The 112811-nt window shown below is 70.9% G+C and carries 109 protein-coding genes and 3 pseudogenes (1 of these 112 running past the window's edge); 68 read left to right on the forward strand and 44 right to left on the reverse strand.

What is annotated here, in order from left to right:
- The 6 genes from IT293_19855 to IT293_19880 all read right to left on the reverse strand — a co-directional run.
- Window positions 1–241, reverse strand: a 241-nt coding sequence (locus IT293_19855) for a hypothetical protein (protein MCC6766918.1), incomplete at its 3' end; no start/stop codon positions are given.
- A 43-nt stretch (window positions 242–284) separates the two neighbouring features.
- A complete protein-coding gene (locus tag IT293_19860) occupies window positions 285–1532 on the reverse strand; it encodes a class I SAM-dependent RNA methyltransferase (protein MCC6766919.1) in 1248 nt (415 codons plus the stop codon).
- 55 nt (window positions 1533–1587) lie between these two features.
- A complete protein-coding gene (locus tag IT293_19865; protein ID MCC6766920.1) occupies window positions 1588–1917 on the reverse strand; it encodes a hypothetical protein in 330 nt (109 codons plus the stop codon).
- Window positions 1914–6668, reverse strand: coding sequence for an NAD-glutamate dehydrogenase (locus IT293_19870; protein ID MCC6766921.1), 4755 nt, complete (start codon window positions 6666–6668; stop codon window positions 1914–1916). The genes IT293_19865 and IT293_19870 overlap by 4 nt, the downstream gene beginning before the upstream one ends.
- Window positions 6665–7066: a hypothetical protein gene (locus tag IT293_19875; GenBank protein ID MCC6766922.1), complete on the reverse strand. Its 402-nt coding sequence runs from the start codon at window positions 7064–7066 to the stop codon at window positions 6665–6667. Before IT293_19875 ends, IT293_19870 begins: the two co-directional genes overlap by 4 nt.
- 96 nt (window positions 7067–7162) lie before the next feature.
- Window positions 7163–7921, reverse strand: coding sequence for a thrombospondin type 3 repeat-containing protein (locus IT293_19880; protein ID MCC6766923.1), 759 nt, complete (start codon window positions 7919–7921; stop codon window positions 7163–7165).
- A gap of 1373 nt (window positions 7922–9294) precedes the next feature.
- On the opposite strand from IT293_19880, the gene IT293_19885 reads away from it, so the two are divergent.
- Window positions 9295–10053 (forward strand): MBL fold metallo-hydrolase, encoded by a 759-nt coding sequence (locus IT293_19885; protein ID MCC6766924.1) that lies wholly within the window; start codon window positions 9295–9297, stop codon window positions 10051–10053.
- A 9-nt stretch (window positions 10054–10062) separates the two neighbouring features.
- Here IT293_19885 and IT293_19890 read toward each other — a convergent pair whose 3' ends face one another.
- The 3 genes from IT293_19890 to IT293_19900 all read right to left on the reverse strand — a co-directional run bounded on the left by IT293_19890 (window position 10063) and on the right by IT293_19900 (window position 13278).
- A complete protein-coding gene (locus IT293_19890) occupies window positions 10063–11244 on the reverse strand; it encodes a hypothetical protein (GenBank protein MCC6766925.1) in 1182 nt (393 codons plus the stop codon).
- On the reverse strand, window positions 11237–12610 hold the full coding sequence (locus tag IT293_19895) for a M23 family metallopeptidase (GenBank protein MCC6766926.1): 1374 nt from the start codon (window positions 12608–12610) through the stop codon (window positions 11237–11239). The genes IT293_19890 and IT293_19895 overlap by 8 nt, the downstream gene beginning before the upstream one ends.
- Window positions 12611–12690: 80 nt before the next feature.
- On the reverse strand, window positions 12691–13278 hold the full coding sequence (locus IT293_19900) for a CoA pyrophosphatase (protein MCC6766927.1): 588 nt from the start codon (window positions 13276–13278) through the stop codon (window positions 12691–12693).
- Window positions 13279–13333: 55 nt separating this feature from the next.
- Between IT293_19900 and thiI the strand changes: the two genes are divergently transcribed.
- Window positions 13334–14542 carry a tRNA 4-thiouridine(8) synthase ThiI gene (gene thiI, locus IT293_19905; GenBank protein ID MCC6766928.1) on the forward strand — a complete coding sequence of 403 codons (1209 nt, stop codon included), beginning with the start codon at window positions 13334–13336 and terminating at the stop codon, window positions 14540–14542.
- Here the strand turns inward: thiI and IT293_19910 are convergent.
- From IT293_19910 to IT293_19925, 4 genes are read right to left on the reverse strand one after another with little or no spacing between them, the layout of a single operon-like run.
- Window positions 14526–16097: an ABC transporter permease/substrate-binding protein gene (locus IT293_19910; GenBank protein ID MCC6766929.1), complete on the reverse strand. Its 1572-nt coding sequence runs from the start codon at window positions 16095–16097 to the stop codon at window positions 14526–14528. The genes thiI and IT293_19910 overlap by 17 nt on opposite strands.
- On the reverse strand, window positions 16094–16864 hold the full coding sequence (locus IT293_19915; GenBank protein MCC6766930.1) for an ABC transporter ATP-binding protein: 771 nt from the start codon (window positions 16862–16864) through the stop codon (window positions 16094–16096). Before IT293_19915 ends, IT293_19910 begins: the two co-directional genes overlap by 4 nt.
- A gap of 4 nt (window positions 16865–16868) precedes the next feature.
- Complete coding sequence (locus IT293_19920) at window positions 16869–17702, reverse strand: alpha/beta hydrolase (GenBank protein ID MCC6766931.1); 834 nt, start codon at window positions 17700–17702, stop codon at window positions 16869–16871.
- Between the two features lie 14 nt (window positions 17703–17716).
- Entirely contained in the window at window positions 17717–18166 is a 450-nt protein-coding gene (locus IT293_19925) for a DUF721 domain-containing protein (protein MCC6766932.1), read from the reverse strand.
- A 231-nt stretch (window positions 18167–18397) separates the two neighbouring features.
- Here IT293_19925 and IT293_19930 point away from each other — a divergent pair, with 231 nt between their 5' ends.
- The 3 genes from IT293_19930 to IT293_19940 all read left to right on the forward strand — a co-directional run bounded on the left by IT293_19930 (window position 18398) and on the right by IT293_19940 (window position 22515).
- Complete coding sequence (locus IT293_19930; GenBank protein ID MCC6766933.1) at window positions 18398–21091, forward strand: vitamin B12-dependent ribonucleotide reductase; 2694 nt, start codon at window positions 18398–18400, stop codon at window positions 21089–21091.
- Window positions 21092–21349: 258 nt separating this feature from the next.
- Window positions 21350–21742 (forward strand): glycine cleavage system protein GcvH, encoded by a 393-nt coding sequence (gcvH, locus tag IT293_19935; GenBank protein MCC6766934.1) that lies wholly within the window; start codon window positions 21350–21352, stop codon window positions 21740–21742.
- Window positions 21742–22515 (forward strand): protein-L-isoaspartate(D-aspartate) O-methyltransferase, encoded by a 774-nt coding sequence (locus IT293_19940; GenBank protein ID MCC6766935.1) that lies wholly within the window; start codon window positions 21742–21744, stop codon window positions 22513–22515. The genes gcvH and IT293_19940 overlap by 1 nt, the downstream gene beginning before the upstream one ends.
- Here IT293_19940 and IT293_19945 read toward each other — a convergent pair.
- Window positions 22467–22751, reverse strand: a complete 285-nt coding sequence (locus IT293_19945) for a septum formation initiator family protein (GenBank protein ID MCC6766936.1) — start codon at window positions 22749–22751, stop codon at window positions 22467–22469. The genes IT293_19940 and IT293_19945 overlap by 49 nt on opposite strands.
- Window positions 22752–22861: 110 nt before the next feature.
- Between IT293_19945 and eno the strand changes: the two genes are divergently transcribed.
- The 3 genes from eno (at window position 22862) to IT293_19960 (ending at window position 25928) form a co-directional block, all read left to right on the forward strand.
- Window positions 22862–24169, forward strand: coding sequence for a phosphopyruvate hydratase (eno, locus tag IT293_19950; GenBank protein ID MCC6766937.1), 1308 nt, complete (start codon window positions 22862–22864; stop codon window positions 24167–24169).
- 562 nt (window positions 24170–24731) lie between these two features.
- Window positions 24732–25502, forward strand: coding sequence for an alpha/beta hydrolase (locus tag IT293_19955; protein ID MCC6766938.1), 771 nt, complete (start codon window positions 24732–24734; stop codon window positions 25500–25502).
- 90 nt (window positions 25503–25592) lie between these two features.
- Entirely contained in the window at window positions 25593–25928 is a 336-nt protein-coding gene (locus tag IT293_19960; protein ID MCC6766939.1) for an SCP2 sterol-binding domain-containing protein, read from the forward strand.
- A gap of 101 nt (window positions 25929–26029) precedes the next feature.
- Here the strand turns inward: IT293_19960 and IT293_19965 are convergent, their stop codons facing one another.
- The 4 genes from IT293_19965 to IT293_19980 all read right to left on the reverse strand — a co-directional run bounded on the left by IT293_19965 (window position 26030) and on the right by IT293_19980 (window position 30281).
- Window positions 26030–26752 (reverse strand): phosphoadenylyl-sulfate reductase, encoded by a 723-nt coding sequence (locus IT293_19965; GenBank protein MCC6766940.1) that lies wholly within the window; start codon window positions 26750–26752, stop codon window positions 26030–26032.
- Window positions 26753–26988: 236 nt separating this feature from the next.
- The gene (locus IT293_19970) at window positions 26989–28347 is read right to left on the reverse strand and encodes a patatin-like phospholipase family protein (protein MCC6766941.1); all 1359 of its coding nucleotides are present in this window, start codon (window positions 28345–28347) and stop codon (window positions 26989–26991) included.
- Between the two features lie 141 nt (window positions 28348–28488).
- The gene (locus IT293_19975; protein MCC6766942.1) at window positions 28489–29232 is read right to left on the reverse strand and encodes an NDP-sugar synthase; all 744 of its coding nucleotides are present in this window, start codon (window positions 29230–29232) and stop codon (window positions 28489–28491) included.
- Window positions 29229–30281, reverse strand: a complete 1053-nt coding sequence (locus tag IT293_19980) for a phosphotransferase (GenBank protein MCC6766943.1) — start codon at window positions 30279–30281, stop codon at window positions 29229–29231. The genes IT293_19975 and IT293_19980 overlap by 4 nt, the downstream gene beginning before the upstream one ends.
- A 218-nt stretch (window positions 30282–30499) precedes the next feature.
- Here IT293_19980 and IT293_19985 point away from each other — a divergent pair, with 218 nt between their 5' ends.
- The 8 genes and pseudogenes from IT293_19985 (at window position 30500) to IT293_20020 (ending at window position 38299) form a co-directional block, all read left to right on the forward strand.
- A complete protein-coding gene (locus IT293_19985; GenBank protein MCC6766944.1) occupies window positions 30500–30799 on the forward strand; it encodes an NADH-quinone oxidoreductase subunit A in 300 nt (99 codons plus the stop codon).
- Window positions 30800–30840: 41 nt separating this feature from the next.
- Window positions 30841–31887 carry an NADH-quinone oxidoreductase subunit H gene (locus IT293_19990; protein MCC6766945.1) on the forward strand — a complete coding sequence of 349 codons (1047 nt, stop codon included), beginning with the start codon at window positions 30841–30843 and terminating at the stop codon, window positions 31885–31887.
- Window positions 31884–32405, forward strand: coding sequence for an NADH-quinone oxidoreductase subunit J (locus IT293_19995; GenBank protein ID MCC6766946.1), 522 nt, complete (start codon window positions 31884–31886; stop codon window positions 32403–32405). The genes IT293_19990 and IT293_19995 overlap by 4 nt, the downstream gene beginning before the upstream one ends.
- Window positions 32402–32707, forward strand: coding sequence for an NADH-quinone oxidoreductase subunit NuoK (nuoK, locus tag IT293_20000; GenBank protein MCC6766947.1), 306 nt, complete (start codon window positions 32402–32404; stop codon window positions 32705–32707). Before IT293_19995 ends, nuoK begins: the two co-directional genes overlap by 4 nt.
- A gap of 4 nt (window positions 32708–32711) precedes the next feature.
- Complete coding sequence (gene nuoL, locus IT293_20005; protein MCC6766948.1) at window positions 32712–34658, forward strand: NADH-quinone oxidoreductase subunit L; 1947 nt, start codon at window positions 32712–32714, stop codon at window positions 34656–34658.
- Window positions 34655–36226, forward strand: a complete 1572-nt coding sequence (locus IT293_20010) for an NADH-quinone oxidoreductase subunit M (GenBank protein MCC6766949.1) — start codon at window positions 34655–34657, stop codon at window positions 36224–36226. Before nuoL ends, IT293_20010 begins: the two co-directional genes overlap by 4 nt.
- The gene (locus IT293_20015; GenBank protein MCC6766950.1) at window positions 36226–37668 is read left to right on the forward strand and encodes an NADH-quinone oxidoreductase subunit N; all 1443 of its coding nucleotides are present in this window, start codon (window positions 36226–36228) and stop codon (window positions 37666–37668) included. Before IT293_20010 ends, IT293_20015 begins: the two co-directional genes overlap by 1 nt.
- A gap of 95 nt (window positions 37669–37763) precedes the next feature.
- Window positions 37764–38299 (forward strand): annotated as a pseudogene (locus tag IT293_20020) (enoyl-CoA hydratase/isomerase family protein).
- An 18-nt stretch (window positions 38300–38317) separates the two neighbouring features.
- Here the strand turns inward: IT293_20020 and IT293_20025 are convergent.
- Genes IT293_20025 through IT293_20045 form a run of 5 tightly spaced genes read right to left on the reverse strand, consistent with a single transcriptional unit; the run spans window position 38318 to window position 41663 of the window.
- A complete protein-coding gene (locus IT293_20025; protein ID MCC6766951.1) occupies window positions 38318–38590 on the reverse strand; it encodes a TMEM165/GDT1 family protein in 273 nt (90 codons plus the stop codon).
- A 9-nt stretch (window positions 38591–38599) separates the two neighbouring features.
- Window positions 38600–39532, reverse strand: a complete 933-nt coding sequence (locus IT293_20030; GenBank protein MCC6766952.1) for a ketopantoate reductase family protein — start codon at window positions 39530–39532, stop codon at window positions 38600–38602.
- Between the two features lie 4 nt (window positions 39533–39536).
- Window positions 39537–40100 carry a LemA family protein gene (locus IT293_20035; GenBank protein ID MCC6766953.1) on the reverse strand — a complete coding sequence of 188 codons (564 nt, stop codon included), beginning with the start codon at window positions 40098–40100 and terminating at the stop codon, window positions 39537–39539.
- Between the two features lie 23 nt (window positions 40101–40123).
- The gene (locus IT293_20040; protein ID MCC6766954.1) at window positions 40124–40936 is read right to left on the reverse strand and encodes a TPM domain-containing protein; all 813 of its coding nucleotides are present in this window, start codon (window positions 40934–40936) and stop codon (window positions 40124–40126) included.
- A gap of 13 nt (window positions 40937–40949) precedes the next feature.
- The gene (locus IT293_20045; GenBank protein MCC6766955.1) at window positions 40950–41663 is read right to left on the reverse strand and encodes a hypothetical protein; all 714 of its coding nucleotides are present in this window, start codon (window positions 41661–41663) and stop codon (window positions 40950–40952) included.
- Window positions 41664–41784: 121 nt separating this feature from the next.
- Between IT293_20045 and glpK the strand changes: the two genes are divergently transcribed.
- The 6 genes from glpK (at window position 41785) to hisD (ending at window position 48262) form a co-directional block, all read left to right on the forward strand.
- On the forward strand, window positions 41785–43281 hold the full coding sequence (gene glpK, locus IT293_20050; GenBank protein MCC6766956.1) for a glycerol kinase GlpK: 1497 nt from the start codon (window positions 41785–41787) through the stop codon (window positions 43279–43281).
- A gap of 79 nt (window positions 43282–43360) precedes the next feature.
- The gene (rpmE, locus tag IT293_20055) at window positions 43361–43582 is read left to right on the forward strand and encodes a 50S ribosomal protein L31 (GenBank protein MCC6766957.1); all 222 of its coding nucleotides are present in this window, start codon (window positions 43361–43363) and stop codon (window positions 43580–43582) included.
- A 105-nt stretch (window positions 43583–43687) separates the two neighbouring features.
- Window positions 43688–44752 (forward strand): peptide chain release factor 1, encoded by a 1065-nt coding sequence (gene prfA / locus IT293_20060; GenBank protein MCC6766958.1) that lies wholly within the window; start codon window positions 43688–43690, stop codon window positions 44750–44752.
- Window positions 44752–45669: a peptide chain release factor N(5)-glutamine methyltransferase gene (gene prmC, locus IT293_20065; GenBank protein MCC6766959.1), complete on the forward strand. Its 918-nt coding sequence runs from the start codon at window positions 44752–44754 to the stop codon at window positions 45667–45669. The genes prfA and prmC overlap by 1 nt, the downstream gene beginning before the upstream one ends.
- Entirely contained in the window at window positions 45666–46922 is a 1257-nt protein-coding gene (murA, locus tag IT293_20070) for a UDP-N-acetylglucosamine 1-carboxyvinyltransferase (GenBank protein ID MCC6766960.1), read from the forward strand. Before prmC ends, murA begins: the two co-directional genes overlap by 4 nt.
- Window positions 46919–48262, forward strand: coding sequence for a histidinol dehydrogenase (hisD, locus tag IT293_20075; GenBank protein MCC6766961.1), 1344 nt, complete (start codon window positions 46919–46921; stop codon window positions 48260–48262). Before murA ends, hisD begins: the two co-directional genes overlap by 4 nt.
- On the opposite strand, the gene IT293_20080 is transcribed toward hisD, so the two are convergent.
- A complete protein-coding gene (locus IT293_20080; protein ID MCC6766962.1) occupies window positions 48240–48647 on the reverse strand; it encodes a YjbQ family protein in 408 nt (135 codons plus the stop codon). The two genes, hisD and IT293_20080, sit on opposite strands and share 23 nt — an antisense overlap.
- Window positions 48648–48704: 57 nt before the next feature.
- Between IT293_20080 and IT293_20085 the strand changes: the two are divergent.
- From IT293_20085 to IT293_20095, 3 genes and pseudogenes are all read left to right on the forward strand, one after another.
- Window positions 48705–49314: pseudogene (locus IT293_20085) on the forward strand (enoyl-CoA hydratase).
- A gap of 30 nt (window positions 49315–49344) precedes the next feature.
- Window positions 49345–49764, forward strand: coding sequence for a hypothetical protein (locus tag IT293_20090; GenBank protein MCC6766963.1), 420 nt, complete (start codon window positions 49345–49347; stop codon window positions 49762–49764).
- Window positions 49765–50058: 294 nt separating this feature from the next.
- A complete protein-coding gene (locus IT293_20095; GenBank protein MCC6766964.1) occupies window positions 50059–51243 on the forward strand; it encodes an ATP-binding protein in 1185 nt (394 codons plus the stop codon).
- Window positions 51244–51578: 335 nt separating this feature from the next.
- On the opposite strand, the gene IT293_20100 is transcribed toward IT293_20095, so the two are convergent.
- The 3 genes from IT293_20100 to IT293_20110 form a co-directional block, all read right to left on the reverse strand.
- Window positions 51579–51833 carry a hypothetical protein gene (locus IT293_20100; protein ID MCC6766965.1) on the reverse strand — a complete coding sequence of 85 codons (255 nt, stop codon included), beginning with the start codon at window positions 51831–51833 and terminating at the stop codon, window positions 51579–51581.
- A 157-nt stretch (window positions 51834–51990) separates the two neighbouring features.
- Window positions 51991–52317: a type II toxin-antitoxin system Phd/YefM family antitoxin gene (locus IT293_20105; GenBank protein ID MCC6766966.1), complete on the reverse strand. Its 327-nt coding sequence runs from the start codon at window positions 52315–52317 to the stop codon at window positions 51991–51993.
- The gene (locus IT293_20110) at window positions 52314–52610 is read right to left on the reverse strand and encodes a type II toxin-antitoxin system RelE/ParE family toxin (GenBank protein ID MCC6766967.1); all 297 of its coding nucleotides are present in this window, start codon (window positions 52608–52610) and stop codon (window positions 52314–52316) included. The genes IT293_20105 and IT293_20110 overlap by 4 nt, the downstream gene beginning before the upstream one ends.
- Window positions 52611–53071: 461 nt before the next feature.
- On the opposite strand from IT293_20110, the gene IT293_20115 reads away from it, so the two are divergent.
- The 11 genes and pseudogenes from IT293_20115 to hisF all read left to right on the forward strand — a co-directional run bounded on the left by IT293_20115 (window position 53072) and on the right by hisF (window position 60937).
- A complete protein-coding gene (locus tag IT293_20115) occupies window positions 53072–54022 on the forward strand; it encodes a DUF1566 domain-containing protein (protein MCC6766968.1) in 951 nt (316 codons plus the stop codon).
- 84 nt (window positions 54023–54106) lie between these two features.
- Entirely contained in the window at window positions 54107–54505 is a 399-nt protein-coding gene (locus IT293_20120) for a four helix bundle protein (protein MCC6766969.1), read from the forward strand.
- 193 nt (window positions 54506–54698) lie between these two features.
- A pseudogene (locus IT293_20125) lies at window positions 54699–54803 on the forward strand (hypothetical protein).
- A 106-nt stretch (window positions 54804–54909) separates the two neighbouring features.
- The gene (locus IT293_20130) at window positions 54910–56562 is read left to right on the forward strand and encodes a hypothetical protein (protein ID MCC6766970.1); all 1653 of its coding nucleotides are present in this window, start codon (window positions 54910–54912) and stop codon (window positions 56560–56562) included.
- Between the two features lie 115 nt (window positions 56563–56677).
- Window positions 56678–56932, forward strand: a complete 255-nt coding sequence (locus IT293_20135) for a type II toxin-antitoxin system Phd/YefM family antitoxin (GenBank protein MCC6766971.1) — start codon at window positions 56678–56680, stop codon at window positions 56930–56932.
- The gene (locus tag IT293_20140; GenBank protein ID MCC6766972.1) at window positions 56920–57345 is read left to right on the forward strand and encodes a PIN domain-containing protein; all 426 of its coding nucleotides are present in this window, start codon (window positions 56920–56922) and stop codon (window positions 57343–57345) included. Before IT293_20135 ends, IT293_20140 begins: the two co-directional genes overlap by 13 nt.
- Before the next feature lie 147 nt (window positions 57346–57492).
- A complete protein-coding gene (hisB, locus tag IT293_20145; GenBank protein ID MCC6766973.1) occupies window positions 57493–58155 on the forward strand; it encodes an imidazoleglycerol-phosphate dehydratase HisB in 663 nt (220 codons plus the stop codon).
- Window positions 58152–58763, forward strand: a complete 612-nt coding sequence (locus tag IT293_20150; GenBank protein ID MCC6766974.1) for a hypothetical protein — start codon at window positions 58152–58154, stop codon at window positions 58761–58763. The genes hisB and IT293_20150 overlap by 4 nt, the downstream gene beginning before the upstream one ends.
- Window positions 58764–58768: 5 nt before the next feature.
- Window positions 58769–59416: an imidazole glycerol phosphate synthase subunit HisH gene (gene hisH, locus IT293_20155; GenBank protein ID MCC6766975.1), complete on the forward strand. Its 648-nt coding sequence runs from the start codon at window positions 58769–58771 to the stop codon at window positions 59414–59416.
- A gap of 10 nt (window positions 59417–59426) precedes the next feature.
- Complete coding sequence (hisA, locus tag IT293_20160; protein ID MCC6766976.1) at window positions 59427–60161, forward strand: 1-(5-phosphoribosyl)-5-[(5-phosphoribosylamino)methylideneamino]imidazole-4-carboxamide isomerase; 735 nt, start codon at window positions 59427–59429, stop codon at window positions 60159–60161.
- Window positions 60161–60937 (forward strand): imidazole glycerol phosphate synthase subunit HisF, encoded by a 777-nt coding sequence (gene hisF / locus IT293_20165; GenBank protein MCC6766977.1) that lies wholly within the window; start codon window positions 60161–60163, stop codon window positions 60935–60937. The genes hisA and hisF overlap by 1 nt, the downstream gene beginning before the upstream one ends.
- Before the next feature lie 30 nt (window positions 60938–60967).
- On the opposite strand, the gene trxB is transcribed toward hisF, so the two are convergent.
- Window positions 60968–61906, reverse strand: coding sequence for a thioredoxin-disulfide reductase (gene trxB, locus IT293_20170; protein MCC6766978.1), 939 nt, complete (start codon window positions 61904–61906; stop codon window positions 60968–60970).
- A gap of 86 nt (window positions 61907–61992) precedes the next feature.
- On the opposite strand from trxB, the gene moaC reads away from it, so the two are divergent.
- The 4 genes from moaC to radC are packed head-to-tail and all read left to right on the forward strand — an operon-like array spanning window position 61993 to window position 65229.
- Complete coding sequence (gene moaC / locus IT293_20175; GenBank protein ID MCC6766979.1) at window positions 61993–62496, forward strand: cyclic pyranopterin monophosphate synthase MoaC; 504 nt, start codon at window positions 61993–61995, stop codon at window positions 62494–62496.
- Window positions 62497–62499: 3 nt separating this feature from the next.
- The gene (locus IT293_20180) at window positions 62500–63681 is read left to right on the forward strand and encodes a class I SAM-dependent rRNA methyltransferase (GenBank protein MCC6766980.1); all 1182 of its coding nucleotides are present in this window, start codon (window positions 62500–62502) and stop codon (window positions 63679–63681) included.
- Complete coding sequence (locus tag IT293_20185; protein ID MCC6766981.1) at window positions 63681–64478, forward strand: 1-acyl-sn-glycerol-3-phosphate acyltransferase; 798 nt, start codon at window positions 63681–63683, stop codon at window positions 64476–64478. The genes IT293_20180 and IT293_20185 overlap by 1 nt, the downstream gene beginning before the upstream one ends.
- Window positions 64479–64536: 58 nt before the next feature.
- Complete coding sequence (gene radC, locus IT293_20190) at window positions 64537–65229, forward strand: DNA repair protein RadC (protein MCC6766982.1); 693 nt, start codon at window positions 64537–64539, stop codon at window positions 65227–65229.
- A 74-nt stretch (window positions 65230–65303) separates the two neighbouring features.
- Here radC and IT293_20195 read toward each other — a convergent pair whose 3' ends face one another.
- The gene (locus tag IT293_20195) at window positions 65304–65741 is read right to left on the reverse strand and encodes a single-stranded DNA-binding protein (GenBank protein MCC6766983.1); all 438 of its coding nucleotides are present in this window, start codon (window positions 65739–65741) and stop codon (window positions 65304–65306) included.
- A gap of 156 nt (window positions 65742–65897) precedes the next feature.
- Here IT293_20195 and IT293_20200 point away from each other — a divergent pair, with 156 nt between their 5' ends.
- From IT293_20200 to IT293_20245, 10 genes are all read left to right on the forward strand, one after another.
- Complete coding sequence (locus IT293_20200; protein ID MCC6766984.1) at window positions 65898–67553, forward strand: ribonuclease J; 1656 nt, start codon at window positions 65898–65900, stop codon at window positions 67551–67553.
- 102 nt (window positions 67554–67655) lie between these two features.
- A complete protein-coding gene (locus IT293_20205) occupies window positions 67656–69998 on the forward strand; it encodes a DNA translocase FtsK 4TM domain-containing protein (GenBank protein ID MCC6766985.1) in 2343 nt (780 codons plus the stop codon).
- 122 nt (window positions 69999–70120) lie between these two features.
- On the forward strand, window positions 70121–70834 hold the full coding sequence (locus IT293_20210; GenBank protein ID MCC6766986.1) for an outer membrane lipoprotein carrier protein LolA: 714 nt from the start codon (window positions 70121–70123) through the stop codon (window positions 70832–70834).
- A gap of 81 nt (window positions 70835–70915) precedes the next feature.
- Complete coding sequence (locus IT293_20215; GenBank protein MCC6766987.1) at window positions 70916–71401, forward strand: YajQ family cyclic di-GMP-binding protein; 486 nt, start codon at window positions 70916–70918, stop codon at window positions 71399–71401.
- A 4-nt stretch (window positions 71402–71405) separates the two neighbouring features.
- On the forward strand, window positions 71406–72389 hold the full coding sequence (locus IT293_20220; GenBank protein MCC6766988.1) for a hypothetical protein: 984 nt from the start codon (window positions 71406–71408) through the stop codon (window positions 72387–72389).
- 44 nt (window positions 72390–72433) lie between these two features.
- Window positions 72434–72865: a dUTP diphosphatase gene (locus IT293_20225; GenBank protein MCC6766989.1), complete on the forward strand. Its 432-nt coding sequence runs from the start codon at window positions 72434–72436 to the stop codon at window positions 72863–72865.
- Window positions 72866–72881: 16 nt separating this feature from the next.
- Window positions 72882–73754: a thymidylate synthase gene (thyA, locus tag IT293_20230; protein MCC6766990.1), complete on the forward strand. Its 873-nt coding sequence runs from the start codon at window positions 72882–72884 to the stop codon at window positions 73752–73754.
- 4 nt (window positions 73755–73758) lie between these two features.
- The gene (locus IT293_20235) at window positions 73759–74229 is read left to right on the forward strand and encodes a dihydrofolate reductase (GenBank protein MCC6766991.1); all 471 of its coding nucleotides are present in this window, start codon (window positions 73759–73761) and stop codon (window positions 74227–74229) included.
- Entirely contained in the window at window positions 74226–74930 is a 705-nt protein-coding gene (locus IT293_20240; protein MCC6766992.1) for a thymidylate kinase, read from the forward strand. The genes IT293_20235 and IT293_20240 overlap by 4 nt, the downstream gene beginning before the upstream one ends.
- 95 nt (window positions 74931–75025) lie before the next feature.
- Window positions 75026–75451 carry a TraR/DksA family transcriptional regulator gene (locus IT293_20245; GenBank protein MCC6766993.1) on the forward strand — a complete coding sequence of 142 codons (426 nt, stop codon included), beginning with the start codon at window positions 75026–75028 and terminating at the stop codon, window positions 75449–75451.
- 149 nt (window positions 75452–75600) lie between these two features.
- Here the strand turns inward: IT293_20245 and IT293_20250 are convergent, their stop codons facing one another.
- Window positions 75601–76161 (reverse strand): YIP1 family protein, encoded by a 561-nt coding sequence (locus IT293_20250; GenBank protein MCC6766994.1) that lies wholly within the window; start codon window positions 76159–76161, stop codon window positions 75601–75603.
- A 131-nt stretch (window positions 76162–76292) separates the two neighbouring features.
- On the opposite strand from IT293_20250, the gene IT293_20255 reads away from it, so the two are divergent.
- From IT293_20255 to IT293_20280, 6 genes are all read left to right on the forward strand, one after another.
- A complete protein-coding gene (locus tag IT293_20255) occupies window positions 76293–77663 on the forward strand; it encodes a DUF4147 domain-containing protein (GenBank protein ID MCC6766995.1) in 1371 nt (456 codons plus the stop codon).
- 30 nt (window positions 77664–77693) lie between these two features.
- A complete protein-coding gene (gene glpD / locus IT293_20260; GenBank protein MCC6766996.1) occupies window positions 77694–79424 on the forward strand; it encodes a glycerol-3-phosphate dehydrogenase in 1731 nt (576 codons plus the stop codon).
- A complete protein-coding gene (nth, locus tag IT293_20265; protein MCC6766997.1) occupies window positions 79421–80113 on the forward strand; it encodes an endonuclease III in 693 nt (230 codons plus the stop codon). Before glpD ends, nth begins: the two co-directional genes overlap by 4 nt.
- A 135-nt stretch (window positions 80114–80248) precedes the next feature.
- Window positions 80249–81298 carry a homoserine kinase gene (locus tag IT293_20270; GenBank protein ID MCC6766998.1) on the forward strand — a complete coding sequence of 350 codons (1050 nt, stop codon included), beginning with the start codon at window positions 80249–80251 and terminating at the stop codon, window positions 81296–81298.
- Window positions 81295–81855 carry a GTP cyclohydrolase I FolE gene (gene folE, locus IT293_20275; protein ID MCC6766999.1) on the forward strand — a complete coding sequence of 187 codons (561 nt, stop codon included), beginning with the start codon at window positions 81295–81297 and terminating at the stop codon, window positions 81853–81855. Before IT293_20270 ends, folE begins: the two co-directional genes overlap by 4 nt.
- Before the next feature lie 13 nt (window positions 81856–81868).
- A complete protein-coding gene (locus IT293_20280; protein MCC6767000.1) occupies window positions 81869–82420 on the forward strand; it encodes a hypothetical protein in 552 nt (183 codons plus the stop codon).
- On the opposite strand, the gene IT293_20285 is transcribed toward IT293_20280, so the two are convergent.
- Complete coding sequence (locus tag IT293_20285; GenBank protein MCC6767001.1) at window positions 82395–84164, reverse strand: TolC family protein; 1770 nt, start codon at window positions 84162–84164, stop codon at window positions 82395–82397. The two genes, IT293_20280 and IT293_20285, sit on opposite strands and share 26 nt — an antisense overlap.
- Before the next feature lie 359 nt (window positions 84165–84523).
- Between IT293_20285 and IT293_20290 the strand changes: the two genes are divergently transcribed.
- From IT293_20290 to IT293_20310, 5 genes are read left to right on the forward strand one after another with little or no spacing between them, the layout of a single operon-like run.
- Complete coding sequence (locus tag IT293_20290; protein ID MCC6767002.1) at window positions 84524–85681, forward strand: alanine--glyoxylate aminotransferase family protein; 1158 nt, start codon at window positions 84524–84526, stop codon at window positions 85679–85681.
- Between the two features lie 13 nt (window positions 85682–85694).
- Window positions 85695–87281 carry a phosphoglycerate dehydrogenase gene (locus IT293_20295; GenBank protein MCC6767003.1) on the forward strand — a complete coding sequence of 529 codons (1587 nt, stop codon included), beginning with the start codon at window positions 85695–85697 and terminating at the stop codon, window positions 87279–87281.
- An 8-nt stretch (window positions 87282–87289) separates the two neighbouring features.
- Complete coding sequence (locus IT293_20300) at window positions 87290–88570, forward strand: adenylosuccinate synthase (GenBank protein MCC6767004.1); 1281 nt, start codon at window positions 87290–87292, stop codon at window positions 88568–88570.
- A 22-nt stretch (window positions 88571–88592) separates the two neighbouring features.
- A complete protein-coding gene (locus IT293_20305; GenBank protein ID MCC6767005.1) occupies window positions 88593–89639 on the forward strand; it encodes an SGNH/GDSL hydrolase family protein in 1047 nt (348 codons plus the stop codon).
- Window positions 89640–89653: 14 nt separating this feature from the next.
- Window positions 89654–90910, forward strand: coding sequence for an O-antigen ligase family protein (locus tag IT293_20310; protein MCC6767006.1), 1257 nt, complete (start codon window positions 89654–89656; stop codon window positions 90908–90910).
- Here the strand turns inward: IT293_20310 and IT293_20315 are convergent.
- Together IT293_20315 and ggt are read right to left on the reverse strand one after the other, a co-directional pair.
- Window positions 90835–91776, reverse strand: a complete 942-nt coding sequence (locus tag IT293_20315; GenBank protein MCC6767007.1) for a glycosyltransferase family 2 protein — start codon at window positions 91774–91776, stop codon at window positions 90835–90837. The two genes, IT293_20310 and IT293_20315, sit on opposite strands and share 76 nt — an antisense overlap.
- Window positions 91776–93521 (reverse strand): gamma-glutamyltransferase, encoded by a 1746-nt coding sequence (gene ggt, locus IT293_20320; GenBank protein MCC6767008.1) that lies wholly within the window; start codon window positions 93519–93521, stop codon window positions 91776–91778. Before ggt ends, IT293_20315 begins: the two co-directional genes overlap by 1 nt.
- Window positions 93522–93607: 86 nt before the next feature.
- Here ggt and IT293_20325 point away from each other — a divergent pair, with 86 nt between their 5' ends.
- The 3 genes from IT293_20325 (at window position 93608) to IT293_20335 (ending at window position 96035) form a co-directional block, all read left to right on the forward strand.
- The gene (locus IT293_20325; GenBank protein MCC6767009.1) at window positions 93608–94825 is read left to right on the forward strand and encodes a hypothetical protein; all 1218 of its coding nucleotides are present in this window, start codon (window positions 93608–93610) and stop codon (window positions 94823–94825) included.
- A 150-nt stretch (window positions 94826–94975) separates the two neighbouring features.
- Entirely contained in the window at window positions 94976–95293 is a 318-nt protein-coding gene (locus tag IT293_20330) for a hypothetical protein (GenBank protein ID MCC6767010.1), read from the forward strand.
- A gap of 4 nt (window positions 95294–95297) precedes the next feature.
- Complete coding sequence (locus IT293_20335) at window positions 95298–96035, forward strand: hypothetical protein (protein MCC6767011.1); 738 nt, start codon at window positions 95298–95300, stop codon at window positions 96033–96035.
- Here the strand turns inward: IT293_20335 and IT293_20340 are convergent.
- From IT293_20340 to IT293_20355, 4 genes are all read right to left on the reverse strand, one after another.
- Entirely contained in the window at window positions 96019–97065 is a 1047-nt protein-coding gene (locus IT293_20340) for a PAS domain S-box protein (protein ID MCC6767012.1), read from the reverse strand. The two genes, IT293_20335 and IT293_20340, sit on opposite strands and share 17 nt — an antisense overlap.
- A 32-nt stretch (window positions 97066–97097) precedes the next feature.
- Window positions 97098–98189 (reverse strand): PAS domain S-box protein, encoded by a 1092-nt coding sequence (locus IT293_20345; GenBank protein ID MCC6767013.1) that lies wholly within the window; start codon window positions 98187–98189, stop codon window positions 97098–97100.
- Window positions 98186–99343: a PAS domain S-box protein gene (locus tag IT293_20350; GenBank protein ID MCC6767014.1), complete on the reverse strand. Its 1158-nt coding sequence runs from the start codon at window positions 99341–99343 to the stop codon at window positions 98186–98188. Before IT293_20350 ends, IT293_20345 begins: the two co-directional genes overlap by 4 nt.
- A 75-nt stretch (window positions 99344–99418) precedes the next feature.
- Window positions 99419–99643 carry a sulfurtransferase TusA family protein gene (locus tag IT293_20355; protein MCC6767015.1) on the reverse strand — a complete coding sequence of 75 codons (225 nt, stop codon included), beginning with the start codon at window positions 99641–99643 and terminating at the stop codon, window positions 99419–99421.
- Window positions 99644–99747: 104 nt separating this feature from the next.
- On the opposite strand from IT293_20355, the gene typA reads away from it, so the two are divergent.
- Window positions 99748–101613, forward strand: coding sequence for a translational GTPase TypA (gene typA, locus IT293_20360; protein MCC6767016.1), 1866 nt, complete (start codon window positions 99748–99750; stop codon window positions 101611–101613).
- Between the two features lie 441 nt (window positions 101614–102054).
- Here typA and IT293_20365 read toward each other — a convergent pair whose 3' ends face one another.
- The 4 genes from IT293_20365 to IT293_20380 form a co-directional block, all read right to left on the reverse strand.
- A complete protein-coding gene (locus IT293_20365) occupies window positions 102055–103440 on the reverse strand; it encodes a tetratricopeptide repeat protein (GenBank protein MCC6767017.1) in 1386 nt (461 codons plus the stop codon).
- A 21-nt stretch (window positions 103441–103461) separates the two neighbouring features.
- On the reverse strand, window positions 103462–103788 hold the full coding sequence (locus tag IT293_20370) for a DUF3467 domain-containing protein (GenBank protein ID MCC6767018.1): 327 nt from the start codon (window positions 103786–103788) through the stop codon (window positions 103462–103464).
- Entirely contained in the window at window positions 103788–104498 is a 711-nt protein-coding gene (locus IT293_20375) for a DUF72 domain-containing protein (GenBank protein ID MCC6767019.1), read from the reverse strand. Before IT293_20375 ends, IT293_20370 begins: the two co-directional genes overlap by 1 nt.
- 76 nt (window positions 104499–104574) lie before the next feature.
- Complete coding sequence (locus IT293_20380) at window positions 104575–104808, reverse strand: hypothetical protein (protein MCC6767020.1); 234 nt, start codon at window positions 104806–104808, stop codon at window positions 104575–104577.
- A 160-nt stretch (window positions 104809–104968) separates the two neighbouring features.
- On the opposite strand from IT293_20380, the gene IT293_20385 reads away from it, so the two are divergent.
- Together IT293_20385 and IT293_20390 are read left to right on the forward strand one after the other, a co-directional pair.
- Window positions 104969–106951, forward strand: a complete 1983-nt coding sequence (locus IT293_20385) for an ATP-dependent helicase (protein ID MCC6767021.1) — start codon at window positions 104969–104971, stop codon at window positions 106949–106951.
- Window positions 106952–107018: 67 nt separating this feature from the next.
- Window positions 107019–107816 carry a hypothetical protein gene (locus IT293_20390; GenBank protein ID MCC6767022.1) on the forward strand — a complete coding sequence of 266 codons (798 nt, stop codon included), beginning with the start codon at window positions 107019–107021 and terminating at the stop codon, window positions 107814–107816.
- 9 nt (window positions 107817–107825) lie between these two features.
- Here IT293_20390 and IT293_20395 read toward each other — a convergent pair whose 3' ends face one another.
- From IT293_20395 to IT293_20405, 3 genes are all read right to left on the reverse strand, one after another.
- A complete protein-coding gene (locus IT293_20395) occupies window positions 107826–109235 on the reverse strand; it encodes a HAMP domain-containing histidine kinase (protein MCC6767023.1) in 1410 nt (469 codons plus the stop codon).
- Between the two features lie 7 nt (window positions 109236–109242).
- The gene (locus IT293_20400; protein ID MCC6767024.1) at window positions 109243–109623 is read right to left on the reverse strand and encodes a hypothetical protein; all 381 of its coding nucleotides are present in this window, start codon (window positions 109621–109623) and stop codon (window positions 109243–109245) included.
- Window positions 109624–109860: 237 nt separating this feature from the next.
- Window positions 109861–110703 carry an enoyl-CoA hydratase gene (locus IT293_20405; GenBank protein ID MCC6767025.1) on the reverse strand — a complete coding sequence of 281 codons (843 nt, stop codon included), beginning with the start codon at window positions 110701–110703 and terminating at the stop codon, window positions 109861–109863.
- 155 nt (window positions 110704–110858) lie between these two features.
- On the opposite strand from IT293_20405, the gene IT293_20410 reads away from it, so the two are divergent.
- Window positions 110859–112811 carry the 5' portion of a PAS domain S-box protein gene (locus IT293_20410; GenBank protein MCC6767026.1) on the forward strand. It continues 525 nt past the right edge of the window, so the window shows 1953 of its 2478 coding nt (coding positions 1–1953); the start codon lies at window positions 110859–110861; its stop codon lies beyond the right edge, outside the window.

Raw genomic sequence — 112811 nt, forward strand, 5'->3', positions numbered from 1 at the left:
CCGGCTCGTCGCCGAAGTGGGCGCGGATGATCCGCTGCTTCAGGTACTCGAGGGTGCCGAGGTCTTCGACGATGTCGCCGCCGGTGTCGTAGAAGAAGATCTCGCCGCTCTTGTTGCGTCCGACGGCGACCACCCACTCGAGCTCGTCACGGTCTTCGAGCAGATAGTTGATGGTCTGCGACACTCCCTTTCCGGAGATGATCGTGACCTTCGCACGTGCGGTCTTGTCGTCGTTCGCCATCAGCGGATTGAACAGAATCGGCTAACGGGACCGTATAAGCGGGCTAGGGAGCAGTCAATACGGCTTCGAGGATCGTCTCGACGTGCGGACTCTGCGGAAACAGGTCGATGGGCTGCACGCGGGCGACGACGAAGCCGGCGCCCGCGAGCGTGCGGACGTCGCGCGCGAGCGTCGTCGGATCGCACGATACGTACACGATGCGTCGGGGCGCGAGGCGCGCGAGCAGCCCGGCGACGGCCGCGGCGCCCGTTCGCGGCGGGTCGAGCACGACCACGTCCGCGCCGGAGAGGCCGTGGCGGCGCAGGTGGTCGTCCGCCGCGGCGACCTCGAAGCGTGCGTTGACGAGCCCGCTCGCCGCCGCGCTCGCCGCGCCGTCCTCGACGGCGCGCGGGTCCTGGTCGACGGCGACGACCGACGACGCGGCGCGGGCGAGCGGCAGGGTGAGGTTTCCGGCGCCGCAGAAGAGGTCGAGGACGGGCGCCCCGCCGCCGACCATCGCCACCACGGTGCGTACGAGGAGGAGGTTGGCGGCCGGATTCACCTGCGTGAAGGTTCCCGCGCGCTGGACGGTCGGCGCCGCGTCGATCTCGGAGCGTACCGTGATCTCCGTGACGCCGAAGCGGCGCGTCCACGTCCGACCACGGAGCGCGACGCCCGCGGCCGTCGGCGTCGCGGCGAGCCAGGCGCGGATCGCGCCGTCGTCGGCGGCCGCGAATGCGCCGCGCGCGGTGGCGTCGAGCACGAGTCCCTTGCGGCCGTTCGCGACGATCTCCACGTCCTCGAGCGTCGTTTGCAGCGATCCGACGAGCGCGCGCAGCGGCGCGAGCCCGGCCGCGACGGCGGGCTCCGCGATCGGGCACCGGTCGATCGGGACGAGCGCGTGCGAACGCGGCCGGCGGTAGCCCACGACGCCGCCCGCGCCGACGTGTACGCGGATCCGGTGGCGATAGGCCCATTCCGAGGGCGCCGCCAAGATGGGCGCGAGCGCGCGCGGCGTCACGCCGGCGATCCGCGCCAGCGACTCGCGGACGTTCGTCTCCTTGGCGGCGAGCTGCGTCACGTAGTCGACGTGTTGCCACGGGCAGCCGCCGCACTCGCGCGCCCACGGACACGGCGGGTCGCGCCGCGCCGGACCGGGTGCGCACACGTGAAGGAGCGCGGCGCGCGCCCAGTTGCCGTGCTCCTCGACGACGCGAACCCGGACGCGGTCGCCCGGCGCGGCCCCCGGAACGAACACGACCCGGCCGTCGCGGCGGCCGACCGCGTCCGGCCCGTAGGCGAGCGTGGTCACGTCGAGGACGAACGTCCCCGGCTCGTCGGGACAATGGGGCGTCAGCGGCGTCGACTCAGTTCGCGGTGGAGGGTGCTTCCACCGGCGCGTCGGCCGCCGGCGCCTCGCGTGCGGGCGCCGGCTGCGCGCGCGTCACCGCCTCGAAGCGGGCGACGAGCTCTTCGAAGCGGCGCGCCATCTGCTCGCTCCGCCCGGCGACGTCCTCGAGGCGGCGCGCCATGAACGTGCGCTGGTCCTCGAGCTCGCGGATCTTTCCCTCGAGCTCCTGGACGCGCGGGTTGGCGGCGATGATGTAGTTGCCCGCGCCCGACGTCACCATGAACACCGCGCCGGCCACGCCCAGGATGAACCCGAGCAGGAACCCCACCAGTATCTTCAAGATCATGCGGCCTCCTCCAATCGTCCGAGCTCGCGCACCAATACCATGATCGCGGGGAGTGTGACGGTCCCGGCGCTCTGGAGGTCGGCGAGGAGGGCGCGAATGCGTTCCAGGGTGGCGGCGCGGCGGAGGCGGAAGGTGACGACCCGCGCCGCGACCTCGCCGCTGCCGGCGAGGAGCTGGCGGGTGAGCTCGCGGCGCACGTGGTCGAGCTCGGCGCCGAGGCTTTCGACGGCGCGGCGCTCCCAGCGGTCCTCGCCGGCGACGTCGTCGAGCGCCTGTCGGAGCCACGCGAAGTCGAAGATCTCGGCCGCGCCGAAGTACGCGGCGGCGGCGGTCGCGGGCGGAATGTTCGTCGCGCCGGCGACGTGGGCGACGTCGAGGAGGGCACGCAGCCCTTCCAGCCGGACGCAGGCCGCGGCGAGGTCCGTCGGCACCTGCTCCGCGACGAGGGCGGCGACGCGGGCGTCCCGGCGGGCGCGCTCCGCGGCGGGCAACGCCGCCTCCGCCTCGGCGAGGGCGGGCCGGGTGCGGTCGATCATCGCGTCGAGCGGACCGAGGCGCGGGTAGGCGGCGAGGATCCAGCGCACGGCGCGATCGAGTCCGGCGACCACCAGGTCCAGGATGCGTGTTTCGATCGTCGGGCCCGCGTCCACGGCTCGCGCCGCGATCGCCCGCGCGTCGGAGAGCGCGTCGGCGACCACGAACGCGCGTGCGACGTCCGGGGCCGTCGCGCCGCTCTCGCGCATGGTGCGGGTGAAGAAAGCGGCGCCCATCAGGTCCACGACGTCGTTGGTGAGGGTGGTCGCGATGATCTCGCGGCGGAGACGGTGCACGCGGATCGCGTCGCGGCAGCGGGCGACCATCCGCGCCGGGAAATACGCCAGCAGCACGCGCTCGAGGTGGGGATCCTCGCAGAGCGCGTCGCTCGCGAGGAGCCGCGTCGCGTGCATCTTGGCGTAGGCGAGCAGCACCGCCAGCTCCGGCCGGGTGAGGCCGCGGGCGATCGAGCGCCGGGCGCGCAGCGCGTCGCGGTCGGGGAGTCCCTCGAGGGCGCGATCGAGGAGGCCGGTCGCCTCGAGGTCAGCCATCATCTCGCGGAAGTGGACGAGCCGGGTCTCGCTGCGGCGCTGATCGCGCGAGATGGCGCGGCTCTGGCTCCGGTTGTGCGCGAGCACGAGCGCGGCCACGTCCTCGGCGAGCTCCTGGAGGAGCGCGTTCCGCTCGGCCGTCGTCATGGCGCCGCTCGCCACCGGCGGCTGGAGCGCGATCTTGAGGTTCACCTCGTGATCGGAGGTGTCGACGCCCGCCGAATTGTCGATGGCGTCGGTGTTGATGCGTCCGCCGGCGAGCGCGAACTCGACCCGGGCGCGCTGCGTGAAACCGAGGTTCCCGCCTTCGCCGACGACGCGCGCGCGCAGCTCGCTCGCGTTGACGCGCACGGTGGCGTTCGTGCCGTCGCCGACGTCGGCGTTGCTCTCGCCGCGCGACTTCACGTACGTGCCGATGCCGCCGTTGAAGAGCAGGTCGGTCGGCATCCGCAGAACCGCCTGGATCAGCTGGTCGCCGTCGATCGTCTCGGCGGCGATGCCGAGCATGGCGCGCGCCTCGGCCGAGAGGCGGACGATCTTCGTGCCGCGCGGGATCACCGCGCCTCCCGCGCTCAGCGCCTCGGGGCGATAGTCGGCCCAGCTCGAGTGCGGCAGGGCGAACAGGCGCGTGCGCTCGGCGTACGATGCCTCCGGATCCGGGTCGGGATCGAGAAAGACGTGGCGGTGGTCGAACGCCGCGCGCAGCCGCGCGGCGCGGGAGCACAGCAGGCCGTTCCCGAAGACGTCGCCGCTCATGTCGCCGATGCCGGTCACCGTGAAAGGGTCGCGGGCGACGTCGCGTCCGTCGAGCTCGCGGAAGTGGAGCGCGACGCATTCCCAGGCGCCGCGGGCGGTGATGCCCATGCGCTTGTGGTCGTACCCGTGCGAGCCGCCCGAGGCGAAGGCGTCGCCGAGCCAGAAGCCCCGCTCCTCGGCGAGCGCGTTGGCGACGTCCGAGAACGTCGCGGTGCCCTTGTCGGCGGCGACGACCAGGTAGGGATCCGGCTCGTCGTGGCAGACGGTCCCCTCCGGACGCGCGATGCGGTCGCCGTCGACGTCGTCGGTGAGGTCGAGGAGGCAGCCGACGAACGTGCGATAGGCGTCGAGCACCGCCGGCGGACTCACGGGCCCCTTCACGACGAAGCCGCCCTTCGCGCCGACCGGCACGATGACGGCGTTCTTCACGGTCTGCGTCTTCATGAGGCCGAGGACCTCGGTCCGGAAGTCGTCGCGCCGATCGCTCCACCGCAGACCGCCCCGCGCGATGCGTCCCGCCCGCAGGTGCACGCCCTCGATGCGCGGGCCGTGGACGAAGATCTCGTACAACGGGCGCGGCTTCGGCATGTGGTCGACCCGGGTGCCATCGATCTTGAACGCGACGGTGTCGCCGCGGCCGGCCGCGAGCCCGGCGTAGTAGCTCGTCCGGACGGTCGCGCCGACCATGTTGCCGAGCGCGCGGAGCACGCGGTCGTCGGCGATGCTCGGGACGTCGTCGAGCGCGCGCACGAACGCCTCGTAGGCCGCGGAGGCGCGGCCGCGATCGGCGTGCGGGTCGTGGCGCGCGCCGAACCACGCGAAGAGCAGCGCGGCGTGGCTCGGGTTGCGGATGAGCGCCTCGACCGACGCCCGCGGGCTCGGCGCCGCGCCGATCTGCGCCGCGTAGGCGGCGTAGGCGCGCAGCACTTGCACCTCCTGCCACGCGAGGCCGGCGGCCGGCACCAGGCGGTGCAGCCCGTCGCTCTCGACCCGACCCTCGCGGACGGCGAGCACGGTCGCGACGAGGCGCGCGGCGTCGCGCGCGACGTCCACGCGATCGCCCGCCTCGGTCCGCACGAGGAAGGTCTCGACGTGGGCGGGCGCGCCGTCGAGCGCGGGCAGGAGCACGGTGTTCTCCGCGAACACCCGCAGGCCGAGGTCTTCGAGCACGGGCATGACGTCGGAGAGGACGAGGGGCTCCCGCAGATAGAGCTTGAGCGCGGTGTAGGGCTCGGGATGTCCGGCGGCGTCGGCGAGGGCGATTCGCGTCCTGCCGCCGCCGGCGAGGGCCTCGAGCTCCGCCACGTCGTCGGCGGCGGTTGCCGGGTCGGTCGCCGCCTTGTAGGCGTCCGGAAAGATCGCCGCGTAGCGGTCCGCGAGGGCCGCACCGTCGACGTCGCCCCGCGCGCTGCGCAGCCGATCGCGCAGGCGGTCGTTCCAGCCGCGCGTCAGCTCGGCGATCTCGCACTGCAGGTCCTCGCGCCGGATCGCCAGCACCTGGGCACGCGACGCGGCGAGCGAGACGTGCAGGCGCGCGTGCTCGCCCTCGCCGAGCACGACGTGGTCTTCGACGACCTCGCCGCCGAAGCGCGTCGCCAGCAGGTCGCGCACGCGGTCGCGGACGACCTCGGAGAAGGCGTCGCGCGGCATGACGATCGTGGCGGCGACGCCGCGCTCGAGCGGATCGGGGCGCAACGTGAGCGACAGCTCGCGCGTGCGCTCGGCCGCGAGGATCGCGCGGATCTCGCCGCGGATCGCGTCGACCGACATCGCGAAGAGATCGGCCTTGGGCAGCGTGTCGAAGACGGCCAGGATCTCGCGGTGCTCGTGCGAATCCGGGACGACGCGCTCGGCCTGCAACACCTGCTGCAAGCGCCGCCGCAAGACCGGGATCTCCGAGGCCTCGTCGGCATGGGCCTGGAAGGTGAAGAGTCCGAGGAGGCGGAACTCGCCGCGCACGCGACCCTGGCGGTCGAGCTTCTTGACGCCCACGTACTCCATCCGCACGTCGCGGTGGACCGGGGCGTGGGCGGTGGTGCGCGCGAGGACGAGCAGCGGTCCGCCGACCACGCGGCTGCGTATCGGCTCGGGGATGCTCGCGACCGGCGTCGGCTCGGCGTAGTGCGAGCGCTCCGTGCGACGGAGGAGCCCGAGACCGGAGTCGGGGTCGAGCGCGAGGGTCGGCACGTCGTCGCGCTCCTCGAGGGAGACGCTGCGGTACCCGAGGAAGACGAAGCCGCCGGCGATCAGCCAGCGCAGCAGCTCCTGGACCTCCTGCACCTCGTCGTCCCAGGCCGCGCTGCCGCCCTTGTACCCGTCGAGGTGCGCGACGACCCCCTCGGTCGCGGCGACGAGCGCGGGATAGTCGTCCGTCACGAGCACGAGGTCGGCGAGGCGCGCGGCGACGCTCGCCTCGAGATCGGCGCGGCGCTCCGCGTCGAGGGGCGGCAACACGGCGAGCACGAGCGACTCGCGCCGGCCGCTCTCGCCCGCAGCGTCGAGCCCCTGGAGCCGTCCGAGCTCGCCGCCGGCGGCGGGCTCGCGCCGCGTCGTCAGCAGCGGGTGGAGGACGTGGCGGACCTCGATGCCCGCCGCCCGCACGCAGTTGCGGATCGTGTCGACGATGAACGGGCGATCGGTCGCGACGGTCTCGAGGACGGTGGCCACGTCGTCCGCGCGGGTCCGGACGCGCGGCGCCTGGCCGGGCGCCGCGAGGAAGGCGAAGCTCCGCGTGGCGACCGCGGCGGCCGCCTCGTCGCCGAGCTCCTCGGCCCAGGGCTCGCCGTCCTTGCTGAAGAGGGCGGTGGCCAGCACGGCGATCGCCTCGTCCTCCCATCCCGCGTGGCGTTCGCGCACGCGGGAGACGATGCGCGCCAGACGATCGGTCTCGACGGCCGCCGGGCGGCTCACGGCGTCACCGGGCGCCGCCGGATGCGCGCCGCGTCCTCCCAGGGCTGGTCGACCGGAAAGGCGGCGTCGGCGTGCACCTCGATCCGCGCGCAGCCGCGCGCCGCGGCGCGCGCTCCGGCGCAGGCGAGGAGCGCGGCGACGGCCGCGGCGTCGCCGCGCAGCTCGCGTACCATCGCGGTCGTCGGACCGAGCCCGCGCACGTACGCGATCACGACGAGCCCGGCGAGGGCGTCCGCGCCTTCCCGCTCGGCGACGTAGAGGTCCTCGCGGAGCGTGCCGACGAGCCGCCGGAAGCGCTTGCGGTCCGCGCGGGCCGCGTCGAGCGGAGCGCCGAGCAGGGCTCGTACGCGCGTGAAGTCGTCCCGGCGCGCGCGCCGCACCACGAGCCCGGCCAGCATGGCCCCGGTGTTTACCAACCGGGACGCGGCCGGGCCAGCGGAGGGCATCGCGAGATCGGCTCGCATCCTCGTCGGCTCGCGCCCGCCGGCGTCCGGTCAGCGCGTCTTCTGGCGGCAGACGACGCGGTTCGCGCGTCGGTTCGTCTGGCAGCCGCTCGCGCTGACGTAGCGTTCGCTCGCGACCGCCACCGACAGTACGAGCTCGGGGGCGCGGCTGCGCTCGAGGTCGAGATGCGCTGCGGTCAGGGCGAGCGTATAGCGCGCGCCGTCGCGCGAGTGCAGCGTGACCTTCTTCACGCCGCCGAGGAGCTGGCCCGTCTTGTCGGCGAACGACAGGCTCGTGCCGTTGCGGTTCATCTTCCAGTCGCGCGCGGGGACGACCACCTGCATCAGCTGGTCGCCGTCGGTCTTGGCGAGCGTCATCGTGAGCGCTTGCCCCGCGACCTCCGCCATCGCGGCGGCCGCGATCGCGTCGAAACGGCCCTTGATGGTGATCGAGTCCTCGTGCGCGGCCTTCCCGATCGCGATCCGCATCGACTGGATCACGAGGAGGCCGCACGCGTCCGTGGCGAGCTGGTCGGGATTCGCCATCGCGTCGCAGTTGTCGCACGCGTCGCCGATGCCGTCGCCGTCGATGTCCTCCTGCCGTCCGTTGGACGCCGCGGGGCAATTGTCCTCGGCGTCGGCGATGCCGTCGGCGTCGGCATCCGGCGGCGGAGGCGTCGGCGCGATGGTCGGCGTCGGCGCCGGCGTCGGCTCGCCCGCGCCGTTCCCGGGGTACAGATAGCTCGCGCCGGCGCGGTCGTCGTCGGTGAGGCCGGCGCCGCGGCCGTCGAAGTGGGCGAACGAGTACATCGTTGCGCTCGCGTCGGTGGAGTGCGCGAGGCCGATCGTATGGCCGATCTCGTGCGTCGCGACCTCCGCGAGGTTGGTCGCGTTCCAGAACGAGCAGCCGCTCCAGCCGTTGTTGAAGATGATGTCGCCTTCGACCACCTCGCGGAACGTCGTGCCGGCGAAGGTCTTCGACGCGCCGCCGGCGCAGTAGCCGCCGATGGCGAGGACGCCGCCGCAGCCCGAGGGATCGGTCACCTCGTTGAACGGGTCGTTGAAGACGATCTTGCTGGTGCCGTCGCAGAAGCCGTTTGCGGTCGCCGCGGTCGTTCCGGCGGACTGCATGACCAGCGACGATGTCGGTACGCCGGTCCACACGGCGAACGCGTCGTTGATCGCTTTCTGGCTGGCGGTGAAGCCGATCTTCGCGTCGCCGGCCTGATCGAGGTAGTACCGCACCGGCTGGCCCTCGTCGGGGAGGAACCAGCGCACGTTGTTGAAGAGCTTGAACCCCTCGGCGTCGGTCGGCGCGGGGACCGTCGCGGCCGCGCGCGCGCCGGAGGCCGACGCGAGCGGCTGCAGCATGCGCGGCACCGGCTGACTGCGCACGATGTCCTGAAGCCGGGCGACGAACGGGCCGGCGAGGCGACGGTCGGCCGGGTCGTGGGTCTGGAGGCGCGCGCCGCCGAGGACCACGACGCCGTCCTCGTCGAGCGAGCGGCTCGCGACGCGCGCGCCGCTCGCGGGATCGGTCGCGACCGAGAACTTGCCGAGCCCCATCTGGGTCGTGCGGAGAAACCCCTCGCCGTCCTGGCCCAGGAAGGCGATGACGCTCTCGCCGACCTCGTAGCGCGCGGCGCCGTAGAGGTGCAGCTCGTCGTCGCCGACGCGGCCGCCGGGGTCGCGAATCGTGATGGTCGCCTGCGGGAGATATCCTTTGATGACGTGCTCCACCGCGAGGGTCGTGAACGTGACGATCGAGCCGCCGCTCGTGCGCTCGGCGTGCACGTCGGCCACGGTGCCGGTCACGATCGCGTCGGCGGAGAGCGTGAGCGCCTCGTCGCTCATGCGGACGAGCGTCGTCGCGCGTGCGGGCGCCGACATCAGGAGCAGCAGCCCGGCGAGCGCGGCCGCGACGCGCAGCGTGACGAGAACGGACCGACGAAGCATCGAACCCCTCCGCGACCCGAACGTGGGTCACGGGGCGCGCAGCAAAGCAGGTGCCAGCAGCGGGAGCGCATGGGACGCGCGCGGTCGTCGCTACGAGCCCGCGCTTGCGTGCCGGGCGCGTGGCGACCGTCATCGACGTGACGGAAAGCTGACGCGCGCGTCGGAAGACGGACTCGCGGCTCGCATGTCCGTTGCCTTGCAGCTTCGCTTGGCGCTAAAGACCGGCCATGCCGGCGTCCGACGATCCGAAGCTCGAGGTCACCGTGCTCGGCTCCTCGGACGCGTTCTGCAGCGGCGGGCACCCGCACGCGACGTACCTGGTCGAGACCGCGCGGGCGACGTTCCTCGTGGATTGCGGTCCGACGGTCCTGCTGGCGCTGAAGCGCCACGGCATCGACACCGCCCGCGTCGACTTCGTCGTCATCAGCCACATGCACGGCGACCACTTCGCCGGGCTGCCCTTCCTGCTGCTCGAGTCGATCTACGAGCGCCCGCGGACGCGGCCGCTCGTGGTGCTCGGTCCGCGCGGCGTCGCGGCGCGCGTCTGGGCGCTCACACGCACGCTCTACCCGGACGTGGTGCCGGACACGCTGCCGTTCGCGCTCGAGTTCGTGGAGCTCGAGCCCGAGCGTCGCGCGACGATCGCGGACGTCGAGCTCCATCCCGTGCGCGTGCCGCACCAGGACGAGGACGTCTCGCTCGCCGTCGGTTTCGCCTCGGGCGGGAAGCGGCTGCTCTACAGCGGCGATTCGCCCTGGGACGACCGCTTCCTCGAGCTCGCGCGCGACGTCGATCTCTTTCTCTGCGAGTGCACTGCGTACGACGAGCCCATGGGCCGCCACATCGAGTGGACGACGCTCGCGCCGCTCGTGCCCCGGCTCGGGTGCCGTCGCCTCGTGCTGATCCACCTCGGCCGGAAGATGCGCGAGCATTGCGGCGAGCTCGGCGTCGAGTGCGCGAGCGAGGGCATGAAGATCCGGCTGTAGGCGGGCCACTCAGCGCCGGCGCGGGCGCGGCGGCGGACCGCCGTACGGATGACCCGGCCGCACGAGCACCGAGCCCTCCGCTTCCTCGCGCGCCTTCGTGTCGTCCTCGACCACGAACGCGCCGACGCTCCGCCGCAGGAGCTCCGCGAAGAAGGGGAGCGATGCGGCGCCGCGTTCGAGGCTCGCGGCGGTCGCGGCCGCGGCGCGCGCGCTCGGCTCGCGCCCGGTCGCGTGCAGCACGAAGGCCATTTCCTCGAGCCGGCGGCGGTACGACGCCGCCGCGGCGCCGGTGAAGAGCTCGCGCTCGGCGCGCGCCAGCACGGCCTGCACGCGCTCCTCCTGCTGGGGACGGCTCAGCAGGATCGGGCTCGCGCGCGCGGCGCGGATCTCGTCGAGATATGGTGCGAGCGTGTCCCGCTCGAGGAGCCACGTCGCGAAGTCGATTTCGTCGAGCAGCGCCGCGCCCTCGGCGGCCGCGGCCGCGTCGCTCGCGACCTCCGGCGCGATGCGTGCGAGCATCGGAGACGTGAGCGGGGCGGGCGGCTGACTCGTGAGGCGCGCGCGCAACGCGGGGTACTGCCCCACGGTTTCGGCGATGCCGCCGGCGCGGGCACGCTCGTAGCCTTCCGCGAGGAGCGCGTCACCGTAGGCTCCGTCGATCGCGACCATCCGGACGTGATGCAGCGCGCGCAGGTCGTCGTGCATGCGGCGCAGCGACTTCCGCGGCAGCTCGGCGAGGTTCACGTCCCGGAGGCCCTTCGGCTCGTTCAAGATGGCGGTCATCACGAGAAGCCCGCCGCCCGCCTGCGGACGCGCGATCCGGACCAGCCGATCGCCGCGGCCGTCGATGCCGGAGACCCAACCTTCGAGCGCGGTCGCCGTCCAGCGCGGCGGGGCCACGGCTGCGGCGGGGGACGCCGGCGCGACGACCCCGCGTTGCCCGAAGCGATAGAGCGCGCGCCGCGCGTCCTTCGCGACCGCCTTCCAGCCGCGGCCCTCGGCCGCTGCCGCGAGCTCGCGGAGCGCCACGGCGTGCGCCTCGTCGACGACGGTGCTCAGGCGCTCGACGAGCGCGCGGTCGAGCGCGGCGGTGCGGCCGGCGAGCGCGAGCAGGTCAGCCGGCGTCGTGTCGTCGTCGGCGACGCCGGCCGCGCGGAGCGCTTCGCGCCCGGCCGCGGCGTCGTCACTCATCGCGCGTCGCGGTCACCGTGGCGCGTGGGTACTGCTCGAGCTTCGCGGTCACGTGATCGCGGATCCACTTGCCGTCCCACCATGCGACGGGGTCGACGTGGACGCCGTAGAGCATGATGCTGAAGTGCAGGTGATCGCCGCCGGCGAGCCCCGTCTCGCCGGTCCGGCCGAGGGTCTCGCCGCGTTGCACTTCCTGTCCTTGCGTCACGGTGATCGCGCTCAAGTGGCCGTAGAGCGAGAAGATGCCGAGCCCGTGGTCGACGATGACCGCCTCGCCGTAGATGCCGAGGTCGTCGGCGAAGACGACCTTGCCGGTGCTCGCCGCGACGACCGGAGCCTGGCGGAGCGATGCGAGGTCGTACCCGAGGTGCGTCTGGGTATCGATGATGGTTCCGTCGTGGCGATACGAGCGGCGATCGCCGAAGCCGGCGAGCGGCGCGCTGTTCGGCTGGCGGAGGAACGCACCGTCCCACCTGGGCGTCGCGGCCGACGTGCGGGTGGCTTCCTTGATCCGCACCTCGCTGTTCTGCCGCACGGTTCGGTTCACGTAGAGGTAGCCCTGCACGAGATCGGGCTGCGCGGGCAGGCGACTCGCGTTCAGGATCTCGGGCACCTTGCGCTCGAGGAACGGGTCGTCGATGTCGAGCGTCTTGTTCGCGAAGGTGCGCGGCTTCACGACCGTGTGGAACGTCACTTCGCGCCGGTTCCCTGCGGCGTCCTCGGCGACGGTTTTCGCGGTGGCCTTGTGGTCGAGGTCCTGCGGGACGGCGAAGAACGCCGCGTGGATGGCCGGGTCGGCGAAGAGCCCGGCCGTACCCGGAAAGAAGTAGCTCGCCACCGCGACACCGCTCCTCACCGCGTCGGACGAGGTCCTGTAGAGCATGAAATCGAGGCCGCCGAGCGTGAGGTAGTGCTGCTGCGAGAGCACCTCGACGGTCGGCGGGCTCAGATCGATGGTGAAGGGCGCTTCGAGCAGCACCGGATCGCTGCGCAGCCAGCGCAGCCAGGAATAGTCGCCCGCGAACACCCGGAGCGTCGCCGGTCCCTCGCCGAGCTTGTGGTCGATCGGCGCGAGCGGCCTGCTGACCGTGGTCTCGAAGATCCCGCTGCCGCGCCACGTCTGGGCGGGGTAGGTCTCGCTGGCGAGCACGGTGGTGGCGCCGTTGCTCTCGACCTCGACGCGGCTCCACGCGAGCCCGGTGCCGACGTCGTGGAGCGTGACGTCGATCGTGCTGCCGCGGCCGAGGGCGGTGACGGGATGCGCGAGCTCCGCGGTCGGCCGCCGGCGCTCGAGCTTCACCCACCCGACGAAGACGATCGACGCGACGAGCGCGAGCGTGACTCCGAGCACCAGCCGGCGACCCACTCCACCCTCGCGCTGGCCACGTTGTCGCCCTTGCCGTGCCATCGACCCGCTCGCGACCTTACGAGCCGCTCCGAAGGGTGTCAATCTTGCCGGGCCGCGAGCGCGGTGATGAGGTCGAGCAAGCTCGCAGTGATCCGCTGCGTCGCGCCCCAGATCACGCGGCCGTCGTGACGATAGGCCGTGACCGGGATCGCACGCCCCTCGATCGTCCACGATTCCGTGACGCTCGTCGCGGGATCGTCGAGAACGCGGAGCGGCAGCGCGAACGCGTCGTGCACCTCGCGCGGGTCCAGGCGGAGCGCGTAGGGGTGCGGGACGCGCGCCACGAAAGGCGTGATGACGAAGTTCGAGCTGAAGGTGCGGATCGGGTCGAGCGCGCCGAGCACGTCGACGTCGGAGGCGCGGAGACCGATCTCTTCGTCGGCCTCGCGGAGCGCGGTCGCGAGCAGCGAGGGGTCGCGCTCGGGCGCGTGGCGCCCGCCGGGGAAGGCGACCTGTCCGGCGTGCTGGGGCAGGGCGGCGCTGCGGGTCGTATAGAGGAGGTGCAGGTCGTCGTCGACGTCGAAGAGCGGCACCAGCACGGCCGCCTGGACGGCCGACGACGGCGGCGGCGCCGGGCGCGGCTCGGCGAGCGCCGCCCGCAGCGCCGGCAGGATCTCGCGGGTCATCGGGCCGGATATCACGGCGGTTCGCCCGCCCGAAAGCGCGTGCTATGCGCGGCGGATGGCCTGCGTCGTCGTGCGCTACCACGAGATCGCCCTCAAGGGCGGGAATCGGCAGCGCTTCGTGCAGCGTCTGATCGCGAACCTGCGCGACGCGACGACCGGCCTCGGGGTGCGGAGCGCCGACAGCCTGCCGGGGCGGATCGTGCTGCGGCTCGCGCCGGAGGCGCCCGTCGACCTCGTGTGCGAGCGCGTGGCGCATACCTTCGGGGTCGCCAACTACTCGGCCGGCGTGGAGATCCCGGCCGGCCTCGACGCCATCCGCGCGGCGGTGCTCGACTGCGCGCGCGCGGAGGCGTTCACGACGTTCGCGGTCCGCGCGCGGCGCGCCGACAAGTCGTTCCCGATGACGTCGCCCGAGCTCGGCGCGTTCCTCGGCGCGGCAGTCGTGGCCGAGGTCGGCGGACGCGTCGACCTCGAGACGCCCGACCTGCCGATCACCGTCGAGATCCTGCCGCGGACGGCGTACGTGTCGGGCGGCAAGCGCCCAGGGCCGGGCGGCCTGCCGGTGACGATCAGCGGACGGGTGACGTGCCTCATGTCGGGCGGCATCGACTCGCCGGTTGCGGCGTACCGCATGATGCAGCGCGGGTGCCGCGTCGACTTCGTGCACTTCAGCGGCGTGCCGTACACGAGCCGCGCGAGCGTCGACAAGGCGCGGGATCTCGTCGAGCACCTCACGCGCCGGCAGCTGCGCTCCGATCTCTGGGTCGTGCCGTTCGGCGAGATCCAGAGCGAGATCGTCGCGCGCGTGCCGCGCAGCCATCGCGTCGTTCTCTATCGTCGCATGATGCTGCGGATCGCCGAGGCGCTCGGACGACACGGCGCGCGCGTTCTGGTGACGGGCGAGAGCCTCGGCCAGGTCTCGTCGCAGACGCTGGAGAACATGCAGACGATCGCGGCGGCGACGTCGGCGCTCGTGCTCCGGCCGCTCGTCGGCATGGACAAGAACGAGATCATCCAGCAGGCGGTCCGCATCGGCACGTTTACGACGTCGATCCTGCCGGACCAGGACTGCTGCACGCTCTTCACGCCCGCGCACCCGACGACGCGCGCGACCCTCGCCGAGGTCGAGGCGGCGGAACGGCAGCTCGACGTGCCGGCGCTGGTCGCACGCGGTGTCGCGGATGCGACGCGCGAACGCTTCGTGTTCCCGCCCGAACTCGCCGGCAAGGCCGCCGCCGGGACGCGTCTCACGGTCCAGGGCTGAGCGTCGCCGCGGCGAAGCGCGCGACGAACGCGCGCGCCACCGCGGCCGGCGTCTCGCCGTCCTGATCGACGGCGGCGTTCATCCGCCGCATGAGGTCGGGCGGAATCGCGCCCGCGAGCGGTCGGAGCGCGCGCACCACATCCGGTCGCTCGCGCACGAGGCGGGCGCTCGCGAGCAGGACCGCGTCGTAGGGCGGAATGACGTGCCGGTCGTCGGCCAGCACCGTGAGGCCGAGCGCGCCGATCCGGCCGTCGGTCGAGAAGGCGCTGATGACGTCGACCTGCGCGCTCGCGACCGCGGCGTACATGAGCGACGCGTCCATGCTGCGTCGCTCGCGGAAGCGGAGCCCGTAGGTGGCGGCGAGCGCGGTCCATTCGGGCCGGCCGAAGAACTCGTAGTCGCCCGCCATGACGAGGTCGGGCGCGTGCGCCGCCAGGTCGCTGATCGTCGTCACGCCGAGCCGGCCGGCGGACTCGTCGCGCATCGCGAGCGCGTACGCATTCTCGAATCCGAGCGCCGCGACGAGCGTGATCCCGTGCGTCTCGGTCAGGTGCCGGCTCACCTCGGCCAGCACCACCGCCGGATCGGGCGGGACGTCCGTGCGCTTCATGACGGTTGCCCAGATCGTGCCGGTGTAGTCGACGTAGAGGTCGAGCGCGCCCGCTGCGAGGGCATCGAAGGCCACGGTCGATCCGAGCGATGCCACGACGCGGGTCGGGTGCGACGTGGTCCGCGCGATCGCGCCCGCGACGATCTCGCTCAACACGTACTGTTCCGTGAACGTCTTGGCGCCGATCACGACCGGGCGCTCGGCGGCGCCGAGGCGCCGGCCGACGGCGTGCGCCGCGGTCGCGAGCGCCAGCGCGGCGAGGCACGCGAGCGCGGCGGCGACGATGCCGCGTCGGCCCGTGCGCACGCCCACCTCCGCCGCGTGCACGAGCGCGTCGAGCGCGAGCGCGAGCGCGGCGGACGCGAAGCAACCGGTGAGCACCGCCGCCAGATTGCGGGTCTGGAGGCCGCTGAAGATGTAGTCGCCGAGGCTCGGGGCGCCGATCGGCGTCGCGAGGGTCGCGATGCCGACGATCCAGACCGTCGCCGTGCGGATGCCGGCGACGACGACCGGCCCCGCGAGCGGCAGCTCGACGAGCCGCAGTCGTTCGCGGTCCGTCATGCCGACGCCGCGCGCGGCTTCGACGACCACCGGATCCACGCCGCGAATACCGGTCACCGTGTTTCGGAGGATCGGCAGCACGCCGTAGCACGTGAGCCCGAGGAGTGCGGGGAGGTAGCCGATGCTCGGCACGTCGATGCCGACGAAACGCCGCGCGAGCGCGCCGAGTGCCGCGAGCGCGGGCACCATCACGGCGAGCAGCGCGAGGCTCGGGATCGTCTGCACCGCGCTCGCGACGGCGAGCGCGAAGGGCTCGGCGCGCGGTCGGTGCGTCACCCACACGCCGACGGGGAGGCTGAGGGCGATCGCGAGAGCGAGGGCGGCGAGCGCGAGCTCGAGGTGCGCGGCGAGGCGTTCCGGCAGGAGCGCGAGCTGCTCGCTCATGCGCGGCCGGGCGGCTGCGCGTCCGCCCGGAGGGCGGCCAGCCCGCGGAGCGGCGCCGCGAGGAGCCGCCGGACATACTCCGTCGCCGGCCGCGCCATGAGCGCCGACGGCGCGTCGATCTGCTCCACGCGTCCGTCGTTCAGGACGGCGATGCGGTCGGCGACGACGAGGGCTTCGAGGACGTCGTGGGTGACGAAGATCGCGGTGAGATCGAGCCGGCGTGCGATCGCGAGGAACGATTGCTGCAGGCGCTCGCGTGTGAGCGGGTCGAGCGCGCCGAACGGCTCGTCGAGCAGCAGCACGCTCGGCTGGGCGGCGATCGCGCGCGCGACGCCGACCCGCTGTTGTTGGCCGCCCGAGAGCGAGGCCGGGGCGCGATCGCGGAAGCGCGCGGGCGCGAGCTCGACGAGGTCGAGCAGCTCGTCGACGCGCGCCGCGACGCGCTCGTCCGGCCACCCGAGGAGGCGCGGCGTGACGCCGACGTTCTCGCCGACCGTCATGTGGGGGAAGAGGCCGACCTGTTGGAAGCAGTAGCCGATGCGGCGACGGAGCGCGTGCGGGGCGAGCGCGGCGACGTCGACGCCGTCGAGCTCGACCCGTCCGCCGTCGGGCTCGATCAGGCGGTTCACCATCTTGAGCGTCGTCGTCTTGCCCGAGCCGGAGCCGCCGAGGAGCACCAGACGCTCGCCGCGCGCGACCTCGAGCGTGAGCCCGTCGACGACCGTCGCGTCGCCGAAGCGCTTGCGCAGCTCGACCAGGCGCAGCACGGGATCACCCCCGCGGGAGGTCGGCGAGGAACGGCTCGACGGCGGCGAGGAACCCGCTCGGGTTGTCGCCCATGACCGAGTGTCCGGCGCCCGGCACCGTGCGCACCTCCGCGCCCACGACGCCGCCGAAACGCGCCGCGACCTCGGGGTCGAGGATGTCGCTCTCGCCGCCGCGCACGATCAGCACCGGGCAGCGGATGCCGGAGACGCGCTCCCAGAGGTCTCCCATGCCTTCGCCGACGCGCGCCGGGTTGCGCAGGGCGGGATCGTACTTCCAGGTCCAGCGCCCGTTCGGGAGCCGCCTCAGATTGTGGCGCAGACGTTCCCGGATGTTGTCGAGCGAGCGGCGCGGGTTGAACGCGTGCGCGCGGGCGACGAAGTCCTCGAACGTGTCGAGCTCGTCGGTCGCGGCGACGAAGTTGCGGATGTTGTCGACGCCGTCGCGTCGCACCTCGGGCGCGATGTCCACGACGACGAGCGCGCGCACGAGGTCGGGCCGGCGGGCGGTGAGCGTCAGCGCGACGAGGCCGCCCATCGAGAGGGCGACGACGACCGCCGGAGCGCCGAGCGTCGTCTCGACGAAGCGCTCGACGTCGCGGCTTTGCGTCGCGAGGCGGTAGTCGCCGTCGGCCGCCCAGCTCGAATCGCCGTGGCCGCGCTGGTCGAGCGCGCGTACGTGATGGGTGCGCGCGAAGCTCGGAGCGACCTCGTCCCAGCTGTGCGCCGTCTGTGTGATGCCGTGCAGGCAGACGAGGGGCGGATGTCCGACCGTGCCCCAATCGAGATAGTGGAGCGAGAGATCGTCGAGCGTGGTGCTGGCGTCGGTCGGATGGGGCATCGGTGTCTCCCGCGTCACTCGACGCGCGCGCGGCGCCGCCAGGCGTCGAGCACGCCGGCGAAGCTCGCCCGCAACGTGGCCGGTAAGCCGTCGAGGTCGGTCGCCGCGGGCGGTGGCGGGCAGGTCGGCGCGGGCGCGCGCCGCGCCGGCGTCGGGGCCGCGGCGCGGCCCTCGGTCAGTACGAGAAAGAGATCGTCGACGAGCGGCCGCGTCAGGCGCTCGTTCAGGGCGGCGACGATGCCGCGCTTCAAGAGGTTCAGCTCCTGCATCCAAGGGGCGCTCGACACCGCGACGACGAGCGTCCGGCCGCGCAGGCGGACGGGCTCCGCGCGGCGTGCGATGGCCGCGCCGACCGCATCGCTCCAGACCCGCCAGATGGCGCTCGCGCCGGGCGTCCCGAGGACGCGGTCGAGGCAGGTTTCGAGCACTCCGTCGATGCTCGCAGGCTCGCGGCGCGGGCTCACGCGGCGGTCCTTAGCGTGAGCGTCGCCATGGAGAAAGCCTTGCGGATCGCGACGATTTTTTTCTTGACAGGCTGTCCATTCCTTGTGTACTGACCCGCCTCGCTCTACAACATCTTGATGGTTCGCGGGTCGAAGCCAAGTCGTGTCACGGATCGCTCCGAGCAGCTCGGAGCGCCGCAAAACCAGCAAATCGAGGGTCGTGCCATGGAAAATGGGGTGGCGGTGGGCGGCATGGACGGGGCGGCGGAGGCGCAACGGATGGCGTTCGGAGAGGAGGCTCCGGCGGAGGGGCGATCGGGCCTCGCGATCAAGCGCTATTTCACGCAGGCCGGCCTGGATCCGTTCGCGAACGTGGAGTGGGAGCGACGGAGCGCGGTCATCTACGGAGAGAAGGGCGAGGTCGTCTTCGAGCAACACGAGGTCGAGATCCCGAAGGCCTGGACGCAGCTCGCGACCAACGTCGTGGTCTCGAAGTACTTCCGGGGTCCGCTCGGGACGCCGCAGCGCGAGACGAGCGTTCGTCAGCTGATCGGGCGCGTCGTCGGAACGATCCGCTCGTGGGGCACCGCGCAGGGCTACTTCGCGACGCCCGCCGACGCGGCGGTCTTCGCGGACGAGCTCACGCACCTCCTGCTCCACCAGAAGGCCTGCTTCAACAGCCCGGTCTGGTTCAACGTCGGCGTCGAGGCGAAGCCGCAATGCAGCGCCTGCTTCATCCTCTCCGTCGAGGACACCATGGACTCGATCCTCGACTGGTACCGCCGCGAGGGCGTCATCTTCAAAGGCGGCTCCGGCTCGGGGGTGAACCTCTCGAAGCTCCGTTCGTCGAAAGAGCGGCTGGTCGGCGGCGGAACGGCGTCGGGTCCGGTCTCCTTCATGAAGGCGGCCGACGCGTCGGCGGGCGTCATCAAGTCGGGCGGGAAGACGCGGCGGGCGGCCAAGATGGTCGTCCTGAACGTCGACCACCCCGACGTCATGGAGTTCATCGCCTGCAAGACCGAGGAGGAGCGTAAGGCGCGGGCCCTGATCGCGGCCGGCTACGACAGCTCGCTCGACGGCGCGGCGTATGGATCGGTCGCGTTCCAGAACGCCAACAACTCGGTGCGGGTGACGGACGCCTTCATGAGCGCCGTCATTTCCGACGGCGACTGGCAGACGAGGTTCGTGCGGACCGGCGAGGTGGCGGAGACGTTCCGCGCCCGCGACGTCATGCGCGCCATCTCCGAGAACGCGCACGCCTGCGGCGATCCGGGTCTCCAGTTCGACACGACCATCAACGACTGGCACACCTGCCCGGCGAGCGGCCGCATCAACGCGTCGAATCCGTGCAGCGAGTACATGCACCTCGACAACTCGGCCTGTAACCTCTCGTCGCTGAACCTCATGAAGTTCGTCGGCGCGACGGGCGATTTCGACGTCGACGCGGTCAAGCACGCCGTCGACGTGATGATCACCGCACAGGACATCCTCGTCGACAACTCGAGCTATCCGACGCCGGAGATCGAGAAGAACGCGCACGCGTTCCGCGAGCTCGGGCTCGGCTACGCCAATCTCGGCGCGCTCCTGATGTCGCTCGGTCTCCCGTACGACTCCGAGGCGGGTCGGCAGTACGCGGCGGCCGTGACGGCGCTCGTGTGCGGCGAGGCGTATCTCCAGTCGGCGCGCATCGCCGGCGGGATGGGACCGTTCGCGGGCTACGGACCGAATCGCGAGCCGATGCAGCGGGTGATCGGCAAGCACCGCGCGGCGGCGCACAAGATCGACCCGTCGCTCGTGCCGCTCGAGCTGTTGAGCGAGTCGCGGCGGGTGTGGGACGAGGCGTACGCGCTCGGCGAGAAACAGGGATTCCGGAACTCGCAGGCGACCGTGTTGGCGCCGACGGGAACCATCGCGTTCATGATGGACTGCGACACGACCGGAATCGAGCCCGACATCGCGCTCGTGAAGTACAAGAAGCTGGTCGGCGGCGGCATGCTGAAGATCGTCAACATGACGATCCGGCGCGCGCTCACCCGGCTCGGGTACGAGAGCCGCGAGATCCAGGACATCCTCGAGTACATCGAGGAGCAGGAGACGATCGAGGGGGCGCCGCACCTCGAGGACGAGCACCTCGCCGTCTTCGACTGCGCGTTCAAGCCACAGCGCGGGGCGCGCTCGATCCACTACCTTGGCCACATCCGCATGATGGGCGCGGCACAGCCCTTCATCTCGGGCGCCATCTCCAAGACCGTCAACATGCCCGCCGACGCCACGGTCGACGACGTGACCGAGGCGTATCTCGAGGCCTGGCGCGACGGCCTCAAGGCGATCGCGATCTACCGCGACGGTTGCAAGCAGACGCAGCCGCTCAACACGGGCAAGACCGTCGAGGTGGCGAAAGTCGAGGCGCGGCCGACGCGGCGTCGGCTACAGAACGACTGCAAGTCCGAGCGCCACAAGTTCGAGATCGCCGGGCACGAGGGGTATATCCACGTCGGGTTCTACGAGGACGGCACCCCGGGCGAGATCTTCATCAAGATGGCGAAGGAAGGCAGCACCATCTCCGGCTTGATGGATACGATCGCGACGCTCACGTCCATGGCGCTCCAGTACGGCGTGCCGCTCGAGGTCCTCGTCAACAAGTTCGCGCACGTCCGCTTCGAGCCCTCCGGGTTCACCAAGAATCCGGAGATCCCGATGGCGAAGTCGCTGACCGACTATATCTTCCGCTTCCTCGGCTCGCGCCACTTGTCGGCCGAGCAGCGGCGGGAAGTCGGGCTCGCCGAGGTCGTCACGGCCGAGATCGAGGGCGGTGCGCGATCGAGTGTCGTGAGCTTCAGTCCGCAGGCCGACGCGCCGAGTTGCTCCGATTGCGGCGCGATCATGGTGCGCAACGGCAGTTGCTACAAATGTCTCAACTGCGGCTCCACGAGCGGTTGCTCGTGAGTCTCGAAGCAGGGTCCGCCGTCGCGATGGCTCCGGAGCGTCGCGACGTGGAGGGGGAACGGGAATCGGTGGGGAACTGAGGCGGTGGTCGAGTTCCCGGAGCCTCGTTGTGGTCGTGGTGGCCGGGGGAAAACGAGAGCCGGTACGTGACCGACACGTACCGGCTCTCGTCGTTGTGGCTGGCCGCGTACGGCGCGGGCGACTGCTCCCTTGACAGCGAAAAGCGGCACCCTATAAGGGCCGCATGATCACGAGGGGCTGCGCATGGCCGATACGTTGAAGTTCACGAACGATCATCTCTGGCTACGCATTGACGGATCGCGTGCGCACGTCGGCATCTCGGAGCATGCTCAGGGAGAGCTCGGTGAGATCATCGCCATCGAGCTTCCGGACGTGGGAGACGAGGTGGAGAAGGGGGAGTCCTTTGGTGAGCTCGAGTCCGTCAAGACGGTGAACGAACTCATCGCTCCCGTTTCCGGTCAGGTGGTCGCTATCAACACCGAGCTCGACGATCATCCGACCATCGTCAACGAGGATCCGTATCACGAAGGGTGGCTGATCGAGGTCGAGATCAACGACAGCTCCGAGCTCGAATCCCTTCTGGACGCCGACGAGTACGACGAGCTGGTTTCGGGCGAGGAAGAGGCGTGATCCTCGGGCTTCGGCCCGCGCTCCTCACGCTCGCGCTCTCGCTTGCTTCGTTCGTCGCTCCGCTCGGATCGTCGCGCGCGGCCGACGGCAGCGCGCTCGATGCGCGGCTTTCGGCGCGCGGCATACGCGACGCCCGTGTGCTCGAAGCGTTTGCGCGCGTTCCCCGCGACGCCTTCGTTCCGGAGGATGCGCTCGAACGGCGCTTCGACGACAAGCCGCTGCCCCCGACCTTCACGCAGGTCATCTCGCAACCCTATCTGCTGGCGCGGATGATCGAGCTGGTGCAGCCGAAGGCGGACACGCGCGTGCTCGAGGTCGGCACCGGCACGGGGTACGCCGCCGCACTCCTCGCCGAGCTCGCCGCCGAGGTCTTCTCGGTTGGCGTCATTCCCGAATCCGCGGCGACCGCGCGCCTGCGGTTGGCGCGCGAGGGATACCAGAACGTGCACGTGAAGGTCGGCGACGGCTCGCTCGGCTGGCGTGAGTACGGTCCGTACGACGCGGTCATCGTCACGTCGATCGGTCCCCGCGTGCCGCCCGCGCTCATCGAGCAATTGGTCGAGGGTGGGGTGCTGGTGATGCCGGTCGGCCCGCCGCGCGGGAGGCAGGTGTTGCTGCGGGGCGTGAAGAAGGGGTTCAAGCTGCGCGCCAAGGAAGTGGCGGAGCTTCAACCCGGAGGCGGTTCGGCCGCTCCTCGGCCGCCTGCGCGTGGCCCGGGACGAGGTCAGGGAGCGACGTCCGGCGCAGAGCCCGAACGAGCTCCGAAACGATAGATGACCTCGCCCGGTCGCGTGAATCCCAGTTGCTCGCGCGCCAGACGCTCGAGCGTGCGGTCGTCGGCGCGCAGGCGATGAATCCGGTTTCGGAGCTGAGCGTTCTCGTGCAACAGGACCGCGATGCGACGATCGAGCTCGTCCTGCTCCGCCGTCAGCGTCCGGAGATGAAGCACGCCACGGCTGCCGAAGATCACGACACCGACGAGCACCGTCGTCGCCGCGACCGCCGCCATTACCACCGCGCGTTGGCGAGATGTGCTCGCCGCACCCCTCCACCACATGCGGCGCGATCGTATACGAGCGATCCGCCGGGCCACAAGCCGAACCACCGAAGGAGAGCACGATGAAGATCGCCAAGGTGCATGCGCGTGAGATCCTCGACTCGCGAGGGAATCCCACGGTCGAAGTCGACGTAACCCTGAACGACGGGACGCTCGGACGCGCCGCGGTTCCGTCCGGAGCATCGACCGGGGAGTACGAAGCGGTCGAGCTGCGCGACGGGCGGGACGAGCGCTACTCCGGCAAGGGCGTCAGGCGCGCCGTCGACAACGTGAACAAGGCGCTCGCGCGCAAGCTCGTCGGGTGCGATCCGCGGCGTCAGGCCGAGATCGATCGGCTGATGATCGAGCTCGACGGGACGCCGAACAAGAAGCGTTTCGGCGCGAACGCGATCCTCGGAGTGTCGCTCGCCGTCGCCCGGGCGGCTGCCGCGCGCTCCGGCAAGGCGCTCTACGCCTACCTCGGCGGCGCGCGCGCGCGCGTGCTTCCCGTTCCGATGTTCAACATCCTGAACGGCGGCGCGCATGCCGACAACACGGTCGATCTCCAGGAGTTCATGGTGATGCCGGTCGGCGCCCGATCCTTCGCGGACGCGCTGCGGGTGGGCGCCGAGATCTTCCACGCCTTGCGGGCGGTGTTGCGAGGCCGGAGGCTGTCGACCGGGGTCGGCGACGAGGGTGGCTTCGCGCCGAACCTCGCGTCCGACGAGGAGGCGCTGGCGGCCATCATGGAAGCGATCGGGGCCGCCGGCTATCGTGCCGGGACGCAGGTGAAGATCGCCATCGACGCGGCGGCAAGCGAGCTCTGGAAGGACGGCCGCTACGTGTTCAAGAAATCGGGCGCCGCCGATCGCACACAGGCCGACATGGTCGACCTGTATGCCGACTGGGTCGACCGGTACCCCATCGTCTCGATCGAGGACGGCATGGCCGAGAACGATTGGGACGGGTGGGCGCTCCTCACGAAACGCTTGGGGCGCAAGATCCAGCTCGTCGGCGACGACCTGTTCGTCACCAATCCGAGCCGGCTCCGCCAGGGTATCGAGGCGGGTGCCGCCAACTCCATCCTGGTCAAGGTGAATCAGATCGGGACGCTCACGGAGACCCTCGAGGCGATCACCGTCGCGCGCGAGGCCGGCTACACGACCGTCATTTCGCACCGCTCCGGCGAGACCGAGGACTCCACGATCGCCGACCTCGCGGTCGCCGTGAACGCGGGCCAGATCAAGACCGGCAGTCCGTGTCGGGGCGAGCGCACGGCGAAATACAATCAGTTGCTGCGCATCGAAGAAGCCCTCGGCCGACGGGCGACGTACCCGGGCGCGAAAGCCTTCATGTTCCGGACCCCGCGTCGCGCGGCGCGGCGGCGCTAGGAGTCTCCGCACGGACCGGCCTTCCAGCTCGGATCCGATCCGTGCGGAGCTTCCCTCGGAATTCGCCCGCGTCCGGTCCATGTTTCTGAGCTGGTTTAAAACGCTCTGTTACTCTTTCCCCCAGGGAGGGGTGAACGCGATTTTAAGCTCGCGAGTGTCTCCCGACATGACTCTGATTCTCCATCGGAATTCAGTTCCAAAATGCAATTTTTCTCTTGACATGCGCTACAGCACTTTCCTATGATGCCATCCGGTTGAGTGGTGGGGTGGCTGTGGATCGGGGGAGCGCTCGCCTGAGCGAACCTAGGGTCAAACGCAGCTAACGTTTTTGAGGAGGTGCCTATGGCAGCCAAGAAGAAAGCGTCCAAGGCCAAGAAGAAAGCGCCGGCCAAGAAGGGCGCTGCCAAGAAGAAGAAGTAGCTTCTTCTCTTCAGTTCTGTTCGCAGCGAGAAGTTCTCGTAGCGTGTAGTTTCCGTCTGGACTCAGGCGAGGTGTAGAGCCCCCTGGGCTCTATGGAAAAAGGCCCTTCGGCTTCCCGTCGAAGGGCTTTTTTCATGTTCCGATGCCGACCGATCTCTCCGGAATCACCGTCGACGTCGCGCGCGCCGAGGCATCCCGCTTCCGGCACCCGCTGTTGCTGCTGCACGGGTTGTGGACCGGAGGATGGATCTGGCGCGATTTCTCCGCGTACCTCGCGCATCGCGGATGGGACGCATGGGTTCCGTCCTTCCTTTCCGGACGCGAGGCGCCCGGCGTGGAGAGCCGCCGGCGCGCGCTCCTCGATGTCTGTCGTGATCTTCCCGCTCCGCCGGTCGTCGTGGCGCACGACGCCGGCTTGGTGTTCGCCGATCTCATCGCCCGTGATCTCCCCCTGCCGGCAATCGTCGCGATCGCACCGCTCGCGCTCCGTCGCCCGGCCGTCTGGAATCGGCCGCGCTGGTGGAGCGCCGCGCTCGGAGGAGACCGGGTCGCACCGCCGGAAGGTGCGGCGGATCCGTTCGCGAGCGGGATTTCCGAAGCGGACGTCCGCCGTCTGCGAACCGATTCGGGAGAGCTCTTTCGGCGCGTGGGCTTACGGGAGCGCGAGCCGGGACGGCTCGTGCTCCCCGGGCTCGTGGTGGCCGCGGAGGCGGATCCCGCGGCGCGGCTCGCGGACTGTCGAGGTCTCGCCGCGCAACGATCCTGGGACTTGAGGATCCAGGCGGTCTCCAGTCATTTCCCGATGCTCGGCCGTTCGGCGACCCGTCTCGCGGACAGCGTCCATCGCTGGATCGTGCGGACGCTCGGCGCCGACCTCCTCGCCTGGGTCGAGGACGATGAGCCCGACGAGTGAACCGCTCGACCCCACTTTACTCTATGAAACAGATTAGATATCAGCCTCCCGTTCAACCACTCCACTCTCAGCAGTGTAAGGAGGCTTTCGATGCCACGACCATTTACCAACACGAAGGACGTGATGGCGGACATGCCGAACGTGTTCAACGCCGGCGCCGCGAAGGGTTTGAAGGCCGTCTACCAGTTCGATCTGACTGGGGACAACGGCGGCAAGTACAACCTCGCCATCGATGACGGCAAGCTGACGACCGGCGAAGGCTCGCATGCGTCGCCGAACATCACGATCACCATGGCGGCGAGCGACTACCTCGACATGGTGAACGGAAAGCTGAACCCGCAGATGGCGTTCATGAGCGGCAAGCTCAAGATCGCGGGCGACATGGGCCTCGCGATGAAGATGCAGCAGCTCTTCCCGATGAGCTGAGCGCTCGCGACGAGCCTTGCGTTACCCGAGGGGGGCCCGACCGCGATGGACGGGCTCCCCTCGGTCGTTTCAGGGGCGTCCGGCGCGGCGCGGCCGCGAAATCAGATGTCGCGGCCGCGATCGTTGAAGGCGCTGTGGATGCCGCACTCGATCTTGTCCCGGCCGGCCCACCGTCCGGCGCGCTCGTCCTCCCCCGCGAGCACGGGTCGCGTACAGGGGGCACAGCCGATGCTGGCGTAGCCGCGTTCGAAGAGCGGATGCAGCGGCAGGTCGTGGCGCTGCATGTACTCGTAGGTGTCACGGGCGCGCCATCGGACCAGCGGGTTCACCTTCATGATCCCGTTCTTCAGCTCCTCGATCACGGGCAAGGCATTGCGGGTGGCGGCCTGGTCGCGGCGCCGACCGTTCATCCAGGCGCGCACGTTTCTGAGGGCCCGCCGCAGCGGCTCGACCTTGTTGATCTCGCAGCAGCGATCGGGGTCGTGGCGAAAGAGGTCGGGCCCGTGCGCGCGCTCGACGTCTTCCTTGCCGACGGCCGGCGCGACCTCCACGAGATTGAATCCGAGGCGTTCGACGAGAAGGTCGCGATACGCCAGGGTCTCGGGGAAGTGGTAGCCCGTGTTGATGAAGACGACCGGGGTCGCCGGCGCGATCGACTGCAGCATGTGGGTGAGCACGACGCCTTCGTGCTGGAAGGAGCAGGTGAGAACGGCGTCGGGGGCGTATCGGTCGACCGTCCACTGGAGGATCTCGGCGGGCTCGGCTTCCTCGAAACGGAGGGCCAGGGCCGCGACGTCCTCTTCATGGGGGGCGACTTTCAACATCGCCGGCCTGTATATCCGCGCCCCCTACCCGGAGCAACGTAGAACGCCATACGAATCACGGGCTTGATGTCCGGAGCCCGCGTGGGACGAGCCGCGCGCGAGCGCCGTGACGCGACCGGGACCCCGTGCGCACCTCGAAGCATTCCGCTACGTTGCGCATCATCGAGGTGCTGTGTCGGCGCCTCCTCGCGGCGACCGACCCGCGGATTCCGGCGCTTCCGGGAGCCGCCCTACGGCTACGCTTTCGCGACCGAGATGGCGCGCGAGGGCACCTCGCGCGTCAGGAAGTCCGTCGCTTCCTCGGGGGTCTCGCCCGTCCGCATCCGCTGCATGCCCTCGCTGACGGTCTTCCGGGTCATGAGGATGCCGTAGCTCTCCATGATCCGGCGGATCATGTCGTAGTGGATCTCGATCGACTGCGTCACCGACTCGTATCCGTGCTGCGCCGCCCGGCGGCGCTCCCAGAACGCGATCGGCGTCATCTGGAAGAAATCGAGGTCCTTCTCGGTCGGCTCGATCAGGATGATGTCGCCCTTGAAGTTGGGATCGTCCTGGTACTGACGGAGCCCGAGCTGGAGCCGCGAGTGCAGGAGGGTGCGGAGCACCTGGTTCAGGATGGTGAGCATCCCGCGATCGGCGAGCTGCACGCCCTCGGCGACGTAGTCGTCCTTCTGCGGATCGTACTTGCGCACCACGCGGTTCGAGAAGGGGCGGAACGGGTTGTAGCAGATGACGAGGTCGGCGCCGTGGTCGATCGCGACGTCGATGTTGGCCGTGCGGCGCACGCCGCCGTCGACGTAGTCGATGCCGCGGATGCGCGCGGGGCGGTAGAAGCCGGGGAGAGCGGTCGAGGCCTGCACTGCCTCGGAAATGGAGAGCGAGCTGTCCTCGTCGTGGCCGAATACGACGCGTTCGGCGGAGTCGAGGTTCATCGCCGAGATGTAGAGCTCCCGCTTGCGTGCCTGGAAGAGCGCCTTGAAACCGTTCGGCATGCGTCGCCGTTCCAGGTTGTCGCGCAGGTAGCGCTCGATGGTCACGTTGTCGAAGAGGCCCGACGGCAGGTAGTCGAGCGGGAACGGAAAAGGGCGGCCGGCGAGCAGTGCCTGCCCGAGCGGTCGCAGCACGTCGGCCGCGTGGGAGATCGACGGAGCCCGTACGAAATCGCGCACCGGGTCCGCGATGGTTTCGGCGAGGGCGGGGCTCTTGGCGACGAGATCGAGGATGGAGCCCGGGATGAAGGCGGCCAGGTCGAGCACGTAGCGGAGGGGGCGCTCGACGAACTCCGCGTAGTTCGGCTGGTAGAAGTCGAACGCCCGGAACTGCGTGAACTCCTCGGAGCTGCCCTCGAGGCTGCGCAGCATCTCGGGCGGCGTGACGCCGCTCGCGAGGGGCGCCGCGAGGAACGCGCCCGCGGAGAGGCCGACGTAGATGTCGAAGTCGGTCGTCTTGCGGTTGACCAGGAAGTCGTCGAATGCCTTCAAGCCGCCGAGCTTGAAGCCGCCGCCGCTGATCGCACCCCCGGCGAGCACGAGGGCGATCCGCGGGTTGCGTTTGCGGACGGTGAGGTCGCTCTTCTGGACGATCGTGATGCCCATGTCACCCTCTCCCCCGCGACACCTGACGGATCTGTAAAGCAGATGGCGAAACCGCGTCAAGCGCGACCCTCCCGCCGCGAGCGAGGTCGGCGGCGTAGGGGTACTCGCGCCGGCGGTTCGTGGTGGATGGCTCGCGCGTCATCAGGTGGCCGCGGGCGTCCCGAGATGCGCGAGCCGGATCCCCGTCAGATCCCGAGCGGCGCGCTCCCGGTCGGCTGGCGTGTCGATCACGCGCCAGAAGCCGTCGAACGGGAAGCCCTGCAACGCGGCGTCGGCGGCGAGCATGGCCGGGTAGGTCTGGCGGGTGATGCTGAAGACGCCGTCCGCCGGCATGAAATCGAAGACGCGGCGGGAGAGGACGTGGACGCCCGCGAACATGTACGGCGTGAGCGGAGACGGGGCGTGCTCCGGCCGACCGAGGAAGCGCCGCACGCGCCCGCCGGCGTCGATCTCGATCTCGCCGTAGCGCGCTTGCGCGGGATCACGCCGGAGCACGAGCGTGGCATCGGCGCCCCCGGCGCGATGGCGGGCGATCACGCGATCGAGCGGCAGGTCGAGGATCGTGTCGCTGTTCACGACGACGAAGTCGCCGTCGCCGAGCAGCGGCTGCGCGCGCTTGATGCCGCCGCCGGTGTCGAGCAGCGGCTGCTCCTCGGAGTACGCGATCGAGAGCCCGAGGCGACTGCCGTCTCCGAGCGCGTTCCGGAGGGCTTGACCGTGCCAATGGAGGTTCACGACCACGTCGGTGATGCCGTAGTGGCGCAACAGCGCGAGGTTGTAGGTGATGAGCGGCCGCCCCGCGACCTCGACGAGCGCCTTCGGTCGGTCGTTCGTGAGCGGCCGAAGGCGCGTGCCGAGCCCGGCCGCCAGCACCATCGCCTTCATGGGGCGCCTTCCTGCCATTGCGCCGCGAACTCGTCCGCCAGCGCCCCGGGCAACGGCACCTCGGCGAGCAAGCGGCGGCAGGTCGCGACCACGTCGGGAAGGAAGGCGAGGGGCCCGGACTTCCCTTTCGCGAGCGCTATGTAATGGAGGCGGCCGACGACCTTGAGGGCGCGATGCAGCGCGACCAGCGCGTAGCGGTGTCGATCGAGGTCGCCGCCCCGGCCGCGCGCGTTCCAGTAGTAGGCGAGAAGCCGACGCTCCATGCCCGCGTCGACGAGGCGGGGGGTGATGCGGTCCGTGAGCAGGGACGCGAGGTCGTACTCGGCGGGCGCCATGAAGGCGTCCTGGAAGTCGATGATGATCGGCCGGTCGTCTCGCCAGAGGAGGTTCCAGCCGTGGTAGTCGCGGTGGCTCAAGACCCGCGGCGCGGCGGCGAGCTCCCGCGTGACCGCGTCGAAGCTCTCCTGGTAGCCGTGGCGGGTGGCGGCGGAGAGCGTCGCTCCGAGCCGGCGCTCTACGCCCCACTCGAGAAAATGCTCCAGCTCCCACTGGAGGAGCCGATCGTCGAGCCCTTGCTTGAAGGCGATGCTGGTCGCGGGACGATGGGTGGTGCCGCGCTCGTGGAGAATGAGGAGCGCGTCGATGGCGCGGCGGTACACGCGCTCGGCGTCGTCACCGGCACGGACCGCGGCGTCCCACAGCACGACGTCGCCGGCGTCCTCGAGGAGCAGCATCCCGTCGTCCACGGCCGCCACGTAGATCTCCGGCACCGGCGCGCCGATCGCGACCAGCAACCGGTGGACGTCGAGGAACGGCAGCTCGACGAGCGGCTCGGGAAACACGCCGAGTTCTTCGGAGCTCAACGGCAGGCCGCTCCCGGCGAGCACCATCACGACGACGGTCGCGGGGGCGCCGCCGCCGGTGAGCGTCGCGCGGAAGTAGCGGCGTGCGGAAAAGTCGCCGGCGAGGTGCGCGACGTCCGCGAGCGCGGCGCCGGGCCACCGGTCCCCGACCAGGCGCGTGATCCGTGGCGCGACGTCGTCGTGCATGGCGTTGGCGTCGTGTAGCGCGCGCGCGTTCGGCGCACCAGCCGCTCGCCGAGTCGGGCACCCGCAACCTTGACATGCGAGAGACCATCGGCATAACGGGTGGCGCCGCGCGGACCTAGCTGCGCGGGGTCACGGGTTTCGCGGGGGCATTCGCAGTGCTGGACCAATACATCGGCGTCGTCATCACGTTCGCGCTCGGCGCCGTGATCGTCCTCGGGATGGTCTCCGGCAGCATGATCTTCGGCGTGCGGAGCAAGTCGCGTCGGGCCGTGAAGGACGAGGTCTTCGAGTGCGGCAACCCTTCGTCGGGTCCCGCCCGCGGCCGCTTCTCGGTGCACTTCTACCTCGTGGCGATCCTCTTCATCGTCTTCGACGTCGAGGTCGTGTTCATGTACCCGTGGGCGATCGTATTCCGGCAGCTCGGCGTCCCGGGGCTCATCGAGATGCTCACGTTCGTTGCCGTCCTGGGGTTCGGTCTCGCCTACGTCTGGCGGCGCGGGGCGCTCGCGTGGGATTGATCGAGGTCGGCATCGCGGCGGCGAAGGCGTTCGCCGTGTTGATGCTCGTCCTCCACATGAGCGCCGTCCTGCTCTGGGTCGAGCGCAAGGGCAGCGCGCTCATTCAGGACCGCATCGGCGCCAATCGGGCCAACATTTTCGGCGTGATGCCGGTCAATTTCGGCCTCATCAACACGCTCATCGCCGACCCGATCAAGCTGCTCACCAAGGAGGACATGGTGCCGGCGGGGGCCGACAAGCTCCTGCACTTCCTGGCGCCGTTCCTGGCGGTCTTCCCCGTCATGGTCACGTTCGCGGCGATCCCGTTCGGCGACCGGCTCGTGATCGGCGACCACAGCATCAACCTCCAGGTCGCCGAGCTCGACATCGGCATCCTCTACGTCCTCGCGATGTCCTCGCTCGCGGTCTACGGCGTGGTGCTCGGAGGCTGGGCGTCGAACAGCCGGTGGGCGCTCCTCGGGGGCATCCGGGGCTCGGCCCAGATGATCTCGTACGAGATCGCGCTGGGGCTCGCCCTCATCGGCGCGGTGATGACGTTCGGTACGCTCGACATGCAGGCGATCGCCCGCGCTCAGGGGCATCACTTCTTCGGCGTGATCCCCGCGTGGGGCGTGCTCTATCAGCCGCTCGGGTTCCTGATCTTCCTGATCGCCGGCATCGCGGAGACGAAGCGCGTGCCCTTCGACCTCCCCGAGGGCGAGTCCGAGCTCATCAGCGGGTACTTCACCGAGTACTCGGGCATGAAACAGGCGGCCTTCATGTTGAGCGATTTCGCGGAGAGCGTCGTCGTCGCCGGGCTCGCGACCACGCTCTTCTTCGGCGCGTGGCAGGTGCCGTTCCTCTTCCGCGACGGCTTCCATCTGCCGGGCGGGGCGATCGTCGCCCTGCCGCACCTCGCGGTCGTCGGCCTCCAGGTCGCGAGCTTCACGGTCAAAGTCTTCGCGCTCTGCGTGTTCCAGATCCTCGTACGCTGGACGCTCCCGCGCTACCGCTACGATCAGGTGATGGACCTCGGGTGGAAGTACCTGCTGCCCCTGGCGCTCGCCAACATGCTGGTGACGGGCATCGTCATCGTGCTGCTCGGGTGATCGCGATGGGCGCCGCGCTCTTCCTTCTCGTCGCCGTCCTGACCGTCGCCGCGGCCCTCGGGGTGGTCCTGCACCCGAATCCGGTCAAGTGCGCGCTCTTTCTCGTGGTGACCCTCTTCCTCCTCGCGGTCGTCTTCGTGTTGCTCGAGGCCCACATGATCGCGGCGCTCCAGATCATCGTCTACGCCGGCGCGATCATGGTGCTCTTCTTGTTCGTCATCATGCTCCTGAATCTCCGGAGCGACGACCCCGAGCGCGGCCGGCGACGCTACGCCCTGCGCGGCCTCGCCTGGATGGGTGGCGTGGTCTTCGCGATCGAGCTCGCCTTGCTGGTGCGCGGCGCGACGGTAGGCTCCGCGGGAGCCGCGCCCGAGGGCTACGGCGGCGCGGCCGCCGTGGCGCGGAGTCTCTACACGGATTTTCTCCTCCCGTTCGAGCTGACGTCGATCCTGCTGCTGGTGGCGGTGGTGGGGGCGGTCGTGCTCGCGCAGAAGCAAAGGCGACCGACGCTCTCATGATCATCCAGACCGAATGGGTCCTGATGCTATCGGCCGTGCTCTTCGCCATCGGTGTCGTCGGGGTGCTCGTGCGCCGCAACGTCATCGTCATCTTCATGGCGATCGAGCTCATGCTGAACGCCGTGAACCTGAGCTTCATCGCGCTCGCGCGGGCGCGGGGCGCGGTGGACGGGCAGGTGGTCGTCTTCTTCGTGATGACGGTCGCCGCCGCGGAGGCCGCCGTCGGGCTCGCGATCATCATCGCGTCCTTCCGCAACCGGACCACCGTCAACGCCGACGAGCTGGCGTTGCTGCGCGGGTGACCCGATGCACGAGACCCACGCCGCCGCCGAAGCCGTGATCCTGCACTCGCAGATGCTCTGGTTGATTCCGTTCTTCCCGCTCGCCGGATTTCTGATCGCCGTGTGCGCCGAGCGCTTGTCCGGGCTCGTGAAGATCACGTCGCCGCTCGCGGTGCTGGCCGCGCTCGCGGTCGCGGTCTCCTCCGTGGCGACGCTCTTCGGCGCTCCCGAGGGGGCGCGCCTCTCCCAGACCGTCTACACGTGGATGGCTGCCGGGTCGTTTCATGCCGACATCGCGTTCCGTATGGACGCGCTCTCGGCGGTCATGGCGCTGGTCGTGACCGCGGTCGGCTTCCTGATCCACGTCTACTCCGTCGGCTACATGGGCCACGACGAGAGCTGCCCGCGTTTCTTCGCGTACCTGAACCTCTTCATGTTCGCGATGTTGCTGCTCGTGCTCGGCGACAACCTCCTCGTGTTGTTCGTCGGGTGGGAGGGCGTCGGGCTGTGCTCCTATCTATTGATCGGCTTCTGGTACGAGAGCGACGACAACGCGGCCGCGGGCAAGAAGGCGTTCATCGTGAACCGCATCGGCGACATGGGCTTCGTGCTCGGCCTCTTGCTCCTCGCCTGGAGCCTGGCTCCGGCGGCGGGGGGCGCGCTCAGCCTCGACTTCGCTCACATCCAGGCGCATGCGGCGAGCCTCGATTCCGGCACCGCGACGGTCATCGCGCTCCTCTTGCTCATCGGCGCGACCGGCAAGTCGGCGCAGATCCCGCTCTACACCTGGTTGCCGGACGCGATGGCGGGTCCGACGCCCGTCTCGGCGCTGATCCACGCCGCGACGATGGTGACCGCCGGCATCTACATGATCGCCCGGCTGAACGTCGTGTTCGCGCTCAGCCCCGCCGCCATGCAGGTGGTCGCCGTGCTCGGCGCCATGACCGCGCTCTTCGCCGCCACGATCGCGCTCGTGCAGACCGACATCAAGAAGGTGCTCGCCTACTCGACGGTGAGCCAGCTCGGCTTCATGGTGCTGGCGCTCGGCGTCGGCGCCTTCGCGACGGCGGTCTTCCATGTGATGACCCACGCCTTCTTCAAGGCGCTCCTCTTCCTCGCCGCCGGGAGCGTGATCCACGGCATGAGCGGCGAGCAGGACGTCCAGAAGATGGGCGGGCTCCGCACCAAGATGCCGGTCACCTTCTGGACCTTCTTGATCGGCACGCTGGCGATCGCGGGCGCCCCCGGCTTCGCCGGCTTCTTCAGCAAGGACGAGATCCTCTACCACGCGTGGGCGGGCGGCCATCCGTGGCTCTGGCTCACCGCCACGATCACCGCGACGCTCACGGCCTTCTACATGTTCCGCCTGCTCTTCCTGACCTTCTTCGGGGAGCTGCGCGCCGACCACGACGTCGCGCATCACGTCCACGAGTCGCCGCCGGTCATGACGATCCCGCTCGTCATCCTCGCCCTGCTGTCGATCGTCGGCGGCTGGGTCGGACTGCCCGAGCACTGGCTCTGGGGGAACCGCTTCGGCCACCTCCTCGCGCCGGTGACGGGGTACCCGCACCTCGCGGAGGGCGGCATGCTGGGCGAGGGCGCGCTCATGCTGATCGCGACGACGCTCGCGATCGCGGGCGCGCTGCTCGCCTATGTCTTCTACCTCCGGCTCCCGGGTCTCCCCATGGTGCTGAGCTGGCGGCTGAAGGGCGCCTACGAGCTGCTGCTCAACAAGTACTGGATCGACGAGCTCTACGATGCGGTGATCGTCGCTCCCTACGTGCGGCTCTCGACGTTCCTCTGGAAAGTCGCCGACCAGGAGCTCATCGACGGGTTCGTGAACGGCCTCGCCGGCGCGGTCGGCGCGAACGGCAACCTCTGGCGTCACGCCCAGACCGGCAACGTCCAGCACTACGCACTCGCGTTCCTCGGCGGCGTCGTCGCGGTGCTCGCCTACTACGTGATGCGATGAACGGCTTCGAACCAGCCGGCGGAACCGGCAACGTGCTCCTGAGCCTCGTCGTCTGGACGCCCATGATCGGCGCGTTCCTCGTGCTGCTGCTGCCGCGCGAGCAGGTGGACGGCGCCAAGCGCGCGGCCTTCGTGTTCTCGTCGATCACGTTCCTGTTGTCGCTCGGCCTGTGGGCCGGGCTCCGCCCCGACACGGCGGAGTTCCAGTTCCTCGAACAGCACCCGTGGATCCCGGACTGGGGCATTCAGTACCTGCTCGGCGTCGATGGGGTGAGCCTCTTCCTCGTGCTGCTCACCACGTTCCTCACGCCGCTCGTGATTCTCTTCTCGTTCGGCGACGTGCAGAAGCGCGTGAAGGAGTACTTCTTCTTCATGCTGATGCTCGAGACGGGGATGATCGGCGCCTTCGTCGCGCTCGACCTCTTCCTCTTCTACGTCTTCTGGGAGCTGATGCTCGTGCCGATGTACTTCATCATCGGCATCTGGGGTGGCCAGCGCCGGGTGTACGCCTCGATCAAGTTCCTCCTCTACACCCTGACCGCGAGCCTCCTGATGCTGCTCGCGATCCTCTACCTCGTCGGCGCCCACGTTCGCGCCGGCGCGCCGACGACCTTCGACGTCCGGCTCCTCTACGACGTGGCGCTGAGTCCGCGGGAGCAGGGGTGGCTCTTCGCCGCTTTCGCGCTCGCGTTCGCGGTGAAGGTGCCGATGTTCCCGCTCCACACCTGGCTCCCCGACGCGCACGTCGAGGCGCCGACGGGCGGCTCGGTCATCCTCGCCGCCATCATGCTGAAACTCGGCACCTACGGCTTCCTGCGTTTCGCGATGCCGCTCTTTCCGGCGGCGACGGTGGCGGCGACGCCCTTCGTCGTGGCGCTCGCGGTGATCGGCATCGTGTACGGGGCGATGGTCGCCATGGTGCAGCCCGACTTGAAGAAGCTCGTCGCGTACTCCTCGGTGTCGCATCTCGGCTTCGTGATGCTCGGCCTCTTCGCCGTGAACCCGATGGGCATCCAGGGCGCCATCTATCAGATGTTGAACCACGGGCTCTCGACGGGCGCGCTCTTCCTCCTGGTCGGCATGATCTACGAGCGCCGCCACACGCGCCTGATCGCGGACTTCGGCGGCCTCTGGAAGCCGATCCCGCGCTACGCGGCCGTGTTCTTGCTGGTCACCTTGTCGTCGATCGGATTGCCGGGCCTGAACGGCTTCGTCGGCGAGTTCCTGATCCTGCTCGGCGCCTTCGGCGAGAGCCGTCTCGCGACGGTCGTCGCGTCGAGCGGCCTCGTGCTCGGCGCGGTCTACATGCTGTGGATGTTCCAGCGGCTCGCCTTCGGCCCGCTCCGCCACGAGGAGAACGCGACGCTCGAGGACCTCCGGCCGCGCGAGATCGCGGTGCTGGTGCCGGTCGTCGCCATGATCGTCGTGATGGGCGTCTACCCGAAACCGTTCCTCGAGGTGATGGAGCCGTCGGTGAAGGGGATCATCGCCCGCATGGAGAAGCACCAGGCGCGCGCCGTCGCCGTCGAGGCGGACCACGCGCCGGCGAAGCACGCGGGGGGCGTCTGATGGAGCAGCTGCTGCTGCCGGCGATCGACTGGCTCGCGATCCTCCCGGTCGGCCTGACGTCGATCCTCGGCCTCGTTCTCCTGGCCCTCGGGCTCTTCGTCGACGACGACGAGACGCTCGGTTGGATCACGCTGATAGGCCTGGCCGTGACCGCAGTCGCGACCGCGTGCCTCGCCGGTCAGAAGTCGATCACCTTCAACGGGACGTTCGCGCTCGACGGCTACGCGCTCTTCTTCGATCTCCTGTTCCTGGTGACCGGCATCGTCGTCGTCCTGATGTCGATGACCTACCTCGAAGGCACGGGCATCCCCTCGGGCGACTATTATGGCCTCGTCGTCTTCGCGATCGCGGGCATGATCGTGATGGCGTCCGCGACCGACCTCATCGTCGTGTTCCTCGGCCTCGAGATCATGTCGATCAGCGTCTACGTCCTAGCCGGCGCGTGGCGGACGCAGCTCCGGTCGAACGAGGCCGCGATGAAATACTTCCTGCTCGGCGCGTTCGCGACGGGCTTCCTGCTGTACGGCATCGCGCTCGTCTACGGGGCGACCGGCGCCTTCCGGCTCGACCAGATCGCGGCGGCGGTCGGCGGCACGCCGAATCGCTCCATGCTGATCGCCGGCGTCGCGATGCTGATCGTCGCGTTCGGGTTCAAGGTGGCCGCGGCGCCGTTCCACATGTGGACCCCCGACGTCTACGAAGGGGCGCCGACCACCGTCACCGCGCTGATGGCGGTCGCGGTGAAGGCCGCGGGCTTCGCGGCCTTCGTGCGGGTCTTCCTCCACGGCTTCGGCGGGCTGCACGCCGACTGGTCGATGCTGCTCTGGGTGATCGCCGCGCTCACCATGACGGTCGGCAACGTGCTCGCCCTCGCGCAGCGGAGCGTGAAGCGCATGCTCGCGTACTCGAGCGTCGCGCACGCCGGATACATCCTCGTGGCGCTCGTCGCTGCGGGCTCCGCCGGCGGCACCGCGGCGCTCTTCTATCTGCTGGTCTACTCCTTCATGACGCTCGGTGCGTTCGGCGTCGTGGCCGCGCTCGGCTCGGTCGGTGAGCCGAACGAGACACTCGACGACTACGCGGGTCTCGGGTTCCGCCGCCCGCTCCTCGGTGTCACCATGACGATTTTCATGCTGTCGCTGACGGGGATTCCGCCGCTCGCGGGATTCGCCGGCAAGCTCTACGTCTTCACGGCCGCGATCCGCGAAGGCTACTACGTGCTCGCCGTGATCGGCGTCCTCAACAGCGCGATCTCGGCCGCCTACTACGTCCGGGTGCTGATCGCGATGTACCTGACGCCCGCCGCCGAGGAGCACGGCCGCGTGCCGCGGCAGCCCTATCTGTTGACGTCGATCGTGCTGTCGGCGGTCATGACGGTCGTGGTCGGCGTCTTTCCCGCGATCTGGATGCAGCTCGCGCGCTTCGGGTTCCTGTCGCTCTGAGCGCGCACGCTGCCGGCGGCAGTCGCTGCGCGATGAGCACCTGAACCCGAGGCGCTCGTACATCCTCAGAAGGGAGGGAGGTTTCCGTGGCTGACCTGCTCTACGAGAAGGCCGAGTACGTCGCGACGCTGACGCTGAACCCCCCGAGCGGTTGAACGCGATCAGCGTCGAGATGCTGGAGCTGCTCACGCGGAAGCTCTTGGAGGCCGAGGCCGACCCCGACGTGCGGGTGATCGTGCTGACGGGGGCCGGGCGCGGTTTCTGCAGCGGGCTCGATTTGAAGGACGCGGCGGCGGGGAAAGGCATCGGCGGCGCCGGGGTGTTGTCGCCCGGAGGCGGAGCGGCTCACTTCGGGACCCGCGATCTGCCGACGACGGTGCTGCACGAGCTCGATACGCCGATCATCTGCGCGCTCAACGGACCGGCGGCCTGGGCCGCGAAGATGGCGGCCAACGCCCCGCTCGCGCTCCGGGCGATGAAGCGCCTCTACCGCCACGGTCTCGGCGAGGACTTCGAATCGCACTCCCACCACGTGCTCATGCAGCTCATGCTGCTGTTCCGTTCGCGCGACTTCCAGGAGGGGATCCACGCCTTCATGGAGAAGCGCGCGCCGCGGTTCAGCGGCACGTAGGCCGCGTTCCCGGTACGGCTACGACCGCGCGATCGTCCAGATCCCGATCGCGATGAACCCCGCGCCGGCGAGCCACGAGAGCGTGCGTGGGCTCACGTACTGGGAGATCAGGCCGCCCATGGCGACGCCGATCGCCGACGTCACGATCAGCGCCGATGCGGCGCCGGCGAAGACGGCGAGCTTCGAGTGCCGGCCGTCGGCGGCGTAGAGGAACGTCGCGAGCTGCGTCTTGTCGCCGAGCTCGGCGAGAAAGACCGTCGTGAAGACGGTCAAGAAGAAACGGATGTCCATCGTGAGAGCCTACCTTTCGGAGGGATGCGTTCGCGCGGGATCGAGCGCGGCGAGCAGTCCGTAGAGGACCCGGTTCACGGGCGTCGCCACGCCGACGGCTTCGCCGAAGCGCAGGACGGCGCCGTTGATGGCGTCGTACTCGAGGCGCCGCCCGCGCTCCAGGTCCTGGAGCATCGAGGTGCGGAGCGTGTCGAGATGGTCGCGCGAGAAGGCGATGGTGGTCTCGACGCGCGCCGGGTCGAGCTGGATGCCTTGCGCGCGCGCGACCGCGACGACCTCGTGCATGGCGGCGCGCAGCACGTCGGCGGTCGCCGGGATCCGGGCGGCGGTTCCGGCCGTCGTGTGCGTGAGGGCGGTCACCGCGTTGTGCGCCGCGTTCCACATGAGCTTGCCCCAGAGTCCGACCGCGATCTCGCGGGTGAGGCGGTGACGGATCCCGGCTTCGGTGAGCAGCGTCGCGAGAGTTCGGCCGCGCGGGCTCTCGTGGCCGGTGAGCTCGCCGAAGAAGATCGTGCCCTCGGCGACGTGGCGGACGACGCCCGGCGCCACCAGCTCGGCGCCGATCTCGGTCATGGCCCCCATGAGCGGCGGCAGGTCGAGCGCCGACGCGAGCAGCGTCTCGTTCTCGACCCCGTTCTGCAGGGACAAGACGACACTGTCCTCTCGCACCACGGGCGCGATCTGCCGGGCGACGGCCGCGGTGTCGTATGACTTCACAGTGAAGAACACGAGCGCGAAGGGCTCGAGCCCGCCGACGTCGTCGACGGCCGTGAGGCGCGAGACGTGGAAGTCGCCGTCGATGCTCTCGACGGTGAGGCCGGCCGCGCGAAGGGCCGCGAGATTCGCGCCGCGCGCCAGAAAGGTCACGTCGTGGCCGGCCCGGGCGAGCGAGGCTCCGAAGAAGCCGCCGACCGCGCCCGTGCCGGCGATCAGGATGCGCACGGCGTCAGAACTTCACTTGCGGCACCTGCTTCGCGCTCTCGGGAACCTCGAAGTACTTCTGCTCGCCGAAGCCGAACACTTTCGCCGTGAGCACCGTCGGGAAGGTCTTGGCGAGCGTGTTGTACTCCTGCACGACTTCGTTGTAGCGCCGCCGCTCCGTGGCGATGCGGTTCTCCGTGCCGGCGAGCTCGTCGGAGAGCCGTGCGAACTGCGTGTCGGCCTTCAGGTTCGGATAGCTCTCGGCGAGCGCGAGGAGCCGCGAGAGCGCCGACGAGAGCTCGCCGGACGCCGCGATCTCCGCGTCGCGCGAGCCGCCCGCCGCCAGCATGCGGGCGCGCGCGTTCGCGACCGCTTCGAAGATCCCCTTCTCGTGGGCCGCGTAGCCTTTGGTCACCTCGATGAGGTTCGGGATCAGGTCGTTGCGCCGCTGCAGCTGGTTCTCGACCTGTGCCCAGGCGCCGTCGATCGCTTCGCGCAGGCCGACGAGCCGGTTGTAGCCGCAACCCGAGAGCGTCGAGGCGATCAGCAGCAGCGCCACCGTCGCGAGCATCGTTCGTGAACGCGTCATGTCGTCTCCTCCATGCAGTGAGATCACCATTTTCCACCGGCGCCGCCGCCGCCGAAGCTGCCGCCGCCGAACCCGCCGAAGCCTCCGCCACCGCTACCCCCGAAGCCGCCCCCGCCGAACGTACCGCCCCACATCGGCGGACCGACGTCCCACGCGCGCCGTCGCCGCGGCGACCCCCGCGCGCCGGGAGGCCCGTTCCAGCCGAAGAGATACGGGCCGAAGATCACGAGCAGGATGATCACGAGGACGATGAGATCACCGCGGCTGAAGTGCGCCGTCGGCGGCGCCTCCGGCGACGGCGCGCCGGTCAGCTCGACGTGGTACTCGCGGGCGATGATCGCCGCCATGCGATCGACTCCGGCCTCGATGCCGCCCGCGAGATCGCCGCTGCGGAACTTCGGCACGATGGTGCGGTCGCGGATCTCGCCGACGAGACCGTCCGGCAGGGCGCCTTCGATGCCGTAGCCGGTCGCGATGAACATCTCGCGGTCCTCGACGGCGACGAGGAAGAGCACCCCGTTGTCCTTGTCGCGGCCGCCCGGCTTCCATGCTTCGGCGAGGCGGACGGCGCGCTCCGGCACCGGGTCGGGTCGGGTCGTGGCCAGTGTGACGACGGCGATCTCGGAGCCCGTCTTCTCCTTGAGCTCTCCGATGCGCGCGGCGAGGCGCGCCTTGGTTGCACCGTCGATGACTCCCGCGAAATCGGAAACGAAGCCGAGCGGCGTCGGCAGGGGGGCCGGCGCCGCTTCGGCGCGCCACGCGGCGAACGCGAGTACGAACGCGAGCGCGAAGACCCGCCGGACGGCCGCGCCTCCCGGCGGTCGCGGATCCGTCATCGGGCCGCCGGCGTCATGCGTGCGGCGCGGCGTCGGCGAGCGCCGCGATCGTCTCGATCTCCGCCACGTACTCCCCGAATCGACTCTCGACGGCGCCGGGATCGCGCCCTCCGGCGAGGAGCTCGAGCACGGGGAGCGCGCACCCGAAGGCGCGGGTGAACGCCGCGACGGCGGCCGTCTCGCGCGTCTCCCACCCGAGCCCGCGGGCCCAGACCAGACCCCGCATCACGTGCAGGAACGTCTTCCGCGAGTCGATCATGAGCTCGCGGAGGTCGAGAATGGAGCCGGCGAGCTCGAGATAGAGGCCCCGCAGGCGCACCAGCTTTCCCTTGGCCTCGCGCTCGCACTCGAGACGGACCGCGTCCCTCGTGATCGGCAGGTCGCGGAAGAGCTCCTGACCGGCGAGTGTTCGATGGCGGGCCTGGATGTCGAGCATTTCGAGGGGAAACACGTCGAGGGAGCGCGTCAGGTCGCCCGGCGCCAGCAGGAGCGGGGCGGCGACTCGCTCGCCGCGCCAGCGCGCGTACCACTGGGCGACCCGTTGCAGATGCGCGAACGAGATCGGATCGGCGACGGCGGCCAGATTGACGTCCGAGCGCTCGGGGCGGAAGTCGGGATGCCCGGCGCTGCCGTAGAGGACGACGGTGCGGAGAGCCGATCCGACGGCCTCGGCCAGCTCGGCTCCGGCCTCGCTGGCGACGCGCTCGGGCGTGATCCGCCGCGGCATGCGCGCGGATGATAGGCACCGCGATCCGGAGGCGCAAGTCGCCGGCGGGTGTGGCTGCCCCGCCGGTGAGCTGGTAAGAGCCGCGACCGGCGCGGCGGCCACGCGCTCGGGAGGAGATCGGATGGCGACGAAGCCGACCCACGTGATGGCGATCGATCAAGGGACGACGGGCTCGACAGTGCTCGTGTTCGACCGGCGGGGTCGCATCGCCGGCCGCGCCTACTCGGAGGTCTGCCAGCACTACCCGAAGCCGGGATGGGTCGAGCACGACGCCGAAGAGATTTGGCGCGTCACGCTCGCCGTCGCGCGCCAGGCGCTCCGCAAGGCCAGGGTCAAGGTCGCGTCGCTCGCGGCGATCGGCATCACGAACCAGCGCGAGACGACCGTGGTGTGGGATCGGCGCACCGGGCAACCGATCCACCGCGCGATCGTCTGGCAGGATCGCCGCACCGCCGCCGTCTGTGCGCAGCTGAAAGACGAGGGCGCCGAGGCCGCGGTGCGCGCCAAGACCGGCCTCGTGCTCGACCCCTACTTCTCGGGGACAAAGGTCGCGTGGATCCTCGACAACGTGCGTGGCGCGCGTGCCCGCGCCGCCGCCGGCGACCTCGTCTTCGGCACGATCGACAGCTGGCTCGTCTGGAAGCTCACCGCCGGCAAGGTGCACGCGACCGATCCGACGAACGCTTCGCGCACGTTGCTCTTCGACATCCATGCCCGCGGCTGGGATCCGGAGCTGCTGCGCATGTTCGACGTGCCGGCGTCGATGGTCCCCGAGGTGCGGCCGTCGAGCGGCGTCCTCGGCGAGACCGAGGCGCGTCTGCTCGGCGCGCCCGTCCTCATCGCGGGCGTCGCGGGCGATCAGCAGGCGGCGCTCTTCGGTCAAGGCTGCTTCGCGCCCGGCATGGTGAAGAATACGTACGGCACCGGCTGCTTCGTGCTGATGCAGACCGGAAGCGAGGCGGTCACCTCGGAGCGCGGCCTCGTCACCACCATCGCCTGCGGCGCCGGCGGCGCGCCGACCTACGCGCTCGAAGGGTCGGTGTTCATCGCGGGGGCCGTCGTGCAGTGGCTCCGTGACGGGCTCGAGATCCTGAAGAACGCCGCCGAGAGCGAGGCGCTCGCGCGCAAGGTCAAGTCGACACTCGGCGTCTACGTCGTGCCCGCCTTCGTCGGGCTCGGCGCGCCGTACTGGGACCCGGATGCACGCGGCGCGATTCTCGGGCTCACGCGCGGCGTCGGGCGCGAGCACCTCGTGCGAGCGGCGCTCGAGTCGCTGGCATTCCAGACCCGCGATGTCGTCGAGACGATGGCGGCCGACGCCTCGAAGCCGATCGCCGCTCTTCGCGTCGACGGCGGGGCGGCGGCGAACGACTTCCTGATGCAGTTCCAGGCGGACGTCCTCGGTACTACCGTCGACCGGCCGAAGGTAGTCGAGACGACGGCGACCGGCGCCGCGTTCCTCGCGGGCCTCGGCACGAGCTTCTGGACCCAAGCGGAGCTCGCGCGCGTCCGCGCGGCCGACAAGGTCTTCAAGCCGAAAATGAAGGCCGAAGAGCGCGAGGCGGCGTATGCGGGGTGGCAGGACGCGGTGGCGCGAGTGCGGAGCGTGCGCCCCTGACGCGATCTCGTCGGGTTGCCGCCCCCGGACCCCGATGGTAAGGTCCGCGGCTTCGCACGAAACGCCGAGGAGTCACCAAATGAAAGAAGGCATCCACCCGAACTACCAGCCGGCCAAGATCGTGTGCGCCTGCGGGAACGTCATCCAGACGCGCTCGACACGGCCCGAGATCCACGTCGAGCTCTGCTCCAGTTGCCACCCCTTCTACACCGGCAAGCAGAAGCTCGTGGACACCGCCGGCCGAGTCGAGCGGTTCCGGAAGAAGTTCGGCAGCGTCACCAAGGCGCCGGCGCAGCAGTAGCGCGCCGGACGTGCCCGTCGTGGTGGGGGACACCGCGACGCCGGGGCAGGGGGTTCGGTCTCCCGGCCCCTTTTTTTTCGTTCGAGAGTCGGGCTCCGGGGGGCCATGTTCGACAAGCTAGCCGCAGTCGAAGCGCGATACGTCGAGCTCGAGGGTCTCCTCGTCGAGCCCGACGTCATCGGCAACCGCAAGGAGTTCGCGAAGCTCGGCAAGGAGCGCTCGGGCCTCGAAGAGATCGTCCACACCTACCGGGCGTGGAAGGAGCTCCAGGACCAGATCGAGGGCAACAAGTCGCTCCTGCACGACGCCGACGAGGACGTCCGCGCTCTCGCCCAGGAGGAGCTCCCCGGCCTGAGAGCCGAGAACGACGCGCTCGAGGCACGCCTCAAGGTGCTGCTCCTGCCGCGCGATCCGAACGACGAGCGCAACGTGCTCCTCGAGATCCGCGCCGGAACCGGGGGCGAGGAGGCGAGCCTCTTCGCCGCCGAGCTCTTCCGGATGTACACGCGCTACGCCGAGGCGCGGCGCTGGCGGGTCGAGATCCTGAGCTCGAGCGAGACCGGCCTCGGCGGCGTGAAGGAGATCGTCGCCTCGCTCGAGGGGCAGGGCGCCTTCAGCCGCCTCAAGTTCGAGGGCGGCGTGCACCGCGTGCAGCGCGTGCCGGAGACCGAGGGCTCGGGGCGCATCCACACCTCGGCCGTGACCGTCGCGGTGCTCCCCGAGGCCGACGAGGTCGACGTGCACATCGACGAGAAGGACCTCAAGATCGACGTGTTCCGCTCCTCGGGTCCGGGCGGTCAGAGCGTCAACACGACCGACTCGGCGGTGCGGGTCACCCACATCCCGAGCGGCTTCGTGGTCTCGTGCCAGGACGAGAAGTCGCAGCTCAAGAACAAGGCGAAGGCGCTCAAGATCCTGCGTGCCCGCCTCCTCGAGCGGGCGCAGGCCGAGCAGCAGGCCGAGATCGCCGCCTCGCGGAAGAGCATGGTCGGCACCGGCGACCGCTCGGAGCGCATCCGGACCTACAACTTCCCGCAGAGCCGCGTGTCCGACCACCGCATCAACCTCACGCTGCACGCGCTGGACAAGACCCTCGAAGGCGACCTCGACCCGTTGATCGACGCGCTCATCACGCACTATCAAGCGGAAGCGTTGAAGGCGGCGCACTGATGGCGGCGGAGGGGAGGAAGGCGGCGCCGGAGACGGCGCTCGCGTATCTGGAGCTGGCCGCGAAGTTCTTCGCGGGGCGGGGGATCGCGAGCGCCCGGCTCGACGCGGAGCTGCTCCTCGCGGAGATGCTCGGGACCGACCGCGTCGGCGTCTATCTGCGTTTCGACCGTCCGCTCGGCCGGAGCGAGGTCGACGCCTACCGCGCGCTCGTGAAGCGGCGGGGCGACGGCGAGCCGGTCGCGCATCTCACGGGCCGCCGCGAGTTCTGGTCGCGGAGCTTCGTGGTGACGCCGGACGTGCTCGTGCCGCGGCCCGAGACGGAGCTCGTGGTCGAGCGCGCGCTCGCGGCGGTCGACGCGGCCGGCGGCCGCGCGGGTGTGCTCCGCGTCCTCGATCTCGGGACCGGGAGCGGCGCGCTCGCCGTCACGCTCGCCGCCGAGCTGCCGAACGCCGACGTGACGGCGGTCGACGCGTCGCCGGCGGCGCTCGCCGTCGCCGCGCGCAACGCCGCGGCCTTCGGCGTCGCGGCCCGGATGCGGTTCCTCGCGAGCGACTGGACCGCGGCTCTTGCCGCCGGCGCGCGCTTCGACCTCGTGGTGAGCAACCCGCCCTACGTCCCCTCGGGCGACCTGGCGGGCCTCCCGGCCGAGGTGCGGCGCGAGCCCGCGCTCGCGCTCGATGGCGGCCCCGACGGCCTCGCCGCGTACCGCCGGATCGCCACCGAGGCGGCGCGCGTGCTGGCGCCGGGCGGTACGCTCCTCGTCGAGGTCGGCGCCGGCCAGGCGGCGGCCGTCGCCGCGCTTCTCACCGACGCCGGTCTCGCCGCCGTCGGCTGCTTCGCCGACCTCGCCGGCATCGAGCGCGTCGTCGTTGCGGCGGCCGCGGCTGTGCCTGCGACGCGGGCGGCGGCGTCGTGACGAGGATCGTCGTCCGCGGCGGCCGCCGCCTCGCCGGCCGCGTGCCGGTCGGTGGCTCGAAGAACGCCGGGCTGCCGCTCTTGTTCGCCGCGCTGCTGACGCGCGAGCGCTGCACCATCCGCGGCCTGCCGCGCGTCGCCGATATCACGACGACGCTCCGCCTCCTCGAGAAGGTCGGCTGCCTCGTCGGCGACGACGCCTTCGAGGCGATCCTCGTCGAGGCCCGCGACTTGACGTCGGCGGAGGCGCCCTACGAGCTCGTGAAGACGATGCGGGCGTCCTTCCTGATGCTCGGGCCGCTCGTGGCGCGCACCGGCTACGCGCGCGTCTCGACGCCGGGCGGTTGCGCGATCGGCAGCCGGCCGGTCGACATCCACCTCGCCGGGCTCGAGCGCATGGGCGCCACGATCCGCCAGGCGCACGGCTACGTGGAGGCCGAGGCGCGGCGCCTGCGCGGCGGACGCATCTCCCTCGACTTCCCGTCGGTCGGCGCCACCGAGAACCTCATGATGGCGGCGACGCTCGCCGAGGGGGTGACCGAGATCGAGAACGCCGCCCGCGAGCCCGAGATCGAGGATCTCGCGGCGGCGCTCGTGAAGATGGGCGCGAAGATCGCCGGCGCCGGTACCGCGCTGATCACCGTCGAGGGGGTCGGCGAGCTCGGCGCCTTCGACCACACCGTCATTCCGGACCGCATCGAGGCCGGGACGCTGCTCATCGCCGGTGCCATCACCGGCGGCGACGTCACCGTCGAGGGCGCGCGCGCCGAGCACCTCGACGCGCTCCTCCTGAAGCTCGAGGAGGCCGGCGTGGCCGTCGCACGCGACGCCGGCGCCGTCGGCGTCCGGCCGGGCGCGGGCTGCCGCGCGACCGACGTCCGCACGTCGCCGCACCCCGGCTTCCCGACCGACTTGCAGGCGCAGTTCATGGCGCTCATGACGACCGCCGAGGGCCGCAGCATGATCACCGAGACCATCTTCGAGAACCGCTTCATGCACGTGCAGGAGCTCGTCCGCATGGGCGCGGACATCCGCGTCGATGGCAAGACCGCCCTCGTGCGCGGCGTACCCCGCCTCTCCGGCGCCCCGGTGATGGCGACCGATCTCCGCGCGAGCGTCTGCCTCGTGCTCGCGGCGCTCGCGGCGCAGAACACGAGCGAGATCGCGCGCGTCTACCACCTGGATCGCGGCTACGAGCGCCTGGAGGCGAAGCTCTCGAGCCTCGGGGCCGACGTCGAGCGGGTGCGCGGATGAGCGCGGGACGCGACGTCCTGCTCGTGGTGCCGACGCGCGGCCGGGCCTTCGCGCGCCGGCTCGCGCTGCTCGAAGCGCGCGGCGAGGAGGCAACCGGCCGTGTCGAGCGGACCGTGCGGACGATCGTCGCCGACGTCCGCAAGCGCGGCGACGCGGCGCTCTTCGCGTACACGAAGCGTTTCGACGGCGTGGCGCTCGGGGCGCGCACCGTCGAGGTCCCGGCGGCGGAGCTCGCCGAGGCGGCGGCGTCGCTGCCGTCGCCGGTGCGGAGCGCGCTCGCGCTCGCGGCGCGCCGGGTGGCGGCGTTCCACCGCCGCCAGCGGCAGGGCTCGTGGAGCTTCCGTGACGCCGCCGGCGCGCGCCTCGGCCAGCAGGTGCGGCCGCTCGATCGCGTCGGAGTCTACGTGCCGGGCGGTACCGCGGCGTACCCGTCGTCGGTCCTGATGAACGTCATTCCGGCCAAGGTCGCGGGCGTCGGCGAGGTGATCGGCGTGACGCCGCCGGGGCGCGCCAGCGCCGAGGTGCTCGCGGCGGCGCACATCGCCGGCATCGACCGGCTCTTCCGGGTCGGCGGCGCCCAGGCGATCGCGGCGCTCGCCTACGGAACGCGCTCGATCCCGCGCGTCGACAAGATCTGCGGCCCCGGCAACGTGTTCGTCGCGACCGCGAAGCGGCTCGTCTTCGGTGCGGTCGACATCGACATGATCGCCGGGCCGAGCGAGGTGCTGATCGTCGCCGACGCCCGCGCGCGCGCCGACCTCGTCGCGGCCGACCTGCTCTCGCAGGCCGAGCACGACCCGCTCGCGGCGGCGATCCTCGTGACGCCGTCGGCCGCGCTCGCGGAGCGGGTGGCGCGCGCCCTCGCGGCGCAGCTCGGCGAGCTGCCGCGGCAGGCGATCGCGCGGCGCGCGCTCGCGCGCTACGGCACGGCCTTCGTGACCGCGACCCTCGCCGAGGCCGTGGAGCTCGCGAACCGCATCGCGCCCGAGCACCTCGAGCTCGCCGTCCGCCGTCCCGAGCGCTGGCTCCCGAAGGTGCGCCACGCCGGCGCGATCTTCCTCGGCGAGCACGCGCCGGAGCCCTTCGGAGACTACCTCGCCGGTCCGAACCACGTGCTGCCGACCGGCGGCAGCGCGCGCTTCTCGTCGCCGCTCGGCGTCTACGACTTCGTGAAGCGCTCGAGCGTGATCGCGGCGGGGCCGCGTACGATGGCGACGCTCGGCCCCGTGGTGGCGCGGCTCGCCCGACTCGAAGGGCTCGACGCACACGCCCGCGCGATCGAACGGCGGCTCCCGCGACGGCGTCGGGACGGCCGCATCACTCGCTCGCGACGATCGTGACGCTGATGCGGCGGTCGGTGCGGGGACCGTCGAACTCGCAGAAGAAGATGCCCTGCCAGGTCGAGAGGCCGAGCGCGCCGTCGATCACGGGGATCGTCTCCGACGGGCCGACGAGCCCGGCCTTCAGGTGCGCGTCGCCGTTGCCGTCCTGACGGTCGTGCAGCCAGACGCCGGGCGGAATCAATCGGCGCAGGAACCGCACGACGTCGGTCGGCACGCTCGCGTCCCAGTTCTCCTGGATCATGATCGCCGCCGTCGCGCCGTGGGCGTAGACGCAGCAGAGGCCGTTCGCGATCCCGCTCTCCGCGACCGCCGCGCGCACGCGCTCGGTCACGTCGACCAGGGTCTCGCGCTCGCCGGTCGCGAGCGCGATCAGCGAGCGCATGGCGACAGCTTCGCGGCGGTGCTACGCGCCGACAGAGCCCACGACGAAGGAGTCCCGATGAGCACGCTCGTGACGTACCGCACCGAGGACGGCATCGCCACCATCACGATGGACGACGGCAAACGGAACGCGCTCTCCGCCGCAATGCTCGCGGCGTTGAACGCGGCGGTCGACCGTGCGCAGACCGAGAAGGCGCCGGTGATCCTGACGGGGCGGCCGGAGACGTTCTCGGCCGGCTTCGACCTGAAGGTGATGATGGCGGGTGGGCGCGATCGCGATGGGCGCGTTTCTCCTGCTCGCCACCGACTACCGCCTCGGGGTCGCGGGGCCGTATCGCGTGGTCGCGAACGAGGTCGCGATCGGCATCACGATGCCGCACTTCGGGGTCGAGATCTGCCGGCAGCGGCTCGCGTCGGCGCACTTCCAGCGCGCGGTGATCCAGTCGGAGAGCTGCGCGCCGGCGGACGCGATCGCCGCCGGCTGGCTCGACCGCGTCGTTCCCGCCGCGGACCTCGAGACGGCGGCGCGGGCGAAGGCGGCGGAGCTCGCGAAGCTCGACGCCGGAGCCTATGCCGCGACCAAGCTCCGGGCGCGCGCTTCGGCGCTGCGGACCATCCAGGAGGCGATCGCCCGCGACGAGGACGACCGTCGTACGCTCTTTTGCTGAGTCCGCCGCGCTCTCGCGGAGGACGCCGCGTTGCCGCCGAGCCGAGCCGTCTGCTACGTCGTCGCCATGGACGTTGCCGCCGCGCTGAAAGGCGTTCGCGCCGCCGCCGAGACCCAGGCCGGCCTCCGAGCGCTGCTCCTCTTCGGGTCGCGGGCACGCGGCGACGCGGCAGCGACGGCGGATTGGGATTTCGGCTATCTCGGCGAGGACGGTTTCGATCCTTTGGACCTGCGGGCCGCTCTCGTCCGCCTCCTCGCGACCGACGACGACGACCTGGTCGACCTGTCGGCGGCGAGCGGTCTCTTGCGCTTTCGGGCCGCCCGTGACGGCGTCCTCGCGTGGGGCGACCCTGCGGAGGTCGCGCGGTTCCGCCTCGAAGCGGCATCGTTCTGGTGCGAGGCGGAGCCGATCCTGCGCGCGGCCTACGACGCCGTGCTCGAGCGGCTGTGATGCCGGCTCTCGATCGCGAGATCCTGGCGGAGCGCGCCGCGGCGGTCGAACGCCACCTCACCCGCGTCGCCGAGCGGTTGCCGGCGCGCCCGGAGGACCTCGAGCCTGCCACCGACGCCTGGACATGCGCCGGATCCACGACGCGGCGACGAACGGCTCGCCGGACCTCCGGACGTTCCTACGCCGCGTGCGAGACCTGCTCGGCTGAGCCGCCGTCGCCATAACGGGATTGCGTCTCCGAGGCGCACCTACGCCTTGCCGTCGTGACCTGAAGCCGCCATATTGAAAGCGGAAATGGCGACGATAGGGAGATTATTCCAGCCGCCGAAAGGGCACTTCTTCCTCTTCGGGCCCCGCGGCACCGGCAAATCGACCTGGCTCCGGCACGCGTTTCCCGACGCTCTGCGGATCGACCTCCTCGCGCCCGAGGTCGTGCGCGGCTACGTGGCGCGGCCGGAGCGGCTCCGCGAAGTGCTCGCCGCGCACCCGGACCGCCGCGTGATCGTCATCGACGAGGTCCAGCGCGTGCCGGCGCTGCTCGACGTCGTCCACGAGGAGATCGAAGCGCGCAAGGGGGCGCGGCGCTTCGTTCTGACGGGGTCGAGCGCGCGGAAGCTCCGGCGATCGGGGGTGAATCTGCTCGCCGGTCGCGCCGTCCGTACGGCGCTGCATCCGTTCCTGGCGGCGGAGCTGGGGCCTGCCTTCACGCTCGATCGCGCGCTCGCGACCGGCCTCGTCCCGCTGGTCTGGGATGCCGCCGAGCCCGAGCGGACGCTCGATGGCTATCTGTCGCTGTACGTGCGCGAGGAAGTGCAGGCCGAAGGCATGGTCCGCGATCTCGGCGGGTTCGCGCGCTTTCTCGAAGCGATTAGCTTCGCGCACGCGTGCCCGCTCAACCTCGCGAACGTCGCCCGCGATTGCGACGTCAGCCGGAAGACCGCCGAAGGGTATCTCGCCATTCTCGAAGACCTGCTGCTCGCGTTTCAGGTGCCGATCTTCACCCGGCGCGCGAAACGCATCCTCCAGGCGCATCCGAAGTTCTTCTGGTTCGATGCCGGGGTCTATCGATCGGCGCGGCCTGCCGGACCGCTCGATCGCCCCGAGGAAATTGCAGGACCCGCGCTCGAGGGTCTCGTCGCCCAGCACCTGCGGGCCTGGATCGACTACACGGCGAACGACTGCCGGCTGTACTACTGGCGCACCAAGGCGGGGAGCGAGGTCGACCTCGTCGTCTACGGGCGCGCGGGATTCTGGGCCTTCGAGGTCAAGAACACGCGCCGCGTGCAGGCGTCCGACCTCCGCGGCTTGCGCGCGTTCCGCGACGACCATCCCGCGGCCGAGCTCGCGCTGCTCCATCGCGGCGCCGAACGGCTCGCGATCGAGGGCATCCCCTGCATCCCGATCGCGGAGTTCCTGGCCGGCGTGACCCCCGGCCGCCCGCTCCCGTCGGTCGGAAGGCCGCGGCGGCCGCGCGCCTGAGGCGCGTCAGGTCCGTTACGTGCGGCGCCGCGTGCCCGCGACCTCGTCGATCTCGGTCCAGAGGTCGTCGAGATCCAGCACGAAACCCGGGCACCCGGGACCGCGCCCCTCGCCGGCTCCTGCGCCTCGGGCACGATGTCGAGGCGTTTCGTAACGTCACGAGCTTCGACCACCTCGCGCGCGTGCGATCCGGATCTGCTCCTCGAGGCACGGCAGCAGATCCGCCTGATCGATCGCCGTCTCGAGCTGCCCGATCAGATCACGCACCCGGCCGACCAAAGACGTACCATCGTCCGCCGAACTTGGTGAGGACGGGCGCGAGGGCCCGGAGCAGGTCAGCGGCGGTGGGGTCGGTCGACACGACGGAGCGCCTTTCCCACCCGGACGTGGGTTTCGAGGTCGGCCTCGCGGTCGGCCGCGGTGGGCCAGGTCGGCTGCTGGCGGGCGACCTGGCGTCGGAGCGCGTCGCCCACCTGAAAGCACCACGCGACGCCCCGGCGCCGGCGCTCCTCGAGCCACTGCTCGGTCTTCGCGGCTTCCAGGGTTTCCCAGTCGCGTCGCGCGAAGCGCGCGATGTCCTCCGGGCGCACGAGGGCGAGCCTATACGTTCCGTTCGCCAGCTCAAGCAAGGGTCAGGCGACGGGAGGCGTCCGTGCGCATGGAGGCCGACATCCGAGACCCCGTCGCTGCCCTTCGACCATTGCGGCGACCGCGGTTGCGCTCGTGACGGCGGTTGCGGGTAGCGGATCATCCGCGCGACGGCCGGGCTCGTCGTGCCTGCGTTCGTCCTGCCCGCTTCCCGGATCGGCCTCCGGTCGGCCGCGCCGCGGCGGCCGCAAAGTGCGCCCTCACCTCGTCCAGGGAATAGGTTCGCGGATCCTTCCGGCTCGCCTCGATCATGCGCCAGAAGCGAGGGTTGGACATGAGCATCACGTCCTCCAGGTCGCGCCCTTCCACACCGATCACGATGGCGCATGGCCGACCGTTGCGGGTGATGAGGATCCGTTCCCGTTGGGCATCTTCGAGGGTGGCGCTGAGGCCGCTCTTCGCTTCGCGAATCGCCAGCACTCTCATAGGATCTCCTTTGTGGTCCGCCGACCCTTTCGGAGTACCGCCCGAACGATCACCAGTCTGGTCGAGCTGTCGACGTCGTAGATCACGCGGAATTCCCCGACGCGAAGTTGCCACACCGGCTGAACGTGCTCGAACGGCGGCACCACCCCGGGCAACTGCTTGCGACGCGGCGTCTCTTGCTGGGGATCGTTGCGAAGGTGCGTCATGATCTCGTCGAGGATTCGGTTGCGGTCGTACGAGCGGATCGTCGCCAGATGATCCACAGCCAACTGCGCGATCCGAACGCCGAACATCAGAGACTACAACTGTAGTCACACAGCCCCGCGGCGCGCAAGCCCGCTCGTTCATATCTTCAACAAGAGCTTCTCTGGCCATGGTTGGCCCGGGGTCGATTTCGATTGACGGGCCTATTTCCAACACCGCCTTTCGTGCCGTCCCCGTTGCGAAGAGTGCATCGAAGGAGGATCTCCGAGCCATTCGAACCCTGCTCGCGATGACCGTGTCCGGACGATTTCGGCGGACTACAGCGCATCGTCGAGATCGTACCGGTTGAGGCATCGTGCCTGCCGTCCTCCGTTCGCCGCATGCCGAGTCCTCGAACGAAGTCGATAGAAGGAACCTCATCGAGGTCGGCCCGGCGGAAACGCTCGCCATTTTTCGATTGACCGGGGGGGGGGGGGGGTAGGCTATCGCCAAAGCCGTTTTCGTGCCGTCTCCCGTTCCGTAGATTCCGTCGATCGAAGGAGGATCTCCGATGCGCGTTCCAGTTCGAAACCTTGCGCTGGCGGCGCTCGCCGTCGTCGCACTTTCCGCCAGCGCTGCGCGGGCCGCGACCCCAGCCCAGAAGTGCCAGGCCGGTAAGAACAAGGCCGCCGGGAAGTACGCCGCCTGCCGCCACGGCGCCGAGGCCAAGCTCGCCACCACCGGCGACGGCGCGGCCTATGCAACGGCCATCGGCAAGTGCACGACCAAATATGGAGCCGCCTGGCAGAAGCTCGAAGCCAACGCCGGCGGCGCCTGCCCGAGCAACGGCGACGAGACCGCGATCGGCACCGTCGTCGACGGCTGCACGACCAACATCGCGACCGCCGTCGGGGGCGGGGTGCTGACCGATTGTCCGGCGGACCTGGCGGCGTGTCTCGCGGCTCCGCAAGGGCAGCGCCTGAAGACGGAGCAGTACGCCTGCTACGACGCCGGGGGCGTGGTGATCCCCTGTGCCGGCACCGGGCAGGACGGCGAGCTCCAGAAGGGGTTGGCGCGGAGCTATACCGACAACGGCGACGGTACGATCACCGACGACCGGACGGGCCTCATGTGGGAGAAGCTGTCGGACGACGGCAGTCTCCACGACAAGGACAATTACTACACGTGGACGAACGCCTTCGCGGTGAAGATCGCGGGCTTGAACGCGGGTGGAGGCTTCGCCGGCCATACGGACTGGCGGTTGCCCAACGTCAACGAGCTCCAGAGCCTCGTGAGCTATGGGGCGGTGAACCCGTCCGTAAGCGCTGCGTTCAATACGGCGTGCGCCCCGGCGTGTACCGTGACGACCTGTAGTTGTACCCAGTCGAACTTCTATTGGTCGGCTACGACGTATCAGGACAGTCCGTCGCTCGCGTGGCTCGTGTTCTTCTTCGACGGCGACGTGTACGCGGACGGTAAGCCCGACAACTACTATGTTCGCGGAGTGCGTGGCGGCTCGTGATCGATCATTGGATCATTTGAAGGTTTGACCATTTGATTTCGGGGGGTCTGGGGGGCGGGAGCCCCCCAGGGAAAGCGGCTAGCAATGGCGCAGACCGAGCACCTGCCGATCTACAAAGCGGCATACGACTTCTGTCTCTGGTGCGAGCAAGTCGTCCAAGGCTTCTCGCGCTACCACAAGTACGCGCTCGGCGCCGACCTCCGCGAGGGCGCGCGCCGTGTCGTGAAGCTCGTCGTGCGGGCCAACGCACGGCGCGACAAGCGGCCGGTGTTGCTCGAGGTGCGCGAGGAAGTCGAGCAGCTGAAAGTGCTCTTGCGGCTCGGGCACGACGTCAAGGCATTTCCCAATTTCAACAGCTTCGAGCACGCCATCACCACCGTCACCGGCATCGCCAAGCAGAACGAAGGTTGGTTGAAGAGTCAGGGCCATGGCCAGAATCGGCGGGCAATGCCGGCAGGGCTCGCCGCGCCGAGCGCGCCATGATCACGAGGTCCCGCTCCCGCCCGTCGCCGCGTCCTGGTGCCGGGCGAACGCCAAGGCCCTGTAGCGGGGCGGCGGCAGAAGGGCGTCTTCCCGCGCTGCCGCACGGCCAGGCGTCCGGGTCCGGCGGCAGCAGGCCGGGAACAAGCGGCGCGGGCGCCAGTCGAACAACTATTGGTCGGCTACGACGTATCAGAACAATCCGTCGAACGCGTGGAACGTGAACTTCAACGACGGCAACGTGAACGCGAACAATAAGACCAACAACAACTATGTTCGCGGAGTGCGTGGCGGATCGTGATCGGCCCTGCGGGGAGGGAGCACGGGCTCCCTCCCCGGTTCGTTTTTCTGTGCGCGTATCACACGACGATCAGGCGGTGGCTCGGCGCTGGCCGTGACGGTGTTGCGTGGACGATCTCTACGGCTTCGCGAATCTGTACCGCTGCTACCGGCGCTGTCGCCGGCACAAGCGCGGCACCGTCAATGCGCTCGCGTTCGAGATCGACGCCGAGGCGAAGCTGCTCGATTTGCAGCGGGCGCTCCGCGACCACAGCTACGTGCCCGGACGTTCGGTCTGCTTCGTCACCGAGGGGCCGAAGCCGCGCGAGGTTTTCGCGGCGGACTTCCGCGATCGCATCGTCCACCACCTGCTGGTCGAGCGGCAGGAGCGCGTCTTCGAGCCGCGCTTCATCCACGACTCGTACGCCTGCCGTCCGGGCAAGGGCACGCTCGCCGCGAGCGATCGGCTCATGCGCTTCCTCCGCCAGCTCACCGCCAACGGCCGGCGGCCCGGCTGGGCCCTGAAGCTCGACGTCGCGAGCTTCTTCGCGTCGATCCACAAGGCGACGCTCTACGAGCTGATCGCGGCGCGCGTCCGCGACCCGGAGCTCCGCTGGCTGACGTGGACGATCCTCTTCCACGACCCGACGCGCGATTATCGCTTCCGCTCGCTCGGCGGGCACGTGCCCGGTCCGGAGACTCCCGGCTACCCGGTGCCGCCGGCGAAGAGCCTCTTTGGCGCCGGCAACGCCCGCGGCCTCCCGATCGGGAACCTCACGAGCCAGTTCTGGGCCAACGTCTATCTCGATGCGCTCGATCAGTTCGTGAAGCGCGAGCTCCGCTGCCGCCGGTACGTCCGCTACGTCGACGACCTCGTGCTGCTGGCCGACGATCCGGAGCGGCTCCGGGGCTGGCATGCGAAGATCGCGGGGTTCCTTGCCGAACGCTTGCACCTCGCCCTGCGGGCCGAGGCGGCGGAGCCGCGGCCGGTGGGCGCGGGCGTCATGTTCGTCGGGTGGCGGACCTGGTGGAGCCACCGCGTGCCGCGGCGCCAGACGCTCGGTAACCTCGCGCGCCGGCTCGCCGGCTTCGAGCGTGTCCTTTGTGAGCCGGCGCTGGCGGGAGCGGCGCGCGCCATCGACCTCGAGCGGCGGGTGCGTCCCGCGGCGCCGCGCGCGGGCCGGCCGGTACGCAGGGTGTCGTCGCAGTTGCAGGCGACGCTTGCGGCCTACGGCGGGCACCTCCGTCACGGCGCCGCCTACGGTCTCTGGCTCCGGATGTGGGAGCGCCATGCGGCCTGGCTGCCGCTAGTGTGTCGCCGCACGGGGTGGCGCGCCGGCGTACGGTGGTCCGCCGCGCCGCGTGCGGTCCCGGCGCGCGGTTCACGCGCGCGACCGCTCGCCCGCGCCTATCGCCATCTGCTGCGGGCGGCGGGCGACGACGTGCTCCTCTTTCTCCAGGTCGGGCGCTACGTCGAGCTCTACGGGCCGCAGCGCGTGCGCGGGGAACGCCTCCTCGGGCTCCGGGCCGTGCACCTGCCGCGCGCGGGGTTCGGGCTCGCGGCGGGGTTCCCGCGGAGCTGTCTCCGCGCGTTCGTCCGCCGCGCGCTCGCTTCAGGCTGGTCGGTGATCCTGGCGGTGGAGCGGCGTTCCGACCGTGCCCCGTGGTCCTTCGAACGTACGCCGGCCAGGCTCTGGGTGTCGCCATACGCGCGGTCGGCCTCAGTGGGCCAAGCGCAGCCGGCGGTGTGGGTCAGCCTCGAGGTGGCCACGGCTTCTTGAGGGCGGTGCCACGCCTGCGGAAAACTCTCGGGCACACGGGACCCTTCGTCGTCGCCCGCATCACCCGCAGGGACCGCACTTGACCGACATCCGTACAGCCTGTACAGCATGGCCCGTGTCGCGAACCCATCGCAAAGGCGTCGAAGAGGCCCGCAACCAGCTGCCTGCGCTGCTCGCGGAGGCTGAGAAAGGGCGCGTCACGATCATCACGCGCCATGGTCGATCGGTTGCCGCGATAGTCCCGGTGGCGCGCGCCATGGGTGTGCCACGCCAAAGATCGCTTGTCGGGTTGACGGGGTCCGGCAAAGGCTTGTGGGGAAAGGGCAGCACCAAGGCCCTGCGCCGCCTGCGTGACGAGTGGAGCCGCTAGACCTTTCGGCCCTGCCGCACGGAGGGCTGGTGCTCGTCGATACGGCCCCGATCGTCTACGTCCTCGAAGCGCATCCGCGGCTCGCCTCTCGGTTCCAACCCCTATTCGATCTCCAGGCGGCGGGGGACATTCTCTTCGCGGTGACGACGACGACCGTTGCGGAGGTCCTGACGGGACCATTGGCCGCTGGCGAGGAGGCGCTGGCACGACGCTATCGCGCCGTGATGGAGTCGTGGCAGGTGATTGACCTGACCACCGATCTCGCGGAGAGCGCAGCGCGTTTCCGGGCGGTCTTGAAGCTGAAGCTCCCCGATGCGATTCAGGTCGCGAGCGCGATCGCAGTCAACGCCGATGCGCTAGTGACGCACGATCGCGACTTTTCGCGCGTAAAGGCGGTGACGATTCTGAGCTGACGGGCCGGCGACCCATTCGCTCTCGGTCGAGGCCGCGAGCACGATCCGCGCACGGGCGCGCCCCGCGAGCTGCTTCGCGATGCCGCTCGTGGACCGGGTCGAATGACCGTTCGCGGCGCCCCGAGGCCTCGGCTATGATGCCGCGTCATGGCGCGCGCACGCACGGTGAAGCGGGTCGGGGTCCTTCGCGGCACGGGACGGTCGGCGAACGTCGGGGCGGGGCGCTCGGCGACGGTCTCGCGCAAGACCAAGGAGACCGCAATCGAGCTCTCCCTGAACGTCGACGGCTCGGGCCGCTACGACATCCAGACCGGCGTTCCGTTCCTGAACCACATGCTCGAGCTCTTCACCCGCCACGGCTTCTTCGACCTCGGCATCCGGGCGACGGGCGACGTCGAGGTCGACGACCACCACACGGTCGAGGACGTCGGTCTTACGCTCGGGCAGGCGTTTCGCCGGGCGCTCGGCGGCAAGGAGGGTATCCGGCGCTTCGGGGAAGCGACGGTGCCGCTCGACGAGGCGCTGATCCAGGTGGTGGTCGATCTGAGCGGCCGGCCGTACCTCGCCTGCGGCGTCAAGACCAAGCAGAGCCGCATCGGCACCTTCGACGTGGAGCTCGTCCACGACTTCCTGCTGGCGTTCGTGAACGAGAGCGGGATGAACCTGCACGTCCGCATGCTCGCGGGACGGAACCCGCATCACATCGTCGAAGCGACCTTCAAAGGCATGGCGCGTGCGCTCGACGCCGCGACCCAGCGCGATCCGCGGGTCCGGGGCGTGCTCTCGACCAAGGGATCGCTTTCCGGATGAACGGCTGGCCCATCGTCGGGTGGGCGACGCTCGTGGTGGCGGCGATCGTCGCCGTGATCCTCGGCACCGTCGGCGCCGCTGAGGCGGGGATCCGGATGGTGCTGCGTGCGACCGCGCGTACGTCGGCGGTGTTCTTCACGCTCGCCTTCGCGGCGTCGGCGCTCCGCCGCCGCTGGCCGAACGCCGCGACGGGCTGGCTCCTGCGCAATCGCCGGCAGCTCGGGGTGTCGTTCGCGGTGTCGCACTTCGTGCACCTCCTCGCGATCTTCGCGCTCGTGGGGTGGACGTGGGCCGGGTTTCGCGCCGCCGTGCCGGCGGGAACCCTCGCCGTCGGCGGGCTTGCCTATACGTTCCTCGTGCTCATGACGCTCACGTCCTTCGACGCGCCGGCCGCTCGGCTCGGGCCGCGCGCGTGGAGGCGTCTGCACACGACCGGCGCCTACTATCTGTGGTTCGTCTTCGCGCAGAATTACTTCGTGGCGGCCACGTTTTCGGCCTTCTACTGGCCGTACGCCGCTCTCGTCGCCGGCGCGATGGCGCTCCGCTGGTTGCCGGCGCCGCGCGCCGCCCGGGCGCCCGTCGACCTGGCGCCGCGGCGGCTGGCCTGACCGCCATGACCATCGCCGTCATCGACTACGAGATGGGGAACCTCCGGAGCGTGCAGAAGGCGCTCGAGCGCGTCGGCGCGGACGCCGTCATCACGCGCGATCCGGACGTCATCATGGGCGCGGCGGCGGCGGTGCTGCCGGGCGTCGGCGCGTTCGGGGCCTGCATGGAGAGCCTCCGGCGTCACGGGCTCGTCGAGCCGGTCAAGATCTTCGCCGCGAGCGGCCGGCCCTTCCTCGGCATCTGCGTCGGCATGCAGATCCTCTTCGAGGAGAGCGAGGAGTTCGGCCCCGTGCGCGGCCTCGGCATCCTGCCGGGCAGGATCGTGCGCTTCACGCCCGACCCCGACGGCAAGCGCAAGGTGCCGCAGATGGGGTGGAACGCGCTCCGCATCGTGAAGCGCGCGCCGCACCTCGCCGGCGTGAAGGACGGCGCCCAGGTCTACTTCGTGCATTCGTACTATCCGGAGCCGGCCGATCCCGAGCTCGTCGCGACGACGACCGACTACGGCTGCACGTTCGCGTCGTCGGTCTGGCAGGACAACGTCTTCGCGACCCAGTTCCACCCCGAGAAGAGCCAGGCGGTCGGGCTCCGTGTCCTCGCCAACTTCGCCGAGATCGCGGGCGAGACCGGCGCCGCCGCCGCGGCGCGCTGAGGTCCCGGACATGCTGGTGATTCCCGCGATCGACCTGAAGGGCGGACGGTGCGTGCGCCTCGTCCAGGGCGACATGGCGCGTGAGACGGTCTACGCCGAGGACCCGGTCGCCGTCGCGCGCGGCTTCGAGGCCGCGGGCGCCGAATGGATCCACGTCGTCGACCTCGACGGCGCCGTCAGCGGCACGCCCGTCAACGAGGAGGCGATCGCCGCCGTGTGTCGCGGCGTCCGAGCCAAGGTGGAAGTCGGCGGCGGCATCCGCGACCTCGCGACGCTCGAGCGCGCGCTCGGCGCGGGGGCGGGGCGGGTCGTGCTCGGGACGGCGGCGCTCGAGGACCCGACGTTCTTCGCGACCGCGTGTCGCCGTCATCCCGGCCGAATCCTCGCCGGCATCGACGCCCGCAAGGGCAAGGTCGCGGTCGCGGGCTGGACCAAGGACAGCGCGACCGACGCGGTGGGGCTCGCGGTCGCGGTGCAGCGTGCGGGCGCTACCGCGATCGTCTTCACCGACATCGCCCGCGACGGGACGGGGGAGGGCGTGAACGCGCCCGCCGTCGACGCGATCGCCGACGCGGTCGACATTCCGGTGATCGCTTCCGGGGGCGTGGCATCGCTCGACGACCTCCGCCGCTTGCGCGCCTTGGCGCGCCGCAACCTCGAGGCCGTGATCGTCGGCCGCGCCATCTACACCGGCGCCGTCGACCTCGCGACGGCGCTGCGGGTCGGCCGCGGCGAGGAACCCTGATGGCGCTCGCCAAGCGCATCATCCCGTGCCTCGACGTGAAGGACGGACGGGTCGTGAAAGGCGTGAACTTCGTCGGGCTCCGCGACGCCGGCGACCCGGTCGAGGTCGCGGCGCGCTACGACCGCGACGAGGCCGACGAGCTGACCTTCCTCGACATCACCGCCTCGCACGAAGCGCGGCCGATCCTGCTCGACGTGGTGTCGCGCACCGCCGAGCGCGTGTTCATGCCGCTCACGGTCGGCGGCGGCGTGCGCGAGATCGCCGACATCCGTGCCCTGCTGAACGCCGGCGCCGACAAGGTCTCGATCAACACCGCCGCCGTGGCGCGTCCGGAGTTCGTCGCCGAGGCGGCCGAGCGCTTCGGAAGCCAGTGCATTGTGGTCGCGATCGACGCGAAGCGGGTGCCCGCGCCGGCAACGGAGACACCGCGCTTCGAGGTGTTCACGCACGGCGGCCGGCGCGCGACCGGACTCGACGCCGTCGCATGGGCGGTGCGCATGGAGCGCGCCGGGGCGGGGGAGATCCTGCTCACCAGCATGGACCGCGACGGGACGCAGGCGGGCTACGACGTGCCGCTCACGCGCGCGGTGAGCCGCGCCGTCGGCGTCCCGGTGATCGCCTCGGGAGGCGTCGGCACGATCGAGCACCTCTACGAGGGGCTCACGGCCGGCGAGGCCGATGCCGTGCTCGCCGCCTCGATCTTCCACTACGGAACTTACACGATCCGCCAGTGCAAGGAGTACCTGCACGCGCGCGGCGTCGACGTCCGCCTCTGACGGTGAGCGCAGCGCCCGCGCACCGCCCCGTCAGTGCGCCTCGAGGAAGCGCTCCGCGTCGATCGCGGCCATGCACCCGGTGCCGGCCGCGGTGATGGCCTGCCGGTACACGCGATCCTGCACGTCGCCGCACGCGAAGACGCCCGCGACGTTCGTCTTCGTCGAGCTCTTCTCGGTGACGAGGTAGCCGTACTCGTCCATCGCGAGCTTGCCCGCGAAGAGCTGCGTGTTGGGCGTGTGGCCGATCGCCATGAACACGCCGTCGGCCGCCATCTTCGTGCGCTTGCCGGTGCGGGTGTCCTTGAGCGTGACGCCGGTGACGCCGTGGCCCTGCGGCTCGCCGTGGATCTCGTCGATCGTGGCGTTCATGATCCACTGGATCTTCGGATTGGCGCGGGCGCGGTCCCGCATGATCTTCGACGCCCGGAGCTCGTCGCGCCGGTGCACGACCGTTACCTTGGCCGCGAACTTCGTGAGGAAGTTGGCCTCCTCCATCGCCGTGTCGCCGCCGCCGACCACCAGCACGTCCTTGTCCTTGAAGAAGAAGCCGTCGCAGGTGGCGCAGGCCGAGACGCCGTAGCCCATGAGCTTCGTCTCGGATGCGATGCCGAGGAGCTTCGCCTGCGCGCCGGTGGCGATGATGAGGGCGTCGCAGGTGAGCGTGCCGTCGGCGAGCGTGACGGTGAACGGCCGCTTCGAGAGGTCGACGCCGGTCACGTCGCCCGAGAGGTAGCGGGTTCCGAAACGCTCCGCCTGCTTGCGGAAGAGCTCCATCAGCTCGGGACCCTGGATGCCGGGTGGAAAGCCGGGGTAGTTCTCGACCTCGGTGGTGATCGTGAGCTGCCCGCCGGGCTGCGTGCCCTCGACGACGAGCGGCTCGAGATTGGCGCGGGCGGCGTAGAGGCCGGCCGTCGATCCGGCCGGACCGGACCCGAGGATCAACACCTTGGCGTGCGTCGGTGTGGTCATCGTGCGACCGTAGTGACCGGCCGACCGGGATGCAAGTTCGGCGGCGGTTGTCATGCGCGCGGGCCGGCAATAGATTCGGCGCCCGCATGGCGGTGCGTCCTCGACTCTCGCATGTCGACGCCGACGGGCGTGCCCGCATGGTGGACGTCGGCGACAAAGCGGTCACGACGCGCGTCGCGGTCGCCGCGGCGACCGTCCGCATGCGGCCCGCGACGCTGCGCCTGATCGCGGCGGGCGGCATGCCGAAGGGCGACGTGCTGGCGGTCGCGCGCCTCGCCGGCGTCATGGCCGCGAAGCGCACCGCCGACCTGATTCCGCTCTGCCACCCGCTCGCGCTCTCGCACGTCGACGTGCGCCTCACGCCCCGGCCTGCGCGCGCGGCGATCGAGGTCGAAGCCACGGTGCGCTGCGAGGGAAGGACCGGCGTCGAGATGGAAGCGCTCACGGCGGCGTCGGTCGCGGCGCTCACCGTCTACGACATGTGCAAGGCGGTCGACCGCGCCATCGAGATCGGCGCCGTTCGCCTGCTCCGCAAGGAGGGTGGGAAGAGCGGAACCTGGATGCGACGCGGCGCCAAGGCGAGAGGCTGAGCCGTGCGCGTCGTGCTGAAGCCCGGACGGGACTTCTCCGTCCGCGCCGGCCATCCATGGGTGTTCTCCGGCGCGATCGCGCGCGTCGAGGGCGAGGACGCTCCCGGCCGTCCGGCGCAAGTGTGCGCCGCCGACGGCCGCGTCCTCGGGTGGGGCACCTGGAATCCCGCGACCAGCATCGCGATCCGCATGATGACGCGCGGCGCGCGCCCGATCGACGCCGCCCTCGTCCACGAGCGGATCGGCCGCGCGCTCGCGCTCAGAACGCTGGTCGCCGACACGGACGCCGTGCGCCTCGTGAACGGAGAGGGTGACGGGCTGCCCGGGCTCGTAGTCGACCGCTACGCGGACTTCGCGGTGTGCCAGTTCCTGACCGCCGGCGCCGATGCGCTCCGCGGCGACGTCGTCGCCGCGCTCGCGGCATCGGCGCCCGTACGGGGGATCTTCGAGCGCAGCGAGGGCAACGTGCGTACCGCGGAAGGCCTCGTGCGGCGCGTCGGCTCGCTGCACGGCGAGGAGCCGCCCGCGGAGGTCGTCATCGCGGAGAGCGGCCGCCGCCACGTCGTCGACGTGCGGGGCGGCCAGAAGACCGGCTTCTTCCTCGACCAGCGTCCGAACCGCGATCTCGTCGGGCGGCTCGCCGCCGGGCGCCGCGTCCTCAACCTCTTCGCCTACAGCGGCGGGTTCTCGATCGCGGCGGCGCGGGGCGGCGCGGTGCACGTCGCCTCGGTCGACAGCTCGGCGGCGGCGCTCGCCCTCGCGGAGGCGGCGTGGCGGCTGAACGGGCTCGCCGACGGTCTCGGCACCTTCGTCCGCGCGGACGTCTTCGAGTACCTGCGCGACGACCGGGCATCCGGCGGCGAGGTGCCGCCGCCCGATCTCGTGGTGCTCGATCCGCCACCCTTCGCGCGCCGGCGCGCCGATCGCGAGCGGGCGCGCGCCGGCTACAAGGACGTCAATCTGCACGCGCTCCGCGCCGCCGCGCCGGGCGCGCTCGTGCTCACGTTCAGCTGTTCGCAGCACGTGGCGGTCGAGGAGTGGGAGGGCGCGGTCGCCGCCGCGGCGATGGACGCCGGACGGGCGTGCCAGTTGCTTGCGCGTCTCGGGCCTGGCATCGACCATCCCCAAGCGCTGGCGCACGCGGAGGGTCGGTACCTGAAGGGCCTCTTGCTACGGACCGAATGATGGACCGGACGGCGAAGACGCTGGCCTCCTTCGGTCTCTGGGCAGTGATCCTGCTCACGTGCCCGCCGCTCTTCGTGATCGCGTTCGCGATCTGGCTCGTGACGGCGCCCTTCGATCGGCGGCTGCGCGTCCTGCACCTGTACTCGTGCGCGTGGGCCTCGCTGTACACGTACGTCTTTCCGTACTGGACGACGACGGTGCGCGATCGAGAGCGCCTGCGCGACGACCGCGCCTACGTCATCGTCTCAAATCATCAGTCGCTGCTCGACATCCTCGTGCTCTTCCGGCTCTACCGGCACTTCAAGTGGGTCTCCAAGGAGGAGATCTTCCGCGTGCCCTTCATCGGCTGGAACATGACCCTCAACCGCTACATCCGCATCCGGCGCGGGGACCGGCAGGATGCGGTCCGGATGATGGCCTCCTGCGGTGCGGCGCTCGAGAGCGGCAGCTCCGTCATGATCTTTCCGGAGGGAACCCGGTCGCTCGACGGCGAGCTGCGCGAGTTCAAGCACGGCGCCTTCACCCTGGCGCTCGGGCACGGCGTGCCGATCCTGCCGATCGTGCTCGACGGTACGCTCGACGCGCTTCCGAAGCACGGCGTCACGCTGCAGAACTCCGCCGACATCGTCATCCAGGTGCTCGATCCCATTGCGGTCGGCGGTTTCGACGACGTCGGCGCGCTCCGCGATCACGTACGGTCCGTCATGGCGGAAGCGCTGCATCGGATCCGCGCGCGGCGCCGCGGCGAGGTGGGGACGCCGTCGCGGCCGGCGCCCCGCGCGGCGCGCTCCGCCTGAGGCGCGCCCGCTACGCGTAGCGATGCGGCGGCCGGCGTGCGGCGCTACGACCGGCGGCATGCCGCATCGTCGATCGCACTCCATCAAGACGTGGCCGGCCTACGAGCGACCGCGCGAGAAGATGCTCGACGCCGGCCCCGAGCGCCTGTCGGACGCGGAGCTCCTCGCCGTGGTCTTTCCAACCGCGGCACGCGGGGCGCCGAACGCCGTCGATCAAGCGCGCGTCTGGCTGGAGCGCCTCGGCTCGCTCCGCGGGCTCGTCGACGCGCCGGTGCGCGCGCTCCGCGCCACGCCCGGGATCGGCGCCGCGCGCGCCGCCACGGTGCAGGCCCTCGGCGAGCTCGCGCGCCGCTACGGGCAGCAACGGCTCGCCCGCGGGACGCCGCTTCGCACGAGCGCCGAGGTCTACCGGCATTGCGGCGAGCGCCTGGCGGCGCTTCGCAAGGAACAGTTCCACGTCATCCTGCTCGACGGCAAGAACCGCCCCCTCAAGGACGTGCGCGTCTCGGAGGGCACGCTCACGGCGTCGCTCGTCCACCCCCGCGAGGTGTTCGTCCCGGTGATCGAGGAGAGCGCGGCCGCCGTTATCCTCGTCCACAACCACCCGAGCGGCGATCCGACGCCGAGCGCGGAGGACATCGCGATCACGCGGCGGCTGCGGGAGGTGGGCGAGCTCATGGGCGTGCAGGTGCTCGACCACGTCATCATCGGGCACGGGCGCTACGTCAGCTTCTCCGACGAGGGGCTCTGAAGAAGGGACGAGGAGTCGTCGCTGGCGGCGGGCGGCGGCGTGCTTCGCGCGGCCAGGCGGACGGACGCTCCGCCCTAGAAGGGGATGTCGTCGTCGTCGGTGGCGGGCGCGCCGCCTCCGCCGCCGCCCATGCCCGCCGCCGGCTCCTCGGGGAATCCCGGGTCGCCGCCGGTGCCGCGACCGCCGCCGCCGCCGAGGAAGCGCACGTTCTGCGCGATGATCTCGGTGATGTAGCGCTTGTTGCCGTCCTTGTCGTCGTAGGTGCGGGTGCGGATCTCGCCCTCGACGAACACCTGGCGGCCCTTGCTCAGGAACTTGCCGCAGTTCTCGCCCTGCTTCCCCCAGACGATGACGTTGTGCCACTCGGTACGCTCCTGGCGCGTACCCTCGTTGTCGTTCCAGCTCGTGGTGGTCGCGAGCGGGAACTTGCAGACGGCGCGGCCGGTGCCGGTGAAGCGGATCTCGGGATCCTTGCCGAGATTGCCGACCAGGATGGCTTTGTTGACCGACATGTGACCTCCGGGGGGCGTGGAACTCGTTGACTGCCGCGACGCTTAACAGCGGCCTCCACGACCGTCAACGACGACGAGTAGCGGCTGCGTTCTGGCGCCGGCGCCGCCTTTGTGGGAGGCTCGCCGAGTGATGGGCGTGGTCGGCGGAGGGTGGCAATGAACGACGACGTATTGCGGATCGTCCCCCTCGGTGGTCTCGGCGAGATCGGCCTCAACATGATGCTGATCGAGTACGGCGAGAGCGCCGTTGCGGTCGACTGCGGCGTCATGTTTCCCGAGCCGTCGATGCTCGGCATCGACCTCGTCATCCCCGACCTCACGTACCTCCGCGAGCGGCCCGACCGCCTGAAGGCCATCCTCTGCACGCACGGGCACGAGGACCACGTCGGCGCGCTCCCGTTCGTGACGCGCGAGCTGCCGGTGCCGACCTACGCGACGCCCTTCGCGCACGCGCTCGTCGCGCAGAAGCTCGAGGAGCACGCGCTCGCGTCGCCGCTCGAGCGCTTCAAGGCGGGCGACACGTGGCGCGTCGGCCCCTTCGAGATCGAGGCGATCCACATCACCCACAGCATCGTCGACGCCGTGGGGCTCGCGATCCGGACGCCGCTCGGCACGATCGTCCATACCGGCGACTTCAAGTTCGACCAGACGCCGCTCGACGGTCTGCCGTCGGACCTGCGCCGCTTCGCGGCGCTCGGCGACGCCGGGGTGCTGGCGTTGCTCTCCGACTCGACCAACGTCGACCGTCCGGGCGTGACGCCTTCGGAGCGCAGCCTGACGGCGCGGTTCGAGGCCACCTTCCAGCGCGCGCGCGGACGCGTGCTCGTGGCGACGTTCGCGTCGCACCTGCACCGCATCCAGCAGGTGCTCGACGTCTCGGCGAAGACCGGGCGGCGGGTCGCCGTCCTCGGCCGCGGCATGGTGCAGAACGTCCAGACCGGTCAGGAGCTCGGCTACCTGCGCGTGCCGTCCGGGCTGATCGTCGATCTCGCGGAGGCGCGCGGCCTGCCGCCCGATCGGGTGACGCTGCTCTCGACCGGGAGCCAGGGCGAGCCGCTCTCGGCGCTCGCGCGGATCGCGATGGACGACCACAAGCAGGTGAAGATCGAGGCCGGCGACACCGTGATCATGTCGTCGCGCATCATCCCGGGAAACGAGAAGCCGATCGGCGACGTCATCAACCACCTGTGCCGTCGCGGCGCCGAGGTGCTGCACGAGCCGCTCGCGGGTCTGCACGTGTCCGGACACGCGAGCCAGTCGGAGCTCCGGCTCATGCTCCAGCTGACGCGTCCCCGCTATTTCGTGCCGGTGCACGGCGAGTACCGCCATCTCGTCCGCCATACCGCGCTCGCCGCCGAGATGGGGGTCGCGCCGTCCGAGTGCTTCCTGCTCGAGGACGGTGACGTCCTCGAGATCGACGCCGCGGGCGCGCGCCGCGCCGAGCCGGTGGCGTCGGGGCGCGTCTTCGTCGACGGCAAAGGCGTCGGCGACGTCGGCGACGTCGTGTTGCGCGATCGTCGGCACCTCTCCGACGGCGGCCTCGTGCTCGCCATCCTCGCCGTGAACCAGCACACCGGCGAGATCATCTCGGGCCCCGACCTCATCTCGCGCGGCTTCGTCTTCGAGGACGACAGCCAGCCGTATTTCGAGCGCGCCAAGGAAGCGGTCCTCGAGGCGCTGGCGGCGCTCGCCCCGGAGTCGCGCACGGTGCCCGCCGAGGTGAAGGAAGAGATGCGGAAGACCCTGCGGCGCTACTTCAAGAAGACGCTCGAGCGGCGGCCCGTGATCCTCCCGGTCGTGATGGAGCTCTGAGCCGCGAGGGCGCCGATGCGCGGCCGGTCCGCGGACGTTCGGGACTTGCGCCTACCGGGCCGTCCGTGACAAGTCTCAAGCGGTCCGTCGCTGGGGGTGGTGGTGGCTGGAAAAGCGGCACGCGTAGCCAAGGGTGGGGTACGGGAGAAGGTCGAGCAGGCGACCGGAACGCTCCGGCGTGAGGTCGAGGCGCTCTTCGCGATCGCCGGAGCCTGCTATCTCGGGCTGAGCTTCCTGAGCTACACGCCCGGTCGGGCGGCAGGGAACGTCGGTGGCCCGGTCGGGCACCTGCTCTCCGATCTCTTCGTCCAGGCATTCGGCCTCGCCGCGTTCCTGATCCCGGCGAGCATCGTCATCGTCGCCATCGTGGTGCTGCGGGGCGGGTCGCTCGCGCTCTCGGTCGTACGCGGGGCGGTGCTGACGGCGGAGCTGCTGCTCGCCGCTACGACCCTCGCCCTGGTGCGCGGCCCGGGCCGCGAGGCGGCGGCGGGCGGTTGGGTCGGTGGTTTCCTCGCGAGCGTGCTGGCCGGGCTCTTCAACTCGCTCGGCGCGTTCCTGATCGTCGCGACCGGTCTCGTCCTCACGACCATGGTCGTGACGGGCGGCTCGCTCGTCGGCGGCATGACCGCCGTGGCGCGTCGCGCGACCGCCACGCGCGGCGCGATCGCCGGTGCGTTCGCGCGCTGGCGCGAACGGCACCGGCCCGACGACGACGAGGACGACGTGGTGGCCCTGCCGCCGCCGCGCGAGCGCCGCGAACGGGAGTCGAGGCCCGAGCGCGGCAAGCGGTCGGCGCTGCCGCCGCCCGAGCCCGCGCCGCCGATCGTGGTGAACGAGCCGGAACCGCGCCCCGCCAAGGCCGGCAAGGGCAGGGCTTCGAAGGCGCTCAAGCAGGAGGAGTTCCACTTCTCGTCGGGGACGGCCCAGTACGAGCTGCCGCCGCTCGGCTTCCTCGACGCGCCCGTCGACGCGGGCGTCCAGATCGACGAGGACTCGCTGATCGCGAGCTCCCGCATCCTGCAATCGAAGCTCGCCGACTTCGGCGTCGACGGGAAGGTCGTCGCCGTCCGACCGGGTCCGGTCATCACGACCTTCGAGTTCGAGCCCGCGGCGGGCGTGAAGGTGAACCGCGTCGTGAACCTCGCCGATGATCTCTCGATGGCGCTCCGCGCCCACAGCGTCCGCATCCTCGCGCCGATCCCCGGGAAGCCCGTCGTCGGCATCGAGGTGTCGAACCCGCGGCGCGAGAAGGTGTGGCTGCGCGACATCATCGCGAGCGACCAGTTCCAGCGCTCCGAGTCGAAGCTCACGCTGGCGCTCGGCAAGGACACGACCGGCAACACCTACGTGTCGGATCTCGGCAGGATGCCGCACCTGCTCATGGCCGGCGCGACCGGAACCGGCAAGTCGGTGTCGCTGAATGCCATGATCATGAGCATCCTCTACGAAGCGTCGCCGCACGACGTGCGCTTCATCATGATCGATCCGAAGATGCTCGAGCTTTCGGTCTACGACAACATCCCGCATCTGCTCGTGCCGGTCGTGACCGATCCGAAGAAGTCGGCCTACGCGCTCGCCAACGTCATGCAGGAGATGGACCGGCGCTATCGGCTCCTCAAGGAGAAGGGCGTCCGCAACATCGACAGCTACAACAAGGCGATCGCGGGCGAGCAGGCCGAGAAGCAGGCCGGGGTGATCGAGCTCACCGAGCCCGAGGATCCCGAAGAGGCCGCGGCGCCCTTCGTGCCGGGGCAGCCGCTCGGCAACCAGCCGCTCGTGCACGAGCACCTGCCGCGCATCGTCATCATCGTGGACGAGCTCGCCGACCTCATGATGACGGTCGGGCGCGAGGTCGAGGAGTCGATCACCAGGCTCGCCCAGAAGGCGCGCGCCGCCGGCATCCACCTGATCCTGGCGACCCAGCGACCGTCGGTCGACGTGATCACCGGCCTCATCAAGGCGAACTTCCCGGCGCGCATCTCGTTCCAGGTGACGTCGCGCATCGATTCACGGACGATCCTCGACGCGCAGGGCAGCGAGCGTCTCCTCGGGGCGGGCGATTGTCTCTTCCTGCCCCCGGGCACGGCGCGGCTCACGCGCGTCCACGGCGCGTTCGTCTCCGACGAGGAGGTCCAGAAGGTCGTCGAGTTCTGGCGCAAGCAGGGCGCGCCGAGCTACCGGATGGAGCTTCTCGAGGGCGGGGAGGACGAGGAGGGCGGCGACGACGAGGACGACGACCTCCATGACGAGATGTACGACATGGCGGTGCGGGTCGTGACCGAGAGCCGCCAGGCGTCGATCTCGTGGCTGCAGCGCAAGCTGCGCGTCGGCTACAATCGCGCCGCGCGCATGATCGAGCGCATGGAGCGCGAAGGCGTGGTGTCGCGTGCCGAGGGCGCGCGTCCGCGCGAAGTGCTGGCCCGGGGCGTCGACGCGGAAGATTGAATCGGTCGGCGCGCTCCCGCCGCGTCGGCCGGAGGCCGCCACGACCGCGCCGCCGCTCGTGGCGGCGCCCGCCGGCGCGACCCGGCTGGCGGCTCCCGCGCCGCGCTGTTAGAGAGCGCCGCATGTCACGCGCCGCCGTCGCCGTCGTGCTCTTGCTCGCGCTCGCTCCGCTGCCGGATCGGGGCGGGGCGGCCCGCGCCGAGACGAGGCCAGGCGGCGCCGCCGCGTGTCCCGACCCGGCGACGATCGTGCGGAAGCTCCAGGAGCGGTACGACGGGACGCGCACGTTCCGCGCGAACGTCCGGCAGGAGATGAAGGTGAAGTCGCTCGACGTGAGCGACGTCTCCGAGGGCACCGTCGTCTTCAAGAAGCCCGGCAAGATGCGTTGGGATTTTCAGACGCCGCGCGCGCAGCAGATCGTTTCCGACGGGGATCTTCTCTGGATCTATCAGCCCGACGACCGCCAGGTGTTGAAGGCGCCGTTTCGCGCCGCCTTCGTGTCGACGACGCCGGTGTCCTTCCTCCTCGGGGTCGGGCGCATCACGGACGACTTCCGGCCGGAGGCCGACGCGCGCGGCTGCACGGCGGAGCGCCTCTACGTGGCGCTCGCGTCAAAGCGTGGCGACGAGGTGGGCGCGCTCGCCTTCGGCGTCGACCCCGCGACCTACGACATCGTCGAGGCGTCCGTCACCGACCCGCTCGGCAACGTGACCACGCTCGGCTTCAGCGCCATCGCGCGGAACGTCGACGTTCCCGACGCGACCTTCGCGTTCACCGTGCCGAGCGGGGTCGACGTGATCACGCCGCCCGGCGCCGCGGCCGCGCCGCCGCCGTAGAGGAGCTCCGTCGTCGATCCGTCGCGATGCGCATGGACGGCGCACTGGCAAGGGGCCGACCGTCTTGCTACGAAGCGCCGCATGCCTTCGTTCGACGTGGTCTCTCGCATCGACCTGCAGGAGGTCGACAACGCGCTCAACCAGACGCGGAAAGAGGTCGCCCAGCGCTACGATCTCAAGGACAGCAAGACCGAGATCGGCTGGGACCAGAAGGAGATCATCGTCACCTCGGCGGACGACTTCAAGGTGAAGGCCGTCGTCGACGTCCTCCAATCGAAGCTCGTCAAACGGAACGTGCCCATCAAGAATCTCGACTACGGAGCGATGGAGCCGGCGCAGGGCGGCCGGGCGCGCCAGAAGATCACGGTGCAGCAGGGCATCGAGACGGAGAAGGCGCGCGAGATCGTCAAGTTCATCAAGGGCACCGGCGTCAAGGCGCAGGCGCAGATCATGGATGACGAGGTGCGGGTGTCGGGGAAGAAGCGCGACGATCTCCAGGACGTGATCGCCAAGCTCCGTGGCGCCGACCTCGGCCTCGCGCTCCAGTTCGTCAACTTCCGCGACTGACGTCGTGGCCGCCCGCTCGGCGCCGCGGTCGCGGCAGCGCCCGCACGTGAAGGACGGCCGCCCCGAGAACACGCACCCGCTGAACCGGGGCGTCTATCAGGACCGCATTCCGCTCTTCGAGTCGTTCCTGCGCTTCGCCGAGGCGTTGGCGCGTTGCTCGCCCGCGGCCGCGCACCGGACGGGCTGCGTGCTCGTGAGCTTCAACCTCGAGCGCGTGCTCGGCGCCGGCTTCTCGGGCGGCGCGGTGAGCGCGCGCGGCGTTGCCGGCAACGCGCGGCCGCGCGACAGCCATCTCCACGCCGAAGAGCACGCCCTCCTCATCGCCGGCGCCGTCGAGAAGGACAAGCTGATGTTCGTCACCGAGGCGCCGTGCCTCCTCTGCGCGGTGCGCGCGATCAACAGCGGCGTGAGCCACGTCTATTACCGCACGACGAGCGCGCGCGGCCGCAAGGGCCTCGATCTCCTGCGCCGCGCGGGCAAGGCGGTGATCCACTACCCGCGCTGGCGGCCGCGCGGCGCGGGGCCGCATCCGCCCGGGCTCGTCGCCGGACGTCTGCCGGTGGCGATGACGCTGCCCGAGGCGTACCAGCGCTTCGCCGAGGCGCTCGCGCTGCGCTCGACGGACGGTTCGCAGAAGGTCGGGTGCGTGGTCGTCTCCGCCGACCTCGAGCGCGTGCTCGGCGTCGGCTACAACGGGGGCGCGGCCGGCATGAATGATCGCGACTTCATCCCGGCCGACCGCAGCGGCTACGTGCACGCCGAGGAGAACGCGCTCCTCAAGGCGGGCGCGATCGAGAAAGACAAGGTCATGTTCCTCACGCACACGCCGTGCGTCATGTGCGCGAAGCGGGCGATCAACAGCGGGGTGGCGCGGGTCCATTGCCGACAGCCGAATCAGCGCGGCGACGCGATGGGCCTGGCGCTGCTCAAGCAGGCCGGCAAGCGGGTCGTGTGGTGGCGGGGCGAGCCGAGGAGGCCGCGGCGATGAGCGTGGCCTTGACCGCCCCGCCGCCGCTCTGAAAGATCGCGTCGATGCTCACCGTCCGCATCACCAGGCGCGACCCGCGCGCGCAGATCCCGGACTACCAGACCGAGGGCTCCGCGGCCTTCGATCTCGCGATCCTCGACGACGCGACGGTGCCGGCACGCGGCCACGCGCTCCTGCCGACGGGACTGGTGATCGGCGTGCCGGCCGACCACGTGTTCCACGTCTACGCGCGGTCCTCGCTCTTCAAGAAGTTCGGGCTCGTGCTGGCCAACGGCGTCGGCGTGATCGACCCCGACTACTGCGGTCCGGACGACGAGGTGCTGATCTCGGTCTGGAACCCCGGCGGCCGCGACGTGCGGGTGCCGGCGGGGACGCGGATCGCGCAGGGCATCGTGTTCCCGCGGCCGCGCGTGCGATGGGTGGTGGCCGAGGCGACCGGTCCCGGGCGCGGAGGCTTCGGCTCGACGGGCCACTGAGGAGGGGACGCGGAGCGTGCAGGCGTATCTCGACATCGTCCGGCGCATCCTCGCGGAGGGCGAGCGCAAGCCGACGCGCACCGGCGTCGACACGATCGCGATCGCCGGCGCGACCTTCGAGCACGACATGGCGAAGGGCTTCCCGCTGCTCACCACCAAGCGGACGCCGTTCCGGCTCGTCGCGACCGAGCTCGAATTCTTCGTGCGCGGCATCACCGACAAGCGTTGGCTCCAGGCCCGCGACAACCACATCTGGGACGAGTGGGCGCATCCGCGAAAAGCCGCCTACGGACACGACGAAGCCGCGAAGCGGCGCATGCGCGAAGAGCCGGACCTCGGGCCGATCTACGGCTTCCAGTGGCGTCACTTCGGCGCGGCCTACGTGGACCACGAGGCCGACTACGCCGGACGCGGGGTCGACCAGCTGCGCGGCGTCGTCGACACCCTGAGATCGAATCCCGACGATCGCCGCATGATCGTGAGCGCGTGGAATCCGCAGCAACTCGGCGAACAAGGGCTACCACCGTGCCATTTCGTGTTCCAGGTGACGGTGATCGGGGGCAGGCTCAATCTGCTCTGGAACCAGCGCTCGGTCGACGTCCCGCTCGGCCTGCCGTTCAACATCGCGAGCTACGGGCTGCTGCTGCATCTGCTCGCGAAGGAGGCGGGCCTCAGGGAAGGGACGCTCATCGGCTTCCTCGCCGACACGCACGTCTACGTGAACCAGATCGACGGCGTCCGCGAGCAGCTGACGCGCGACCCCGAGCGCTATCCGCTGCCGCGTGTCGTGACCGGGCCGTTCACCTCGATCTGGGACTGGACGGCCGAGCACAGCCGCGTCGAGGGCTACGAGAGCTACCCGAAGATCGACTTCCCGATCGCGGTCTGAGGCCATGATCACGATCGTGGCGGCGGTCGCGCGCAACGGGTGCATCGGCAGGGACGGCGGCCTGCCGTGGCGCATCGCCGAGGACATGAAGCGCTATCGGGCGATCACGATGGGCAAGGTCGTCGTGATGGGTCGCCGGACCTGGGAGTCGATCCCGGAGCGCTTCCGCCCCCTGCCGGGCCGCACCAACGTCGTCGTGACGCGCCAGGCCGGCTATCCGCTGCCGGCGGGCGTCGAGCGCTTCGGGTCGCTCGCGGAGGCGCTCGCGGCGCACGCCGGCGACGCCGTCGTCGTCAACGGCGGCGGCGCGGTGTACGCCGAGGCGATGGAACGTGCCGACGTGCTCGACCTGACTCACGTGCACCGCGAGGTCGCCGGGGACACGTTCTTTCCGGCGATCGATCCGTCGGTCTGGAAGGAGACGGCGCGGGAGGACCACGAGGGGTTCTCCTTCGTCACCTACCGGCGCAGATGAGCGGCGTCTTCGTCGTCGTCGACGGCACCGACGGATCGGGGAAGGGCACCCAGACGACCCGGCTCGAGCGGCGCCTGCGCGCCGAAGGGCGAGACGTCGTGCTCGTCGACTTCCCGCGCTACGGCGCGCCGTCGGCCTACTTCGTCGAGCGCTACCTGCACGGCGAGTACGGCGACCTCGCCGGCGTCGACGCGTATCGCGCCTCCATGTTCTACGCGCTCGACCGCTTCGATGCGTCGTTCGAGATCCGGGCGGCGCTGGCGCGCGGCGCGATCGTGATCTCGAACCGTTACGTCTCGGCCAACAAGGGGCACCAGATGGCGAAGCTCGCCGACCCCGGCGAGCGCGAGCGGTTTCTCGCCTGGCTGAACCATCTCGAGTACGGGCTGCTCGGGATTCCGAAGCCCGACCTCACCATTCTGCTCCACGTGCCCGCCGACGTCGGGTTCGAGCTCGTGGCCCGGAAGGACGAGCGCGCCTACCTGCGGGGCAAGGTGCGCGACATCCACGAGGACGACCGCGCGCATCTGCGGGCGGCGGAAGCCGCTTACCTGGAGCTCGTCACGCTCGACCGGAGCGAACGGTGGGAGTCCGTCGACTGCATGGAGGACGGGCGGCTGCTCGCGATCGAGGAGGTGGAGCGCCGGGTGTGGGCGCTCGTGGCGCCGCTCGTCGGCGCCGCGCCGGCAAGCCGGCCATAGCCGTACGCTGATATTCCGCGATGTTCGCGTTTTCGGCTCCGAGAGTTGACACCGTGGGTACCAGCCCTTACCATCCGCCGCCTTTCGAGGAGACCATGCGCAAAGCCTTCCTGAAAACCGCTCGCGAAACACTCGAAACCATGAAGCGGCAGTTGCTCGCCGAGATCCAACAGGACCTCAAGCAGGGCCGCGAATCGTCCAAGGACGAGGGCATGGACACCTACGATCTCGCCAGCGAGGAGCGCGAGCGCGAGATCAACTTCATCCTCACCGACCGCGATCGCGGCAAGCTCCAGGCGATCGAGGACGCGCTCGACCGCATCGCGGAAGGATCCTACGGGATCTGCGAGAGCTGCGAGCAGGAGGTCGCCGAGGGGCGGCTCCAGGCGATGCCGTTCACCCGCCTCTGCGTGCAATGTCAGGCCGACCGGGAGACGGAGGCCAAGCAGAACCGGCGTGGGGATGACGATCGCGCGTATCGGCGGCTCGGCGCCACCGACCTCGACGAAGAAGGTCAGTAAAAGTCCGTGGCACCGCAGGTCGCTGAAAACGGCCGGTCTGCGTCGGTGCGCGGTCGACTCGCTTGTGCGGCGTAGCTCCGTGCCGGTCGCGTAACGCCTCGAAAAGCTTGGTTGGGGGCTTCGCTTCGCTCGCCCCTTCCCCGCGGGCTCTACCGGTGGCAGCCGGGGAGGCCGTGGGAGGGGACGCCGTGGTGATAGGAGGCGTGGCCGTGGAGGCCGAGGGCCCAGCCGAGCGTGACGATGACCAGGCCCGCGAGGAGGACCGTGAGGACGGACTTCACGGCGTCGAAGCCGTTGACGCGCTCGAGGCCGACGATGACGAGGAAGAGCGTGTAGAGAAACGTGAGGCCGCCGACGAGGGGGAGGAACATGAAGGCCATCGGCGCGGTCGCGTAGGCGATCACGCGATAGGTCGCCTCGAAGTCCGCACTCCCCGAGAAGATCTGGCGGGCGACGAGGAGGAAGACGGCGGCGTAGAGGAACGAGCGGAGCATCCCCCAGAAGACGAGGCTCAGGCCGAAGCCGCGCGGGCCGAGCACGAGGTAGCCGAGCGCCGCCACGACGAGGCACCCCATCAGGAAGAGCAGCGGCGCCTGGATGCCGCCGCGGGTCGGCATGTCCTGGAAGAAGCCGCGCGGATCGGTGACCACGCGCTTCCAGACTCCGACGAAGCTCTCGGCGAATTGCTCGGTGCGAAACTCCTCGTGCATCGCGTCCTCCGGGGTGTTCAGGCACGGCGCACGGCCGCGCACTTCGCGGGACGCTACAGAAAGCTCCGATGCCAGGCAAGGTGATACGCGGCACGCGTCTGCCACGACGAGCGCCGCGTGCGGTACGCGCCGTGCTCGTCGCCGCGTATCGCGCCGCGGTCGCCGCCGTCGATCCGCGGACCGTCGCGGCGAGCGCGCTCGCGCTCGATCGAGAGCGCGAACGACTCGTCGTGCGCGCTCGCGGTCGGCGCGTGGTGCTGCCGCTCGGCGGAGGGCTCGTCGTGATCGGCGCGGGGAAGGGCGCGGCCGGCCTCGCGGCCGGCGCCGAGGCGGTCGTCGGATCGCGCGTCGTCGACGGCTGCGTGATCGTGCCGCCAGGCTACGAGCGTCCGCTCGCGCGGGTCGCGATCGCTCACGGGAGTCATCCGGTACCCGGCGCGGCCAGCGTCGCCGCGACCCGCCGGATGCTCGCGACGCTCGCCCGCCATCCGCGCGCCGCCGTGCTGGTCGTGCTCACCGGCGGCGCATCGAGCCTGCTCGTGCTGCCGGCGGCGGGTCTCTCGCTCGCCGACGTACGACGCGCGGGCGCCTGGCTCCTCGCGAGCGGCATCGACATCGCGGGCGCCAACGCGATCCGGAAGCACCTCTCGGCGGTCACGGGAGGGCGGCTCGCGGCGCGTCTGGTCGGGCGCGCCGCCGCCGCGGTCGTCGTCTCGGACGTGCCCGGCGACGACCTCGCGGTGATCGGCTCGGGACCGACGGTCGCCGATCCGAGCACCTTCCGGTGCGCCACCGTGCTCGCGCGCCGGATCGGGTTGGCGCCGGAATTGCCTGCGGCGGTCCGGCGGCACCTGGCGCGCGGCGCGCGGGGGGAGATCGCGGAGACGCCGAAACCGGGCTCGCCCGCCGGCCGTGCGTGTCCGACGATCCTCCTCGCGGGGAACGCGACGGCATGCGCGCACGCGGCCGCCTGGGGACGACACGCGGGGTTTTCGCGGATCGTCGTGCGGCGCGCTCCCCTCGTCGGCGCGACGGCCGACGCGGCGCGCGCCGTCGTCCGCGGCCTGCGCACCGCCGCGGCCCGCGCCCGCGCGGGGTCGCCGGTGCTCTGGATCGCCGGGGGCGAGACCACCGTGCGGCTCGGCGGCGCGTCCGGGAAGGGCGGCCGCAACCAGGCCCTCGCGCTCGCGGTCGCGCGCGAGCTCGCCGACGTCGACGGCTGGGCGCTCCTCGCGGCGGGCACGGACGGGATCGACGGGCCCACGGACGCCGCGGGCGGCTTCGTGGACGGGGCGAGCGCCGGGCGCGCGATGCGCCTCGGCCGGACGCTCGCACGGGCGCTCGATCGCCACGACGCGTATCCGCTGCTCGCCGCGCTCGGCGACCTCTTCCGGCCCGGACCGACCGGGACGAACGTCGCGGACCTCGTGATCGCGATCGTGTGGAAGGATCGCGGATGGCGGCTCCCCGGTCGTGTGATAGAAGCGAAGAGCCGCCGATGACGACGTCGCGCGCATTCCGGAGGCAGCTCCGTGTCTGACGGACGCCGCGCCGCTCTCGGCGAAGCGCTCGCCCGGGACTGCTTCGACCTTCTCGTGATCGGGGGCGGGATCAACGGCGCGGGCATCGCCCGTGACGCCGCCATGCGCGGACTCACGGTCGCGCTCGTCGAACAGGGAGACTTCGCGAGCGGCACGAGCAGCAAGTCGAGCAAGCTCGTCCATGGCGGCCTCCGCTATCTCGAGAACTACGAGTTCGCGCTGGTGCTGGAGGCGAGCCGCGAGCGCGATCACCTGCGGCGCCATCTCGCGCCCCACCTCGTGCACCCGATGCCATTCGTGTTCCCGATCTTCCGCGGCGACCCCGTGGGACGCTTGCGATTGTCGGCGGGGCTCTGGGTCTACGACGGACTCTCGGCGTTCCGGAACATCGCGCGGCATCGCTCCTGGGGGCACAAGACGACGCTCCGCCACGAACCGGCGCTGCGCGCCGAGGGGTTGCGCGGCGCGATGCACTACTACGATTGCTGGACCGACGACGCGCGGCTCACCCTCGAGACGATCCAGTCCGCGACGGCGGAGGGGACGGTCGCCTGTAACCATGTCGGCGTGACCGGGCTCCTGCGCGACGGCGACCGGCTCTGCGGAGCGCGCGTCCTCGATCGCGTGAGCGGCGCCTCGTTCGCGATCGCGGCCCGTCAGATCGTGAACGCGACCGGGCCGTGGCTCGACCGCGTGCGCCGCCTCGACGATCCGGCGGCGGCGCCCGTCCTGCGGCTCACCAAGGGCGCGCACATCGTCGTGCCGCGCGAGCGTCTCGGCAACCGGAACGCGATCGTGCTGCGGGCGCCGCGCGACGGCCGCGTGATGTTCGCGATCCCGTGGGAAGATCAGACGCTCGTCGGTACGACCGACACGGACTACGAGGCCCGTCCCGAGGACGTCGCCGCCGACGCCGACGACGTGCGCTACCTGCTCGAGGCGGTGAACGCCTACTTCCCCGCGGCGCGTCTCGAGGAGCGTGACGTGATCGGCGCGTACGCCGGCCTGCGGCCGCTCGTCGCGCCGCCGGCGACGGAGGACGAGACGCCCTCCGAGACCTCGCGCGAGGAAGAGATCTTCGAGAGTCCGTCGGGACTCCTGTCGCTCGGCGGCGGCAAGCTCACGACCTATCGGCGCGTCGCGGAGAGGGTCGTGGACCGGGTGGCCGAGCGCCTCGCCGAGCGCGAGCCCGGGCGTCGGTTCGCGGCCTGCCGGACCGGCGAGGTCCCCTTGCCCGGTGCGCGCGTGGAGGACCCGGACCGGGGCGGATTCGGCGGCTTTGCGAAGCGGCTGCGGGCGCGCGCCACGACCGGCGTCGACGAGGGGCTCGTCCGTCACCTCCTCTATCGCTATGGGATCGCCGCCATGGGGATCGTCGACCGGCTCGGCGCCGCCCCGGACGCGGCCCGGCGCGTGGTCGCGGGACTGCCGTATCGGCGGATCGAGGTGACGCGCGCCGCCGAGTCGGAGATGGCGGCGACCATCGACGACGTGCTCCGTCGACGGGTGCCGATCTCGTTCCGCCGGGAGGACGGCGGCGCCGAGGCGGCCGCCGACGTCGGTCGGCTCATGGCCGACGCGCTCGGGTGGGATGCCGAGGAGACGGTGCGCGCGGTCGAACGCTACCGCACCGGCGTCGCCGACGAGCGGCGCCGGCGCCTGCATCCGCCGGCCGCGCCGGTCGCGCCGGCCACGCCGGTCGCGTCGCGGCGCCGCGCATGACGCGCAAGACCCCGGCCATCGGACCCGAGACCCCGGAAGCCCGGCGGACGCGCGCCCGCAAGATCGACCGCGCGCTCGCCGACGCCTACCCCGACGCCTGGTGCGCCCTACGCCACGACGATGCCTGGCAGCTGCTCGTCGCGACCATCCTTTCGGCGCAGTGCACCGACGAGCGCGTCAACATGGTCACGCCGACGCTCTTCGCGCGCTATCCGACGCCGCGCGCGCTCGCCGACGCCGACCCGCGCGAGCTCGAGCGGATCATCCATTCGACCGGATTCTTCCGGCAGAAGGCGAAGTCGCTGCGGGGGGTCGCGGCGGCCACGGCCGGTGAGTTCGGAGGCGAGCTGCCGCGCGACCTCGAGACCCTGGTCACCCTGCCGGGCATCGGTCGTAAGACCGCCAACGTGGTGCTCGGGACCGCCTACGGCGTGCCGTCGATCGTCGTCGACACCCACGTACGCCGGGTCGCGAACCGCCTCGGACTCACCGGCGAGGACGACCCCACCAAGATCGAGATGGACCTGCGAGCCCTCGTGCCTGCCGCGTCATGGACCCGCTTCACGCACCGGCTGATCCATCACGGCCGGCGGATCTGCCACGCCCGCAAGCCGCGCTGCCCGGACTGCCCGCTCCTCGCCATCTGCCCCCGGATCGGCGTCACCGATGCCGTGAAATCGCCGACATAGGGGAAGCGTCCTACCCGGGATCGCGCGCGCTCTCGGCTTCGCCATATTCGGATCCGCATCACATGATTGCCAGAAAAGTATTGACTATCGCGGGGTTAGAGATATAACCGAACGGATCTCAACGTTCCTCAGCGGGTGGCGGGCGTACATATGGCGGCGTACACGAATCTCGATAGGCGGCAATTGGCGGAGCTGGTCGAGGAGTTCGGTCTCGGCAAGTTGCAGGCTGCCAACGGCAACGGTGGCGGGACGGACGGCAATTGTCGCCTCGACACCGCCAAAGGTCGCTTCTGGCTCCGCATCGACGAAGAGCGGAGCGAGATGGAGGTGAAGCGGGAGATCGACCTCCTGCTCTATCTCCGCAAGCACGGCTTTCCGTGTCCGCAGCTCATGATCGACCGCAAGGGCCGCCAGTACCACGAGCTCGGCGGCAAGTGCATCTCGCTCTTCAAGTACATCGACGGCCACAAGCGCGAAGGCGCGAGCCTCACGCTGACGCAGATCGAGAACGCGGGCCGCGTGCTCGCCGACCTGCACGTCATCGGCAAGGGCTACAAGAAGGGCGTCGACAACCGCTTCAACTTCGAGCGCGTGGCCGACGTCTACCAGGAGGTGCGCGACCGCCTGCCGGCGTACTTCAAGAAGATCACGCGCACGCTCGACGAGGAGGTCGGCTACCTCGAGCACTATCTCGAGTGCAAGCTGCCGAAGGGCATCATCCACGGCGACCTCTACCTCGACAACATCCTGTTCCGCGGCGAGAAGGTCGTCGGCGTGCTCGACTTCGAGACCGCCTCCCGCGGCAAGTACATCTTCGACCTCGCGACCGCCGTGAACGCGCTCTGCTACGACGGCGAGCGCTACGACCTGAAGCGATTCGAGGTGCTGATCGGCGGCTACGAGTCGCTCCGTACGTTGTCGCTCGCGGAGTGGGACGCGTTCCCGAACGAGCTCCGCTTCTCGGCCCTCCGCTTCACCGTGAACCGCCTGCGCGCCTTCTACCTGAATCCCGTCGATGAGGCGCATCGCATCAACCGCGACTTCCGCGAGTTCTACGATCGACTCATGATCCTCCGCCGCGAGCGCGAGGGCGGGATGGAAGGTCTCTTGATGGCGATGGCGACGGGCTACGACTACCGGAAGTACCAGAAGGTCCGCGCCATCGAGAAGAAAGGCAAGTCTTGAGCAGTGCGGACCTCGTCCGCGGGCTGCTGCGCGCGATCGGCGAAGACCCCGGGCGCGAAGGACTGCTGAAAACGCCGGATCGCGTCGCCCGCGCCCTCCAGTTCCTCACGAAAGGCTACCACGAGGATCCCTCCGCGATCCTGAACTCGGCGCTCTTCAATGAAGAGTACTCCGAGATGATCGTGTTGAAGGATCTCGACTTCTTCTCGCTCTGCGAGCACCACATGCTGCCGTTCTTCGGAAAGGCGCACGTCGCCTACATCCCGAGCAAGAAGATCCTCGGCTTGAGCAAGCTCGCCCGTCTCTTCGAGGTGTTCGCCCGCCGCTTGCAGGTCCAGGAGCGGCTGACGACCCAGGTCGCGACCTCGCTCATGGAGGCCATCGAGCCACAGGGCGTCGGCGTCGTCGTGGAGGCCGAGCACCTGTGCATGCGGATGCGCGGCGTCGAGAAGCAGAACTCCGTCGTGGTGACGAGCTGCATGCTCGGAACGTTCCGCACCCGGCAGGAGACGCGCGAGGAGTTCATGACGCTGATCCGCAGCCGGAACGGCCGGTAGCAGCACGGCGCCGGTGCCTGGCGTGCCGCGCTGGCGGCGGGAGGCCGAGACGCTCGTCGCCGCCGAGCTCGGCGGCGACACGGAGGCCGCCTGGATCGCGTGGGACGCGCTCCGGGCGTCGCGGGTCGACTCGGCGACGCCGCTCGTCGTCTCGGTCGTCGGCCACGCGCCGTCCCCGCAGGAGCGCGCGGAGGTCCTGGGAGCGCTCGCCGCCCGTACGCCGGCCGGAACGCGGCTCGTCGTGGTCGATCACAACCGGCCGCGCCGGCTCGCGGCGGCGCTTCGCGCGCTGCTCGGACCGCCCCGGGTTCGCGGCGGCTCTCCGGCGGTGCGCTGGCGCCGCCTTGCCGACCCGACCGCGCGCGCGACCCAGGCGGCCGGCTTTCGCGTCGATCGCCTGCGGCTCGTCGCGGACGAGCGCGTGCAGGTCGTGCTGGCGACCCGCGAGCACTCGTCCGCCGGGGACGATCGGGACGACGTCGACGGGACGCAGAGATCGCGCGACCCGCTGCGCGATCGTGTCGGAGGTCCGCAGCCCGTCAGAAGCGCGCCCACCACGGAGTGAAGCGCTTGCCAGGGACCTCGATCACGACCGAGTACTCGTCGAGCAGCGTCCCCTGGGAGCGTGCGAGCTCGGCGAGCGAGACGTTGTAGTCGGTCGCGGCCCGCAGCTCGACGCCGCGGGCCTGCGTCAGGTCGTCCTGGAAGTCGAGGACGTCCTTGGTCGTGGCGATGCCGACCTCGAGCCGCTTCTGCTGGTTGCGCAGGTTCTCCTCGGCGAGCTCGCGCGCGATCCGCGACGCCTCGATGCGTTTGATGTTGGCGACGACGTCGTTCACCGCGGTCGAGACCTCGAGGCTGATGTCGGAGAACAGCTGGCGGCGCGTGAGCTCGGACTGCGAGACGTCGATCTTGGCCTTCGCGTACTCGCTCTTGGCGGCGGCGTTGCCGAGCGGGATCTCCACCTCGACGCCGGCCTGGTACGAGTAGAACTTCTTGCTCGTGAGGCGGTCGAGCGCTTCCCAGTACGGGCCGTCGTAGGGCGTTTGCACCTGCTGCCCCGTGCTCGGATCGAGCACGGTGACCGCGTCGCCCGAGAGGCCGTTGAGTCCGAAGTTGCCGACGAAATCGAGGCGCGGGAGCAGCTGGTTCTCGCGGACGCGGGCCGTCACCTGCTTGCTCTTGAGGTCGTAGGTTTGCGCCTGGACCTCGGGCCGCCTTTCGAGGGCGAGGTTGAGGGCCGTCTTGGCGTCGACCACGACCGGCGTCGTGCGCGGCCGGTCGATCGGTTCGATCGGGCGGGGGATGAAGGCCTCGCCCTTCTGGAGGTAGACGATCTGTCGCAGGGTGCGGAGCGCGTTGTCGAGCTGGTTGTTGGCGACGATCACCTCCTGCTCGCGCGCGGCGGCCTGGCTCTCGGCCTCCTTCACCGCGACCGGCGCGAGCAGGCCGACCCGCACGCGCTCCTGGTTCTCGCGCAGCGTCTGGCGCGCGAGCTCGAGCGATTCCTGCTGCACGACGAGGTTCTGACGCGTGTAGACGACGATCCAGTAGGCCGCGATCACGCGCTTCACGAAGTTCGCGAGGTCGGCGCGGTACTGCCAGGCCGCCGCTTCGGACTGCAGCTTGGTGACGTCGACGAGGAGGTAGGCGAAGTTCAGGCCGAAGTTCCTGAGCAGCGGCTGGTTCAGCGAGAACAGGAGCTCGGGCTCGTATTGCGGGATCAAGCCCTGGAAGCGGGCGTTCGAGACGAAGCGGTTGTTCGTGAAGTCGATGCGGAAATCGCCGCCGGTGCGGAGCGTCTTCGCGAACGACGCATTGACGTTGACGTTCTCCTGCACGTTGATGAGCACGCCGGCGAGCGCCGAGGAGTTCGGCGCCTTGCGGCGGTCCTTGTTCACGGCGCCGGAGATGATCGGGTCGAAGATGGCCTCGGCGGTGCGGACGTCCTCGCGCTGGCGGAGCGGCGTCAGGCGCTGCGCGGCGATGCCGGGATTGTGCAGCAGGGCCTGGTGGACGGCTTCGGCCACCGTCAGGCGGGCGGTGTCGGTCTCCTCGACGGAGGCGTCGGGCGTCTCGACGGCGGGCGCGCGGTACGCCCATTGGTGCGCGAACACCTGCGGCATGTAGGGCGTCTCGTCGAACTCGGCCTCGCGACGGGCCGATGTCTCGGTGTCGATGATGGCGCGGCCGTTGGGATCGCCGCTCATCGCGGCCGTCGGCTGGGCGGCGTCCTCGGCCCAGGCGCGACCGGCCAGCGCCGCGAGCCCCACCACCACGGCGATCCCGATTCGTCGACACGTCTTCATGCAGCCGCTCCTCGCTCCGACGCCATGACCGCGCGCGCCGCCTCGCTGTTCCGACGCCGCGGCGACGCCGTTCGCGTCGCCGCCGCGGTCCTTCGTCCGGCGCTATTTACGACGTGCGCGCCGGCGGTACCAGTACCGCGAGGCGCGCGCGCGGAGCCGCGGTTCACCTTGACACTCCAGGGGTGCTTCGTTACGCTCCGCGGCCTTCATACGACTGTTTGGGTATCGCACGACTGGCGTTTGCGTGGAGCACCACGAGGAAGTGCGACCTTCAGGAGCCGAACGCCTGGGCCTCTGACTAGGAGGGGTCCAGGCTTTTTTGCGACCGCCGGCCCCCCGCACGACAGGTAGGTACGACGATGATCAAGAAATACTTGCTCGCCCCGGGTCCGACCCCCGTTCCCGAGTCCGTGCTGCTGGCGATGGCCCAGCCGATCTTCCATCACCGCACGCCCCAGTTCGAAGCCCTGTTCGCCGACACCGCGAAGTCGCTGCGGGCGCTCTTCAAGACCGGCCAGGACGTCGTCATCCTGGCGTCGTCGGGCACCGGCGCGATGGAGGCGGCGGTCACCAACACGACCTCGCCCGGAGATCGCGTGCTCGTGGTGAACGGCGGCAAGTTCGGCGAGCGCTGGGGCAAGATCGCCGTCGGCTGCGGCCTCGTCGTCACCGAGATCAAGGTCGAGTGGGGAACCGCGGTCGATCCGGCGGCGATCGCGAAGGCGCTGCAGGCGCATCCCGAGACGAAGCTCGTGCTGATGCAGGGCAGCGAGACGTCGACGACCGTGCTGCACCCGGTGGCGGAGGTCGCGAAGATCACGCGCGAGACCGATGCGCTGCTCGTCGTGGACGGCATCACGGCGGTCGGCGTGCTCGACCTGCCGATGGACGCGCTCGGCATCGACGTGCTGCTCACCGGCTCGCAGAAGGCGCTCATGCTGCCGCCGGGCCTCGCGTTCGTCGCGCTCTCCGAGAAGGCCTGGAAGGCGGTCGCCGCGTCGAAGCAACCGCGCTTCTACTTCGATCTCAAGCGCGAGCGCGACAACCAGCAGAAGCACACGACGGCGTGGACGCCGGCGATCTCGTTGATCTTCGGCTTGCACGAGGCGCTCCGCCTGATGTTCGCCGAAGGCCTCGACAACGTCTTCGCCCGCCACGATCGCCTCGCGCGCGCGACCCGCGCCGGCGCCGAGGCGCTCGGCTTGAAGCTCGTCGCGCCGACGGCGCCGAGCCCGGCAACGACCGGCATCTTCCTGCCCGAGGGCGTGCCCGGGAAGCTCGTCGGCTATCTCCGCGACCAGGTCGGCATCACGTTCGCCGGCGGCCAGGACCAGCTGAAGGGAAAGATCTGCCGGGTTGCGCACCTCGGCTACATCGGCAGCTTCGACATCGTGACCGCCCTGGCGGCTCTGGAGATGGGGATGGCGGCCTTCGGGCGTCCGGTGGAGCTCGGGAAGGGCGTCGGCGCCGCGCAGAAGATCCTCATGGAAGGCATGCCCGCCACGCCGGCGGCCTGAAGGAGCGGACGCCATGACGTACCGAGTTCTCGCGACCGACCCGCTCGACCAGCAGGGCGTCGACGTCTTCACGGCCAACCCCGAGATCGCGCTCGACCTCAAGCCGGGGATGAAGCCGGAGGAGCTCGCCCGCGTGATCGGCGAGTACGACGCGCTCGTGATCCGGAGCGGCAGCAAGGTCACCGCCGACACGCTCAAGAATCCCGGCAAGCTGCGCGTCATCGGGCGCGCCGGCATCGGCGTCGACAACATCGACGTTCCCGCCGCGACGGCGCGCGGCATCGTCGTCATGAACACGCCCGGCGGCAACAACGTGACCACCGCCGAGCACGCCATCACGCTGATGCTCGCGGTGGCGCGCTTCATCCCGCAGGCCGACGCGTCGCTGCGCGCCGGCAAGTGGGAGCGCACCAAGTTCACCGGCACCGAGGTCTGCAACAAGACCCTCGGCGTCGTCGGGCTCGGCAACATCGGGCGCATCGTCGCCGAGCGCGCCCAGGGCCTGCGCATGCGGGTGATCGGCTACGACCCGTTCGTCACGCACGAAGCGGCGGCCAAGCTCGGGGTCGAGCTCGTGACGCTCGACGACCTCTACGCGCGCGCCGACTTCATCTCGGTGCACGTGCCCATGACGCCCGAGACGAAGGGCCTGATCGGGGCCGCCGCGTTCGCCAAGATGAAGAAGGGGGTGCGGATCGTCAACGCCGCGCGCGGCGGCATCGTCGACGAAGCGGCGCTGCACGCGGCCATCACGAGCGGCAAGGTCGCGGGCGCCGCGCTCGACGTGTTCGCCGAGGAGCCCCCGCCGAAGGATCATCCCCTGTTGGCGCTCCCGCAGGTCGTCGTGACGCCGCACCTCGGCGCCGCCACCAGCGAGGCGCAGATCAACGTCGCCATCGCCATCGCCGAGCAGATCACCAACTTCCTCGTGCGCGGCGAGGTTCAAGCCGCCGTCAACATGCCGTCGCTGAGCGCGGAGATGCTGCAGCTGCTGCGTCCGCACCTCCTGCTCGGCGAGAAGCTCGGGAGCCTCCTCGCGCAGCTCTCGACCGAGCCGCCGACCGAGATCTCGGTCGAGTACGCGGGGGCGGTCGCCGAGCTCGACAACCGCCCGGTCACGATCGCGGTGCTGCGCGGCCTGCTGACCCGCTTCATCGACGACGTGAACTACGTGAACGCGCCGACGCTCGCCAAGGAGCGGGGCATCGTCGTGAAGGAAGCGCGCGCCAATCAGCCCACCAACTTCGTCAACTCGATCAAGGTGCGCGTCACGCGGAGCTCCGGGACGCAGGTCGTCGAAGGCGCCGTCTTCGGCGCCAGCATCCTGCGCCTCGTCCGCATCGACGACTTCTACATGGAAGCGGTGCCCGACGGGTGCGTCCTCATGTTGAACAACCACGACGTTCCGGGCGTCGTCGGCCGCGTCGGCACGCTGCTCGGGCAGCACGGCATCAACATCGCCGGCCTCGAGCTCGGCCGCGAGAAGGCGGGCGGCATGGCGATCTCGTTCTTCCACGTCGACGAGGCCGTGCCGGAGACGGTGCTCGCGGATCTGCGTCGCTCGCCGGACATCGTCTCGGCGCAGCTGCTCCAGCTCTGAGGGCCGGCATGTCTACGACCGTGGTGGTCGGCGTCCAGTGGGGCGACGAAGGCAAGGGGAAGTTCGTCGATATCCTGGCGCACGACGCCGACATCGTCGTGCGTTTCCAGGGCGGCAACAACGCCGGCCACACCCTCGTGGTCGGGGACGAACGCACCGTGCTGCATCTGATCCCGTCGGGCGTCCTCAATCCCGGCAAGATCTGCGTGATCGGCAACGGCGTCGTGGTGGACCCGGCGGTGCTCGTCGAGGAGCTCGCCGCGCTTCGCGAGCGCGGCTACCTCACCGACGACGGCTGCTTCAAGATCAGCGACGAGGCGCACCTGATCCTGCCGTATCACAAGGCGATCGACCTCGCGCGCGAGCGGATGCGCGGCAAGGGCGAGATCGGCACGACGGGCCGGGGCATCGGCCCCGCCTACGAGGACAAGGTCGCGCGCACCGGCATCCGCATCGTCGACCTCCTCGACGAAGCGGTGTTCAAGGAAAAGCTCGAGCGGAACATCCGCGAGAAGAACCACTACCTGAAGGCGATCCTCCAGGAGGAGGCGCTCGACTTCGGCTCCATCTACGAGGCGTTCCGCGCCCACGCCGAACGCATCCGTCCGTATGTCACCGACACCGCCCTCTACCTGCACCGGGCGATCGAGGCGGGCCGCCGCGTGTTGTTCGAGGGCGCGCAGGGGACGATGCTCGACGTCGACCACGGCACGTATCCGTACGTCACCTCGTCGAATTGCGTGGCGGGCGCCGTCGCGGCCGGGGCGGGCATCGGCGCCGGCGTGGTGCGGCACGTGGTCGGCATCTGCAAGGCCTACACGACGCGCGTCGGCAACGGTCCGTTTCCGACCGAGGAGCTCGGGGAGATCGGCTCGCGCCTGCGAGAGACCGGCGACGAGTTCGGCTCCACGACCGGCCGGCCGCGCCGCTGCGGCTGGTTCGATGCGGTGCTCGTCCGTCAGGCGGCGCGCCTGAACGGCCTCACCGGCATCGCCCTCACCAAGCTCGACGTGCTGACGGGCCTCGACCCGCTCCGCATCTGCACCGCGTATCGCGCCGACGGCGAGCGCTACGAACGCGTCCCGGCGAGCGTACGCCTGCTCGAAGCGGCGGTGCCGGAGTACGAGGACCTGCCGGGGTGGACCGAGCCGCTTTCGGGCGCCCGCCGTCTCGAAGACCTGCCGGCGAACGCGCGCCGCTACGTCGCGCGGCTCGAGGAGCTCTCGGGAACGCCCTTCACGATGATCTCGGTCGGCGCCCGGCGCGAAGAGACCATCATCCTCGACTGATCGTTCCCGGTTCGGACTCGCCATGCGACGTCTCGCGCCGCTCGTGCTGCTGCTTGCGAGCCTCGCGGTCACGGCGGGTGTCCTGGAGCTCGCGCTTCGCGTCCTGCCGATCGACGCGTCGTCGCACCACTCGATCGCGGGCTTCACGGTCTACGACCCGGTTCTCGGCTGGAAGCTCGCGCCGTCACGGTCGCTGGTGTTCCGCGGGGCGCACTTTGCCGTCCGGGTGACGCACGACGCGGAGGGCCTGCGAGACGACCACGTCGATCATGCGCGCGCGCCCGGCCGCCGCCGCGTGCTCGTCCTCGGCGACTCGGTCGTGTGGTGTTGGGGCGTCGAGCACGCCGAGTGCTTCACGGAGCTCGTCGAGCGCGCGCTCGGCGACACCGACGTCGTGAACGCCGGCGTTCCGGGCTACTCGACCGCGCAGGAGCTGCTCTTCTACGAGAATCAAGGACGGCGTTACCGACCCGACGTGGTCGTGCTCGTCGTGTCGCCGAACGACGCGGACGACAACGTCGACCGGCGCGGACCGCGCTTCCGGCTGGCCGGAGAGCGCCTGGTGTACGACCCGGCGCCGCCCCCGCGGCGGAAGTCGGCGGCGCAGGAGTGGCTGCAGGAGCATTCCCGGCTCTTCACGTGGCTCGACTACGTGGGCACGGTGCTGCGGCGAGCCGCGCGCTCGACGGTCGCGGAGAACCCGCCGGCGGCGCCCGGGCCCATGGCTGCCGAGGCGCCGGCGCCCGGGCCCCGCCCCACTCCCGCGGCGTGGGCGCTTACCGAGGCGCTCTTCGACCGTTTCCGGCGCGACGTGGCGACGGACGGCGCGGAGCTCGTCGTGGTGCTGGAGATGATGTCCGAGCGGCTGCGCGCCTGGCAGCGCGGATACTGGGCCGCGCACGGCGTGCCGTGTCTCGAGCTCGCTCCGGCGCTGCTCGCGGCGGAGGCGCGCGGCGAGCAGGTCCGGCTCGAGGGCGACCCGCATCTCGCCCCGGCGGGCCAGATTGTGCTCGCGGCCGAGCTCGGGCGCGTGCTGCGCGGGCTACCAGGCTTCGGTCGAATTCGTTAGAGAAGCGGCCCGCCGTGGAACGTTCGCCGATGCCGCCGGCCCTCCGGGTCGTGATCGCGTTGCTCGTGATGACGATCGTCGTCGCCTGGTCGGGCGCGCCCCGTGACGCCTACGCCTGGGGGGGCGTGGGGCTGACGCTCTGGTCGGCGTCGCGCCGGCCGCTCGCGCTGCGCGACAACCCGGCGCTGGTCCTGCTCCTGCTCTTCGTCGCGTGGACGCTTCTCGGGACGCTCTGGGCGCCGGAGCCGGCGCGCGCGTTCCGCGACTGGGTGAAGCTCGCGACGCTCGCGGCGTTCGCGTGGAGCACGGCGCAGCTCATGGCGACCCGCGACGACGGCACGCACGTCGCGTACGTCCTGCGCTGCCTCTGCGTGGCGCTCACGGTCGTCTACCTCGTCGAGGTGGCCGTGTGGCTCCGGACCGTCGGGCGCGAGTGGCACTTCGGCGATCGCGTCATGGATCCCTTCAGCTTCCAGCACATCAACACGTTCGCCGGCATGATCGTCGCGTCGTTCGCGCTCGGCTGGCTCGTGCTCCGCAGCGACTGGGCGTTCCGCAGGACGATCGTGGCGATCCAGCTCGCGACCGGGATCGTGCTGCTCTGGCTCTTCGCGTCGCGCACGGCGCAGGTGAGCCTCGTCGCGCTCGTGACGGTAGCGCTCCTCGCGCAGCGGCGGCCGCTCATGCGCTGGCTCGCCGTCGCGGCGCTCGTCGCGGCGGCGGTCGCGGGGCCGGTCGTGAATCCGCGCTTCCGCGACGCGACCATGTGGACCCTTCACAACCGCGTGCAGCTCTGGCGCGGCACGGTCGAGCTGATCTCGGCGCGACCGCTGTTCGGCTACGGCTGGGGGGACAAGACCTTCCAGCCGATCCACGCCGCGCACGACCCGAATCGCCCGGAGGATTGGCCGCACGCGCACAACTTGGCGCTCCAGGTCGCGTTCGGCGCCGGCGTGATCGGGCTCGGGCTGTACGTCGCGACGTTCTGGTTCGCGCTCGCGCCGCTCTGGCGCGCGCGGCGGTCCGCCGATCCCGTCCGTGCGCGTCTCGCCCGTGTCCTGCTGCTCTCGGCCGCGGGGGTCGGCATCTTCTCGCTTGCCGACGTGCCGCGCGGACCGCTGCACCTCTATCTCTGGACGTGGTGGGCGGCCGGGGTCGCGCTCACGGGTACGCGGCGTCCGCCGGCCGGGCTCGATCAGGTGTCGTCGTCGAGCCGCGGCACGCCGTCCGAGCGGCGCGCTCCGCGGCCTGCCGCCAGCATCGCCCGGTAGTGATACCAGCGCGCGAGCGCGCGCCGGTGCGGCTCGCCGCGGCCCCCGAGGCTGGTGAGCGCCACGCCGACGGCGGCCCGCGCCGCGTCGGGAAACACGCGGAGCGCGACCGCGAGCGGCGAGCGGTGGGCGTCGAACTTGTAGTGGACGCGGCTTCGGCCGCGCGCTTCGTGGAGCGCGCGGAAGTACGCGGGGCCGAGGCGGTCCGGCTCGACGGCGTGGTAGGCGATCGCGTCCGCGACGTAGCCGATGCGCTCTCCGGCGGCGCGGATGCGGAGCGCCAGCTCCGTGTCCTCCGACGCGCCCGCGGCGCCCGGCCCGAGGCGCTCGTCGAACAGCCCGACGCGCGCGAAGGTCCGGCGCGCGATGAGCATGTTGGCGCCGATCAGCGACGGCGCCTCGACGGCCGTCGGCCCGTAGTCGCAGCGCGGAATGGTGTGCCAGCGCTCGATCGCGGCGACCACGCTCGGCTGCGCCTCGGCCTCGGGCGCGATCCGGATCGTGCCCTGCGCGGCGGCGAACGCCGGGTGCCGCGCGCCGTACGCTTCGATCGCGACGAGCCACTGGGGATCGAGCGCGACGTCATCGTCGACGAAGGCATAGCGCTCGGCTGCTGTCCGGCGGATCGCGACGTTGAGCGCCCGGCTCTTGCCGCCGGCCGGCACGGCGAGGTGGCGGACGGTCGGATGGGCGGCGGCAGTCGCCCGCGCGAGCGCGGCGGTGCCGTCGGTCGAGCCGTCGTCGACGACGACGACCGCCGGCCGGACGCGGTCGAAGCCGGCGAGCGCGACGACGCTCGCCAGCAGCCGCCGCAGGTGCGGCTCGCGGTCCCGGGTGGCGACGAGGATGGCGAGACCGGACGCCATCAGCGGGCGGCCGCGCCACCGTTCTTCCTCGGGTCGGCGGCGGCGATCAGCGTGCCGTCGCGCGCCACCACGACCTGGACGGCGCCGGCGAACGGGAGGCGCCGCAGCACGTGGCCGCGCGCCGTCAGGTCGGCGGCCGTCGCCGGGTCGAGCTCGACCTCGCTGATGAGCGAGGGGGGCGCCCACTGCTGGTGGATGCGGGGTGCCGCGATCGCGGCCGCGGGGTCGAGCCCGAAGTCGAGGATGCCGAGCAACGTCTGCAGGGTCGCCGAGACGATGAGCGGCCCGCCCGAGCCGCCGGCCACGACGCGCGGCCGGCCGTCGGCGCGCACGATGATCGGCGTCATGGAACTCAGCGGCCGCTTGCCGGCGGCGATGCTGTTGGCCTCGCCGCCGACCAGGCCGAAGCTGTTCGGCACGCCGGGGGCGAGCGAGAAGTCGTCCATCTCGTTGTTGAGGATGACGCCCGTCGAGCCCGCGACCAGCATGGCCCCGAAGGCGGTGTTGACGGTGCTCGTGCAGGCCACCGCCATGCCCTCGGCGTCGACGACCGAGACGTGGGTCGTGCCGGCGTCGGGCGCCGTGCCGTAGCGGTCCTGCGGCAGCGTCTTGTCCGGCGTGATGCGGGCGCGCAGCATCGCGCCGTACGCGGGCGAGGTGAGCCGCTCGATCGGGACCGGGGTGAACTCGGGGTCGCCGTACCAGCGCGCGCGGTCGGCGAAGCCGTTTCCCATCGCCTCGGCGAGCAGGTGGTAGTAGGCGGGGCTCGTCGCGCCGAGCGCCGCGAGGTCGTCGCCGGCGAGGATGTTCAGGATCTCGATGATGACGCCGCCCGAGCTCGGCGGCGGCATGGTGAAGACCTCGAAGCCGCGGTACGTGCCGCGCAGCGGATGGCGCCAGTGCGGGTGGTAGCTCGCGAGGTCCTGGGTCGAGAGCATGCCCCCGGCGTCGCGGACCGCGCGCGCGATCTCCTGTGCGACCGGGCCGCGGTAGAAGCCGTCCGCGCCTTCACGCGCGACGCGCTCGAGCGTCGCGGCCAGATCCGGCAGCCGGACGAGGTCGCCCTGCGGTCGAGGATTGCCGGCGGCGTCGAGGAAGAGGAGGGCGAGGGCCGGCGTGGCGCGGAGAGCGGTCAGGTTCTGCGCGATCTCCTTCGCGAGGTGGGGGCCGAGGGGGAAGCCGTCGCGCGCGAGCGCGATCGCGGGCGCCATGAGCACGTCGCGCGGAAGCCGCGCGAAGCGCTCACGCGCCGCTTCGAGGCCGGCGACCTCGCCGGGCACGGCGACGGCGAGCCCGCCGCGTCGCGAGAGCTCGGGCAGGACCTCGTCGCCGCGGCGATAGAGGTCGCGGTGGGCGAGGGCGGGCGCGGTTTCGCGGTAGTCGAGCGCGCTCACGGTCCCGTCGGGGCGGTTCACCAGCATGAAGCCGCCGCCGCCGACGCCGCACGACGACGCGTTCAGCACGCACACGGCCCAGGTGGTGGCGATCGCGGCATCGGCCGCGTTGCCGCCGCGCTCCATCACGGCGAGCCCGATCTCGGCGGCACGCGGGTGCTCCGCCGCGATGGCGCCCAAACGGCCTTCGGCGCGCGTGGCCTCCGGCGTCGGCGAGGCGGACGGCTTCGCCGCGAGCGCCATCGAGAGGCCGCGGCGTTGCGTGCGTCCGCCACCGTCGGGCGCGACGCAGGCGCTCGTCACGAGCAACGCGGCGACGACGAGCGCGCGCCAGAACCCCGAGCCGATCACGCGGGCTCTCCTACGAGGCACGTGGGGCAAAAGCAACTTCGCGCCCGCACTTTCGCCCTGCTCGCGCATTCGTGGTAACGACGCGCATGGCGCCGAGACGCCCCGCGGTCGTCTTCACCGAGAAGGAGTTCTACCTCGACGAGTTCCGCGGGCGGACGCTGCTCTTCGTCGTCCATCACGACGGTCCCGCCGATCGGTTGCGCGCGCTCGGCGAGCTGACGCGCGACCTCCTCGTGAACGACACGCGGGTGCTGATTCTGCTCGGCGGCGCGGCGGCCCGCGAGCGGAGCGCGCTCCGCGCCCTCGAGCGTCCGCTCGCCGGCGTGCCTTCGGCGGCCCAGGTGCCGCTGCCGCTGCCGCAGCTGCGCCTCGTGCCGAACGGAGGCGGCGGGCCGGTCCTGCAGCTGTCGGCCGAAGATCTCGCCGCGCCGGCGATCGCCGACGCGCTGCTGGTCCGGTTCTGGGACGTCGTGCGCGGTACGCCCTTCGTCCTCGGGCTCTGTGACGACGACACGCCCGAGCGCCTCGCCGCCTTCGCGGCGCGCCTCGGCGCGCGCCTCCGGGTCCACAAGCTCGTCGTCGCCGACCCGGAGGGCGGCATCCAGCCCGCCGGAGTCGAGCGCGCGCTCTCGTTCATGGACGAGGGCATGGCGGCCCAGCTCCTGGCGGCGGGCGAGGCGGAGTCGAGCGGGCTCGGCGGGCGGCGCGCGCTCCTCCAGGCGGTGCGGACGGGCCTCGTCGACGGGATCAGCTCGATCAACGTCTGCACGCTCGACGGCATCGCGCGCGAGCTGTTCACCTACGAGGGCTCGGGGACGCTCTTCACCCGCGAGGACTACTGCAAGGTCGAGCGCCTGTCCCTCGACGACTTCCACGAGGTCGAGAAGGTCCTCGAGCGCGGGCAGCGCGAGGGCTATCTCAAGGTCCGGACACCGGCCGAGATCGCGCCCATCCTCTTCGCGGGGTACGGCGCGACCATCGGACAGCACCATCTGGCCGGCGTGTGCTCTCTCCAGACCGAGCGGTACGAGGCGGAACGCGCCGGGGAGATCGTCGGGCTCTACACGATCACGCGGTTCAAGGGCGAGGGCGTGGGCGTGAAGCTCGTCGACTGCATGAAGGCGGTCGGTCGCGAGCGCGGGCTCGCCTATCTCTTCGCGTGCACGACGCAGGAGCGGGTCGGTCAGTTCTTCGAGCGCCAGGGCTTCCATGCCATCGAGCAGGGCGAGGCGCCGCCCGCGAAGTGGGCCGGGTACGACGCCGAGCGGCGCCGGGGCCTGCGCTGCTTCAAGCTCGAGTTGTGACCACCCCGTTGTCGCGCGTGGCGCGTCCGGCGTATGGTTGCGACGTGCGGACACGTCGCATCGTCGGAATGACCGTGGTTCTCGGGTTCGCCGCGCTCGTGGTGCGCGCCTGGGCCGCCAACCAGTGTCCGGCGAGCGGGCGGAGCTGACGTGCGGGCCGCTCTGCGCGTACTCGGCCTGCTGTTGTTGATCGGCGGCCTCGCGACGTGCGCGGTCGCGGCGACGCTCGCGATCGGCGACGAGGCGTTCTTCAGGGCCGGGGAAGCCCTCGAACGGCACCCCGACCACGTGCTCTTCCAGGGCGAGTACTACGCGGCGCTCCTGCGCCACATCGCGTACATCCTGACGGCGATCGTCGGCGGGCTGCTCGGGATCGTCGGCAGCGCCGTGCTCTTCGGCATCCACGCGATCCTCGTGCGGCTCGACCGCCTCGAAGCCTCGGGCGCGGCCGTGCCGCGCGCTTCTTGAAGGCGTGCTCGCCGCGCTCGGGCATGCGCTCGCGCCGTTCGGCCTGAACCTGATCGGCGTCACGACGCCCGCCGCCTACGACGCGCTCGCGCCCGCCACGCACCGGCTGGGCGCGGTCGATGCCGGGGCGATCGTGGTGATCGGGAACGGCGGGGCGGCGTTCTGGCGGGCCCATCGCGCGCGCCTCGCGCGCCGTCCGGAGGCGGCGGCGCCGCACCCGCTCGACGCGTTCACGACCGAGGTGCTGCGGCGACATGCCCTGCCGGTCGCGGCCCGCGCCGGCGGACGAGCGGCACTGCGCCTGCCCTTCGAGGACACGGAGCGGCCGCTGTCGTTCGTGCATCTCGCGGAGGCGGCGGGGCTCGGCCGCCGGAGCCTCCTCGGCGTGCTCGTGCATCCCGAGTTCGGGCCGTGGATGGCGCTCCGCGGCGCCCTTCTCGTCGCCGCCGCGCCGCCCGCGCCGCGGCCGGCGGAGGGATTCGATCCCTGTCCGTCGTGCCGGGACCGTCCGTGCGTCGGCGCCTGCCCGGCCGCGGCCGTCTCGTTCCCCGCCGGTTGGGATGTGCCGGCGTGCGTCGGCCATCGCGTCGAACGCGAGGACGCCGGCGCGAATCCGTGTCCCGATCGCTGTCATGCCCGCGTGGCCTGCATCTACGGCCGCGCCCACCGCTATCCGGACGACGCTCTCGGGTACCACCACCGGCGCGCCTTCGCGGCCGTTCGCGCTAGATCGGCAGGGTGACGTGGATGGCGGTGCCGCGGCGCACCCCCGTCCGGATGCGGAGCTCGCCACCCATCATCTCGACGCGCTCGCGCATCGTCGTGAGGCCGAGCCCGGCGAGGCGAGGCTCGGCGGCGTCGAAGCCGACGCCGTCGTCGACGATCGTGAGCACGATACGGTGGCGCCGGCGCGCCAGGTTCACGCCCACCTGCGAGGCGCGCGCGTGGCGCGCGACGTTGGTCAGCGCCTCCTGGACGATCCGATAGAGGTGCAGCTCGTACTCGGTCGTGAGCGCGTCGCCGACCGGAACCGTCGTGAGCCGGAGCGCGAGTCCGTGGCGGAGCGCGAAGGCCTCGGCGTGCCGGCGGATCGTCGACTCGAGCCCCTCCGCGAGGAGCTCCGCCGGATGCGTGTGGTCGACCAGGCGGGCGACCGACTCGGTGATCTGCCGCACCGTGGCGTGCGTCGCCGCGAGGGTCGGTCGGACGTCGTCCTCGACCGCGCCGGGGGTGCGCTCGAGCGTCTCGAGCAGCGCGTCGATCGTGCCGACGGCGCGGCCGATGTCCTCGTGCAGCTCGCGCGCGAGGCGCCGGCGCTCGGCGTCCAGCAGCTCGAGCATGCGCTGTCCGAATTGCCGCTGCGCGGCCTCCATGTGCGTGCGCTCGGTGACGTCGCGGGCGACGCCGAACACGTACGACTCGCCGCCGATCTCGAGCCGCGCGAAGCTCACCTCGCTCGGGAAGAGGGAGCCGTCCTTGCGCCGCGCGCGCACCGACAGCACCATCCCCGGTCCGAGCGGCATCGTGGCGATCGCCTGGCGATAGAGGGCGAGCGGGACGTCGGGATTGACGTCGGCGATCGTCATCCCCTGTAGCTCCTCCCAGCTCCACCCGCCGAGCTCGAAGCCGCGTTGATTGACGTAGCGGAAACGGCCGGCCTGATCGGTGAGGAAGAAGGCTTCGCTCGACATGTCGGCCATCTGGCGGAAGACGGCGAGATCGAGCGCGGGAGGAATCGCCTGAGCGACCGGCGGGTCGTGGGAGGCGGGCACGGCGGTCGCTTAACGTCGGCGCCGCGCCAGCGTCAAGTCGCGGCCGCGCGCGCGTCCGCGCCAGCGCCGCGCGGTGCGCCGATCGGCAGCACGACGCGGACTTCGGTGCCGCCCCGAGGACGGCTCCGGATGGTGAAGACGGCGCCCATGATCTCGGCTCGCTCGCGCATCGTCGCGAGCCCGAGGCCCCGCGACTCGCTCTCCGCCCCCGCCGGGGAGAAGCCGACTCCGTCGTCGTGGACGGTGAGAAGCAAGCGCTGGCCGCGGCGCGCGAGCCGGACCACGACCTCGCGCGCCCGCGCGTGGCGCGCGACGTTGGCGAGCGCCTCCTGCGCGATGCGATAGAGGTGGAGCTCGTGCTCGTCGTCGAGCGGCTCGGCGAGCGGCGGCGTCGAGATGCGGGAAGCGAGGCCGTGGCGGCGCGCGAACTCGCGTACGTACGCCCGCAGGCCGTCCTCGAGGCCGAGCCCGAGCAGCTCGGCGGGGTGGTACTCGCGGCAGAGCCGGGCCACCGACTCGGTCATGCCGCCGATGGTCGTGAGCGTCGTCGAGAGCGCCGGGCGCATCGCCTCCGCAACGGCGCCGGGCGTCTGGGCGAGGGCGTGGAGGAGCACGCCGACGGTCGCCACCGCCTGACCGACGTCGTCGTGCAGCTCGCGGGCCACGCGCTGGCGCTCGGCCTCGAGGTTCTCCAGCATCCGCCGCGCGAAGCTCCGTTGCTCCGCCTCGGCCTGCTTCCGCTCGCTGACGTCGCGGACGACGCCGAAGAGGTAGGCGGCGCCGCCGAAGTCGATCCGCGCCAGGCTCACGTCGGTCGGGACGTAGACGCCGTCGCGCCGGAGCGTGCGCGCCTCGAACGGCGGGATCGGGCCCCGCACCGCGGCTTCCAGCATGTCGAACAAGCGGACCCGCGGAAACTCGGGCTCGAGGTCGAAGAGGGTCATGCCGAGGAGCTGTTCGCGCGCATAACCGGTCAACGTGAGCGCGCGCTCGTTCACGTAGCGCAGGTGGGCGGCGGCGTCGGTGAGGAAGAACGCCTCGTTCGACATGTCGGCCATGCGACGGAAGACCTCGAGATCGAGCGGCGCGGAGAGGCCCGAGAGCGGGGCGGCCGGTCGGCTCATCGGCTCCGGGCCTTGGCGGCGCGCGGGACGCGGCGTGGGCTGCGCGCCGGCGTCGGCGCCGCCGTCGACGGCGCGCGTGCGGCGAGCGGCAGCGGGCGGGTGGCGTCGACCCGCAGCTCGACGCGGACCTCGGTCCCCCGGCGCGCTGCGGACCGGACGGCGAGCGTCGCGTGCATCAGCTCGGCGCGCTCGCGCATCGTGACGAGACCGAGCCCCGCACCGGCCGCCGCGTCGGCCGAGAACCCGACGCCGTCGTCGCGGATCGAAAGGACGAGCTGCCCGAGTCGCGTACGGAGACGCACGATCACCCGACGCGCGCGCGCGTGGCGGGCGACGTTGAGGAGCGCCTCCTGCGCGATGCGATAGAGGTGCAGCTCCCGCTCGTGGTCGAGGAGGCCGGTGGTCGACGTCGTCGCGAGCTCGAGCGCGAGCCGGTGGCGTTGGGTGAACTGTACGACGTGCGAGCGCAGCGTGCCCTCGAAGCCGACCTCGAGCAGCTCCGAGGGATGATAGTCGCGCACCATCCGCGCCACCGACTCGGTGATCTGCCGGATGCTCGCGTGCGTCTCGGCGAGCGCCGGACGGACGACGGGGGCGATCGAGTCCGGCGTCTGTTCGAGCGCGTGCAGCAGTACGCCGACCGTCGCGATCGCCTGGCCGACGTCGTCGTGCAGCTCGCGCGCGACCCGCTGGCGCTCGGCTTCGAGCGTCCGCAGCATGCGCTGCGTGAAGGTCTTGCGTGTCGCCTCGAGCTGTTTCCGCTGACTGATGTCCTGCACGACGCCGAACATGAAGCTCGCCCCGTCGATCTCGAGGCGCGCGACGCTGACCTCGACCGGCACGATCGTGCCGTCCTTGTGGCGGCTGATCGTCTCGAACGGCGGGACGGGACCGTGACGGAGGTTCCGCACGAGCGCCGCGAGCCGGTCGGGCGGAAAGTCCGGGTTGACGTCGGAGATCGTGAGGCCGAGGAGCTCCTCGCGGGTGTAGCCGCTCCACCCCGAGCTGCGATCGTTCACGTAGAGGAAGCGGCCGCGCGCGTCGCAGAGGTAGAACCCTTCGTTCGACATGTCCGCCATCTGGCGGAACACGGCGAGATCGAGGGCCGGGTTCGGGGTCGGCTCGGGAAGCGGACGAAGGAGGCGCGTCGCCACGAGCGGACGCTACTGCCGTCCGTTTCCGAGGGTCAAGGCGGGCCGGACGGAGCCCGGACGGCGCGTCGGCGCTGGCTATTTCTCGAGCACGATCACCCAGCGTGCCGCCCCGGCCTCCTCGGAGACGACGTGGTGGCCCTCCGCTTCCGCGGCGCGCGGTAGGTCCCGGGCGCCGCGCGGGTCGTCGAGGACGAGCTCGAGCAGGTCTCCGGGCGCCAGGTCGGCGAGGACCACCTTCGTCTTCGCCCACGAGAGCGGGCAGGGAACTCCGCTCAGATCGAGTCGACGCGGCACCGTCATCACGATTCTTCCCTAGCAAAGTCGAGAGGATGCCGCGACCGCACGGCTTGCCGCGGCGGCCCCGCGCGCTTGACAGGTCAGCGGTCGGCCGGGATAACCCGTCGATGACACAGAGCGGCATCGATGCGGAGCAGCGGGCGGACCGGCCGGCCGCCGCGCGGAATCTCGAGATCCGTCCCGACGTTCGCAACATCGCGATCGTCGCCCACGTCGACCACGGCAAGACCACGCTGGTCGACGCCATGCTGCACCAGAGCGGCATCTTCCGCGCCAACGAGGTCGTCGCCGAGCGCGTCATGGACTCGAACGACCTCGAACGCGAGCGCGGCATCACGATCCTCGCCAAGAACACGGCCGTGAGCTACCAGGGCACGACCATCAACATCGTCGACACCCCCGGCCACGCCGACTTCGGCGGCGAGGTCGAGCGGACGCTCCTCATGGTCGACGGCATCCTGCTCGTCGTCGATGCCTCCGAAGGGCCGCTGCCCCAGACGCGCTTCGTGCTCAAGAAGGCGCTCGAGCGCGGCCTCGCGGCGGTGCTCTGCATCAACAAGATCGACCGCGCCGACGCCCGCATCGCCGAGGTACTCGACGAGGTCTACGATCTCTTCATCGACCTCGGCGCCGACGAGGCCCAGCTCGAGTTCCCGGTCGTCTACACCAACGCGCGCGCCGGCCGCGCCCACACGGCCCCCGACGGCAAGGAAGAGAACCTGAAGGTGCTCTTCGACACCATCGTCGAGCGTCTTCCCGGCCCCGCCTTCGACCCGGCCGCGACGACGCAGTTCCAGGTCAACAACCTCGACTACAACGACTACGTCGGCCGGCTCGTCATCGGGCGCCTCGTTTCCGGCGAGCTCGCGGCCGGCGGCCAGTACACCCTCTGCCGCGCCGACGGTCGCCAAGTGTCCTGCAAGATCACGCAGCTCTACGCGTGGCACGGCTTGCATCGCAAGGAAGTTCCGAGCGCGCGCGCCGGCGACATCCTCGCGATCGGTGGCATCGAGGAGATCGGCATCGGCGACACCATCGCCGACAAGGAGCATCCGGTTCCTCTCCCGCCGATCCGGGTCGAGGAGCCGACGATCGCCATGATGTTCGGCGTCAACACCTCACCGTGGGGCGGCCGCGAAGGCCAGCACGTCACCTCGCGGAAGATCCGCGAGCGCCTCTTCGCCGAGGCGCGCAAGAACGTGAGCCTCCGCATCGAGGAAACCGACTCGCCCGATACGCTGCGGGTCGCCGGGCGTGGCGAGCTCCAGCTCGCGGTGTTGATCGAGACCATGCGCCGCGAGGGCTACGAGCTGCAGGTCTCGAAGCCGACCATCATCACCCGCGCGGAGAACGGACAGGTGCTGGAGCCGATGGAGACGCTCTTCGTCGACGTTCCGGAGGACTACATCGGCATCGTCTCGCAGCTCCTCGCCGCCCGCAAGGGCGTCATGACCGGCATGGAGCACCATGACTCGGGACGGGTCCGGCTCGAGTTCAGCGTGCCGTCGCGCGGGCTCATCGGCTTCCGCTCGTATTTCCTGACCTCCACACGCGGCACCGGCATCGCCAACGTGCTCTTCGCCGGCTACGCGCCGTGGGCGGGGCCGATCCGCGGGCGGACCAACGGCGCCCTCGTCGCCGACCGCGAGGGCGCCGCCACTCCGTATGCCATCTTCCACCTCCAGGAGCGCGGCACCATCTTCGTGAAGCCCGGTACGCCGGTCTACGAGGGCATGGTCGTCGGGGAATACTCGCGCGACAACGACCTCGACGTGAACCTCACGAAGGAGAAGAAGCTCACCAACATGCGCGCGACCGGCCACGACGAGGCGACGATCATCACGCCGCCGCGGGAGATGGGCCTCGACGCCGCGCTCGAGTGGGTCGCCGAGGACGAGCTCGTCGAGGTGACGCCCGGGAACGTGCGGTTGCGCAAGAAGGTGCTCAAGAAGGGCACGCGTCCCAAGGAGTGATCCGCGTCCCGCCCCGCACCGAGCGCGATGCGCCGAGGGGCCGCTGCCCCGCGGGCATGCGGAGCTCGCCTCGTCGCTCGGTCGGGAATCCCCAGCGCCTCAAACCCGCCGCAGCCTCTCCGACTTGCGCACGACGCGAGCCGTGCTCGCTCCTCACCGACTCCCCACGCCCGCGGAACGAGGCTCGCTGCGCATCGCGCTTCGGCATGGCGCTGGACGCACGAGGGCAGATCCGGCGTGCGACGCGGACCGCGTTGGGGCGGGTCGGGGATCGCTTCGGGGAGCGCCAGCTCGCGTGTGCGCAAGTCGGAGAAGCTGGGTCGGGCTTTAGGCGCTGGGGACCACGTGCCGCGCGACCGTAGAAGCGATCCCCGACCCGGCCCATGGCAGCGGCGGTTGCTTCGCCGAATCGGCACCTACGTGCACGTTGCGTGACCGTCGCTACCCGACCGCGCGCTCGAGCGCGGCGCGCAGGTGGCGCTCGAAGTCGAGGTACGTCATGCCGAGCGCCTGCTTGAAGGCGGCGTCGCTGCCGTCGGCGGTCGCCATGGCTTCGAGGAGGCGGCGGACGTTGTAGGCGCCCTTGTGATCGAGGAGGTACTTCGCGGCGAAGTACGCCTGCGAGTACGCGAGGCTCGCCTGGTCGCGATCGAAGCGGGTGAAGCCGTTCTCGAGGTCGCCGAGGGCGAGGAGGTTGCCGTCGGCGACCGCCATCCGGAGCCGGTTGGTGCGGCCCGCGTCGTCGGTCTCCTCGGCCACCTGGGCCAGGCCCTCGTTCAGCCACACCGGCGCCTTGCCCTTCGAGAGCGTGACGATCGCGGCATGGGCGTACTCGTGACGGACGGTGCGCGCGAGCCGCTCGTTGCCGCGCGCGAGTCCGCCGATCGGCATCTTGATGCGGCCGTCGTAGATGCCGCCGCTCCAGTGCGGCGAGCCGGTGACTTCGCGGAAGGTTTCGTCGGGGTAGAGGACGACCTCGAGGCGTTCGAGCGGGTAGTAGGCGAAGCGGGCGCCGACCCGGCGATACGCGTCCTCGAGCGCGTTCAGTACCGTGCGCGCCGCTTCGCTGTCCTCGCGGCCCTCGATCTTGATGACGAAGTGCGAACTGCCGAGCGAATGATAGTCGGCTTCGGCCGCGGCGTCGCGTTCGAGGCGCGCGACCGTGTCGGCGAGCCCCGGTGAGTCGGCGCCGGCGGCCACGGCCTCCCTCAGCATCGCGAGGGCGTTCGCCTGGTCGTGGCGATCGAGGTGGATGCGCCCGAGCGTGAGGTACGTCTCGGCGTCGGCGGCGCCCTGGGTGACGGCGCGCTCGAGGTTGGCGCGCGCCTGCTCGGGCTCGTTGGTGCGGTAGTAGGCGTACCCGAGACCGCGACGGATCTCGCCGCGGTCGCCGAGCGCGAGCGCCTCCGTGAAGCGGGGGATCGCCTCGCGGAAACGTTCGTCGCGGAGCTTCGTGAAGGCGGCGTTCATGAGGACGGCCTGCAGGTTCGTGCGGTAGAGCTCGTTCTCCGGCGCGAGGCGCCGGGCGTCGCGCAGGAGCGCGGTCGCCTGGTCGAGATCGCCGGCGTCGGCGCGCGCGACCGCGGCGCGATTGCGCTGCTCGGCCTCGTCCTCCGCGGGCTCCGCGGCCGCGACACGCGGATCGTCGTCGCCGTCCTCCTCGTCCGCGGCGACCACCTCCGCGGAGGCGGGCTCCGTGTCGTCGTCGGCGGGGAGCGGCGCCGCGACGGGCGCCGGCGGTGCCGGCGCGGGCGCGCGGCCGCCGACCCAGCGGAGCGCGACGCCCGCTGCGATCACCGGGACGAGCCACGCCAGTCGACGACGCATCGGGGAAGAGCGCGACGCGGCTCAGTGCACGTTGCGCGGAAGGTCCGTCGCTTCCGAGATCGCGCCGAACGACGCCTCGTAGCGCTGGACGTTCTCTTGCAGCGCGCGCACGATGCGCCTCGCGTGCTCCGGCGTGGTGATCACGCGCGAGCGCAGCGCGGCGGTCTGGCTCGCCCCGGCTTGCTGCGGCGGCACGAAGAGGAAGTCGAGGATGAACTCCTCCTTGCGGTGGCTCACCATCATCAGGTTCGCGTACACGCCGAGGCTCGTCGCCGGATCGGCCTGCACCGCCATTTGATGGTGGTGATAGTGGTGCGCGGGGCTCCCGCTCTTCTCGTCGTCGGCCATCAGACGGCTCCTCGCTCGAGCAGGCCCGTGAACCGTTGCGCGTACGCCGGCCCCGTGCCCTGCTCCTCGTGCTTGAAATAGACGTACGCCTCGCTCCAGCCCGCCCCGACCACGCGCGTAGCCCAGTCGGCGAGCGCCGCCTCGTCGTAGTCCGCGCGCCGCAGGCGGAAGTACCCGAAGGGGGCGGTTACCTCGAGCGGCGTCGTGCGCTCCTCCCCGTCGGCGATGCAGAGCGCGACGCCGAAGCGCTTCAACACCGCGTAGGTGTCGTCGGCGAGCCACGACGGGTGGCGGAACTCGACCGCCGGGCGCAGGCCGGACGGCAGCTCGTGCAGGAACACCTCGAGCAGCTCCACGTCCTTCTTCATGAAGGGCGGCAGCTGGAAGAGGAGCGCGCCCAGCCTCGGTCCGAGCGTCTTCGCGACCGCGCAGAAGGAGGCCAGCGTGTCCTCGACGCTGCGCAGCCGCTGGTCGTGGGTGATCCGGCGCGGCGCCTTCAGCGTGAAGCGGAAGCGCTCGGGAACCTCGGCCGCCCAGTTCGCGAGGATGCGGTTCGTCGGCATCCGGTAGAACGTGTAGTTGATCTCGACGCTCGAGAAGCGCTGCCCGTAGAAGGCGAGCATCTGCTTGTCGGAGATGTCCTCGGGATAGAAGATCCCTTTCCATTCCTGGTAGTTGTACCCCGAGGTCCCGACCCAGTAGTCCGCCATGCTTCCCTTCCGTGTCGTGTCGTCACGCGCGGTGGCTTTCGACGCTCGGCATTATTGTCGGGTCGTCGCGACCGGTTCAAGGTAGTCGCGGCGCGTCGGCCGCGGGACGCGGCGTGCGCTCGCCGACCGGCGGCGGTACGACGATGCGCGGCGCCCGCCGCTCGGCCTCGCGCTGGTTCGGTGTCTTCGGCGGCGTGGCCGAGAGGCAGCCCGCAAGCGCGCAGGCAAGCAGCACGGCGAGCGCGGCGCGGGCGGCGCGCGGGCGGCGCGGGCGTCGGCGGGCGCCGAACGGCGGCGGCTCGGGCGGCATCGTGCGAGCGTGACGGCGTCGCGCGGCCGCGTCAATCGCGCCCCGGGCCGCCGCGAGTTGCCATCCCGTCGAAGTGCCTTTAGAGCCTCCACATGGAAGGCTCTTTCGAGCGAGCGGATCCGCCGGGCGGTGCCCCGGAGGGCGCACCCTCGATTCGGCGATGAGGCGCTACACGCTGCGCGGCGAGCCGCGCGCCGTGGCCACGCAGTTCCGCATCCCGTACGCCGACGAGCTCAATCCCCGCCAGCTCGAGGCGGTGACCACGCTCGACGGGCCGGTGCTCGTCGTCGCCGGAGCCGGAAGCGGAAAGACACGGACGCTCGTCTACCGCGTGGCGCGGCTCGTCGAGAGCGGCGTGCCGCCGGGGCAGATTCTTCTCCTCACGTTCACCCGCAAGGCGGCGGAGGAGATGCTGCGGCGGGCGAGCGGGCTCGTCGGCGGCAGCTGCGCCCAGGTCGCGGGCGGGACGTTCCACTCGTTCGCGCACCAGGCGCTGCGCCGCTACGCGTCCGACGTCGGCCTGACGGCGAGCTTCAGCATCCTGGACCGCGGCGACAGCGAGGACGTGATCGGGCTCGTCCGCGGCGAGCTCGCGCTCGACCGCAAGGAGCGGCGCTTCCCGCGCAAGCAAACGCTCGGCGAGATCTTCAGCATGGCGGTCAACAAGGGGACGACCGTCGCCGACCTCGTCGAGGCCGCGTATCCGCACCTCGTCGAGGATCTGCCCGATCTCCTGCGCGTCTACGCGCGCTACACCGAGTTCAAGGAGGCGAAGCAGCTCCTCGACTACGACGATCTGCTGGTGCGCCTCCGGAACGCGCTTCTCGAACGCACCGCGCTCGCCGCGCGGCTCGGGCGCCAATACCGCTACCTCATGGTCGACGAGTACCAGGACACGAACGCCCTGCAGGCGGACATCGTCCGCCTCCTCGCCGCCCCGCACGGCAACGTGATGGTGGTCGGCGACGATGCGCAGTCGATCTACGCGTTCCGCGGCGCCGACTTCCGGAACATCCTCGGCTTCCCGACGCTCTTCCCCGGAACGCGCGTCGTCACGCTCGATCAGAACTATCGCTCGACGCCGTCGATCCTCGATCTCGCGAACGAGGTCATCAACCGCGCGCCGCACCGCTATACGAAGAATCTCTTCTCGGAGCGTCCATCATCCGGCGAGACGCCCGGCCTCGTCCAGGCGCTCACGGAGCCCGAGCAGTCGCGCTTCGTCGCGCAGCGGATTCTCGAGCTCCGTGAGGAAGGCGTACCGCTTCAGGACATCGCGGTGCTGTTCCGATCGAGCTTCCACTCGTTCGATCTCGAGCTCGAGCTCGGACGCCGCGACATCCCGTTCGTGAAGCGCGGCGGCTTCCGTTTCATCGAGACGGCGCACGTGAAGGACGTGCTGGCGCACCTGCGGGTGGTGGCAAATCCGTCCGACGCGGTGTCGTGGAACCGGATCTTGCTCCTGCTCGACGGGATCGGTCCCAAGAAGGCGGGCGAGATCCTCGCGGCGCTCGCGGGCTCGACGCCGTGGGAGCGCCGCGCGGAGGTCCGGCTGCGGGGGGCATCGGCCGCGGAGCTCGAACGTCTCGCGAGCCTTCTCGGCGAGGTGGCGCGTACGCCGAATCCGGGCGAGCAGGTGAGCCGCGTCCTCGCCTACTACGAGCCGGTGCTCCGCCGCGTCTACCGCGACGATTACCCGAAGCGCGAGCGCGATCTCGAGCACTTCGCGACGATCGCGCTGCGCTACCGCGCGACGGGGCAGCTGCTCGCCGACATGGCCCTGGAGCCGCCGACCGACAGCGTCGGCGGCGTCCTCGCCGCCGACGGCGAAGACGAGGGCATGGTGACGCTTTCGACGATCCACTCCGCCAAGGGCCTCGAGTGGCACACGGTGTTCGTGCTGTGGGCCGCCGACGGCCGCTTCCCGTCGATGTACACCGTGCGCGACGACGCCGACCTCGAGGAGGAGCGGCGGCTCATGTACGTCGCGCTGACCCGCGCCAAGGACCTCCTGTACCTGACCTATCCGATCGAGATCTGGGACCGCGGCGTCGGCGTCGTGCTCGGCAAGCCGTCGCGCTTCGTCGCCGACGTCGACGAGTCGATCCTGGAGCCGATCGCCCTGATCGAGGAGGGTCCGTGAGGGGTTGCCCCGGGTGGCGAGGCGTCCGCGGGCGATGGTAGGCTCGGCGGGTCATCGGGAGGACGAAGTGGGTCGACGCATCCTGGGGATCATGGTGGCGGCGGTGGTGCTGACGGGGGGGCCGTGCGTTCCGCGCGCGGCCGCCGACGTGCTGCCCGTGCCCGCGGCGATCCACGCTCTGCGGACGCCGAAGGAGGAGACGCACGCGCTCCGTTCGGCGGTGGGCGCCGTCGTCGGCGAGCAGCGCTTCCGGGCCTCGCTCGCCGACGATCGCCTCGTCTTCGAGGTGGCGACCCGCTTCACGAGCGGGGAAGCGTGGGAAGAGCACGGCGAGATGGATCTCGCCGCGGGTTTCCGCGCGCGTCGCTTCGACAAGACGGCGCGGCGCGACGGCCGCATCGTGCAGGAGCAGCACGTCGACTTCACGACCGGGAAGGTGGCGTGGCTCGTGGACGGCGTCCACGCCGAGCGCACCATGACGCTCGCCCCGGACACCTACATCGGGCCGATGCTCGCGGTCGTGCTCGCGGGCGTGCCCGAGCGGACGCCGGCCGCGGCGCGCTTCGCGGCGCTCGTGTTCCGGCCGGATCCGGTCGTGGTGACGCTCCGCGCGGATGCCGTCGACGAGGAAGAGCACCCGCTCGGGACGCCGGTCGCGCTCGCCACGAAGCTCCGGGTGCGGGCCGATCTCGGTCCGGTGAAGAACGTGCTCTTCGCGCGCATCATCCCCACGTACTATTTCTGGTTCACGCGCGCGGACGAGCCCGCGTTCGTGGGCTTCGCGGGCGCGCTCTCGAACGGGCTCGAGGTCGTCATGACGGCGGCGACGCCGGCGACGGCCACCGCGCGCCTCGGCCGCCGCTGAACGCCCTCGTCAGGCGCTCAGGCTCGCGGGCTCGCGCGGATCGTCGTCGAGGAGGATCGAGCCCGGCTCGTCGACCGCGAGCAGCAGCGCGAACGTCGATCCGACGCCCGGCGTGCTGCGGACCGCGATGTGTCCGCCCATGGCTGCCGCGAGCCGGGCGCTGATCGCGAGGCCGAGGCCCGTGCCCTCGTGGCGCCGCGTCGACGAACCGTCGAGCTGCAGGAACGCCACGAAGATCCGCCGCAGGTCCTCGGCCCGGATACCGGCGCCGGCGTCCCGTACCTCGACGTGGAGGTACTCCCGCCCGCGCGCGTCGGGGCCCGGATCGGGCACCACGCGCTGCCACGGCATCGCGTGCAGCGCGTCGCGGCGGAGGACGAGCTGCACGGGGCGTCCGCTCGAGAACTTGAGCGCGTTCGCCGCGAGGTTCGACACGATCTCCTCGACGCGTGCGGCATCGGCGTGCACCGTCGGTACGTCGGACGGCACGACGGTCTCGACGACGGCACCGTCCTCCCCGGCGATCGCGCGCATGTCGCCCGCGACCTTGGCGACGATCGACGGCAGGTCGATCGGCTCGCGCGCGAGCGCGAGCGCGCCCGCCTCGACCTTGGAGAAATCGAGCAGCTGCACGATCAGCCGGTACAGGGTGAGCGCGTTCTCGTGGATGCGTCCGAGCCAGGCGCGCTGCTCGGGGGTGGCGCCGTCCAGATAGTCGACCAGCATCTCGGTGAAGCCGAGGATCGCGGCGAGCGGCGTGCGCAGCTCGTGCGTGATGTTGGCGAGGAACTCGTCGCGATGGCGCCCGGCGTCCTCGAGCGCGAGGCGCTGCAGGAGTTCGCGGCGATGGGCGCGCTCCCGGGCCTGGTGGCTCATCACCATGATGAGCCCGGTCGATCCGAGAAAGAAGAGGTTCTGGACGAAGATCGCCGGCTCCTGGATGCCGCCCCAGAGGACGCAGACCGCGACGTAGCTTCCGATCAGCGCCACGGCCGCGGCGAGCGACCAGCGCATCTCCCACGGCAGCAGGACCGCCGCCGTCAGCATGACGAGGTTGATGCCGGCGTAGTAGCCGCTCGATCCGCCTCCGTGGAGCCCGGTCATGAGGGCGATGCCGAAGCCCGTTTGCCACACCAGGAAGAGGCTGAGCGGCGCGACCCACGTCCGGCCGAGCTCGGTGCGCAGCAGGAGGAGCCCGGCGCCGCAGCAGCTCACCATGAGGGCGCGGATCAGCAAGAGCTGGCGCGCCACCTGCGGGTGCAGCAGGAGGTCGAGCACGAAGAACGCCGGGATGAGGACGAGCGCCAGGCGGCAGATCACCTGCAGCCGCGCGAGCAGGAGGGCGCGCACCTCGGCCGCGAAGCGCGTGCCGGCTTCGGGGCGCTCGGCGCAGACGTCGGGCGTCGATGGGGAACGCACGGGAGGGTCAGGACTTGCGGATCGCGACCGACGGCGACGCCGGCATCGGCAGCGGCATCGGCGGCACGGGCGCGGTGTAGCGGACGAAGCGCTCGCGGAGCGGCCCGCTCGTCGTCGCGGCGGCGACCGCGGGCGCGGCGTCTTGCAGCGCGACCTCGCGTTCCCAGCGACGCAGCCGCACGCACTGGAGGACGGCGCGAACGGTCGTCAGATGCGACACGTCCTCGGGCGACAAGGTGATGTCGAAGGAGCGCTCGAGGTTGGCGGCGAGGCGCCGTTGGACCTCGGGCGAATCGATGCCGGGAAGGGGGGTTCGCGAGCGGGCGGCGCGCAGGTCCTCGCCACAGCTCATCGACACGATCTCGCGGACGTTCTCGCCGAAGTGCATGGCGAGCTGCTCTGCAATTTGAGCGCCAGCGCGGCGCGGCGTTCGTCGTGATCGCGACGGTGCGGCCAAGGCGCTGATTTCCCGAGCGCTCCTTCCCGGGGTGTAATGGGGGAAGGGGGTGGAATCCCAGCGTTACCGCTCGCTTACGCGCCGCGCCCCGTACGATTGGGTGACACTCCAGCGACGAACCGGCATCGAAAGGACGCCGCAGGCGCCCGGGCACCTGCGGCGCGGCGCTCAGCGTCCGACGAAGCGGGGCGGGCGCTTCTCGAGGAAGGAGGAGACACCCTCCCGGAAGTCCTGGCTCGGGAAGCTCGCGAGCATCTCCCGATCGGTCTCGGCCGAGGCGGTCGCGAGATCGGTGAACTGGTGCGTGTAGACGAGCCGCTTCATGATCGCGATCGAGCGCGGCGAGCTCAGGGTCGCGAGCTCCGCGGCGCGCTCGTAGACGCGGGGCAGGAGCTCGTCGTGCGGGACCACCGCGTTCACGAGCCCGATCGCCCCAGCCTCCGCGGCGTCGATCACCCGTCCCGAGAAGAGCAGGTCGCACGCGTGCGCCGGTCCGACGAGCCGCGGCAGCATCCACGAGCTCCCGTGCTCGCAGATGAGGCCCCGGCGCGCGAAGGCGGTCGTGAAGCGGGCCCGGTCGGACGCGATGCGGACGTCGTAATAGAGCATGTGGGTGAAGCCGAGCCCCGCCACTGGGCCGTTGATGGCGGCGAGCACGGGCTTCGGGATGCTCTGCGGATACGCATAGGGCGTGTCGAGGGCCGGGTGGATCGGCGCGATCGACGCGGCCGCGTCGGCGTCGCGCTTGGCGGGCACCGCCTCGCCGGCGGCGGCGGACGGACTCGCGCTCTGGATCGCCCGCAGGCTCTGCATGTCCGCGCCGGAGCAGAAGCCGCGGCCCGCGCCGGTCACGACGATGACGCGGACGTCCTCGGCGGCCGCCGCGGCGGTGAAGGCGGCGTAGAGCTCGCGCCCCATCTGCGGCGTCCAGGCGTTCAGGCGCTCGGGACGGTTCAGGGTGATCGTCGCGATGCGGTCGCGGACGTCGTAGAGGATCTGCTCGTAGCCCATGGCGCTCCCTCCGGGCGGTCTCATAACGCCCGCCATCCCCCCAGGCAACGTCGGGTCGGGCCGACGGCGCCCCCCGCGGATTGCTCCGTTGCGGATCTTCCGCCCGGGAGGCCGACTGCGTTAAGATTCCGCCCCCCTTCCCCGGGGAGTCGTTCATGCGGGACGAAGCAACCTCCTTCGCGCGTCAGCGGCGCGCGCGTATCGCGCGCCGCTTCGGGCCGTTCGCGGTCGGCTGGGCGGGGATGCTGCTCTTGTGGCTCGGCGTCTTCGCGCTCGAAGGGCGGCTCACGTCGGGCGCCGTCGCGGCGGCGGGCGCGGGCGTGGGGATGCTCGCGATCGCCGGGTGGATCACGGCGACGAGGCCCACGACGCCCTGGCTGCTGCCCGTGACGGTCGCGACCTGCACCGGGCTCGGCCTCGATGCCGGCGCCATGGTCCACGCCGTCGGCGGGTACGGCGAGATCGTCGCGTTCATGTTGCTGACGCTCTACCTCGTCGCGGCCTTGATCTTCGGGTGGGGGTGGCGCGCCGAGTCGGTGCTCCTCGCGGGCACGCTCGTCCCGAGCGCGCTCGTGCTGGAGCGCTTCCCGTCGTTCGTGCCGCGGCCGGAGCTCGGCGCCGCCGTCGCGATCGGGGCGGTCGTCGCGCTCGCGATCGCCGAAGGCACCGCGCGCGACATGCGGCAGGTGGCGCGGCGCCGCCGCGCGCAGGAGACGGCGGTGGCGGCGCTGCAGGCCTCGCGCGACGCCTATCGGGACCTCGCCGAGCGCGCTCCGGACATGATCTGGAGCTGCGACCGCGACGGCCGCCTCACCTACGTGAACGAGGCGCTCGCCGCGTTCGTCGGGCTGCCCGCCGCGGCGGTCCTCGGCCGGAGCGCGGTCGAGTTCTGGACCGCGCACGGCGCCAACCCGGACTTCGCGACGCTGCTCGCGTCGGGAACGGCGCCGGACGAGCCGATTCGGATCCAATGCGTCACGCCGCGCGGGCCGAGGTGGGTCGAGGCCGCGGTGTCGACGGCCTACGACGAGGACGGCGCGACGGTGGGCTTTCGCGGGGTGAGCCGCGACGTCCAGGAACGGTACGACGCCGACGCCGCGCTGCGGGCGAGCGAGGAGCGGTTCCGCAGCTCCTTCGACCACGCGTTGATCGGCATGGCGGTGGTCGATCTCGACGGCCGGGTGGTCGAGGTGAACCGCTCGTTCGCCACCATGCTCGGCTACGTCCCCGAGGCGTTGGTCGGCCGGCGGATGGACACGCTCGTGCACCCCGAAGACGTCGCGCGGGCGACCGAGCAGACGGAGCGCCTGCTCTCCGGCCGGATCAGCGCCTTCGAGATGGAGAAGCGCTACTGGCACCGCGACGGCCACGTCGTGTGGGGGCTGCTCGGCTGCTCGCTGACGCGCGACACGCTCGGCGAGCCGCGGCACCTGCTCGCGCAGGTGCAGGACATCAGCGAGCGCAAGGCCGCGGAGACCGCGCTGCGCGAGAGCGAGGCGCGGTATCGCGGCCTCGTCGAGTCGCAGCACGAGCTCGTCGTACGGCTCGATCAGCGCGGACGTTTCACCTTCGTCAACGAAGCCTATGCGGCGGCGTTCGATCGACCGCCGGCGGCGCTGCTCGGGATCTCGTTCCTCGACCTCGTGCACCCCGACGACCATGCGCTGGTCGCCGAGATGATCGCGACCATGATCCGCCCGCCGCACCGCGCCTACGTCGAGATCCGCAACCTGATGGCGACGGGCGTGCGCTGGGTCGGCTGGGAGGCCGGCGTCGTCGACTCCTCGGGGCAGATCTTCGAGGCCCAGGCCGTCGGTCGCGACGTCACCGAGCGCCGCGCGGCGGAGGAGGCGCTGCACGCGTCGGTCGCCGAGCTCCGCCGCAGCGAGGAGAAGCTCCGGCTGCTCGCGCGCCGTCAGGCGACGATCCGCGAGGAAGAGCGCAAGCGGGTCGGCTTCGACCTCCACGACGACGTCTGTCAGGAGTTGGTGGGCATCGGCATCCTCGTCGAGTCGCTGCGGCGGAGGCTCGGTCCGATGCCGGCGGAGGTGGGCGCCGAGTTCGACCGCGTGGGGCGGTACGTCGGCGAGGTGGTCGAGCACCTCCGC

It is taken from the genome of Deltaproteobacteria bacterium (genome assembly GCA_020848745.1).
In the GTDB taxonomy this organism is placed as follows: domain Bacteria; phylum Desulfobacterota; class Binatia; order UTPRO1; family UTPRO1; genus UTPRO1.

Excerpts from the sequence above, each read along its gene's own strand:
- IT293_19865 (MCC6766920.1), bottom strand. The coding sequence starts at position 1,917 with ATGATCTTGAAGATACTGGTGGGGTTCCTGCTCGGGTTCATCCTGGGC.
- IT293_19875 (MCC6766922.1), bottom strand. The coding sequence starts at position 7,066 with ATGCTGGCCGGGCTCGTGGTGCGGCGCGCGCGCCGGGACGACTTCACG.
- IT293_19880 (MCC6766923.1), bottom strand. The coding sequence starts at position 7,921 with ATGTACTCGTTCGCCCACTTCGACGGCCGCGGCGCCGGCCTCACCGAC.
- IT293_19885 (MCC6766924.1), top strand. The coding sequence starts at position 9,295 with ATGCCGGCGTCCGACGATCCGAAGCTCGAGGTCACCGTGCTCGGCTCC.
- IT293_19890 (MCC6766925.1), bottom strand. The coding sequence starts at position 11,244 with ATGAGTGACGACGCCGCGGCCGGGCGCGAAGCGCTCCGCGCGGCCGGC.
- IT293_19900 (MCC6766927.1), bottom strand. The coding sequence starts at position 13,278 with ATGACCCGCGAGATCCTGCCGGCGCTGCGGGCGGCGCTCGCCGAGCCG.
- thiI (MCC6766928.1), top strand. The coding sequence starts at position 13,334 with ATGGCCTGCGTCGTCGTGCGCTACCACGAGATCGCCCTCAAGGGCGGG.
- IT293_19910 (MCC6766929.1), bottom strand. The coding sequence starts at position 16,097 with ATGAGCGAGCAGCTCGCGCTCCTGCCGGAACGCCTCGCCGCGCACCTC.
- IT293_19920 (MCC6766931.1), bottom strand. The coding sequence starts at position 17,702 with ATGCCCCATCCGACCGACGCCAGCACCACGCTCGACGATCTCTCGCTC.
- IT293_19930 (MCC6766933.1), top strand. The coding sequence starts at position 18,398 with ATGGACGGGGCGGCGGAGGCGCAACGGATGGCGTTCGGAGAGGAGGCT.
- IT293_19945 (MCC6766936.1), bottom strand. The coding sequence starts at position 22,751 with ATGGCGGCGGTCGCGGCGACGACGGTGCTCGTCGGTGTCGTGATCTTC.
- eno (MCC6766937.1), top strand. The coding sequence starts at position 22,862 with ATGAAGATCGCCAAGGTGCATGCGCGTGAGATCCTCGACTCGCGAGGG.
- IT293_19955 (MCC6766938.1), top strand. The coding sequence starts at position 24,732 with ATGCCGACCGATCTCTCCGGAATCACCGTCGACGTCGCGCGCGCCGAG.
- IT293_19960 (MCC6766939.1), top strand. The coding sequence starts at position 25,593 with ATGCCACGACCATTTACCAACACGAAGGACGTGATGGCGGACATGCCG.
- IT293_19965 (MCC6766940.1), bottom strand. The coding sequence starts at position 26,752 with ATGTTGAAAGTCGCCCCCCATGAAGAGGACGTCGCGGCCCTGGCCCTC.
- IT293_19970 (MCC6766941.1), bottom strand. The coding sequence starts at position 28,347 with ATGGGCATCACGATCGTCCAGAAGAGCGACCTCACCGTCCGCAAACGC.
- IT293_19975 (MCC6766942.1), bottom strand. The coding sequence starts at position 29,232 with ATGAAGGCGATGGTGCTGGCGGCCGGGCTCGGCACGCGCCTTCGGCCG.
- IT293_19980 (MCC6766943.1), bottom strand. The coding sequence starts at position 30,281 with ATGCACGACGACGTCGCGCCACGGATCACGCGCCTGGTCGGGGACCGG.
- IT293_19985 (MCC6766944.1), top strand. The coding sequence starts at position 30,500 with ATGGTCTCCGGCAGCATGATCTTCGGCGTGCGGAGCAAGTCGCGTCGG.
- IT293_19990 (MCC6766945.1), top strand. The coding sequence starts at position 30,841 with ATGCTCGTCCTCCACATGAGCGCCGTCCTGCTCTGGGTCGAGCGCAAG.
- nuoK (MCC6766947.1), top strand. The coding sequence starts at position 32,402 with ATGATCATCCAGACCGAATGGGTCCTGATGCTATCGGCCGTGCTCTTC.
- nuoL (MCC6766948.1), top strand. The coding sequence starts at position 32,712 with ATGCACGAGACCCACGCCGCCGCCGAAGCCGTGATCCTGCACTCGCAG.
- IT293_20010 (MCC6766949.1), top strand. The coding sequence starts at position 34,655 with ATGAACGGCTTCGAACCAGCCGGCGGAACCGGCAACGTGCTCCTGAGC.
- IT293_20015 (MCC6766950.1), top strand. The coding sequence starts at position 36,226 with ATGGAGCAGCTGCTGCTGCCGGCGATCGACTGGCTCGCGATCCTCCCG.
- IT293_20025 (MCC6766951.1), bottom strand. The coding sequence starts at position 38,590 with ATGGACATCCGTTTCTTCTTGACCGTCTTCACGACGGTCTTTCTCGCC.
- IT293_20035 (MCC6766953.1), bottom strand. The coding sequence starts at position 40,100 with ATGACGCGTTCACGAACGATGCTCGCGACGGTGGCGCTGCTGCTGATC.
- IT293_20040 (MCC6766954.1), bottom strand. The coding sequence starts at position 40,936 with ATGACGGATCCGCGACCGCCGGGAGGCGCGGCCGTCCGGCGGGTCTTC.
- IT293_20045 (MCC6766955.1), bottom strand. The coding sequence starts at position 41,663 with ATGCCGCGGCGGATCACGCCCGAGCGCGTCGCCAGCGAGGCCGGAGCC.
- glpK (MCC6766956.1), top strand. The coding sequence starts at position 41,785 with ATGGCGACGAAGCCGACCCACGTGATGGCGATCGATCAAGGGACGACG.
- rpmE (MCC6766957.1), top strand. The coding sequence starts at position 43,361 with ATGAAAGAAGGCATCCACCCGAACTACCAGCCGGCCAAGATCGTGTGC.
- prfA (MCC6766958.1), top strand. The coding sequence starts at position 43,688 with ATGTTCGACAAGCTAGCCGCAGTCGAAGCGCGATACGTCGAGCTCGAG.
- prmC (MCC6766959.1), top strand. The coding sequence starts at position 44,752 with ATGGCGGCGGAGGGGAGGAAGGCGGCGCCGGAGACGGCGCTCGCGTAT.
- hisD (MCC6766961.1), top strand. The coding sequence starts at position 46,919 with ATGAGCGCGGGACGCGACGTCCTGCTCGTGGTGCCGACGCGCGGCCGG.
- IT293_20080 (MCC6766962.1), bottom strand. The coding sequence starts at position 48,647 with ATGCGCTCGCTGATCGCGCTCGCGACCGGCGAGCGCGAGACCCTGGTC.
- IT293_20095 (MCC6766964.1), top strand. The coding sequence starts at position 50,059 with ATGGCGACGATAGGGAGATTATTCCAGCCGCCGAAAGGGCACTTCTTC.
- IT293_20105 (MCC6766966.1), bottom strand. The coding sequence starts at position 52,317 with ATGAGAGTGCTGGCGATTCGCGAAGCGAAGAGCGGCCTCAGCGCCACC.
- IT293_20110 (MCC6766967.1), bottom strand. The coding sequence starts at position 52,610 with ATGTTCGGCGTTCGGATCGCGCAGTTGGCTGTGGATCATCTGGCGACG.
- IT293_20115 (MCC6766968.1), top strand. The coding sequence starts at position 53,072 with ATGCGCGTTCCAGTTCGAAACCTTGCGCTGGCGGCGCTCGCCGTCGTC.
- IT293_20120 (MCC6766969.1), top strand. The coding sequence starts at position 54,107 with ATGGCGCAGACCGAGCACCTGCCGATCTACAAAGCGGCATACGACTTC.
- hisB (MCC6766973.1), top strand. The coding sequence starts at position 57,493 with ATGGCGCGCGCACGCACGGTGAAGCGGGTCGGGGTCCTTCGCGGCACG.
- IT293_20150 (MCC6766974.1), top strand. The coding sequence starts at position 58,152 with ATGAACGGCTGGCCCATCGTCGGGTGGGCGACGCTCGTGGTGGCGGCG.
- hisH (MCC6766975.1), top strand. The coding sequence starts at position 58,769 with ATGACCATCGCCGTCATCGACTACGAGATGGGGAACCTCCGGAGCGTG.
- hisA (MCC6766976.1), top strand. The coding sequence starts at position 59,427 with ATGCTGGTGATTCCCGCGATCGACCTGAAGGGCGGACGGTGCGTGCGC.
- hisF (MCC6766977.1), top strand. The coding sequence starts at position 60,161 with ATGGCGCTCGCCAAGCGCATCATCCCGTGCCTCGACGTGAAGGACGGA.
- trxB (MCC6766978.1), bottom strand. The coding sequence starts at position 61,906 with ATGACCACACCGACGCACGCCAAGGTGTTGATCCTCGGGTCCGGTCCG.
- moaC (MCC6766979.1), top strand. The coding sequence starts at position 61,993 with ATGGCGGTGCGTCCTCGACTCTCGCATGTCGACGCCGACGGGCGTGCC.
- IT293_20185 (MCC6766981.1), top strand. The coding sequence starts at position 63,681 with ATGGACCGGACGGCGAAGACGCTGGCCTCCTTCGGTCTCTGGGCAGTG.
- radC (MCC6766982.1), top strand. The coding sequence starts at position 64,537 with ATGCCGCATCGTCGATCGCACTCCATCAAGACGTGGCCGGCCTACGAG.
- IT293_20195 (MCC6766983.1), bottom strand. The coding sequence starts at position 65,741 with ATGTCGGTCAACAAAGCCATCCTGGTCGGCAATCTCGGCAAGGATCCC.
- IT293_20200 (MCC6766984.1), top strand. The coding sequence starts at position 65,898 with ATGAACGACGACGTATTGCGGATCGTCCCCCTCGGTGGTCTCGGCGAG.
- IT293_20210 (MCC6766986.1), top strand. The coding sequence starts at position 70,121 with ATGTCACGCGCCGCCGTCGCCGTCGTGCTCTTGCTCGCGCTCGCTCCG.
- IT293_20215 (MCC6766987.1), top strand. The coding sequence starts at position 70,916 with ATGCCTTCGTTCGACGTGGTCTCTCGCATCGACCTGCAGGAGGTCGAC.
- IT293_20225 (MCC6766989.1), top strand. The coding sequence starts at position 72,434 with ATGCTCACCGTCCGCATCACCAGGCGCGACCCGCGCGCGCAGATCCCG.
- IT293_20235 (MCC6766991.1), top strand. The coding sequence starts at position 73,759 with ATGATCACGATCGTGGCGGCGGTCGCGCGCAACGGGTGCATCGGCAGG.
- IT293_20240 (MCC6766992.1), top strand. The coding sequence starts at position 74,226 with ATGAGCGGCGTCTTCGTCGTCGTCGACGGCACCGACGGATCGGGGAAG.
- IT293_20245 (MCC6766993.1), top strand. The coding sequence starts at position 75,026 with ATGCGCAAAGCCTTCCTGAAAACCGCTCGCGAAACACTCGAAACCATG.
- IT293_20250 (MCC6766994.1), bottom strand. The coding sequence starts at position 76,161 with ATGCACGAGGAGTTTCGCACCGAGCAATTCGCCGAGAGCTTCGTCGGA.
- nth (MCC6766997.1), top strand. The coding sequence starts at position 79,421 with ATGACGCGCAAGACCCCGGCCATCGGACCCGAGACCCCGGAAGCCCGG.
- IT293_20285 (MCC6767001.1), bottom strand. The coding sequence starts at position 84,164 with ATGAAGACGTGTCGACGAATCGGGATCGCCGTGGTGGTGGGGCTCGCG.
- IT293_20290 (MCC6767002.1), top strand. The coding sequence starts at position 84,524 with ATGATCAAGAAATACTTGCTCGCCCCGGGTCCGACCCCCGTTCCCGAG.
- IT293_20295 (MCC6767003.1), top strand. The coding sequence starts at position 85,695 with ATGACGTACCGAGTTCTCGCGACCGACCCGCTCGACCAGCAGGGCGTC.
- IT293_20300 (MCC6767004.1), top strand. The coding sequence starts at position 87,290 with ATGTCTACGACCGTGGTGGTCGGCGTCCAGTGGGGCGACGAAGGCAAG.
- IT293_20305 (MCC6767005.1), top strand. The coding sequence starts at position 88,593 with ATGCGACGTCTCGCGCCGCTCGTGCTGCTGCTTGCGAGCCTCGCGGTC.
- IT293_20315 (MCC6767007.1), bottom strand. The coding sequence starts at position 91,776 with ATGGCGTCCGGTCTCGCCATCCTCGTCGCCACCCGGGACCGCGAGCCG.
- IT293_20325 (MCC6767009.1), top strand. The coding sequence starts at position 93,608 with ATGGCGCCGAGACGCCCCGCGGTCGTCTTCACCGAGAAGGAGTTCTAC.
- IT293_20345 (MCC6767013.1), bottom strand. The coding sequence starts at position 98,189 with ATGAGCCGACCGGCCGCCCCGCTCTCGGGCCTCTCCGCGCCGCTCGAT.
- IT293_20355 (MCC6767015.1), bottom strand. The coding sequence starts at position 99,643 with ATGACGGTGCCGCGTCGACTCGATCTGAGCGGAGTTCCCTGCCCGCTC.
- typA (MCC6767016.1), top strand. The coding sequence starts at position 99,748 with ATGACACAGAGCGGCATCGATGCGGAGCAGCGGGCGGACCGGCCGGCC.
- IT293_20365 (MCC6767017.1), bottom strand. The coding sequence starts at position 103,440 with ATGCGTCGTCGACTGGCGTGGCTCGTCCCGGTGATCGCAGCGGGCGTC.
- IT293_20370 (MCC6767018.1), bottom strand. The coding sequence starts at position 103,788 with ATGGCCGACGACGAGAAGAGCGGGAGCCCCGCGCACCACTATCACCAC.
- IT293_20375 (MCC6767019.1), bottom strand. The coding sequence starts at position 104,498 with ATGGCGGACTACTGGGTCGGGACCTCGGGGTACAACTACCAGGAATGG.
- IT293_20380 (MCC6767020.1), bottom strand. The coding sequence starts at position 104,808 with ATGCCGCCCGAGCCGCCGCCGTTCGGCGCCCGCCGACGCCCGCGCCGC.
- IT293_20385 (MCC6767021.1), top strand. The coding sequence starts at position 104,969 with ATGAGGCGCTACACGCTGCGCGGCGAGCCGCGCGCCGTGGCCACGCAG.
- IT293_20400 (MCC6767024.1), bottom strand. The coding sequence starts at position 109,623 with ATGCACTTCGGCGAGAACGTCCGCGAGATCGTGTCGATGAGCTGTGGC.
- IT293_20405 (MCC6767025.1), bottom strand. The coding sequence starts at position 110,703 with ATGGGCTACGAGCAGATCCTCTACGACGTCCGCGACCGCATCGCGACG.